Genomic DNA, 115,343 nt, shown 5'->3' with positions numbered 1-115,343 from the left:
TAATTATCTAAATCCTTTATAAGTTCATTTAAGAATTTCTCTTCTTTATATTCTTCAATAACATCTTCTATTTCATCCATGTCACCTAAATCTATTTTATTTTGAACCTCTTTAACAAATTTAAGTGCTAGTGCCGCTTTTGTTCCTAAATCTAAATCAGCATGTTCCATGATGTTAAATACAACATCCCTACACCCTAAAAAGTCTGAAAGAACCTCTTCATCAATACCTTGGTCAAAGTAATTTTCGTCCTCATTAAAGTCATTATCTTCTCTATTATCCTCACAAATCTCCTCTTCACTTAACTGAAAAGTATTATTTTCAGGCTTTCTTAAAATAATTCTTGCAGCCTCTGGACAGGATAAAGATATTCCTATTTCTCTTAAGTACAAAAACTCTTCAGTATATCTTGGAAATTGCTTACAAGTGTGACAAAGATGTTCTTCTCCAAGGTTAATATAAATATCACACATCTTCTCCTCATTTAAAAAAGAACAATTTCCATTATTTAAAAGAAAAACATTGTCTCCATCTTCATCTTTAACTATCTTACTTCTCAAGATTTCTCCAAATTCACCCTCAACCTTCTCATAATAGCCATGGGTTTCATCATCAATAACAATTCCCCATCCAGCACAACAAGTATCTTCACAATCTGATGCTATACATTTAAAATCATTAAAATAATTCGGTACTCTTACTTTCATTTTCTTCCTCACAGTTCATAATAATTCTAAGTCTTACCTTTTAATTATATCAAAAAATATAAGTCCTTTGTTTAATACCCTATATTTTAAAACATTTCCCATTTTATACTCTTTCTAAACTCTTGATTTCTCCTCTCAAAAGCTATTATTTTTATGAAAAACTCCAAAAACAATTATATTTACATAGTAAAGAATTTCAAATACTGTTATAATTTATTTGAAAAACTTCTATATTTTTCAAGTTAGGATAAGTTTTTAATAATTAGTTTTTCATTCATATTTATATGAAAAATAACTTTTAAATTAATTGGTAAATATTCATTTTATGGAGGAGATTATATTTATGTGTAACAAAAACAATACATTTGAAAAGAATCTAAATATAAACCATAAACCAGAACCAATAAAACTATTTGATAAGGATAATAACATATGGAATTCAAAATATTTTAGAATTCCCAATATACAATTATTAAATGACGGTACAATTTTAACCTTTTCAGATATTCGTTATAATGGTCCTGATGACCATGCTTATATAGACATAGCTTCTGCACGTAGTACTGATTTTGGGAAGACATGGAGTTATCAAATAGCAATGAAAAATAATCGTATTGACTCTACCTACTCTCGTGTAATGGACTCCACAACAGTTATTACAAATACAGGTAGAATAATATTAATTGCAGGTTCATGGAATACAAATGGAAACTGGGCAATGACTACCCCTTCCCTAAGAAGTGATTGGTCTGTTCAAATGATTTATTCTGATGACAATGGATTAACTTGGTCTAATAAAATAGATTTAACTACTAACTCCTCAAAAGTAAAAAATCAACCAAGTAATACAATTGGATGGCTAGGGGGTGTTGGCTCAGGTGTTGTAATGGATGATGGAACAATAGTTATGCCAGCACAAATTTCATTAAGAGAAAATAATGAAAATAACTATTATTCATTAATTATCTATTCAAAGGATAATGGTGAAACATGGACAATGGGAAACAAAGTTCCTAATTCAAACACTTCTGAAAATATGGTCATAGAATTAGATGGAGCTTTAATTATGAGTACAAGATATGATTACTCTGGTTATAGAGCAGCATACATCTCTCACGATTTAGGAAACACTTGGGAAATATATGAACCTTTAAACGGTAAAATTTTAACTGGTAAGGGATCTGGATGCCAAGGTTCATTTATTAAGGCTACTACTTCAAATGGACATAGAATAGGCTTAATTTCAGCACCTAAAAACACTAAAGGTGAGTATATAAGAGACAATATTGCTGTTTATATGATTGATTTTGATGACTTATCCAAAGGAGTTCAGGAAATATGTATTCCTTACCCTAAAGATGGTAACAAATTAGGTGGTGGATATTCTTGTCTATCCTTTAAAAATGGACATTTAAGCATTGTTTATGAAGCCAATGGAAATATAGAATATCAAGACTTAACACCTTATTACTTACTAATTAATAAACAATAATAAAATACTACATTATACTAAAACAAATCAAAGGAGCATAACCATGAAAATAGGACTAGCATCTAAAGAATTTATAAATAAAGATATTGAAAAAAACACTAATACAATTATAAAATCCATGATAGAAGCAAAAGAAAATAATGCTCATATGATTTGTTTTGGAGAAGCTTTTCTTGAAGGATTTGATTCGCTATCTTGGAACTATGAGAAAGATAAAGAAATAGCACTTACTCTTTCCTCTTTACCTATTAAAACCCTATGTGATTATGCAAAGAAAATATGTATTTGTGTTTCATTTGGCTATATTGAAAATTACAAAGGTTTATTATATTGCAGACAGACATAATACACTCTAAGAATTTAATTGAAACCTTCTTCAGCACACCAAGTTAATAAATGAACCATATTTATCTTATTTAGAACATAAAAATAATATATACAATATACACTATGTTCTTGTTTAAATATGGCATGGAAAATTTAAAAAATAATGGAGATGCGATGTATATGCAAAATTTTGATTGGCAATTATTGAAGTCTCAACATATTGTTAGGGATAGATGGATTTCTCTGAGGGCAGATACATGTAAAATGCCAAATGGTAGGATTGTTACTCCGTATTATGTTTATGAATATCCGACCTGGGTAAACGTTGTGGCAATAACTAAACGAAAAGAAGTTGTTTTAGTACAACAATATCGTCATGGATGCCAAAAGACACTATTAGAACTACCCTCAGGTGGAATGGAGATTACAGATACATCTCCTACTGAAGCAATTAAAAGAGAATTAGCTGAGGAAACAGGTTATACTGGTGAAGAGTTTATTCACACATGTACTATATCTGCTAATCCCGCAAATCATAATAACCTTACTCATTGTTTTCTTGCTTTGAATGTTGAGTTAACTAAAGATATTAATTTAGATGAAACAGAGCAAATAAAAGTTGTATTAAAACCCTTGAATGAAGTAATAAAAAGTCTTAAAAACAATGAATTTTTACAAGCACTACATGTTTCATCTTTATTTCATGCTTTCATGTATATGGATATAATAAAGATTTAATATACGATATTTTTTAATGATAAGTTAATAAAAATAAATAACGTATTGTAAAATCGCATTGTTCAAGAGATTATATTTGCAATTTTTTTATTATAAATTTTTTTAAAATAATATATTTATCTTTTTCACTTAGTTTTTATAAATTGGAATTTAAGTGACAATCTAAATTTTACGCTATGTAAAATAATAATGTTGAAAATATAGTATTAAAAAAGGATCAGTCATTTACTGGTCCTTTTAGTTTGTTATTTTTTAGTTATAATACTAAGTGTACAGCTTAATTGTTCACTTTAATTTTTGTTATTTATCAATGTTGATTTAGAGTATGTCTTACATCTTTGCTTGCTTTGATTTATCTTTATTTTAAAAGTTCTTTTAATAACACCTATATTACAATCATCGTTTATAGGAATTCTAATAATTTTAAGTACCTTTAAGGTATCTCCTCTACGGTATGCTCTTTCAATTTCTCCACTCTCTACCTTTAATATGTTAAGTTGTATAGAATCATCATAGTAAACAGAGTACTGTCTTTGTACTATTGTTGTTTTAGGAAATCTTCTAAGAAAATTATCCGGATCATTAAGCTCTCCATTTATTAGTATAACTTTAGCTGTCATTATAATCTCACCATTAGAATTTATATTTATAAAGTAGAAAAACATTATTTTTATAAAGTTATAAAGTAATACTACTATAGTTGCTACCAAACCTATTGCTATAAAATTCATTATAACTGGCTTAGCATTCTCAATAAGTATAGTTCCTTTTATCATCTCTTCTAAAATAACTATAGCATACAATATATATATTATATAAACATACTTCAATCCACTACCTAAGTATTTTAGCCTTTCCTTTGTTTCATTATTTATATATCTTCTCCACTCTTCATTATTAAAAGACCATTTTATTAATTCTTCATCTTTTAGGCTAATTCTAACTCTAATAAATTTATAAATATTAATACCTGTAATAGCTAAGGCCAACATAACTATACCTGAAAATAGCATTGTAATACCTATATTTCCTAATCTGTCTATTTTGTAGCCATTTTTCATCGCTTCTATTGATGCAATAAAAATTATAATTGAAGTTATAATATACCTATAATATTTCATTTTAATTTCCCTCACTTTAATCCCAATTAACCAGTTTACTCATCTGAATTTTAAGCTACTCTTATCATTTCTCAATAAAAAATCTCCCCCAAATTTATCAATTATCTTTATTTTTTCACTCATACTTTCTACCTCTACAAATACCCATTTTATTAATTAATAAAATTATTACACTTCTATTTTCATTCCGTCATATGCAAACTCTATGTCATCCAACTCTTTTTCAAGCTGAACATAATCATCATAAGATTTGCCCCAATCCTCTTCTAGATGAGTTATGATTACTCTTTTAATATTATATTTACTTTTTAAATCCTTAATTTCATTCATGGTAAATAGTTCATCTCTTAGAGGACTATCTTCTTTTAAAATAAAACCATCTTTTAACACTTCCCCCACAATGGTATTTCCTATAATTAAACAATCTGCATTAAAAAACACTTCACTTTCTGGAAATGGCTTAACATCACAAGGTGCATATATAAGTTTCTTTCCTTCTTTTTCAAAAACAAATACTGTTGCATGATTAGCATTAATAAAACTTACTTTTATATCTTCAATAAATATATGGTCATTTACACTTTTTCTCTTAATAAGGTTTCTAACATTTTCATAGTAATCTAAATAAGAACCATACTCAAAGCCTATTGAATTTATACTTTTCATAACATTATCTAATGCAAATACTTCTATTGTATTTTCACAATTCTTGCCACAAGAGACATCTAGCCAATTAAGTCTAAGTTGTTTAAAAACCCTCATTCCTAAAGTATGATCTGGATCAACATGGCTAAATAAAACTCTATCAATCTCATTTATGCCACAATAATTTATTCCATAAGCAATATCTTCTGGAGTATCAACTAACAAATTTATATCTTCTAAAAATAAACTACATCCACATCTTGAATAAGGCCTTCCTTTAATTCTTGCCTCTTTACAAACCCTACAATTACATAATGGCTTAGGCAATGAAACACATCCTCCACTTCCAACGATCTTAAAATTCATCTTTCTCATTCCCCCTTAAAGCTAAAAAAATAATAAATACTGTTTTTACATAAAAATACTTGCTTACTTTATCATTAAAAGTTCTTTTAATTTTATATTACACCCATAATAGCATATTTTTTCCATAATTAATAATAAAAAAAGATTTAAAGCTTACTCTGCTTTAAATCTTTTCATTCTAACATATACATAATATTTACCTTTTCTAATTTTATTTTATAACTTATTATCTTATTTTAAATCTTCTTTTTCATCATATCCTAAAAATACTACCTTAGCTAAAACTCTCATTAAATCCATTGCTTTTTTCATAATAATTTCTCTCCTTCTTAACTCTTTAATTTCAACTTTCTTATTTATCCACTTAAATTCTAACTTTTTATTAACTTGTCCATTTATTTTTCCTATTATTTTAAATCCTCTTTTTCGTCATATCCTAAGAATGTTGCCTTAACTAATACTCTCACTAAATCCATTGCTTTTTTCATAATCAAATCTCTCCTTCTTTATCTCTTAATTTCTCTTTTGGGTTGTTTTCCCTCAACCCTTGATTTAATTATATATTTCTAGGAGAAAATCTCATATTTAAGTAGATTACACTTAGATTACATATTTGAAAGGTTGTTTTTAAGTAATGTCATATTTCTTATTAATACAAAAAAGAAATTAAAAATAAGTAAAAAATTTATGTTAAAATAATGTTATAAAAATTTACCAAAGAAATAAATTAGGAGGCACTTATGAAGGAAAGATTATCATACATATTTGAATTTAAGAAAAAAAAGATATTTACATGCACATTGTTATTGGTATGCTTTATATTAAGCATTTTTAGTACGTTATACTCTACTTCATCACACACTAAAATACTTAACATATTATCAATACTGTGTTTTTTAGCAGCTTTTATTATCTCTCTTTTTAATTTATTTAAAAAGCCAATTAATAATAAAACAAATAATAGTTCTAAAAATAAGGTAAGTAAAAAATCTAAATTCTAAGATATTAAAGAAAGTTATAATCAATGTAAACCCTATGTATGAATAAATATATTAATTTAAGTTATTATATTTATTCATATATACTTTACTCTCTATACTATTTTAAAAATTCATGTTAAATAACTAGCATATATACATATAAAAGACCATATATATTATGTAGTGTAAAAAGCAAATTTCTTAATTACATAATTATCAAACTTTTATGCTAGGAGATTTTAAATGAAAAAAAGATTTATATTAATTCCAACTACATTTATAATTCTAATCTTGTTGTTCACGCCATTTATTAAAGAGCCTCTTTTAAATTTCTTCATAAAAAACGAGCTTAATAAGAATAGTATTACACTAGATTTTAATAAAAACAAAGATGAGATTATTAATTTATTTAAAGATGATATTGAAAATAATGATATTTTTTTAGTTGGCGAGATTCATAGCACATCAAAATCTGTAAAACTTAATATAGATTTCTTAAAATTTTTTGTTGAAAATGCAGATGTAAGATATATCTTATTTGAAGGTGGATATACAATGGGACAATTATTAAATGAATTTTTAATATCAGGAGATTTTAAAATTTTAGATTTTATAATGAGCTCTTTATATGGATCCCTAGCATATACACAGGAACAATATGATTTTTTTGTAGAGTTATATGAATTTAATAAAAAACTTCCAGAAAATAAAAAATTAATGTTTGTAGGAATAGATATAGAGCACCAACCAAACATTGCATTAAGATATATAAATTCTCTTTTACCAAATACAAAACTACCAGAAGATATAAAAGAATACTTTGAACTCCTAAATAAAACTACAGTCAATAATTTTCTCATAAATACTAAGAAAATAGCTATGGGAATAAAAGAAAATGAAAATAGTTTTAAAGAATATTTAGGAGATAATTTCTTTGACTTTTCTTTTTCAATAAATAATATGTCTGTAAGTAGACCAGGATTAAGTCAAAGGGAGCCTTATTTAAAAAGTAATTTCACAACATTATATGAGAGGTTACCTAAAGGGAAATATTTTGGACAATTTGGTGAGATGCATGTAAGCAAATCTGGTAATATGAGTAAATCAGATCCTGTATCTTTAGCTAATTTTTTAAATAATGAATATGACGAAACTAAAAATAAAGTTATATCCATATCCCTTGCACTAAATAACAGTTATGTTTTGAACCAGAATTATGTTGTTGAAGGCCCTATAAATAATTTGCCAGCGTCCTTTTTCCCTCAGGATGGATTAACTAAATTAGTAAAATTGAATTATAAAAATAGTCCATTTTCAAAGTATAAGCTTTTGGTTAAAGAAGCTCCTACTACTGAATACTATGAATATTTATTACTTATTAGTGATTCCCCTGCCTGTACAAAGTATTATAAAAATATATCTAAAGAAAAGACTCAGTAACAACCGAGTCTTTTCTTATATTATTTTAATGAGATACTCAAATTTTAAACACAAAATATAATATTTAGCATCTTTTTTTCCTTATCTTTAAAACCGACATTTTTAATATATGATTATTAAGTAATTATCTTCGCTATAAGGTTTAAGGTAAAAACTTAGTGCTATAAGCAAGAATATCTTTTATACGAGTATGATTATTTTTTTATATGATTCAGTTTAAATTACATGTCATAATTTTATTAAGAATTGCTGTTAATTTTAATTAAGACATTTTAGTAATTTTTATTTGCTTTAATAAGGCAATTAACCCTCCAATTCTTAATCCTGAAAGTGCATCTAAAATGTTTCTAGATGTAATAACTGTATCAATAGACACGCTTGTTAATATAAATATAGCAAAAAGAATAACTATACTTATATAAGCTCTTATAGGTTTGTAATTAATATAATCAAACAATGTACAATTTTCACATATCTTCATTACTAAAAAATACGCTATAAAATATGCTGATGAAAAATATAATAAAAATTCAAACATAAAACTTTACCTCGTAACAAATTACAAATTTATCCATAAATGTTATATCACCTTTTGAATACTAGTCTTTCTGCTAATAAAAAAGATTATCTAAACTTATCATTAACATGCTATTACATCTCTATATAAAACCAACATAGTTTTAAAACATAACCAAATAAAAAAACTGTACCATAACATAATAAAACTTATAAAATGACTATAAATTCTTAGTGGAAATCAGTAATTCTCTGAATCTATTTATAAGTTTTATAAATTACTTGATACAGTTTTTTATCTCTATTTTTTTAAAATCCTCTGGTTTGATGTGGCTAACTTAACATCATATTGAATGTTGTTACTCACCTTTAACTTTTCATCATACTTTCCAAACTTAAAGTACATATCCCCCTTTAGATTATATATATCAGGAAACTTCTCTCTAAACTTCTCTTCACTAAGTCCAGAATAAACTATGACTTTAAGCTTTCTCTTTCTTGCTGAATTAACCATTTCTCTTAGTTCCTTAGGTTGAAGTGACCATTCAAGGCCTGCAAGTATGATACCTTCATTAAAAGGATCTTTTGTTACCTCATCCAATATTTCTTCTGAATCCTTCTCTATGTTTGGTAATTCTTTTAGATGCTGATTAAAGCATCCCTTGCAGTTTAAATTACAATCTACTGCACTTATTAATGCTCCCATAAAAGGCGCATCCTCTACTCTCTCATGAACAATGCCCTTTGTTTTTATAATCATAGGCTTAGCTGATTTCTATCCTTAAACTCTGATTTTTTACCATCATTAAAGAATTCAACTTTTCTTAAGTAGCCTGTTATTCTTTGATATAAATCTAGCTTTTTGCCACATATAGGACACTCTTCTACCCTTTCCTTTACATATCCATGCTCTTCACAATATCTATTTAAAGGAGAAATACTTACATAAGGTGTTCTATATTCCTTACAAACTGTCTTTACTATGTGTTTTGCCTTTTCTCCACTTATAGCTCCATCGCAATAAATATGCACCACAGTTCCTCCTGTGAATAACACTTGAAGCTTCTCTTGGTGATCAAATAATTGCTTTAAGTTTTTAACTTCATTAGGTGGCATATGACATGAGTTTGTATAGTATGGATATTCTCTTCCCCCTCTAACTATAATATCCTCAAAGTCCTCTACATCCTTTTTAGCTAGTCTATAACAAGTTGATTCAGCTGGAGTAGCCTCAAAATTATAAAGATTTCCTGTTTCTTCTTGAAAATTTATTAATTCTTCTCTTATGAAATTACAAACCTTTATTGAAAACTCCATTCCTTCTTCAGTTAATATATTATTTCCATTAAAGTTTTCACACATCTCATTTAATCCAACTATTCCTATAGTACTAAAATGATTTTTCAAAGTACCTACATAAGTTGAAAATGCCGGCAACATATCTTTATTTATAATATTGTCATTTAACCATTTTCTCTTCTTTTCCAAGCTATCTTTTGCTATAATCAATATTTCTTTTAAAGCATTAAAAAACTCTTTTTCATTATTTTTATGTTTATATGCCAATCTTGGTAAGTTTACTGTAACAACACCTATACTTCCTGTACTGTCTCCACTTCCAAAAAGGCCACCATTTCTCTTTCTAAGTTCTCTTAAATCAAGATTTAATCTACAACACATTGATCTTACATCACTTTGATCCATGTCTGAATTCACAAAGTTTGCAAAGTAAGGATATCCAAACTTTCCTGTCATCTCAAATAACATATCATTATTTGGATTATCAAAATCAAAGTTACTATTTATATTATAAGTTGGTATTGGATAAGAAAATGGTCTTCCATTATAATCACCTTCATTCATAAGCTCATAAAAGGCTCTATTTAACATGTCCATTTCCTTTTGACATTCTTTATATGTGAAATCCTGAATCTTATCTCCAATTAAAGCAGGATCATTTTCTAAATCCTTTGGTGGGAATAAATCAAATGTTATATTAGTGAAAGCTGGTTCTGCTCCTGCTCTACTATTACTATTTATGCTAAATATAAAGTTTTGTAGGTTTTGTTTAACCTCTTCATAAGTTAAATTATCCTTCTTTATATAAGGTGCTAATAAAGTATCAAATGAGTTAAAAGCAACAGCTCCCATAATCTCATTTTGATATATTGTAACTAGGTTTGCTATTTGGTTTAATATAGCATCAAAATGTTTTGCTGGACTACTAGTTGGAATATTAGGAATTCCTTGTACCCCCATAAATATTATATTTCTTAATGAATATCCACAGCAGTAAAGAGTTAATCCTCCTAAGTCATGAATATGCATATCTCCATTTCTATAAGCATCTATTATTCTCTTGTCTTTGTACACCTCATTAAGCCAGTAATCCTTAGAAACTTCAGCTATTATGTGCTTATTAAGACTTCCAAAGCTGTATGGTGAGTTAGAATTTTCATTAACTCTCCAATCTATTTTTTTAATATAATCATCTACTATTTTCTTACTAGACAACATATTTTTCACATCCTTTTTTTACATCCCTTTTGTTTCTACTGACATTATACATCAGTTTAAAATGTTATAATAAATACTCATATACCTATATAGTCATAATCAATTAATTATTTGTTTTTTTTGGAAACATCTCTAACTGCTCATGCAATCTAAGTTCTTCCCACATCATAACTTTGCTAAAAAAATTTAACCAAAATTATCCTAAATCACTCAGAATCATAAGAGAAGCTTGTATTTTCCTCGCTTCTAAAAAAACAAAAATTTTTATATAAAATTTTTTAATTTATTACTCAGCTTAATAAATTTCACCTCAAAATATCAAATAATCTTAATAGAATTTTATGTATATTTCTTACAACTACTAATATTATTAACTAAGAAATATATATTCATATATAATAATATATTATTTATTGGAGGAAATAATGAAAAATACAGTTACAAAGAAATGGGGATTAGGAAGTCTTTCTTTTCCAATTTCTATATTTGCTATTATGCTTTCTTTTAGCTTTGTCTATGGTAAAACTTTAGGGAAAATTATATTTAATTCTCTAGGTGTGCCTTTTCCTTATGAACTTATTTCCTTGCTACTCTTAGTTATAGCTCTTCTTCTTAGCTCTAAGTACAAAGATCACAAGTTTTCAAAGACAGGAATGATTTTATCTAAGGTTGTAATATCCTTGATATTAATTTCATCTATTTTCGCTATAATTCTTTAACAAATAACAACTTATTTTAGTTTTAGATTCATAAGCTACACAAGTAAAAACTTAATATTTTCTAAAGATTAAACTTTTACTATAAAGGTAGTTCCCTTATCTGAACTACCTTCTAATTCTTCTCAAATTAGTTTAGATCTATTATAATTTCTCTTCATTCCTCTTAATTTCCTCATTAACTCTATAAGCCTTAATAAAGCAAAGTACTGCCAGTAGGATATTTACATAGGGAACTATTATTGTTATTTGAATAAAAAATATTAATAATATACCAACAAGTATCCAAAGATTTCGCTTCATAGATAAACTCATTATATTTTCAGCCCCTTTTCATATATATAATCAATTCATAATTTTGTAATATATTGAAATTATATTCAAGTATAGATATAATTATCTATAATAAGATATTTTGATTGGAGGGATAAACTATGAAAAGTGTAATACATACAAAAAAATTTGGGATAGGAAGTCTTTCTTTATTAATTTCTATATTTTCAATTATGTTTTCATTCACTTACTTTAATGGACAATACTTAGGACAACATATCTTTAGTACATTAGGAATCTCTTTCCCTTATGGGATTATCTCTTTGATTTTATTCGGTATATCCTACTTCATTGCATACAAAAACAAGGAAGACAAATTTGCTAAAGCAGGAATGAATATATCAATATTATTCTCAGTATTAATTTTAGCATTATCTATACTTTCAGCATTATTATAAATTTGATTAGCTCATAACAAATAGAAATTCATAGTAAAATTACGTATATAATGCAATTGACAACAATGTGTATTAGGACATAAATTCCATTTGTTTTATAATTTATAGAAATTAAAAGGTCAGCAAAAACTTGCTGACCTTTGTTTATATAGTATTAAAAATGAATTACGAGTATTAATTTCAAAAAAGCTTTATTTATTAGTTTCTCTAAAAGTATCAACTAAATATTAAGTGTTCTTTTCTAACCTTTCATTATAAATTTCTAAATCCTCACTTAATGAAAAGCTCTTTCTAAAATCACTTACTATATTTTCATCCTTGCTTATTGTAAGTACCTTGCCCCCATCCCACGAAATTATTTCAACCTCTGCAAGTGGATGTTGAATATTAACTGGATTTTTCCAAAGCTCCTCATTCCCATCTGCATAAGGAAGATCATATTTCATAATCTCTTCTAAGGATACATCTTTCTTAAATCCACTTAATACGCCCCAAATAAGCTGAAAATCTTCTGACTTAACTATCTCATCCAGCTCACTTCCTGATAAAAATGAATACTCCCTTGATAATAAGTCATTTATCCTTTCATCTACTGGATAAGCACAAGTATCTGTAATAAGCCAGTTAAACTCAGTATGAATATTGTTAATAGCTTTAAACACCTTAGCTAAATCTGTGTAATACTCTTCCCCTCTTTCTAAAACTGCACCCTTCATCCTTATCTCCTATAATCAATAGTTTACACTTTATGTTATACCTTAAAATCATATTGGTTTTTAGCTAACACTCAAAAGCTAGCCAAAAATCAACATTCACCTTAAATACATTCTTAATTTAAAGCTATTATAGTCCTTCAATCTCTCTAGCCTTCTCTTCTATCTTCTTTAATTCCTTATATGCGTGTTGAACCTTATCTTGTACAACATTAAGTTTCTCTAAATGCTCTATAGCTGCCTCTCTATAAATATCTCCTAAATCATTATTACACCAGTTTGAATTTTCAAGTTCATAGCCTTTAACCATTTCCCTGTCCTCATTATCCATATCATCAATGTATGCCTTTAAAACATCAGATATATGTGTTAACTTAAATATTGCCTCTCCACTATATCCTGGCATTATATTTTTAAGAACTAAAGTAGCTCCATCATCTCTAATTTCTATTTCTTGCTCTGGCAATTCTCCATCTAAAAGAACTGACTCCATCTTCTCAAAATTATCTATAAGTTTCTTTGCTTTTTTAGCTAATCTCATTTCCTTTGATTCCATTTTAAACTCCTCACTTTCTAGTCCAACTTTGAAGTTTTATTTATTCTATTATACTACATTACAACACTGCATTTCTGGATTATCCACAAGTTTTAAAGTTATTTCTGAAAGATTAGTAACTCCACAAGCTTTTAGATTATCCAAACAATTCTCTAATACTTTTTCAGTATTTTCAGAATTAACATCATAAGAATATGGTTTCATATCACTTAAAGAGATCTCTTTATACCCTACTTCCTGAAGTACATCACTTAAGTTTTTATCTAAATTAAATGCTTCCAAAACACAACATAATTGAAAATAACCATACATCATGACACTGTTCATTATTTCAGTTCCCCATATTTTCTTGAAGAACTCCTTAAAGTTACTTTCCTTAGTCAATGGACTTGGTATATCCTTAATTATGTGGTGTATCATCTCTTTTACCCTATTTAAGTTATTTTTCTTATCAACTTTTTTCCAATATGCAACTGCAAAGGAATTAGCAAAAAGCTCCTCATTAACACCATCCATGTCTACATTATTAATATCAACTAATACATGTCCAATTTCATGAATAATATTATACCAATGAAAATACAAATCAAACTTTTTTTGTACACTTTCTTCTCCAAAAAGCTGAGCAAAACCAATTTGTTCTTCCACTGTTCCTGTTTCATATTTCCCACTGATTATTTCATAACTCATAGATTCTCCCTCATTTCTTGTAACTTTCTAATACTCAAGAAAATTTTTCTTAAATACTTTTTATCCTGTGTCCCTCTTATATAATACTCTTAAAAGCTTATAAATGTAATCATTTACTATGAATATTTATATTTTATCACACATAAATCACATTATAAAATTAACTAAGATTAAACTATTTGTATATATAGTAAAAAAATAAAGAACTGTATCAAACTTAAAATAATAAAACTTATAAATTGAAATGAAAATAATATTCATATAAGCTTTATTCTAAGTTTTTAATGATACAGCTCTTTAACATCTAGAATTTAAAATTTATGTCTAAAACTCATCGTAATTTATACCAAAATCATTTTCAGGAAGATCTTTTGTCAGAATACAATAAGCAACTCCTATTAAGATAGGAACAATAAAAATTGATAAAGAAAATAAATAATATAAACTTAATAATCTCATAACAAAACCCTCCTTTTAATATCAAATAAATAACTAAAATATTTATTTATTAATAATATTATAACATATCAAATCATAAACAAACAGACTATTAACAAAAATTCTTTTATGTTATAATTAAAAGGTAGGGAATTTTATGAAATTTTCCTTATAATCCAGAAAAGCCTATATGCAAAAACGCATATAGACCTTTTTTATTTAGACTCCATTTTTAGATAATATTAATATCTTTCACTTTCATTTCATTAACTCTTTAACTAATAAAATCTACTTTTAAACACATATTATCTAATAAAATTAGTAAACTCTCTTTCTTCTAATTCTGGCTTAAGAATGTTATTTTCCTTACCTAATTCTATGCACTTCATTAACCATGCCATGTTTCTTCCTAGGACTCTCATTGTTTGCATACCCTCTAAATCATTTTTAACATCTTCTGGAGTATATCCATGGACCATATTCCAATATTGAGAACTTACAACTGGCATGTTAGATATTGTAAGATACTTGCTTAATTGATCTAAAGTAGCTGTTGTTCCAGCACGTCTTGCACTACATATAACTGCTCCTGGTTTAAATGCTAAGTGGCTACCCCCACTAAAAAATACTCTATCTAAAAATGAAGTTATTGAACCTGAAGCTGATGCATAATAAACTGGAGATCCAAATACAAATCCATCTGCATCCTTAGCTTTTTCTACAAAGTCATTTACAATATCCTTCATAAAGCATTCTCCTGTTTTCTTACATACACGACATCCTATACATCCAGCTATAGGTTTATTTCCTAATTGGAATATTTCAGTATTGATTCCATTCTCCTCTAAAGTTTTACTTACCTCTTGTAGTGCTGTGTAAGTACATCCTTTTCTATTAGGACTTCCATTAACTAATAATACTTTCATTTTTATACCTCCTAATTATAACTCTTTATTATACTCTAGTTTTTACTTATTAATTCTTATTACTTTTTATTCCTAAATCTTCTTTTAATAAAATTATAAACCTTTGAGTTAACTCCAAGGCAAGAACTTTTTTTATTTTTCTATAAAAAAGAGGGCAAGATTGAATCCTGCCCTCTTACTTCTACTAAGTTAATTTCAATTCATAAAGTCTTACTTCATGCAACCTATAACAAACTTCTTTTAATTCTTCTTTTCTTTCTATAGGAGCTTCAAAGTTAAATACTCTAACTCCGAATATATCTCCACAATCATTAAGATTTATAAACTTTTTTATAATCTTATTTGTACTATTTCCTTTTACAAAAGCATTTAAATATTCTAACTTTCTCTCAAACCCTTGCTTTATATACCAATTATTTGCCTCTTCATCCTCTTGTGTCCATGCTTCAAATCGCCTTATTCCAAGTTCTATCAATCTCATCTTTGCATAATTAAGCATTTTAGTTGCAACAGAAATATTTCTATACTCTGGCAAAACAGCTATGTTCCAAATTACTCCACCTAATTCACCTTTTAGATAACAAAGCTCTCCTTCTTTTCTCTCATATTCAACGTCAAGAATTCCTATTATCTTTCCATCCTTCTCAGCTACTATAGAAAGTGATGAATTTTCATAAAGCTCTTTTTCTCTTTTTACATCATCAAAATATGAAGTGTTAAAAAAAGAAAGTACTCTACACCTTACCCATCCTCTCTCATCCTCATCTCTATACTCCCTAATAACCATATATCCACTCCTAAAATCAATATTAGGTATAAATAAGCTTAAATTACTCATTAAGGAAGTCTTGTAACCAGTTTAGGGCTTCCTCTCTTCCCATAGGTGCACAATGACCATGTACATATGTTTCAAAGTCAATTTCCTTAACCTTATTTATGTAAGCTTCTAATTTATCCTTATCATACTTTTCCTTCTTTCCATAGAAATCTATGCAGTCTGCATCTCCCACAAAAAGAATCTTATCTTCTTTTATATAAACTATGGATGAATCCTCTTCATGAGGACCTCCAACTAGTTCCATGTCACAATTAATATTTCCTAAATCTAAGCTTAATTTCTTATCATATACAATATCAGCAGTTTCCACCTTTATTTTACTTCTATCTGGATACTCTATACGAATATGTTCATCACAAAACTCTATTTCCTCTCCACTCTCAAGACGTTCATTCATAGCCTCTTCTGTCCATTTCCAAGCCTTCATATTCTCTAGCTTTTTATTAGTTAGCTTATTAGCTATCACTTGTCCATCAAAAGCACAAATAGCATATGTATGGTCCCAATGCCAATGAGTTATTACTGCAATCTCTGGCTTTTCAAGTCCTCTTTCCTTTAATCCTTCATAGAAAAGCTCTAAATGAGCAGGTGAGTTTCCAGTATCAATCATAATTGAAAACTTATCCCCTTTAACATATCCTAAAGTAGGTCTATCACTATGAGCATCATTTGGCATATAATATACATTTTTGCTTAATTCCTTTAATATCATCTTTCTCTCTCCTCTTAATTTCATCCTAAATAGTTATTTAAAGTTTATTTGTTCTCTAATACTTTTTATTAAATTAATTTATCTTAATCTAAGAGTTTCTTAAACCTCTTTTTAATCTATTTCAGTAAATTTCTATATAATAAATATCAATTTTTAATTGTCTTTTTTATTCACCTAATCATTTTATCTATATTAATACTAACTCTCTAAAGACTCAATTTCATAAAGCTTTGTAGGACTTCCCCACTTATCTATATCAAGTCCAATTTCATGAAATCCCATCTTTTCATAAAGCTGAATATGATCTGTGCTTATATAAACCTTATTATAGCCCAATTTATGAGCATATCTTCTTCCATGACTTATTAACTTTTCACTTAATCTCTGCCCCCTATACTTCTCATCAATAAATAAAGTTGCAATCCAAGGAGTAAGATCCCTATTCCTAATCGGTTCATTCTTAATAACTTGATAAAAACCAATTATCTCTTCCCTCTTAAGCATTACAAAACTCTGTGGTATTTTTCCCTTTAATGAAATTCCAATCTCTAATTGTTCCTGAAAGAATGGTTTAACTCCCCATCCACAATTCTCTACATATTTTAAAACTCTATCCTTTAAGTGAAGATTTTCTTCAACTGAAAGAATTTTATATTCCTCTACCATATACACCTCTTAATTTAAATTATTATGAAAAAGTTTACTTAAATTATACACTATTGAAAATAAACTTTCCGCTCTTATTCCATTTCTTAATATTAATGTTACAATGAAAGAGTACATAATTTACATGAATTTTCATGATTTACATTAAGAGGTGATTCTTATATGACTTTAATATTTATTGTGTTACTCATGGATTTATTATTTCCATTTATAATAGCTATTCCCTATAATGGATATAGTCATAAAAAGACAGTAATGAGCATGCTAGGCACTAAAAAAAGCCCCTTAGGTTGGCTTTATAACCTATGGATGGTTATATCAGGTTTTGTAATGATCTACTTTGGGTACGTATTATTTTCATACTACAACTCCCTTGAACAGTCCCTAGCCCTTACTCTTTTGCTTTTATTTTTTCTATATGGTATTGGAGATGAAATTATATCAGGTCTTTTCACCTTAAATGAAAATAAGGAAGAGGGAATTCTTTCTTCTAATATGCACAGTATAGGTTCTGCCTTAGGATTTGCAGCTCTTCAATTCGCTCCCTTAGTCCTTGCTCTTTTGCAGTTCGAATCTAAGGAAACCTTCTTTGGAATTTCAAGTGTTATATTTTTTATTCTAAGCTTAATCTCCTTTGCTTTCTTTATCATAGGAAAAAAGCCTAAGTTTCAAAACATATTTTTATCCTTAGAAGGCTTGTGGCAAAGACTTGCTCTCCTATTTATGTATTGCCCTTTTATAATTTGGATTTTATACAAGTAATAAATCTTCATGATAATTATGAAGACTATACTTAATACTTAATTCTTTTTATATCTTAATAAATAATAAGTTTACTATTTGAACATAATATATTTAGGATTTGAACCTATAAGTTAAAATATTTAACTTGTCACTTTCATTTTATATAAAAAATATGCAAGTAAAAAACTTATTTGTATATTTTTATTCATATTTTACAAATTCACACATATATATTATTGTTATATTTTTTAATCCTCCATTATTAACAAGTCAGTAAAATTAATTTACTGACTTTAATTTTTTATAAATATTATTTTCAAATCTGAACATATTAATAAACGAATTATAAAGTCAAAAATTTTCTCAAGTTTGATAAAAGTGTCTTAAGCTGTATTTACGTTGTTAATGCCTATTTAAAAAACAAAAAAATGCTAGATAGTATAAAACTCTCTAGCATTTTTCACTTTAAAACTTATTCAATAATTTATTTTTAACTTCTATTAATTCTTTATAAAACTTTTCTAAAATTTTTAATGTAAATTAGAAAAGTCTAATTTTGTAAACAGTATTAATCCTAGCAGGATAAACTTCTTTTATATTTCCATCATAGATAATTTCTATTTTATCCCCTTCTTCTATGCACTCTATAGTACTTTTATTTCCATCTCTATCAATTATCTTAGCTCCGTTAGTATTTACAGAAGCTAGTCCACCTTCATAGTTAATTAAAAGTCCATATTCAACTTTTTCAACAACTTCAGCCATTAACGTTTCCTGCTTCTTATTAAATGTCAAAAAGCCTACGAAAACTACAATCAAAACAACTAAAATTCCAATAAAAACTTTCTTCATTACTTTCTCCTTTGCTATTATTAAAAATATTTATAAAGCCTTCTTTAGAGACATCTCCCACTTAACTCTAAATAAATATCCTTTTTTATTATATCTAGCAAATTCATCTTCTGTCATGTTCTCTAAAAGGCCTTCATTTAATAATAGCTTTTATTTCCACATTCAAACCATAGTTATTTCTGTGATTATTTAGATAATACTATCACCCAAATAAAAATAATATAAAATAGTTCTTTCTCTAACTCTTAATCCATTTAATAATCTTATTTGAAAAATACCCTAAAGCCTCACATATTGTATAAAAAACAACATATCCTATGGCTGAAGAATTAAAAAATATTAAAGCAACAACTATAAAACTTATGGCTGAAACTATGTATGGAAAAAATATTTTCATATGTTTTTTACTTACTATAATACCTTGAAGGAAAAACAATATTGGAAATATAACTATTAGACTTCCTATTAAGAGTCCTTTTAAATCCAATGTACCAAGCTTATTTAAATCTAAAGATAAAAAAGATGATAATAGAAACATGATTAAAGCTGGAAAAAATATCACTACTCCCTCTATCTTATTTAATATTTTCTCACCATTCAATTTAACCCCTCCTTTAAAATTAATTTTTAATAAAGCATCCTATTAATCTAGTTTATTTTCTATATATCCCCATATATTAAATGCTATATAAATATATTCTTTTAAATTACTCCTTATCCTTTAAAAGTAGAAAATTCTTAAGCTCTTTTTCTAAGACTTAAAATTAACTGTTCATACAAAGGCTTTTAAAAAAATTATATAATACACTCCTTAAGATATATGCCTAAAAAGCAAAAATGCAATGATATCAATTAAGGATATCATTGTATGAATAATTTTAGATTAAGTCTATGTTTTAAATGTATATTAAATTTTTAACTAAAACTTGTAATTATAATTTCACGTAAAATTCTTAATGTTTTAAAATCTCATATAAGTTTAGAATTTTAATCTATCTTTAACTTCTGAGTATTTCATAACATTCTTCTTTAACAAATTGTTAAAGTTATCATAATCATCCTTAGATATATTCTCATTAAAAGTCATAATTTTCAAACTATGACTCTTACATTTCTTTCTATAAGATGGATGTATATGATTAAAATCCTGTAATTTAAAACCTAGTTTCAAATAGAAATTTAATCTCTTAATTGAGATTTCATCTATTGGCGGATCTATTTCTAAAATTACATTTTTATTGTTTTTACAAAATTCTTTTAATACTCTAGAACCATAGTTTTTCCCTCTTAAACTAATATCTATAGCAAAGTGTTCTATATATTTATATCCATCCATATCCCAATATAGTAATATTCCAACCATTTTATCTCCATCATATATAACATTAAAATGGTAATCTTCATCTGCTAAGGCTTTTATTTGATCCTCCATGGTTCTTTGCTCAAATATAGGGAAACTAACCTTATATATTTCCATTGCCTTGTTAAAGCACTCATTATTTGAATTTATTCTTATAAATTTCATTTTAAATTCCTCCTAATTTCGAATAAATTGCTACACATTTTTCTAATTTCCTGTAATATATAGTACTCATTATATACTCTCTTCCATTTCCTAGACAATGTGATACCATGTTATTATTTATGGATTAATATGTTATTAAGCACTCCTCTAACCCTACTAATATTCTATTTATAATTACAAGATTATAGGTAAAAGTTTAATACTAAATTTATTTAATTATATATATATTTATAATAAGTAAAGCCGCATAAAAAAACTAAAAAATATAACTTACAAGTACTTAACCTAAGTTTTACACTTAATAATCTATAAAAAAATCAATTTTACAATTTTATATATTAAAACAGTCTCTTTATAAAAAAAAACAATAAAACTTACAAATTTTAGTAATATTTATAAAATTTCATGCATATAAATATCATAGTAGGGGAGTTTTTTGATAATGTAATAATTTATCTGCTTCTTCATGAATTATACAAAAAAAACTTCTCACAACATATTTGCCAAACTCTACATCAAATAAAATCTTAATATTTACCTAACCTAATTAGAGACTATCTTATTAAAAAGATAGTCTCTATACCTTTTTAAAGGCAAATTACATAATATTTTAAAATATTAACTAACCTAATATAAAAATAGAACCTACTTTTATTTAAAAGTAGGCTCCATTATTTTTACTTCAATCTTATTTATTTTTAAATTTCTTTGCCTGTTAAAAAAATTAAACTTCTAAAATACGTTTTTCTCATTATTGTAGCTTTAAAATGTATATATAACTTCCCCTTATCTGACCACATTTAGCACTATTTCACAATTTTAAGTAATTTGATTTTTAGCTAGCCTTTCAGACCCCGCTTACAGTTCTATCTAAAAATCAATATTTACTAAAAATAAATGCTAAGCATTTTAACTTAAAACCTTATTATGCTTGACTTGCCCAATCTGCTGGATAAGTTACATATATGAATCTAGCATAATCTGGAACTGAGAATTGAATCTTTGAGCCTTTAGGAATTAAGATAAGTTCACCAGCATCTGCTGAAACCTTTCTTCCATCTATTATTATGTCTAGATGACCTTCTATAACGTAGTCAATTTCATCATAGTTTAAAGTCCAATCAAAAGTAGTTTCCTTCATTTCCATGATTCCAGCACCTAATCTTGGGCTTTCTTCTAACGTAAATAAGTCTTTAGTGTAAACTACATCTCTTGGATTTCCGGTATCCATTCTGTTTGACTCATCAACCTTAACTGTTGGAAGCTTAACTGACATTATTCCGCTCTTGTCTTTATTTCTTATAAAGTCAACTGTCTCATTATTACAAGCTCCAGCAAGCTTTTCTTCAATTATTTGTCTTACTAGTTTTTCTAATAATTCTTTGCTTATGTTCTCCATAATTATTTAGCCTCCTCTATTTTTACTAAAGTTTTGTTAGCTATAAACATTGCAAGAAGTACTGCTGTGATACCACCTACTAACTTAGCAACTATCATAGGGAATATCATATCTGAATTAAATCCAGCTGTGAATCCTAAGTGGTCACCTAATACGAAAGAAGCTGATACTGCAAAAGCAACGTTTATAATCTTTCCTCTGTCATCCATGTCTTTTAACATACCAAACATTGGGATATTATTTGCTAAGCTGGCAATCATACCTGCTGCAGCTATTTCGTTCATTCCTAAGATTTTTCCAAGTCCCATTAAAGGTTTCTTGAATACTTTAGTGATTATATAAACTAGTGGAAATGCTCCTGCTAAAACTATAGCAATATCTCCAACTATTTCTATACCTTCGCTTATTGGGTTCATTCCTGGAATTATTACTATTCCTGTTAAAGCTTCTATAATAGCAGATGCTAAAGCTAAAGTTATGATTATAACAACTCCTTTTCCGAAGTAATTAAATCCTTTAATCATAGCATTTTCAGCTTTCATTAAACCTATAGCTATTAAAACTGCAAATATTATTATTGGAACTAAGTTTTTAAGAACCATCATTACTGGGAAACCTGCAACTAATCCTCCAACGAAAGCTCCTATTGGTATAGTTATTATTCCTGCTAAAATTCCTGTTGCTAAGAATTTATGATCTTTCTTTTCTATGATTCCTAATGATACTGGTATAGTAAATACGATAGTAGCTCCCATCATAGATCCTATTATTAAACCACTGAACATTCCAGCTTGTGGATCTTGTGCTAAACTTGCTGCAAGTGGTGCTCCTCCCATGTCATTTGCAAGAATTGAACCTGCAAACATTGCTGGGTCTGCTCCTAATGCATTAAATACTGGTGTTACTATTGGTCCTAAAACGTTAGCAAGTACTGGTGCTAAGCAGATAACTCCGACCATTGCTAAAGCTAATGATCCCATAGCCATAATACCTTCTTCAAATTGTGCTCCAATTCCAAACTTATTTCCTAAGCACTTGTCAATAGCACCTAAAACCATACATCCAACCATTATATAGATTATAATTTCATTAATACTCATTTCTCTTCCCCCTTATTCTCAAAATTGTTTTATGTCTTTCACTTTAAAAACTAAGCTTATTCATCTCAAGTGATTAATCATAAATAAATTTATATTTATTCTACTCAACAAATTTCAAAGCATTTCTAATTTATTTAATCTCTTTTACTTTCTAAAAGAAATTAGTCAATAAGTTCTAAATAAAATAGAATCTTTTTAGAAATCGACTTAATCATTATTTCACATAATTTATTAAATTAAATTCTTTGCTATTTCACTATGTACAAAAGGAATTATTGAAACATTTATAATATCCTTACTCTGTAAAACAGCTTGTCCTTCCCTCATTCCATTTTCTACACTACTTAAATCTCCTGAGACTATGTATACAAGCTTTCCACCAATTCCAAATGCTAACTGAAGCTTAACCAGATTAACATCACTGCTCTTTAAGGTCTTGTCTAAAGCTAATATACCTGATGAAACCTTACCTGTTTCCATTATTCCAATGGCTTTATCTTCTATGTTCTTTTGAGAATATTTTCCCTTAAGGGCCTTTATTATGTCATCATGAATAGAGTTTATAATAAAGCTTCCAACTAAATATTTCTCTCCAAGACTTTCTCCAAACTCAATGGCTTCTTTAACCTCTCCAGCATCTCCACTAACAATTAAAAAGAATTTTCCTGGGCAAATACTTTTAAGATAAGAAACCTCAACAAAAGCCTTTTTAACAACTTCATTTGAAATCTCAATACCTTTGCTGATACTTCTAAACTCTAAAGCTCCAATGCTTTTATTCATATAAATCCCTCCAAACCTAAGCATTCCTTTCCCTTTTATCTTAAGTTTTAGACTATATTTTAAGCGAGTATTAAGTTCTTAGCTATCCCTTTATACCAACCTTGGTAATCAGTTCTATCTAAAAAGCAATACTAATTTAAAACTGAGCTAAAATTTATATGGTATTAAAATAAATACCAAGCAAAAATGCTTAAGATTTTATGCTTATTATAAGAACCCTAGCTTAAAGTTTTTACTCTTCTTCTAGATCTATAGAATCTACAATGCCAACTATGGCAGCATCTATAGGAACTTCTCTGTTTCCAATTGATTGTCTTGCGGCACCGCCCTTAGTTATAAGAACAGTATCACCAATACCAGCACCAGCATTATCAGCAGCTACAAATAAGCCTTCCTTCTCCTTATCTTTACTTATAAGAAGTCTAACTATTAAAAACTTTTGTCCATTTAGTTTTTCATCTTTTCTGGTTGCCCACACATTTCCTACTACTTTTCCTATTTCCATAATACTCTCACTCCTAATTCTCTTATTGATACCATCTTAGAATGTAATTGCTACTTAAAATATGGATGACTCTTAAAAACCTTTTAAGAAAGCCTCCTATAAAAAATCTTATTTATACCACTCCCTGTGTTTATATAAAACAAAAGGAGTAGCTATAGTTTTAATATACGTTTTTAAGTATTGGGATTTACTGATTACTTCTAGGTTGATTTTTATATAAGCGCCTTCCCCCTTATGATCCTAAAAATCATCCATATTAAAAAAGCTTAAGTTACTCTAAGAAAGCACAATATTCAAATTATTTATGCGTATATAGTCCTTTGCTAAAGGAGTAATTATAGCCTTTTTATCCACTATTAATGTTCTTACTCCATTTATGTGTGGCTTTCTTAAATCACTTTCTGATACTAATTTTTTATTTGAAAGATTTATTGTGAACTCATCTTCAATAATGGAAGCTTCTAAGTTCTTTTCTCCTTCACTCTTATTTTCATCACATAGACAAAGACTTCTGTTTATTTCTTCCTTAATTTCATTAGAAGAAACCTTTTCACCTTTGTTGCCTATTGAAATCTTGTTCAAGTCATCAATAACTTCTATGCCATAAGCTAGAAGCTCTTCCTCAAACTTAATGTATTTATTATATAAAACTTTTGGAGCTGTATTTTTGTACTTTCTGTATTCAATACCCTCCTCAAGAATATAAACTTTCTTACCTTTTAAAAGCATTTCTAAAGCAAAGTTCTCTGCCTTTGTTGTGCATGTTCCTTGAGCTATGTTACTAAGGCCTTTAATACAAAGTTTTGATATAAGTAAAATATCGCAGTCCTTGCATTCTGATGTTAATGGATTGATATGAAATTCTCTTAAGGCTTCTTTATAGAAATCAACATTAGTCTCTCCAATTACAACAATAGACTTTTTCTTTTCTAAAGAATTACTTTTATTACTTTCCTCTTGAATTCTTTTATAAATTTCATCTACTAAAAATTCAATCAGCTTTTCATAATTCATATTAATTTTTACCTCCCTTCCATTTAGAGGTTTCTTTTGACCTATCTCACTCTTCTTAAAGAATCTACTTTAGAATCTTTAATTTATTAAGCTAATTCTTTATAAAATCCTAATTAGCTTTTAAACTTTTAATCTATAAAAATTAACGATTTTAGCTTTACACTTTGTTTCAAAGTTTTTGACCATTAGAAAAATTTCTAAAAACAAAGCCTAAATTTTAAACATTTATACTTAAGTTATTACTTCGCTTATTTTCCTACTATTAAAGCGAAAGTTCCTTTTGAAAATCCACAAGCATTAGCCTCATCATAGTCAATATGCATAAAGGTTCTGTAATCATCGCTAACTCTTACAATAACATCATCAAATATCAGAGGTCTTTTTCCTAATACCTTAACTTTTACGCTATCGTTATTACTAACCCCAAATTTCTTTGCATCCTCTGGTGTCATATGTATGTGTCTCTTAGCAACCATTAATCCTCTATTTAAAGCTATAGCAGCTCTATCTGTCGAAATTGTTATTTCTGCAGTATTATCTAAATCTCCACTTAATTTAACTGGAGGTATAGATCCTAAAACTAAAGCATCTGTAAATGAAACTTCTACTTGTGTTTCCTTTCTAGGTGGTCCTAAAACCACAACATTATCGATATTCCCTCTAGGTCCTGATATAGTAACTCTCTCTTTACAAGCATACTGACCTGGTTGAGATAAATCTTTTATTCTAGTAAGCTCATATCCTTCTCCAAACAATATATCTATATGTTCCTGACTTAAATGGACGTGTCTACCTGAAGCCTCAACTTCTATAAAAGCCTCATTCTTAACTCTTCTAACTACTTCCTCGATAATGTCATGTAATAGATTGTCCATAGCTTCCTCCTATTTCTCGTATTTCCCTGTTCTAACTTTAAAGATCATAATCCAAAATACTGAGGATAGTCTGTTTAAGGCTCTAATTAAATCTTCTCTCTCAACTTGTCCATATTCACCTTTAAAGGCTTCATAAGCTGAAAGTTCTGTTTCTCTTGTTAAGGTTCTTAAAATATTTAGTGCAGCCACTATTTCACCCATTTCATAAGTTGGCATTTCATGTCCTATGCCAAAGTATTTTTTAGGGTTATGTGATTTTTCTCTAAGATCCTTTTCTGTCATTCCTTGAAGAGAAAATCCTTCTAAAGGCTCACTTAAAACCTCGCATCTTAATATTCTACCTGTAAAGCTTAATATCTCTTGAAGGTCCTCCACAAGCTTATTCATTCCCTGTTTGTGACAAAGAACTTGGGTTTCTACGATTCTTGCTTCAAGAGAATCTATCTTTCCTCTGAATATTATTCTCTTATGATCTTTAAATACAAGAAGATTTCCTGTTAGATGTGTCATATGTTCTGGCTTTTCATCTAACTTTGCTCCAAAAACAGTTTCATACTTGTATTCTTTTTCCCTAACAACTTCTCTAATTATCTCTTTAGGTTCTGTTTCTTTATTTAATTTTTCTTCTTCAGAATTAACATAAACTAAATTTATATTATGTTCAGCTAAATAAGATTTGGCAGATGGAGTTATTATCTCTCCCTTAACAACCTTAAACTCCTTTAAGGATTTTAGGTCTTCTCTACTTAATCTTTTTCTTACCTCACCTTCTGTCAAAACAGCCATTTCATCACATCCCCTATTAGATGTACAAAAGGGATTATATTAAAGTGATTATTTTAAATAAAACTTATAATAATATGAAGAGAATATTTGGCTAAGATTTAGAATTTAAGCTATTACGTAGAAGTCGTTACGTTAAGAAGATTAGACTACCTTTTAAATTTAATACAATTTCGCTAAGTTAAATTGAATTATTTCAATATACCAAATCAAAATTTGGATTTTCACTTAAGGTTCTAAACTTTGACAACTACTTCATAGTAATAGCTATAAATTCTTAGTGAATTCCAGTAATTCTTGGAATATATTTATAAGTTTTATATAAACACTTTATACATGCCCTAGTTACAACTTTTTATTATTCAGCTTTTGGTGCCTTTGGTAATATAGCATCAACTTCGAAGTGTGGTCTTGGGATTACGTGTACTGAAACTAAATCTCCAACTCTTTCTGCAGCAGCAGCTCCAGCGTCAGTAGCAGCTTTAACAGCTCCAACATCTCCTCTAACCATAACAGTTACTAATCCTCCACCAACTTGCTCTTTTCCTACTAATTGAACATTTGCAGCCTTAACCATTGCGTCAGCAGCCTCTATTGCTCCTACTAATCCTCTAGTTTCGATCATTCCTAATGCGTTTGCGTTTGCCATAATAAATTCCTCCTCAAAATATCCTTTTTAATTTTTTAATTTTTTAATTTTTTGACTTTAAATTGCTTTTAACTTAATTTTAAACCTTTTTTGTTAAAATTTCACACGGACCTTTTTAGCCCTAGTATTTTTGCATCTTTTTGACTTGAAGTGTTTTAACTTTATATTTATATATGAGTCTAAAGATTTTTCTCTAGACTTTTAATATTGCTTTAGTCTTAAAATTAAATTCTAATCTAAGACTAAAACATATTAAGCATTTTAAACCTTTCAGCTTCCAACTAGTGGAAATAATTTATAAGATTAAATCTTATAGTTTACATTAAAATCAATTTATCTTATAAAATTACTTAAGTTCTTGAATAATCTTCTTAACTAAGAAGTTTATTAACTCTTCCTTATCGCCTAAGTCTAAACTTGCGGCAACTTCTCTTGTAGCATCATTAGCTAACTCTCTAATATCTTCAAGTTCTCTAACTCCATAAGCTACATTTCTTGTATTCATTAAATCTAATGGACCTACATTGTGTGATGTAGAACTTCCTCCAACAGCACCGCATCCTAATGTTAAGGCAGGTACTAGATTGTTTGTAGCTCCTATTCCACCAAGAGCTCCTGGTGAATTTACTACCATTCTTGAAACTGGCATTTCTAATGCAAATCTCTTAACAAGTTCCTCATTATTTGCATGCATACAGAATGTATGTCCAGCTCCTTCATTTAATAATATTTCTTTACATTTATTTAATACAGCATCTACATTCTCTTCTACATAGAAAGTTAAGATTGTTGTTAACTTTTCTCTTGAGAATGGATACTTGTGTCCAACATGACACTCTCTTGGAACTAAAACTCTTGCCCATGAAGGTATTCCTTCTAAGCCAGCTAATTTAGCTATAGCCTGTGGAGTTTTTCCAACTATTTGTGGGTTCATGGTTCCATTTGCTCTCATTACAAATTTAGAAAGCTGGTTTGCTTGCTCTTCAGTTAAGAAGTAAGCTCCTTGTTCTTTTAATTCTCTAACAACAACTTCTTCCATAGCTTTTTCAACTATTATTGATTGCTCTGAAGCACATATTGTTCCATTATCAAAAGTCTTAGAATCTAATATTCTCTTAACTGCTACTTTAACATCTGCACTCTTATCTATGAAAGCTGGTCCATTTCCTGGTCCAACTCCTATAGCTGGTGTTCCTGATGAGTAAGCAGCTCTAACCATTGCTTCTCCACCAGTTGCTAGTATTAATGCAGTGTCTTTGTTCTTCATAAGCTCATTAGTTCCTTCTATTGAAGGTACTGTGATGCATCCTATAGCCCCTTCAGGGCATCCTGCTCTCTCAGCTGCAGCTGCTATTATCTTAGCTGTCTCAATAATACATTTTTTTGCACTTGGATGTGGTGATAAAACAATTGCATTTCTAGCTTTTATTGAAATCATAGCCTTATAAATAGCTGTTGATGTTGGGTTTGTTGAAGGGATAAGACCTGCAACAACTCCTACTGGTATCATTACCTTGAAAACTCTCTTCTCAACATCCTCATCTACTATTCCAACTGTTTTAATATCTTTTATTGAATCATAAACACTTTTTGCTGCGAAAACATTTTTTAATATCTTGTCTTCCCATTTTCCAAAGCCTGTTTCTTCATTTGCCATTTTAGCAAGCTTCTCAGCATTCTCATAAGCAGCTTCTGAAATTGCTTTTACAATTCTATCTATGTCTTGCTGACTCATAAGTGCTAACTTGCTTTGAGCCTCTTTAGCCTTTCTTATAAGTCCCCTAGTTTCTTGAATGGAAACTAAGTCTCTATCTAAAAATTCCATTAACTTTCACCTTCTTCTTTATATTTTAGTAGTACATCTACTAAATCTTTTTTCTTTAGAGATTTAAGCTTGTTAGAAGTTATGTTAATATTTAAGGATTTTATTTTCTTTCTTAATTCCTTAACACTCATTTTAGATATTTCTTTTATATCCATGGAATTCACTTCTTTATTTAAAGGCTCTGTAGTCTTGTCTTCTGAAGTTTCTTCCTTATCTTCTATAAGTTCAGCTTTTTCAGCAACTTCCTCTAAAGCTTCCTTTGAGGTTTCTTCATTTTCAGAGATTACTTCAATTTCTATTTCCTCTATTCTAGAAACTTTTTCTTCTGGGCTTTCCTCTTTAATATCTTTAACACATTTAACAACATCTTCTTGCAGGTCTTCCATTTCAGATTCTGTTTCTTCTAAAATAGCTTCCACCATCTCATCTTTTATTTCTTCATAAACCTCTTCAATCTCTTCTTCCACTTCTTGAATTTCTTCTTGTATTTCCTCTTCTGAATCTTTGCTATTCATTAAAAGAGCTTCTACCTCATCATCAAGTCTTGGAATCACATGAGCACTTCTTAAACTTCCAATCCTACTTGCATAATTTTCAGCAGACTCCACTGCAGCTTGTACAGCATCAACATCTCCTGTAATTTTTACTGTTACGATTCCTCCAGTAACCTTTTCTATTCCAATCAAATCAACACTTGCAGCTTTTAGAGCTGTGTCTGCCGCACATATAGCTGGCACATACCCTATAAATTCTATTAATCCTAAGGCTTTTCCCATATTTTTAGCCTATTAGAATCCTAATGGATTACTAGCTACTGATTGTACTGCCTCTGCGAAGGCATCACATGCCGCTTTACATGCTGATTGTGATCCTGTAAGTAAGGCTCCTGCAAAGTTTGTTTCTGTTGGAGGTGCAAAGAATTCACACATTTCAACGTCTGCAGCCTTTAATGCTGCATCTAAAGCATACATTGCTTCTAATGGAGGAGCTACTAAATAAGCTAATGCTTCCCCTTCTCTTATTCCAGCTGTTTTTGAAAGATATGATCCAGTTCTTGATACACATTGAGCATAATAACAAATTGAATCATCTTCATTTGCACTTATGAATCCAACTCCGCTATCAATGAAATCTAAAGTAGCATTTAATCCACTTCTAACTTCAGCAGGGCTTGGTCCAGCAAGGATACCAATTACTTCTCCAGCTAACTTTGTTGAAGCATTTCCAGCTCCTGCATACATTGATCTAGCATAAACTACATCAACCTCTGCTGCTTTTGTAGCCTCATCTAAAGCTGTATATGTTACATCATCACAGTCAGCTGTGATTAATCCTAAACTCTTGTGATGTGGTTCTAATTCTAATTTTTTAGCCATCTCTGGACTAACATTTGATATTATCTTAACGCTTAAAACATTAGGACGTATTAAATCATTTTTCATGCTTAATTCCCTCCAAACTTATTATTTAAGATCTATTCCTGAAGCTTTTTTATCTAACATTGTTTTTATTAACTCTGCAATGTGAGCTCCTGCTTCAACGGCAGTTGTTCCACCTTTATGAATGTTTGATATAACTGTTCTCTTAGCCTCTGGCATTCCAACCTTTGGTTTATATGCTATGTAAGCTGACATTGATTCTGCAGTTACAAGACCTGGTCTTTCTCCAACTAGTAAGCAAACAACATCTGCACCAGTTGCTTCTCCTACTGCATCCATAGATGGAACTCTACAATATTTAACGAATAATATAGGTCCAACCTCTAATCCATACATTTTTAATCCTTGTTCTATTGAAGGAAGAATGTCTTCTAAGTTAGCTTCTATAGCAGCTGAGCTTAATCCATCTCCAACCATGATTTGAACTTTAGGATTTTTAGCACATTTTTCTTTTATAAACTCTATTGTTTCTGGTGAAAACTTTCTTCCAAGGTCAGGACGAGTTACATATTCATCCTTATCAGTACACATAGTTTTTACAGGTATTAAGTTATTCTTCTTAATAAACTCCTCTGAAACATCTGAGAATACTGAGTCTTGAGCTGCAGCATGGTCTGCTCTAACTCTTAAAGCCGTTATAGTCTTATATCTAGCACCAGCTCTTCCTGTTCCAAGTCTAGCTGGAGTTTTAGCTTTCATAGCTAAATAAGCCTCTCTATCAGCTGGATCATCGACTAAAAGCTGTTTCTTTATATCTATTTCTGTAATATCCGGTATAAACTCATCACTTTCTACTTGAGATTGATTTTGAGTAACTTCCTTAACCACTTTTTCTACTGATTGCATATCAACTTGTCCAACCATTTGGCTAACTAATTGCTCAACCATTAGTTTTAAATCTTTTTCGTTCATAACTCTCTTCTCCCTCCTATCCTAAAAGTACAGATGCATCTCCTGCTTTTTTAGTAAGCTTTCCATTTTCATCTACGAATCCCATTTCAACTAACCAATCTTGGAATTCCTTAATAGCTGTTAATCCAAAAATTTCTCTTAAGGCAGCTGTTTCATGATATCCTGTAGTTTGGTAGTTAAGCATTACGTCATCTCCATGTGGGATTCCCATGAAGTAAGTACATCCTGCTGCTGTTAATAATACAGCTAAATTTTCTATATCATTTTGGTCTGCTTTCATGTGGTTTGTATAACATGCATCACATCCCATTGGTATTCCTGTTAATTTACCCATAAAATGGTCTTCAAGACCTGCTCTTATAACTTGTTTTGAATCATATAAATATTCTGGTCCTATGAATCCAACAACTGTGTTAACTAAGAATGGTTGGAATCTCTTAGCGAATCCATAACATCTAGCCTCCATAGTTACTTGGTCAACTCCATGGTGTGCATCTGATGAAAGCTCTGAACCTTGTCCAGTTTCAAAGTACATTACATTTGGACCTGTAGCTGTTCCATGTTTTAAAGCTAACTGTCTAGCTTCTTCTATAGTAGCTGCATTAAATCCAAAAGCTTCGTTTCCTTTTTCAGAACCTGCTATTGATTGGAATATTAGGTCTGTTGGAGCACCTTGTCTTATAGCTTCCATTTGAGTTGTTACGTGAGCTAATACACAAGTTTGAGTTGGGATTTTAAACTTTTGTTTAACTTCCTCAAATCTCTTTAATACCTTAGTAACACTCTCAACTGAGTCATCAACTGGGTTTAATCCTAAAACTGCATCTCCAACTCCATAAGTTAATCCTTCTAATAATGAAGCCATTATTCCATCTGGATCGTCTGTTGGATGGTTTGGTTGAAGTCTTGCTGATAAAGTTCCTTTTTCACCGATTGTTGTATTACAGTGAGCTGTTACCTTTATTTTTCTTGCTCCATATACTAAATCCATGTTAGACATTAATTTTGTTACAGCTGCTACCATTTCAGAAGTTAAACCTCTTGAAATTCTTCTTATATCAGCACCTGTTGTATTGTCATCAAGTATCCATTCTCTGAATTCAGATACTGTCCAGTGTTTTATTTCATCATAAACTTTTTCATTTACATCGTCTTGAATTATTCTTGTTACCTCATCTATTTCATAAGGAACTGCTGGGTTATTTCTTAAATCCTCTAAAGTTATATTTGATAATACAACCTTTGCTGCTACTCTCTCCTCTGAAGACTCCGCAGCTAATCCAGCTAATTTGTCTCCTGATTTCTCTTCATTTGCCTTAGCCATAACCTCATTTAAAGATTTGAAAGCATAGACTTTTCCAAATAATTTTGTTTTTAAAATCATTTCTTATCCTCCTTCCAATTAGTTAAAAACTAGTGTTTTTATAACGACAGGTAATACTTTTCCCTCAGCAATTGGTGCTCCAAGGTCTATGTAATCACCATTTTCAACCTTAATACCATCAATACAGATAATTTCTTTTTCGAAATTAAGTAAGGAATATATTGCTTGCCCCAAAACCTTAGCCATATCATTTTCAACAACCACTATGAGTTGTCCATCTTTGTCTATTAAATCCTTCATTCCATTTACAAGACCTTTTGCATATTCTTGTATTTCTTTAAAGGATGGGTTCTTTTTACCATTAATAGCTATAGCTATCTTTTGAAAGTCATTTTCTAATCTAAACCACTCTATTTTCTTTTTAAGAGCTTTTTCTAGTTCTTCTGATCCTTGACTCTCATCTTCTAGACTAAGCTTTAATATAGGTAAGTTTTTTATTGGGAAACTATCCTTTGTGTAAGTAATTGTACTTCCACTTATTTCTGTTGTATGAGAACCAGCTCCTACAACAGTGGCTCTTATGGTTTCAATGGCTTTTACTACTTTAAGCTTCCTACATAAATCTGAGTTTTTAATAGCTTGTCCTAGTATTATTCCAATATCACCATATTTAAAATAGTCTTGAACTTCTCCCTCATAATATATATAATCTGCAACTCCTCCTGAGAAGGATATGCATTTTATCTCTGTTTCCAAGGCTATACTTTTATTAGTTACTATATAATCAAAGTATTCATCCTTAGATCTTAAGCCAACACTTTCTTCTAGCCATTTCACCATCATATCAACTACTGGCTTTATATTTTCTAATGTAGCTCTAGTTCCTACTTCTAGTCCTAGATTCTTTTCTTTTATTATCTTTTCTATTTTAGGCGAAATATAAGTTATCTCTCTTGTACTTGGATTAATCTTTATAAGTCTTCCTCCTACATCAAGACATCCTGTTTCTTTCACCTCACCTCTTAGGAATAGTGCAAGGTTACTTGTTCCTCCTCCAATGTCTATATTTACAACACTGGTTGAATGTTCCTTAGAATAAATATGTGCTCCAGCACCCTTTCCAGCTATGATACTTTCTAGGTCTGGCCCAGCTGTTGCCACAACAAAGTCTCCAGCAAATCCACTTAATGTATGTAATACATCATTCGCATTTTCTTTTCTAGCTGTCTCTCCAGTTATGATTACTGCACCTGTCTGAATATCATCCTTATTTATTCCAGCTTTTTTATATTCTTCTTCAATGATTTCTTTTATTCTCTGTCCATTTATTTCAGTATTTGAAATAAGTGGTGTAAAATAAACTTCACTTCTATAGATAATTTCCTTATCTACAATACTTATTCTTGGAACGGTAAAAGCTGATGCTTCATTTTCAACTATTAACTTAGAAAATATAAGCTGAGTTGTACTTGTACCTATATCTATTCCTACACTTAAAAGTTCCTCTTTCACCCTTTCACCCCCTTGATACCTTCCAAAAATTTTATAAGTTGTTATTTTTCATACCAACTCATAACACCCTAATTAAATTCTTTAGCTTATAAACATTAGTATTATTTTTATTCAGTCAGTGCTTAGAGTCTTATCTAAAAAACAAACACCTTTTTAAGCTAAAATTTTATTTTAAAGAACTAAAAAGGCTTAAAGCTACAGAAATAAACTAGATTAAAAAATCTAAGTTTTCTTTTCTATAACCTTAAGCCTCATTGCTCAATTCAAACCACTACTTCGCAGTTCATAGTTATTTACATTCTTTATTTTCTTCAATTTTAAAATTTAATATTACTTTGGTTCCTTCTTTATTAGAAGTTATATCCATAGTTCCTTTTAGTTGATCCTTCATGTAACTATTAACTATGAATAATCCTAAATTATTGCTACCAACTAACCCTAAATCAAAACCACATCCATCATCTACAACAGCTATAGTTTTGTCTTCTCCTTGGCTTTGAATAAGGATTTGGATTGTTCCTTCTTCTTTATCACCAAATGCATGATCATAACAATTTTGTATAAGCTCATTCATTATTAGAAGCAAGCCAGTTAACTTTTCTCCACCTATATAAAAATTATTTCCTGTTATATAGATATTTATATTTGTTCCATACCAACTTTTCTTTATATTTTCTATTAATGCCTCTAAGGCATCTCTAACTTTAATATTACTTCCTTGAGATTTAGATAATAAATCATGAGTTGTAGCAATAGCAAGTATTCTGTTTACACTCTCTTGTAGATATTCTTTAGCTTCATCATTTTTACATCGTCTACTCTGACTTCTAAGTAATGCCGCTGCTGTTTGCAAACTATTTTTTACTCTATGATGAGCTTCTCTTAAAGCTACTGACTTTAAGACTAACTCAGCCTCTTTATTTTTAATCTCACTTATGTCCTTTATTACCTCTATAACTCTTAAGTTCTCTTTATTTGTAAATGTTCTACTTATTTCAAAATAAGAATTTTCAACTTGAATTTCTTTAACCTGCTTAAAATCCTCTTTTTCATTAAAAATTCTAGAAATATCTTCAAACTTAGCGCAATCTAAGGATAATTTATCAAAATCATCTCCATAGCTTATGTTCTCATAGCCTAAGCAATTATAGATGTCATCTGCTCTAATATTCTTTATAACAAGTTTTCCTTTTTTATCAAAAACAAGAATCCCATCATACAGGTTATTTGCTATTAAAGAACCTTCTTTTAAAAGTTTTAAAAATTCCTTTGATTCTGATTTTTCATTTGCAGAACTTATATCTATCTTGAAAGTAAATTCAAGTTCATTACTAATATCTTTTTCTACTATTACAACTCCTACAACCTTTTCTTCATGAAGAATTGGATGTATTCTTTGTTTTACAAACTTATTTTCTTGGTTTAGTGCCTTTATATCCTTATTAACTGTTCCGGTTTCTAAGGTTTTTATAACACCAGGCTCATTTTCTTTTAAAGCTTTTTTTCCAACTACATTTTCTTTATATAAGGAAGGCTTCTCCTTTGGAATAGCATGATCTACTACAATAGCAAAGTTTTGATCTTTATCTAAGACATCTATAAATACATCACTTTCATAAAAATCTGCCATAAGCTGTAAGGATTTTGAAACTTCCCTTATTTTATTTATTTCATCTTGATTTAAAAGTGTGTATTCTCTACATAATGTCCCAATCATTATTTATTCCTCATATCCAACAATGATTATTTTTGCTATCTCAGCCATGGTAGTTCTTCTATCCATACTTAACTTTCTTATTCTATTATAAGCCTCGTCTTCAGTTGAATTTAACTGCTTAACAAGTATTCCTTTTGCCTTCTCAATTAACTTTCTATCATTTAATTTATTATTTATCTTATCAAAGTCTTTTTTTAGTTCATCAAATTCATTTGCCTTTGATAAGCACATCTCTACAGTAGGAATAAATACTTTTTCATTTACAGGCTTTATCATATATCCAAAGGCTCCTACTTCTTTAGCCATTTCAATATATTTCTTATCTTCAAATGCTGTTAATAATATTATGCCCCCAACTAACTTTTCCCTAGTTAATACCTTACTAGCTTTTATTCCATCTAATAAAGGCATATCTATATCCATTAAAACTAAGCTAGGATTATATTTCTTACAAACTTCAATTGCTTCAAAACCATCAGAAGCCTCTCCTACAACATCGTATCCATTAGCCTCTAAAATTTCCCTTGTATCCATTCTTGTAATAGGCTCATCATCGACTATTACTATAGTTCTTTTCATTAACAGTTCACCTCAAATTAAAATTTGTTTAAGTAATTAAATAACTCTTCAATTCCCACATCATCCACTGTATCAACTTTAAATATGTTGCTTACTCCAGCTAATCTTAATCTATCTTCTGCTATTTCTATCTCTTCTTCATCCTTAGCTAGATTTATCTTTGTGATAATACCTATTACTTCTTTGCAAAATATACTTGCAAATCCTGGAGCAATATAATTTTCTTCTGAAGTACAGTCATAAACTAAAGCTATAATATCAGCATCTGCTGCTGTAACTATTAAAGCATTATAGTATCCTCTGTTTTCTATATATTCCCCTGGAGTATCTATGGCGTTATCATAGAGCTCTATGGCTTGAGTTTTCTTATACTTTATTTCTAAGTTGTTTAAGGCTTGGCATAATGTTGTTTTCCCACACCCTGTCTTACCCATAAATATTACTCTTCCCATAGTCTAAGTCCTCGTGATCTTAGTTGATGAGAAATTTAAAATGTTACCTAAAACATCTAAAACTTCATTTAAGGCTGACTCAACAGAACTTATATCACCAGTTACTACTAAAGATCCACTAAATCTATCTATAAAACCTAATGAAACTCCTGAAGCCTTTGTAGCAACGTCTGCTGCTATGATAGATGCTTCACTTGGTGTTATAGTCAGGATTCCTATTGCATCCTTCTTGTCCACTATAAGACCTAATTTTTTGTATATATCCTCATTAGGATTTGCTATTATATGAGCAAGTGTAACCTGTTTCCCTGGTACATATTCTTGTATAATTCTCTGTTTTGACTCTTCTCCCATATGCTTCTCACCTTACTTTCCCACACTAAATTATTGATTAGTCAAATCCTTTTCATAACTTTTTAATAAAAAAGCTTCTTAAAGTTTCATTCCTATTTTTGAATAAATGAAATCCCTTAAGAAGCTGCATTGCTCTAAAACTTAATCACACCTTTGTGATAATCTTATTATAAATTTTAATTAATTCAATGTCAACATTTTCATAAATTTTTCATATTATTTTGTCATATTAACAATTTTTTTGTCTTTTACTTGGACCTTTGCAAAAATAACACCTTATAAGAACCATTAAATTAAAACTCCCTAAAAGACTAATACTAAAAGCTATAATCATTTAAGGAGCTAAAACAACAACTATTTAATTTTGTTTAAAATTAATATTATATCTTTTTCATCTGGTATTCTTGGGTTAGTTTCTGTACAAGCATCCTTTAATGCTAACTTAGCAACTTCCTCTTCTAGTCTATTAACCTCATCAATATCAACTTTACATTCTCTTAAAGTTGTAGGCATATTCATAGTTTTTTGCATCTTTTTAATTTCATTTATAAGATTTTTAACTAATCCTCTAGTATTTGATCCTTGTAATCCAACTATTTTAGCTATTCTAGCATACTTTTCAGCAGCCTCACTAAACTCTCTTGAGTTATAACCTGTTATGTCTGCATTATATTCTATTATATGAGGTAATAATATTGAATTAGTTCTTCCATGAGGAACATGGAATTTTCCTCCTAAAACATGTGCGATACCATGATTTACTCCTAAAGAAGCCTCATTAAATGCTAATCCAGCTAAACATGAAGCATTGTGCATCTTCTCTCTAGCCTCTATATCGTTTCCATCTTTATAGGCTTTTAATAAATATTTAAACACTAATGTAGCCGCCTTCTCAGCTAAAGCATCTGAAAAGTCTGTTGCATTTTTAGAAACATATGCCTCTAAGGCATGAGTAAGTACATCCATTCCTGTGTCAGCAGTTATAAAATTTGGAACTGTTCTAACAAGTTCTGGATCTAAAATTGCTATGTCTGGTAATAGTTCATCAGAAACTAAAGGATATTTAACTCCTTTTTGATTATCTGTTATTACAGAAAATGAAGTAACTTCTGAGCCTGTACCACTAGTTGTTGGTATAGCTATAAACTTCATTTCATTTAATTTAACTAATTTCTTTGAAAAATCTATTATTGCTTTAGTTGCATCTATAGCAGAACCTCCCCCTAAAGCAATAACCACATCTGGATTAAACTCCTTAAGCATCTCAATTCCACTTACAACTAATTCAATTGGTGGATCTGGAACTATTTCACTAAACACACATACCTCAGATTCTTTTAAGTTATTAGTTAGTTTTTCTATAGTACCTGACTTCACCATAAAAGGATCTGTAACTATAAAAACTTTCTTGTTTTTAAGTTCTTTTAAATAATCTAAGGCTCCTTCTCCAAAAAGTATTTCTGTCTTAATCTTAAACCTCTTCATTATTAGCTCCCCTCTTCTTATTGATTATGGGCAAGAGAACTTCTTTATAAAAAAATAAGAAGCTCCATAGGGATTTCCTATGGAGCTTCTTTGCTCTCTAAACACCACATTGTGTTATTTTTAATATACTCTTTTTAAAAAATATTGTCAATAAAACTTATTTCTCTTGTTTTAGTTTCTTGTTCTTTAAAACTCTATAAATACAATATGCACAAATAGATAAGACTGTAATAATTACTAAAGCTATTGAATAATGCTTTAAGGCCTTTTCTATAAAAGCCTTATTATCATAAGCAAAATACCCTAATGAAAGATAAAAAACATCCATAATTGTTATTCCCAATGCTGAAAACACCACAAATATTCCTTTATTGACATTTTCTGCTCCTGCAAAAAGAGATATGTATGTTCTTGTAAAAGGTAAAATCCTAGCTAGAAAAACTGTTATTCTGCCATATTTAGAAAATAGCCTATTTATCTTTTCAAATGTAGACTTACTCTTTTTATGCTTACTTTCAATAAAAGCAATAACTCTTTGTCCTGCATATTTACCAACTGAATAACTTATTAGGGCACCAATAACTCCTCCAATTATAGTTATTGGCAAAACATATAAAATACTATATTTACCACTTGCCACACTAGCCCCAACTGCTGGAAGTACAACTTCACTTGGAAATGGTAAACAGGCATACTCAAGTATGTTTAATATGAATATTCCAGTATATCCACAAGTACTAGCCAAATAAATGATAAAGCTAATAAAACTACTAAAAAAACTCATAAACTATTTTCCTTTCTGTCTTTCTTCTAACTTAATGTTAATTATCCTTCTATAGATAAAATTAAACTTAATCAAAAAAAGAGCTTCCTCTATTTCTTATCCTCTAGAAACTAGCCTTTTAATAACTTTCTTCTAAAGATAGCAAGTAATTTTCTTCATGAGAACCATCCCCTAAAATAAACACTTCATCATTTGGTATATTTAACTCTCTAGGATTACAATCTAATCCTAAATAAAGTTGATATAGTGTACATCCTATCTTCTCACCAAAAATCCTTTATAAACATTATAATACCAAATTATTCTTTCAAATTTATTACTAAAAACTTTCTTATTTTTTGAAAACATTTTCTTGATTTTTTAAAAATAATATATTATAATAAGTGTAAAGGTTTTAATGATGACACCCTCTTTTCTTGGTTTGTCATCGATAAACTAATTAATTTTTTTCATTTTTAATGCACTTTTGTGTTATTTACGTATTATTGAATGTGATTTAAAAAGGACAAATACTTTAGGTATTTGTCCTTTTTATACTTTCTATTCTTTTCTCCAATCATATACTTCTTTTTCAACATTTATATGATGACCATTTATTGAAACAGTATTCTCATTAATCCACTTAACATCTACTATTTCTATTTTATAATCCCAGTAAATATTTTTTGCCATATCCGTTAAGTTATCTACTAATTCACACCTTGCAGCCCAATCATTTAAAGTTCCTGAACTACATATATATGAATTTATAGTATATCTCTTATCTGGAGAATCATAACTCTTTTGCAAACTACCTATTGGTAATCTATCTATTGATACTTCATTGTGTTTAAGTTCCTCATAATAATAATTAAAGGTAGAAAACCAAATTGCTCCCAAAGTACCAATGGTTATAAAAAGTGTAAAAACAATAATAGCTCTATTTATTTTACACTTCTTATTTAAATCTATTTTCTCCACTTAATCTCTCCTTACGTTTCAATAATCAAAATTTTAAACATTTTACCAATACTCAATAAAATTTAATTCATAGCTTTTTTATTATTATAAAAATTTCTATATAAATTTAAAAAATTTTCAAGTATTCTAGCTGTCATCCCCCAAATAACATATTTATCATACTTATAAAATATAACTTTATACTTTCCCTCTCTAAATTTATAATCTTTACCTCCGATTATATTATGAAAAGGAAAATCCTCCTTTGGAACATTCAAAATCTTACTATAAGTTACCTCTGGCTCATAGTTCATGAAATATACTAAAGGAATCACTAATATGTCCTCTACCTCTTCCTTATTTATTAAAATACTATTTATTATATCTTCTTTAGAATTTTTTGCAACTCCTAAAAATGGATAAATTAATATATTATTAGGCGAAACATATAAATCTAGCTCGCTTATAATCTCTAATTTTTCTTTTCCTAATCCAATTTCCTCAAAACACTCTCTTAAAGCAGCTTCCTTAGGACTTTCTCCCTGTTCTATAGCTCCTCCTGGAAAACATATTTCTCCTGGATTACTATTTAACTTGTTATTTCTTATCTCAAAAATAATATTATATTCACCATTTATATTTATAAGAGGTATTAAAACGGAACATTTTTTCATGTCTTCTGATCCATTAATTCCAACTTTATACCCCTTAAATACTTCTTTTAATTCCTCAATGTTGCTCATAATAATCCTCACCTCTTAATACTAAATCTAATTATTAAAACACTTATAAATCACTTCAAGCCGTGATAATTTTATATAACTAAATCCTTTTTTCAAATTTAAAGTATAATATCTTATAAAATAAAAATTTATAAAAATTAACTTTATTTTTATGACCTTATGTTTCATAGTATGACCAATTAACTCATATAATTTAACAACAGAATATATATTTATATGTTAACCTTAATTAATATATAACATGAAATTTCCCTATGAATAAAGGTTTAAATTCAAACTATTCTAGAATATGCTAAAGAAATTACAAAATACTATTCTTTATTATAAGTTACTACTTTAAATTTATTTAAAGTTTCCTTTTTAAATCTAGCTATTTTCATAATATTACTTTTAGTTTTTTACCCTTTCGTTTTACCCAGATGTGTAAGTTTAAAAGATAAAATTAAAAATTGAATCTTAGCCACTAATATTTAAATAATTAAGGAGGCCTCTTCCATGAATCTTATTAAAATAATTATACTATTAATTATCACTTTACTACTTATTATTGTAGGAAAATTTACCAAAAGCAGATTTATAACAATACTTTCGCTAATACCTTTTTCCTTAATCCTATTAAACTTCTTATCATTTCTATACCAAAGGCTAATAAATTACTAATATTCTTTTAATTTAATCTATACTAAGTAACAATTCCATACTCCTCATTCCTAAATAAAATTAAAGGGTTTTAGAGTAAGATAATTCAGCAAAAGTTTAAAATCTACAAAAAGATATTTATAAATAATAAGATTAAATTAATTTGATAATACTAAAGTAAACTTTGAAATTTATATATGAAAGGACTTTATTATGAGTAAGAAATTTAATACAGAGGATTTTGAAAAACTTAATAGCCCTGAAAGGTTAAATTTAATAGATTTAAGAGAACTGCTAAAAATTTTAGCTCTAAATGATTCTCCAGTAATTGCCGATGTTGGAGCAGGTACTGGATTATTTTCTCGTGCATTTTTAGAAAAACTTCCTGATAGCACTTGCTATGCACTAGATATTGCTGATGAATTCATAGACTACATGAATACGAACCTAAAATCTTCTTATCCTAATAGATTAACGATTGGAAAAATGCAAGAAAACCATATTCCCTTAAAAGATAGCTCTGTAGACTTAGTAATTATGATAAACCTTCATCATGAACTTCATTCTCCTATTGAACTTCTTAAAGATACCTATAGAGTTTTAAAGGAAAATGGAAAGATTTTCGTTGCTGATTGGAAAGAAGGATTCCATAAAGAAGCTCCTAGTAAAAATTCTATTATTTCCGACATGAAAGAAGCTGCCTTTTCTCCAGTTGAAGAAGTTCCACTATCAAATGAACTTATTTGTCTGGTTGGAGAAAGATAATTATACCTTAAAATCTTATATTCTCTTAATTCTAATAAAAAACAACTAAAAAAAGAGCCCCCCTTAAACCGATCAGGAAGGCTAAAAAATAAATTATATAATTAAATCTATACATATATAAACCAATATCTTAATACGTTTACATTATAATTCTAATTTTATACTAAATCAAGCTTTTTTAAGAAAAATAGTTATTTTTATCCATAACAAATATATTATTTTTAAATATAATAATATATCCCCCTTAAATTTATTATTTGTTAACGAGTCTTAAGTTAAATGAAAATTATTTTGCTTAAGATTCTTTTTATGTGTATATTTTATAAAAAATAGTCAATAATTCCAATATAAATTTAAATAGGAGGGCTATTAAAAATGAACAAAAAAAATACTTTAATCCTTGTAGGATCACTGATATGTGTAGCTTTATTAGGCTACTTTACATATTCAACTTTTTCTATATTAATGAAAGATAAAGCAACTTCTCAGAAGGTTTCAAGCAATACTCCAACTGATTATGATGAGGATAATGATGTAGATACTTCTTCTGAGAATACAGATAAAAACCAAGATTCACAAAATGACTTAAGTGAGAGATTGAAAGAAACTGATTCAAAGCAAAAAGAAAATAACTCAGATACAAATGAAAAACAATCTGAGAAAACTTCTAATAATTCAGAGGAAAAATCTACTGAAGAGAAATCAAATAAGAGCAATACTAATGAAAACAGTAATAAAACTTCCAATGAAAACTCAAACTCAAAGGAACCTGCAGATAATAATAACAAGGGAACTAAAACTGATGACTCTAAATCTGAAAGCAAGAAAACACTAAGCTATTCTTCTTACTTAAATGATTTAGAAACTGAAAAATATACTCTTAAAGAAAATGAAAGCTTAAGTGACGTTGCTAAAAAGTTCAAGGAAACTTGTACTGTTAATTCTAGTTTGAATATTATAAAATCTCTCAATCAAGTAAATAATGTTTCTTCACTAGAATCAGGGGATACCTTACTAGTTCCTGTAAATGCTTTTGAGGATGGAAAAAAATACACAGTAAAAGAAGGGGATACTTGGTATAACATAGCAAGAAAATACTATCCTACTTATAATCATGAGGTGGTTATAGATTTTCTTATGGATGTTAATCCATTCCACAACGATATACTTCCATTAGGAGAGGAAGTATTTTTACCTAATATATAAATAATTTAGGCAAATATAACACTTAGCATATAAAAAACTTTTAAAAATAAACCTCTTTATTAAAATAAAATTTTGAATAAAATAAAAAAGGACTTGTCATAAATATCTACTTAATAAAACCTATAACCATTTTAAAAAACTGATAAATATCTATTTTCTAAAATGTTTATAAGTCTTATTAACATAAGTATTTTCATAAGTCCTTTTTACTTATATGCTCTGTTTTATAGGAATTTTTCCTTTTTCTAATCTATCAATTTCTATCTTTGCTTTTATACCTTTCTCTAAAAAACTCTCACACAATAAATCCTTCTTAGTTAAGCTGCTACCCTGTCTCTCTAATCTTTTTTAATTTTTTCTTAGAATTATTTAAAACTAACCTCAAATTAAATATAATTCAAATTTTTATAAGCAAACTTTATTGTATTTTGTGGTATTTCCCATTACTTATTATTTTCCATAGAATCCCTATTAATATAAGTTCTAAAACTATAAAAATATATACTCCATATGGCATTTTATTAATGAAATAATGAATTCCACCTAAAATTATGCTTAACATAAAAACTACTAAGGTTATTCCCAAGTCATCCATTTTATCACCATCTTTAAAGCTTACTGAGAAAGGAAGATGTTTGTCCATAGCCTTTAGTGTTATTATGTTTAAAATAATTATTACTAAAAATATAGCTATAAGTTGAGGAATAACTCTTAAGCTAAATATCCACAAATATATCAGAGCCAATAATATATAAACTGGCATAACCATTTTATAAAATACACCCTTAAAGGCCCCCTTAAATACTGAGGCCATATCCTCTATAGGAACAGCCTTGTATATCCAAGCTGCCTTAAACTGATCTGAATATTTAATCATAAGTATAACAGGAGATAACATAAATATACACATGTATAAAGTGAAAAATTCATTTGAATTAGCCATAGCATTTTTCCACTCTGTAAAACCTACATAATTTCTAGAAGAATTAGCTAAAAATATAAAGGGAAAAACTACAGCCATTGCTAAATTTGGATATGTCTTCAATTTAAAATTTCTCTCACTTTTTATTATATTAATAGTAAAATTAAAGAAGCTTTTTTCAGTATTATTTCTACAAATTAGATTTCCAATCTTAAAAGAGAACGGTATCTTATCTTTTCCCTTATATGTGTTATTATTTAACTTTTGAATATAGTCTTCAAATCTCTTAGCTATTTTAAAGTAAATAAATACTGATACTAACGGTGATAAAATTGCTAATACTGTAAAAATTATTAATGTGCTATTCACTCTTCCACTTTCTATTATCTCAAGAGGAGCTGCAAACCATAGAGATGGTATTAATCCTTGCCACCACTTAGTCACACTAAAATTGCCTCCAGCTTCTAAAACATCAAAAATTCTTCCAATCATTTGGTACATAACCATTATTCCAATAGTAAGAAATATTTGAACCCCATTTATTATATCCTTAAGTTTTTCTCCATTAAAAAATTTAAGAACTAAATAATAAATAAATGCTGTTATAAGTACCATAAATAGATTAATAAGAATAATCTCTAATATGAAAATAAGTGTGAAAGCTACTCCATATCTCAAAGAAACAACTATCCCAACTCCTCCAAAGGCTAAGCTTAACTTTGTCATATAAATTAGAATATTAGTAATCTTAGCAGCATTTATTGTTTTAGCACTTACACCAGTGATTCCAAGTAAATTCTTGTCTCTAACATCTAAAAGAACATAGGAAAAGTCTGCTATAAAGCTACTACCCATTAGAAACATAAATGCACCAAAATAAAGAGCCATTTGAAGCATTATATTATATTTTAAAACTATAAGCATAGACATAAATGCTCCCATTAGTGCATATAGACCCAATGCCATACCAAATTTGTTGTCCTTCTCATCATTATTCTTATTGTTCATAGTAATTGTAGGTGCTCGTCTTTTATTCATAATAAGCTTAGTTTCTAAAATTAATCTCATCATTTCATAGTCCACACCTAGTTTTTCATAAAGTCCTCTTAATCTATCAACTATTATTAAAGATTTATCCTTTTTCATAAACTACACCCCTTTTATAAGTGCAGTAAATTCTTCTGCTAATCTTTTATGATCATTAAAGCCAGTTAAGTCATTGAATATTTCTTCTAAAGACTCTTCATTACAATTTTCCTTAAGCTCTTCAAAACTGCCATCTGCAGCAACTAATCCATTATTTAAAAGAATTATTCTATGACTTATTTTCTCAACAACATCAATTATGTGGGATGAATAGAATATAGTTTTACCCTCTTTAACTAGTTCAGATAAAATTTCCTTTATAACCATAACACTATTTGCATCTAAGCCATTTAAAGGTTCATCTAAAAATAAAATATCTGGATTATGTATAAGACTTGATATTAAAAGAACTTTTTGCCTCATACCTTTAGAAAAGCTTGAAATCCTTGAATTGTAAACTTCACCTATACCCAGTATTTTCATAAGCTGCTTACTCTTATATAAAACATCTTTATATTCCATGCCATATAGCTGTCCCATAAAAGTTAGATACTCCTTAGCAGTCAAAGTATCATATATATCTGCCATTTCTGGAACATATCCAATTCTCTTTTTATAGCTTCCATCACTTTTTAAAATATTCTCTCCAAAAATCTCAACAGTACCTGTGTACCCACTTAAAAGGCCTAACATTATTTTAACCGTAGTACTTTTTCCTGCCCCATTAGTTCCAATGTAACCTATTATTTCCCCTTTACGTATATCTAAATTTATTCCTTTTAAAACCTCTTTTGAACCAAAGTTCATTTTTAAATCTCTTATTTTTATAATAAGCTCATTATTTTTCTCCATACCTACCAAAGTTTGCTCCCTCATTTTATTAAATTAAATATTACTAATTATTTTATAACCTAAACAAAATACAACCTCGTCACTATCTAATAAGCTCTAATTTTTAGATAATACTTAAGACCATATTATTTTTCTTCTAACTCTTTCATGTATCTAGCTAGTTTTTCAGAAGTTTCTTTTAAACTTTCTTCTCTTTTACTCTCATTATCTTTCTCTTGTAATTTTCTCATTTCATCAGCAAAGATTTTAGACCCCTCTCTAATCATTTCATTTCTAGCCTCTTTATTGCTTGTGTAAGCATCAATATTTTTCATATTTCTATCCTCTTTCTTATTTTATTTAATGTAAAAATCCTTAACTTAATTCTTAATGAGATATAAATAAATTCGTGGAACTAAAGCAACTTATGTTAAAAGAATTAATTTTTCTCTAAAAAGTTAATTCCTGTGAAAGCTGATTGTATCTCTAAAGAAATTTTTTACATTATAGCATTATTTTACACTAGCAACTCTGTTCACACAATATTAACATTATAATAACTTACTAAAAATATATAACCTTTTATTTTTCAATAGATTAATTTCCTCTAAATTACTCTTAACTTTTAGCTAAGCACTTAAAATATTTACTACTTAATAAATCCCCAAAATTTTAATTATATTTTAAAATGGTATCAATTTTGGGCTGTGTCTGAAACTCTAGCTAAAAATAAAATTTCACATAAAATATACCCTCAATTTATATTCAATCTTTCAAACCTTAATTTTACTTAAATATTTTATTATATCTTTTAATAAGTTTTTTAATACTATATATTGAATTATTTTTTAACCTATGATATCATTTATTTAACAATTTAGTTAGTTTAGTTTTTCAACCTATTTATTTATCTTACTAGCTAAGTTTCTATTCAGGATAAAATTTAATTTAAAACATAAAATATATAAAATACTTTCAGGAGGTATCTATTATGCTAATATTAACAACTGAAACAATTCCAGGTAAAGGAATAAAAGAAGTTAAAGGACTTGTTAAAGGAAGTACTGTAAGATGTAAGAACATTGGTAAAGATATAACTTCAAGCTTCAAAAATTTAGTTGGTGGCGAAATGACTTCATATACTGAAATGCTTACAGAAGCTAGACAAATAGCTATTGGAAGAATGGCAGATGAAGCTGAAGCTTTAGGTGCAAATGCAATTGTAGGAATGAGACTTGTTTCATCATCTCTTACTGCTGGCGCTGCTGAAATGGTTGCTTATGGTACGGCTGTTGTTTATGAAGATAAGTAGATAGGAAGTGTTTTCATGATTATAGTAGGATTAGTTGCCTTGTTTTATGGAACTATGATTCTCGGCTCTATAATTTTAGTTATTTGGGCAATAGGTAGCAGAGTTAAAGAAAAAAAACGTGAAAAAGTTGATCACGAAAAATATAAAAAGTATTAATTTTTAGTTTAATATATAAAAGCAATAATAATTTTTCTATTCATTTAAAGTCTTTCTCTATTTAATAAAGGCAGTAAGTTACTTAACCTACTGCCTTTATTTTACCTATTAATTTCACTAAAATTTAACTTAGAGATTAAAAAATATTCTCTGTATTTTATTTTTTATTGGTTACTTTTTCTTTTTAACTGTTAATCCTCCAAGTGTAGCTAAAGCTGCTCCCGCTAACATTAACTCACCTGTTCCAAAAGGAAGTCCAGTATTCGGAAGATTTTCATCTCCATCTGAATCCTCTCCATCTTCATTATCACCTTTATCTTCATCATCTGAGTCTTCATTATCTCCTGTGTCTTCATCCTTATTTTCATCATCTAAGTCTTCATTGTCTTCTTTATCTTCATCATCCTCAGAATCATTTTCTCCATCACCTGGTTTATTTGAGTTGTCATTATCCTCTTCTTCATCTGACTCTGAATCAATAAAGCTGTTTATTTTATTTGTTAAATCTTCATATGCCCTAATAATTTCATCTTCAGATGCTTCATTACTTAATAACTCTTCAATATTTTTTAAGGCTTCTTCTAATTGAGTTCTTTCTTCGTTTTCTTTATCTTTATTTTCAACTAAAGCGTTTTCCCCACGCTGAATTTCTTTTTTAATATCTTCAATCATAGACTCTAAAGACACAAATGTAGGTTTAACCTCAAAGATTTCCACCTTTCCAGCATTCTTCTCCCATAATAACTTTACAGATACTAACTGCCTTGGATTCTTAAGAACAAACTCATTTAAGCCTTTATCTAATACTCCAAGCTCTAAAGTTTCTCCATTTACAGTCTTTCCAATAACCTTAGCACCTGATAAATTATCTGTACTTTGAGCCACTGTAATCTTTGAAATCAATCTCTCATCAAAGACTCTACAAAGAAGATAGTCTCCACTTTTTATTTCACCCTCCGGTATATAAGCAGTATTTAAATTATTATCTCTTATATTCTCACTTCTATCTGTATATGTGCCTTCTGAAGTAGCCTTAGTCTCAAACTCTTCTACAGTTGTATTCACTGTAAATTCTCTGACTCTTGACCAACGATCTTTGTATCCACTTGAAATAACTCTAACATATTTAGCTTTTATATCTAAATCCTTTATTAAAGTATCAGTTCCTTCTACAATTCCTACCTTAGTCCAATTTTCTCCATCTAAAGAGTATTCAATGTCTCCATCTATATAGTCTCCACCTGGTCCTTGAACTAGGCTTATATCTCTAATTCTCTTTTCTGTTCCAAGGTCTAATTGTACAAAATCATCTTTTTTAATGGTATCTGAACATACAAAAGATGTTCCATAATCATTATCCACAACAAAATCAGGATGTATATTTAAATTTGAGCTTATTCTTCTATTTGTTGTTACTATCCCCTTAGAATATCCTTCTAATAAAACCTTAATCTCATCAATATTAGCTTCAGTTTTCTCCTTAGCTTTTATTCTAAAGAACTTACCTACTACAGGAACTTCATTTTTAAAGCTAGTACCTTTACTAACTTCTTCCCACTCTATATTATCAAAGGAACTTTCTAATACGAATTTATCACTTTTTATATCTCCTAAAACTTCAAAGCCAATTACATTCTTAACATCATTTATAGCAATTCCTATTGAATCTCCCTCTTCAAAAGATACCTTATTTATATTGCTCATAGATATACTTTGATTTTCTCCCTCTGAAGTCTTATTTATCTTTGAATCTTTAATTTCTATATTTCCAATTAATTTTTCCTTACTCTTTCCAGTGTTAATTTTGAAATCTCTAACATATAATCTATTTTCAGAATCTGAAAGAACTCTATATCTTATGAATCTAGCTTTTATTCCTGTTTCAACTAGTAATTCCCTCTCTCCCTTATTAACTTCTAACTCTGTCCAACTTTCTCCATCTACTGAATACTCTATTACTCCATCAGTTATAACATCTATATCATCATTATTTCTTCCCATAAGAAGATATATATCTTTAATTTCTTCAACTTGCCCTAAGTCAAATCCTATAAACTCATCCTTTTTTACTGGAGATGCAGACCAAAAGCCCGTATTGTCTTTATTGTCAAACATGTAATTTGGAACATGTGTTTCTTCTGATATAAACCACTCTGAATATTTATGATCAGCAATATTTCCAATTGATGTATAAGAATATCTCTTGTTCTCTAAAACAGTAGTTTCCTTATTGAAATATTCATTTCCAACTTCATGGACTTTTCTTATAAATGGATCCACCACATTGTTAGCAATTGTGGCTTTTATTCCATCTAAATTTCTAAGAAGTTTTATTCCTTCATAATTATCACTCCAAAACTCTGACATATCCTTATTTAAGATGTCTTGTAATATTTCTATGGATTTAAGTCCAGCATTTCCATAAATCTCAAACTTTGATAAGTGTGAATCTAATTGATTTAATAAAGTTTTATTTTCTAAATTAGTTCTTAATTTATTTGGCACCTGAACCATTTTAGAAAACTCACTTTGTAAATTACTTAATTCTCCACTAATATCAGAACCAGCTTCCCACTTTTCCCATAAGCTATCTATAATATTTTTAATCTCTGGTGAGTCTGGTCTTCCTGTATCTAATCTAGTTGAATGGTTAGCAAAAATCTTAAATTCTTCTTTCATTTCACCTGCAATAATTTCAATAGCCTTGTCCCAAGATTCTTCTGCCTCATATGCAACTGTGTTCCATCCATAATCAGCTCCTGTTAATGTTGAAATCTTTGATGCTTCAGAGAATCTCATAGGATTAACTATAAATCCTGAAACCTCCTCATCCAATTGCTTATCTAAATCATATATTGGTCCTAAAGCCATCTTGTCTTCTTTATAATCATTAACAGGATAGTTCCACCATAACATCATTTTTCTATCATAGACATTTGAAACCTTCTTAGCATCCTCTAAACTAACCCCATTTGGAGGAATAACATCATTTCCTGTCCACATTACTTCAATATCTTTATCCAAAGTTTCCGCAAATTCTTTAGTATATGTTTTAACCTCGTCTCCGTTAAACATTGAACTTCCCCAATATTCTACCGGAACAGTTATTAAAGGTTTAACTCCCTCTTTACCCTTTATAAACTCCTCATTAAATCTATTTAAAACTTCTGCTTGTTGAACTCCATTATGATTTTCTATATCATCCCAAAGAATTGCAAAACTTCTAACTCCCATATCATATAAAGTTTCTGCTTTATTTATTAAAGCCTTAAAGTCGGCTTCTCCCTCATCTCCATCAAACCTTATATCTAAGCCTGGTGATATTGCAAAAACAAAATCAACCTTATTTTCGTTAGCTGTTTCTATAAGCTCTTTCATTCTATCTAACTCAGAATCTGGATATGGTTCTCTCCACTTTTCTCTATGATATGGATCTGACTTTGGAGCATATATATAAGCATTCATCTTATATTCTCCATACATTTTAATTTGATCCAATCTTTCTTCTTGAGTCCATGGTGTTCCATAGAAACCTTCAACAACAGCTCTCATTTTAAAAGTTGGCTCATCTTTTATGACAACTTCATTTAAAGTAATCTTATTGTCTTCCTTTTCAATTAACTGTTTCAAACTTTTTACTCCATAAAAGGTTCCTGTTTCATCATTTCCTCTTATAACTATTCTATTTCCCTCTGTATTTTCATCAGATACTAGTACATATCCGTCATTTTTACTTATTGAAGATGTATCTACATTCATTTCTTCTAATACATTTTCCATTTCCCCGATATTATCATCAACTTCTCCTATATAGATAGTTGTAGCGCCTTGAACTTCTGACTCATTAATTTTTATTCCAAATTCAGTCAATATATTTTTTAAAAGTTCAAAAGCATATGTATCTGCTAAATCTCCCCCCACTATGTTAACTGAATTTTCCAAAATAAATTCACTATCTCCTAAAGATATCTCCTTAGGAGTCGGATATATACTTAGATCTTTAGTAATATCATTCTTTTTCATTTCATTTTCTAGCCCTTCATCAGCCCTTACTGATACACTTATACCTAAGTTTAAGGCCATAACAGATGCTAAACACATTGTTAATTTTCTTCTAAAATCCTTTTTTCTCATAAAATCCCCCAATATTCCCTTAATATTTAATTTAACTGTATTAAACAAATCTAAAACCTTTTTTATTCTTTTAATACTTTATTTTACATTTAATACATTTTTATGATAACATACGACACATTCTTTTTGAACCGTTTTCAAATTAATTAAACAAATGTTAATATAAACAATAATTAATAAATTTCTCTTTAATGAACAAACTAATAAAAAATAGAAAGGGTGATTTTATGAACGTATTTAAAAGGTTTTATGTAAGTTTATTTAATCCTAAAGAATACAAAGAATTTCTTAAAACCTCAGGAATCAGCGCATTCTTTTACTTATTAGTATTATCTATTTTATTGAGTTTATTAGCTTTTAGTAGAAATTATACAAGTTTAAATACCTTTTTTATTTCTAGAAAAGACGTATTAGAGCAAAAAATTCCACCTTTTGAAATCAAAAATGGAGTTTTAGATTTGAAAGGCTCTAATTTCGTAATTTTTGAAAAAGAAAATTGGACCTTAGTATTAAACGAAAAAGAAACTGCAGCCAACCTACTAAATGATTATAAGTCTGGAATTGCATTTGGTAGCGATTCTTTATTGATTAAATATAATAATAAGAAGATTACTGAAGCTAATTATTCTACTATGAACCTTTCTTTGACTGATAAACAATTAAAAGATTACTTAAACAGCATAGATAAAACATTGGGAAATACTTATTTAACTTCAATGGTAATACTTTTTGTTATTTTCTCATTTATAGCAGCCTTTATCTTAGCCATAATAACTAAAATAATTTCTAGTATTAAAAATAACTACATAAAATTTGGTGAAGCTATGAAAATGAGCATGTATGGAATAACGCCTTGCTTACTAATTCTAGCACTTTTAAATTTAATAAATATAAATATGCTTCTTAGTCTTCCATTGAGCTTTCTAGTTTCCATAATTTATGTTTACTTTGGAATATCCTATTTAAATGAATATACAATTAAATAGGTAATACTATTCCTTAGAAATAGTTTTTAGCTTTACTTAAGTATGTAAGCTTAATATACAACACTTAAAACCTAAACTTTTTATTTTCACTAACTATTTTTATAATAAAACCAATAAAAACTTCCTATATAGCAATAATAAAAGCCATATAGGAAGTTTTTTAATCAAACAAAAGCTTATTTATGTCTTATGTAATAATCAATAATAATAAATCTTATTGATTATTATCTCCTAAAAATTCATTTGCATATCTAACAACACCACTTACATTTTTTAAGGATTCCTCATTTAATTCTATTGCCATAAAGTTCTCTTCTGGAACTTCAAAAGGCGCTTTTATTCCCCAAGTACCAGCCTTTTTAAAACCGAACTTAGGATAATATTTGTCATGACCTAAAACTATTATGGAATTATATCCAAGTTCCTTTGCCATTCTCATTCCCTCTCTTATAAGTTCACTTCCAATTCCTATCCCTTGGTACTTAGGCAAAACTGCTACTGGAGCTAAAGCTAAAGTCTCATATTTATTACTTTCATTTTCTATATTAGCCTTAGTCAATAATATATGGCCAACTATTTCTCCCTCTTTTTCAGCAACTAAAGATAATCCTTCAATAAAGTTTTCTCCTTTTCTAAGCTTACTAACCAAGACATGTTCCATGTGATCACTATATTCTACATTCTTAAAAGCTTCTTCAACTAAAACCTCTACGGTCTTATGATCTTGTTCTAATTCTTTTCTTACGATTACTTTCATAAATCTAACTTCCCTTCTTAAATATAATAAATTTATTTTCTAAAAATACTATTTACTATTCATATTATATTATCTCAAATATTGCTAAAATTATATATATTAATTATTTGTTAACCTCTTATTTTCTTCTTATTAATAAAAATTTTCTATGCACTTTGCAAAAGCTTGCAAAAATGAAGACCTCAGAGGAAAACAGATGACCGCAGAGTCTATTTAATGCCATTACTGAATTAACCCTTTAATACTTACTGCTCCCATTTTATCTAAGTTGCCCTTAATTATTACTAAGATTATAATGAAATTATAAGGTAATTTACTATAAAATATAATTTTTAATTCTATAATTTTTATTGCTTAATAGTAGACTTGATTTATGTCTGCTATTTTCTTTGTAAATTAACTTATGAAGAAATTTAGGAGAGTGATATTTTGGAATCGAAAAAGAAGATCTTGAGAAGTGTTCTACTTATTGCACTTGGTTCAAGTATCTTGGCATTTGGTAGTTATAACTTTAACTATCAAAACAACGTAACAGAGGGTGGAGTTTTAGGTCTATTACTTTTAGTAAAGAATGTCTTTGACATATCTCCTTCTGTAACAAATTTAATTATAGACCTTTCATTATTTACGCTTGGTGCTAAATTCTTTGGTAAAAAATTCTTAGCATGCTCAATATTCGCTACATTTTGTTTCTCAGTATCATATAATGTTTGGGAAAGTATTGGATTTTTAACACCTGATTTTACTAATAATATGCTAATTGCTAGTATTTTAGCTGGTATTGGTGTAGGTGTTGGAGCAGGAATCGTTCTTCGTGGCGGTGGTGCTTCTGGTGGAGATGACGTAATAGCCTTATTAGGTAGCAAATTTACACCTCTTAAGGTACAGCATGTTTACATGTTAACAGATGCCGTTGTTTTAATGCTATCATTAGTTTACCTAGACTTTAGACAGGTATTCTTCTCAATAATAGCAGTATGCATAAGTGGCAAATTAATAAGCGTTATATATGAATACAAAAACGATGGTATTGATACTAAAGATGAACCTAAAGAAGAGGAAGATTTAGAAAAAGGTGTTTCTCTTACAGTTTAATAATTTAATAGATTTCAGATAAATAATTTATAGATAAAAGAGCTTTAAAGGACATATTAAAAGAATCCTTTAAAGCTCTTTTATTGATGCTATTTAAGTTCTTTTCTCATCATTATTAATTCCATTGGAATTTCATATCCTCTCTTATTATAAAAAGCCTCTGCATTTCCTCCCTTCATAGTCCAAAAATGAATTAAACCTACTTTTTTATCCATTAATCTATTTTCTAAAGCATTTAAAAGTTTCTTTCCAACTCCCTTACCCTGTGAATTAGAATCAACAAAGAATTCTTTTACACAAAAATGTTCTCCATCATACCATTGTTCCAGAACTCCTAAAATAACCCCTTCTATTTTCCCACCATTTTTTAAAATAACTCCTCTAAAGCCTGGGGTTAAAGTTATATCCTTTAGCCTCTTCTTAGCACTTTCAAAATTCCAAGGTTCATTCCAAGGTTCCTCACTAAAAGTTTTAACAAAAAGTTCAGCGCACTCATTTAAATATTCTTCTTTAAATTCATATATATTTCCCATATCTCTTAATCTCCTATCAATCTATATAATAACCCCTTAATATTTCTATACCTATGTTCCAATTTATATTAATTAAAATTCATTTATTCTTTACTGATTTATAAATATAAAAAGCAAGTGTTCCAAATATACCAACTAAAGCTATTGATAAAAATTCAAATGATAAATTTCCCTTTCCACTAAAAATTGAAGTAGCCTCTTTTAGTTGAATATAGGTAACCATTGATATAATCTCAATATTAAGCACTCTAATTAAAGTTGATGACATATTATATTGTCTTTCTTTATTTTCATCTGTTATCTTTATTATATAATTATATAATTTAGGATATCCTGCTAAAACATATAAACCTACATAAAGCATAACTACTATTGGTAATAAAAAGAATAACATATTTTTAGAGCCATATGCATCTATTTCTCCGTGAAAATTATAGTGAATTGGTATAATATCCGGTGCATTTCTCCATTCTATAAAAGTGATTACACTTAAAGATACTATTAGTAGAAATCCTATAATATCTAATGCCTTATTAATACTTTTATATTTTCCACTGCATCTCCATCTAGTCATATAATCTCACTCCTAAACTATAACTCTTACTATAATATATAGAAATCTTCTATTCACTTGCTTTACTCTAACCTTCGTATATTTCTTTTCACCAATATTCTTCTTTAAACTAATTATACACCTGTAAATTTTGTAAAACTATAAAAATTCGAATGTATCTTTATATCCTAAAAATTAAAAGAGGATGATTTTACTCACCCTCTAATTATATTAAAGATTATATTTTTCTAATATCTCTTTTTTAAACTCTCCATTTTCATAGAAAAGTTCACCATCTGCATATATTCTTCCACCATTTCTCATATCACAAAGCATATCCCAATGAAGTGATGATCTATTTTTTCCACCAGCCTCTGGCATAGAATCTCCTATAGCCATATGAACCGTTCCGCCTATTTTTTCATCAAATAACATATTTCTAGTGAATTTCTTAATTCCATAGTTTGTTCCTATAGCAACTTCTCCAAAGTGACTTGCTCCTTCATCAGTTTCTAATAAAGCCTTTAATAAATCTTCTCCTTTTTTAGCCTTATATGAAATTACCTTCCCCTCTTTAACCTCAAGTTCTATTCCTTCAATTTCTTTTCCTGCATAAATACCAGGGAATGAGAAAGTTATATGTCCATTAATTTTATTTTCAACTGGTGATGTAAATATTTCACCATCTGGGAAGTTTACTCTACCATCACAATTTATCCACTTTCTTCCTCCTATTGAAACCTTAATATCAGTTCCTTCTGCTAATATATGAAGTTCTTTTTTAGTATCTAAATATTTAACCCATCTTTCTTGCTCTGCGCTTACTCTATTCCATTCTGCCACAGGATCTTCATAGTCTAAAAGTCCTGCTCCATAAACAAAATCTTCATATTCACTAAAACTCATTGAAGCTTCCTGTGCATCTGCATATGTAGGAAATTGAGTTCCACACCATCTTAAAGAGCCGTCTCCCATTCTTCCTGAATAGAATTTTCTCCAGCCCTTTTCTCCAGCTTTGCTATCTTTTATTTTTTCCGAATCTATATTGCTAAAGGCTCTAGTATTTCTAGCTCCCCATGCACTTAACCAAACATCTGCTCTTTCAAGCATAGTTTCCATTATTAAATTTCCTGATAATAATTGCTCCTTTGTAGCAAATTTAAGTCTTGCCTCTTTAGCTTCCTCTGATTCTAAAATATACTCAACATGAGCTCCTGCCTCAGTAGCTTCTTTCACTACCTCAATAAGCCACGGATTTGCAACCTCATTACAAGATACAAAAACGAAGTCCCCTTCTTTAACTCCTGTTGAATAATTTACAAGCAGTTTAGCTAACTTATTTAATCTTTGATCTGCCATATATATCCCTCCTAAATATACAAATTTATGTATTATAATTTTTTAATTATATTTTAACTTATTATTTATTAATAATAATAATTCTTAGAACTAGTTTCCTAATCTTCTTTTAATCTTTTTCTTGCTTTAATATTTAAATTCAAAATATAAAAATTATAAGTAATTTTTATCCATTAATTTTATTATACTCCTGTAAAAATTGGAAAACTATATGAATATAAAAGAAGATGGTATAATTATTCCATCTTCTTTTTATGAAACTATATAATAATTTTCTATTGCTCAAATTAATATTAACTCTATTCTTCTTTAATTAATCCTCTAATTTTTGTTATGATATATCCTAGCACTCCCATAATAAGTAAGTAAATTGGAAATATAATATTTAAAAGATCCAAACATCTATATCCAGTTAATGACCATATTAAGCCATGAAAAGGTAATGTTGTTACCAAAGATAGTGATGTTAAATATATAAAAACTGGTGTATCAGGTGTACTCCATAAAGAATTCCAAAGAGACTCTCTATTTATTGTTAAAGGTATAAATAATAGCAAAATAATTCCCAAGAAAATTAGAAATGTCTTAAATTTTATCTTAAATATCCATACTAATAACAATAATACTAAACTAAACACCAACGTACCTACCCATTCTACTCTTAATGACTCTCTTGTTGTAATTAATTCATCCTTAACTACAAAACTTAACGCAATAATATATGCTATAGTTGAGATAAAATAAGCAAGTATTATTTTTCCTACCTCATTAAAGTTTTTCATAAAAATTCTCCTTAAAATATAATATGTCTATGAAAATTTTCTTTATCTTAAAACGTATTACACAACAATTTAATATAACCATATATAGACATAACAAAATTTCAGTTAATCATATCATATGTTAAATTATATTGCTCTTGTTTCATTCTTTAAGAATTCTTTTTCCTCTTCATCTAAATATGGTGATAATAACTCATAAACTTTTTTATGATAATTATTTAGCCAAACCTTTTCATCTTCATTTAATAAGCTTATATCTAATCCTGCTAAATCTATTGGGCAAAGTGAAATAGTATCAAACTTATAAAACTCTCCAAATTCTTCTGAATAAGTGTCCTTAACAACAACCATTGTATTTTCTGTTCTTATTCCATACTTTCCTTCTCTATAAACTCCAGGTTCATTAGTTAAAATCATTCCTGGTTCTAAAGCTACTTTATTAGGTACTGGACTTATACTTTGTGGCCCTTCATGAACATTTAAGAAGAATCCTACTCCATGTCCAGTTCCACACTTATAATCAATTCCTTCATTCCATAATGGTTCTCTAGCTTTTATATCAAGTGCTGACCCAGTAGTACCTTTTAGGAATTTAGCTTTCATAAGGCCTATATGACCTTTTAAAACTAATGTATAATCTTTCTTTTCTTCCTCTGTTAATTGCCCTAAGACAAAAGTTCTTGTTATATCTGTAGTTCCATCTAAGTATTGTCCACCTGAGTCTATTAATAAAAATCCTTTTTGCTCTAAAACATAGTTGCTTTCCGGTGTTGCTGAGTAATGCATCATAGCTCCATGTTCCTTATGGCCGGCTATAGTTCCAAAACTTATTCCCTTAAATAACTCTCCTAAACTTCTAAACTCTTCTAATTTATCTGAAGCTGATATTTCACTTATTTCTATTTTGCCAACATTCTCTTTAAGCCATTTCATAAATCTAACCATGGCTACGCCATCCCTAACTTGGCATATTTTTAAATTTTCTAACTCAGTTTCGTTTTTTATAGCTTTAAGCTTAGTTGTTATATTGCTTCCTTCTATTATATCTTTTTTATTTTCAATACACTCATATAAATAAGCACTTATTTTAGCTGGATCAACTAGAGTCTTTCCTCCTAATTCTCTAATAGCTTCTCCAATTTCATCATATTCTTTTAAAGTTATTCCTTCTTTTAAAAGCTCCTCTTCCATATTAGAAGTAAATTTTGACTTGTCTACATAAAGATAAGCCTCATCTTCTTTAACTATTGCATAACTTAAAACTACAGGATTGCACTTAACATCATTTCCTCTAATATTATAAAGCCAAGCAATGTCATCTAATGAAGCTAAAATATAATTTTTAACTCCTAGTTTTTTCATTTCTTCTCTAACTTCATCTAATTTTTCTTTAGCACTTTTTCCACAATACTTAACCTCATGTAAAAAGGCCTTTTCTTTAGGAAGGTTTGGTCGCTCCTCCCAAACTTCATTTAATAAGTCTTCATCTATTTTTGTTTTAACTTTATTTTCTTCTTCTAAATTTTTAAACTCTTTATAATCTGATAATGAGAATACCTTGCCATCAAAAGCTAAAGTTTCTCCCTCTTTTGAGTTTTCTTTAAGCCATTCTGTTAAAGTTGGCCACCCTGGAATTCTCATTTTAAACATTTCAATGCCAGACCCTTTTAATTCATCTAAAGCCTGTATAAAATATCTACCATCAGTCCATAAAATAGCTTTATCCATCCCCACTAATAAAGTTCCTGCTGATCCTGTGAACCCTGACATATAAGCCCTTCCCCTGTAGTACTCACATACATACTCACTTTGATGCGCATCTCCACTTGGAATTATATAATAATCAATTCCTTTTTGTTTCATAACTTTTCTTAAAGCTTCTAATCTTTCAATCACTTTCATATTTATAGCCCCCGTATTTATAAAAATTTTATCCTTTTTAAGCATCTTATAATAATATAAGTAAAACTTTAAAAATCACTCCTAAAAAATATTTTTAGGCTTTCAATAATAATAACATAAAAATAATCTCCTAAAAATACCAATTTTAAAAATTAGTGTATTACACTCTATTTTATAATCTTCTTTTATTTTGACTATCATTTACGAGTATATTATTTAAGATAAAATTTTTTATATTTTAATAAGAGAAAACATTAAACCTTACTAAAAAGATTATTTCTAATCTAAATAAGCACTTTTTTTACTATTTTTTATTTATAATTTCAAAAAAATACAAAATACTTTCTAAAATAACAATATTAATGAAAATTATGTAAATATATCTTTAAAAAAAGGACTAACCTATGTAAAATACTTGTTTTTTTATTATAATGTAACCATATTACATTTACTTAAATCTATACGATAAAAAATATATAAGAGAGATTTTTTATGAGAAAATTTTTAAAATCAACTGTAGAATATTTGTCCAAAGATCTTGATTTGGATAAAGACCTATTAGAACAAATTCAATATGTTGTCATTGTATTAACTTTTGAATTTATCAAATGCGTTTTAATTTTATTGATTGCTGGAATACTAGGATATTTTAAAGAAAGTTTGATAATAATTGCAAGTATGTGTTTTATAAAGCCATTTATTGGTGGTTATCATGAAGATACTCAACTTAAATGCTTTATTGCTACTTTAATTATAACAAGTAGTATAATTCTACTTGCTATTTATAGTAAATTAAATTTTTTTAGTATTATCATCTTAAACTTATTTAGTATTTTTAGTATCTATAATAAAGCTCCAGTAATAGACAAGAGATTTCCATTGACTAAAGAAAATTTAATTAAAAGAAATAAAATAATAGGTGTTACAAATTCAAGCATTCTATTTTTTATGGCCTTAATATTTTTTAAAACTTCATGGATTTCTCAAACAATAACATGGACCTTATTAATACAATCAATATTATTATTTAATAAATATAAAAGGGAGGAATTTTAAAATGAAAAAAACATTATTTTCAATGTTAGCATTATTAACAACATTCACTATTAGTGCAGGAACTGCTTCTTTTGCGACTATAGGGGTAGAAGAAATGCCTGAGTCAATGAAAAAGTCTAGATAAATGCATATATCTATAACTTTAGCTGATATGATAAACTCTTTTTTACAATGTGTAATATTTATAAATACGATAAATTTATGCAGTAAAAAAGAATGTAAAAAACCAAAGTCTAAAATGTTATTATATATATTGTTGTTATGGGTAATAATATCCATAACAACAATATTAATGGGAAATTCTAGTGTCGCAACTTTAATTTTACATTTGGTAATGTTAATAATCGGGGGATTAATATACAAAAATGATTTATTAGCTGCTGGCATTGGATTCAGCATAGTTTATTCCTTTATTGTAATAACATTGATAATTTCATCTTTTATATGTAACATCCTCTGCCCAAACATTCTAATAGCAAGAGAAAATAATATATTCTACATACTTATTATGTATTTTCCACAGTATATTCTTTCATATTTAATTTTATCTAAAAAGAAAGCTATATACTTAATTTATCAAACTATAAAATCTAGAAATAGTTCAATAATATACTTAATACTTTTTACTATAGTATTAGACTTTATAGTTTCATTTAATGTAATTATTAATGCAAAAGATAATCCTTTATTCAAAGAAATACTATTGATTTTATTATTTTTGTTTATAATATTTATCATAATATATTTTTCTAGTATAGAAAAAAATTCAAAAAAAATTGATCTATTAAATGCAAATTTAGAAGAAAACATTAATTCATTAAAAAAATTAAAACATGATTATGGTTCTCAAATTTCTTATTTATATGGATTACATCTTATGGGGAACCATGAAAAACTAGGAGAATTATTAAAAAGTATAATTGATGGAAATAATAATATTATTAATAATGTTATTATTTCTGATAGTACTTCAATTATATCTATGATAGTGAATACTATTAACTTAAAGGATATTACTGTTTTAATAGATGAAAATGCTAATATTTCAGAAACCAATGTAAACGAATTAGATTTTCAACGTATAGTTTCTAATATATTAAGAAATGCTGTTGAAGTATTAAATGGTAATGGTTTAATAAAAATCAATACTTATTATAACTTTAATTATTTCGTGCTTAAAATACAAAATAATGGTCCTAAAATTCCAAGTGAAATATTAGATAAAATATTTAATAATGGATTTACGACAAAAGAGAATAGAGAAAATAATAATGGATTTGGACTAGCTATAGTAAAAGAGTTAGTTGAATCATATAATGGTAAGATTATTGTAAATAGTAATAATAAACATACTGAATTTATAGTCCACTTACCTATTAATAAAATACTATTTTGATGAAAGAAACAGAATTTATTATTCTGTTTCTTTTTTTAATTCACCTATACTTTTACCTAAAATCCTTTTATATTAAATCCTTTATTACCTCAAGACCTTCTAAGGTTCTGTTTTCAATTCCTCCAGGGAATTTTTCTTCTGTCTCAAAATCAAATCCTGCCCATCTATATAATTTAATTGCCTTATGACTCCAAGTCTGAGTTGGAATATACATATCACAATCGCCCTCAATAGCCACCATTAATTTTACCCCTTCAGAAATAAGGGCTTTTCCTAATCCTTTTCCTTGATATCTCGGTTTAACAGCAACCCATTCCATAAATGGGTATCTTCTTTCCCCTGTATACCTCCACCATGCTGTAAATGTAGCAATCTTTTCTCCATTTTCATTTTCTATAAATAACGTTCTTCTCTCTATTTCACTTAAATATGACAAAAACTTATTCTCAAAATACTCTTTAGCACTTTCAACATTCTCAAATTCTAAAACAGATGTTTCTATTTCAGCCCATGACTTTTCATCACCTTTTTTAAACTTAACAAAGTTAAATCCTTCTGGTAATGATGCACTCTTTAACTCTGTTTCCTTTTCCCTCTTTAATACCATTCTGAAAAACTCAACATTCTTATCTAGCACCCAATTCATCCTCCTACTGACTTGTACAAATATTAAACCTTTTTAACTTTATTTTAAAGTAACCTTATTTCAAATCTCTTTATGATTATATGTGAAACGTACTTAAATGAAATTGTACTTCTAAACTAATCATAAATATTAAAAGCTTTAATATTTATAATTTAAGTTTCACAAAAACTATTCCATTTCCACTAAAAGTTCATTCTCTTCACTTTTTAATATTTTTAAAAGTCTTAAACTTCCCAGTGCACAGATTAAACTACATCCCCCAATGAATATAAATCCTGCACTATATGCTAGTTTAGTACCTAACTCAATTCCATAAATATTAGAAAATAACATTTTACATAGATCCACAACTACGCCTACTAATAAGTTCCCTATTACTATAGCAATTCCCATAAAAGTTAAAACAAAAGACATAGCTATCTCTATTTTTTCTCTAAACTCCTTAGCTATTATGGCCATAACTGTTGGATATATAGGTGCTATTCCAATTCCTGATAACATTAAAAGTAATGTTGCTCCCTTTCCTAAAAATACTCCTATTATAATTGAAATTCCAGCAAAAGTTGAAACTATTAAAAGTGACTTAACAAATCCTAATTTATCTATAATAGGTCCTAAAACAAGTCTGGCTAACATAAAAAAGAAAAAAAATCCCACAAGAATTTTAGAAGCATCTTCTCCTGAAAAACCTTGAGCTTTTTCTAAGTAATTAACTAACCATCCGCCTACAGTCATTTCACATGTAACACCAAATGATAATATAAATGTTATTAGTAATATCTTTCTATCCTTTATCATTTCTTTAAAAGATTCTCTTATACCAACAGATTCCTCATCTTTTGACTTAGGGAATTTACCCATTAAAGTAGGTATTATTGGAACTAAGGAAAGTAATAATACAATTAAATACATTCCTCTCCACCCCAAAACATCTCCATCTAAATTTGAGCTCATAAGTTTTGTAGCAATTAATGGAGCTACCATAGAGCTTAATCCATAAAAAAAGTGTGATAAATTCATCATAGTTCCTGTATTCTTAGTAAAAGCTATAGCTGCAATTACCCCTAAAGCAATCTCAAGCATTCCATTTCCAAGATACATAATGAAATATGAACCTGAAAAAAGTATATAATTCGGAGCTATACTTATTAAAACTCCTGAAAAAGCCATTATCAAAAAACATAATATAGTAGTATTCTTAAGCCCTATCTTCTTTGATAAAAATGGAGTATAGGTACAAGCAATCAAATATCCTATAGAATTTAAAGCTAAAAGCATTCCTAATTGTGCTTCATTTAAAGAAAAATTATCTTGAATTCTAGGAATAGCTGGTCCTTTTATATTCTCAGATAATCCAAATACTAAGAAACCAATAAAAACAGTTGCTATCAATATTATTCCATTTAAATCTCTTTTCTTTTCCATCTTATTTCTCCCTTTATAATTTCTAAATTCCGTTTAATTATATATGCATTGTTATCTACTTTATAGTGAAAATATTCTATATTAACTTAATTTTTTATTTTAAAATATCCTTTATATCCATAGACTGTGCTTCAAAGTAGTTTGATTATTGAGATAGAATTGGGAAACCTATTAATGAGCCAATTAGAGTTTTTCATTATGGAAATTTACTTATAAATCAATAATTAATCTGTAATAACATCTTCTAAAGTTTATACTAAGTGAAACCACTACCTTTAAAAATTACAATTAGGGTGGTTCTTCATTTTATGTTACAATATCTTATAATAGTATTATAAAATTGTTTTTTACTGAGTTGTGGTTCTAATCCACTAAACTCAAAAGTTATCTTATGATTTAGCTATGTTTTAAACTAGTGTTACGTTTAAATAAAACTGTTAAATTTTTAGATAAAATTACAAAAGTTGTAGATTATTTGAGGTGTTTTTAAATGGATATATGTGTTAGACCTGTATGGGCTGAAATAGATTTAGATGCAATAGCAAGCAATATGAAAGAAATAAGAAATTTAGTCGGTGACAAAGAAATAATAGCAGTTGTTAAAGCTAATGCTTATGGTCATGGAGCTTTAGATATAGCTTCAACTCTTTTAGAAAATGGAGCTTCTAGATTAGCAGTTGCTATAATTACAGAAGCTGATGAGCTTAGAGATGCTGGTATAACTGCTCCAATAATGATTTTAGGATATACTCCTATAAGTTTCGCTGAAAACTTAATTAATAATGAAATTGAGCAAACAGTTTATGATGTGGAATATGCTAAAAAGTTATCAGAAATAGCTTTAAAACTTGGTAAGAAAGCTAAAATTCATCTTGCAATAGACACTGGAATGGGTAGAATTGGCTTCATCCCAAATCAAGAAAATTTAAATAAAGTTTTAGAAATTTGTTCTTTACCTGGAATTGAGGTTGTAGGATTATTCACTCACTTCTCAACATCTGATGAAGAAGATAAAACTTATACTTATGAACAATTTTCAAAATTAAATACGTTCAATAAAGCTTTAGAAAAACAAGGAATACACATTCCTTTAAAGCATGCTTCTAACAGTGGTGCCATAATAGATTTACCAGAGACTTATTTAGATGGTGTTAGATGTGGAATTATTTCTTATGGATATTATCCATCTGAGGAAGTAAAAAAAGAAAACTTAAAGCTTAAGCCAACTCTTACATTAAAAACAACTGTTGCTTTTGTTAAAGAGTTAGATAAAGATATGTATGTAAGTTACGGAAGAACTTATAAAACTGAAAAGAAAAGTAAAATCGCTACACTTCCAATAGGCTATGCCGATGGATATTCAAGATTACTTAGCGGAAAAGCAAAAGTTATAATAAATGGTCAATTTGCCAATGTTATAGGAAGAATTTGCATGGATCAATGTATGATTGATGTAACTCATATAGATGATGTTAAAATAGGTGATGAAGTAATTCTTTTAGGAGAAGAAAATGACCTAAAATTTGATGCTAATGATATGGCAGAAATCATGGGAACAATAAACTATGAAATATTATGTATGATTAGCCACAGAGTTCCTAGAATATATAAAAAGAATAATGAAATAATTAAAGTTAGAAACTATATTTAATAAAATAAAACTTATAAATATATTCCGAGAATTACTAGATTTAACTAAGAATTTATAGCCATTACTGCGAAGAATTTACTAAAGCTTCGAAACTCCCGTTGGTCAAACAGTCTCAGCTTCTTAACGCAAATTCTTCTACGTAATAGCTTAAATTCTAAAGTTCATCTAAATATTCTCTTCATACTATTTATAAGTTTTATTTTAAGTTACTTTTAATGTAACATCTTTATTTTAATTTTTACTTCTACATAATAAATTAAAGTAATAATAATTGAAAATACAATACCTGTTCATATTTATTCCCCTATTTTTTATGAATAGTTAGGATATTTCTTCTATAATCCCCTAACAGTTCTTTTATGTATTATGAAGCCTGTTATTATATTTCTCTAAAATTTTATTTTTTGCTTTTTATTATATTCTTCCTTTTTTACAGACTCTATCTTTATTATATAATTCACATATCCCTCTTCCCATTCTCCCGTAATAACTAAAATATGTTCTCCTAATTCAGTTGGAGTAATTATAGTATTATCAGTTACAGTGTATTCTATATTCTTTAATGAATTTTCTTCTACCACCTTAATACTCTTAGGCTCTTTTGAAAACTTTAAGTTTAAGTTTCCTCCTACTGGCACATTATTCCCATTTATTTTTTTTGCAATATTTTCAGTACTTTGTGAATTCGCTATAACCGCTTGCCCATTCTTATTCCACTTATATCCATTCACTTCAAATTCAATTTTATCATTTTCATAGCTTATTTTTAAACTTGGTAGATTAAATTCATTATCTTTATTTCTCCAAATTCCATAAAAAATAAAAACAATTAAAAATAATCCTATTAAAATAAATACTATTTTTTTCATAATGTTCTCCTAATATGCTATATTCTTACTAAAAGTATTTTGAAATAATATTTACATAATATATTTTATGTAGAAACTCACCAACTTATTACTACGTTTTAAAGTTCTATACTTTTCTATAAAAAATACACACCCAAAAGGTGTGTATTTTATTATTCTAATTTTTTTATTATTAAGCTATTTTTTAAACTAGTGTTAATTTTTAACTAAATCTGAAAAGCTAGCTAAAAATTAACAGTCTCCTCAAATAGAACCTATTATTAAAATGATTAAATTTTTATCTTTCAGTTCTTAATGTAATAGATTCTTTTGAAGAAAACTCTCCATTACTATATTTAGCTGCAATCTTAAAGTTGTATATAGTGTGTCTATTCAACCCTGTAAATGTGTAGCTAGTTTCATCTTTTCCTATTTCAGCTACCTCTTTACCATCTTTGTAAAGTACATATCCTTCTAATCCAAATGAATTTTCTGGTGCACTCCACTGAACAGTTATATTTTTCTTTGAAATATCAGTTGCTTCAAAATCTCTAACTGGACTTACTATAATTTCTGTAGAATCCATAGCTTTTAAAGCTTCATCTATTACAACTTTTAATTCCCCTAAAACTTTATCTACATCTTCTTTTAATGAGTTCTCATCATTATTAACTCTTTCAGCCTCTAAAATAGCGTCTTCTAATCTCATTTTTATATCCTCAAGATTATTAAATTCTTTAAGCTTTTCTAAGACTCCATAAGCTCTAGCTATTTCTGCTATTAAATCCTCTTTATTAGGAACCTTTAAAAGCTCAAACTTAGCTTCTGCCTCAGTTAAATCAGAAATAGAATTATTTACAACTTCTTGACTTGCTCCTTCATCATTCAATACTTCTTTAGCCTTTTCTAAAGCACCTCTTAGTTCTTCTATAGCATTAGGAATATATACTCCTTCTGCATTTTCTAATTTACTTTCTATTGAAGTTATTATTTCCTCTAATTTATCTTTTTCAACTATATTTACTGATTCAATGAAAGCATCTAAAGCCTCTTTTAAAGAATTCGTTATATTTCTAACTTCTTCTGAAGTTATAGCACTCTCAAAACCTTCTTCTGCTATTCTTATAGCTTCATTTAAAGTATCTAAAGCTTCCTGAGAATACTGACCATTTCCATTTCCAACAACTGCATTTTCTACTTTTTCCTTAGCTAAAAGTACCACTGATTTATATGCAGTTTCAGCACTTACAGCATCATAGTATGAATCTAAAGAATTCTTTAATTCTTCGTAAGACATATCTATTTCACTTTGTGAAACTTGCTTTTTATTATAAACTTCTTTAGCTTCATTATTTTCTGTTTTTAACTTTTGAACTTCCATATTTACTATAGCCTTTTCATTATAGTTAATACTATTCATAATCTCTGGTAATATTTCATTTAATAAAACATCAACATCACTTATTAAAGCTGCCAGTTTAGTTCTATTTATTTGAACAAATCCTTTATAGAATTCATTTAAAGCTGATTTTAAGTTACTTATAACTTCATTAGCTTCTTTTGAATTTATATCATTTCCTAAAACTTCTTTAGCATGATTTATAGCATTTCCAAGTGTTTCTTTAGCCTCAGCTGTGTAGTTTCCTGCCATATCTCCAACTACTGCACTATTATATATATCCTCAATAACTCTTATATAAGAAGCGAGATTTGAAGTAGAATCTCCTTTGTAAATTCTAATTTCTCCAATTTTAATCTCTTCGCTGTTAAATTTAATTCTTACAAATCTTCCTATATGACCTGCTTTTAGTATATTAGAATATACAGCTTTGTTTTCTTCATTATCGTTCTCATCTACTAAACTTGTCCACTCTGCTCCATCATTAGAAGATTCTATAGAATACTTTAATGAAGAGCTTCCTTTACTTGTTATATCTATTGCTGATATATCCTTTTCTTTACTTAAATCAAAGATTACAGTCTTTTCTTCTCCTTGTTCTGGAATCCAAAGAGTATTTTCATCTCCATCTCTTAAATTATTTATTTCAGAATTATTTGATGTTGCCTCAACCTTCGTTTCTTCTTTCATAGCTAAGTTTTCTGGTATGGCAAATACATTTAATTCTGCTGCTGAAGCAAATCCTCCAACGCCTTCTAAAGCTACAAGTTTAACATGAGTTGCTTTTGTACTATCAAATTTTAATGTCTTTAAGCTTCCACTATCATCCCAAGTTCCCTCAGAAATTTTTCTAAATTCATTTCCATCACTACTTACGTGAAGTTCATACTTAGTTATATTTCCATTTTTACCACTGCTTCTTGGAAGATAAGTAAACTTGTTAATTTCATAACTTCCTCCAAGCTCTAAAGTAATACTTTGTGGTAGTGGCTCTACAGGAGAATATTTTGTATGCCACATAGTATTTTCTTTTCCATCAATAGCAAAGCTTGCTAAGCCTTCATTTCCTACATTAGGATGTTCTGAAGTTGCTGTTGCCTTCATATTACCTTGTGGTAATGCTATTGAAGCTTGTTCTCCTTTATTTACTGCTTCTTTAGCCATAGCCTTAATCTCTGCAATCGCCGCCCATGCTGCTGGATATGATCCACCTGGTGCTTTTCCTGTAATGGTAGCATGTATTTTACTTATTTCTTTTCCTACAGGTATTTTATATGATTTTTCATTATCTTCTGTATTTGAAGTCATATCTAATACTGTCTCTCTATTTCCACTCTCATCTTCTACTTCAACTTTAAACTGGAATCTAAATCCGGCTTTTTCAAAATGAAGTTCTAAGAAATCAACAAAATTATTTTCTTCCAAATCAATTGTAGCATTGGCTGGAACTGCTCCATTATCGCTTATCCAAAGTGAACTTAAATTACCATCTGTAATATTTGATAAAGGATTTCCTCCTTGGGAAGGAGAACCACTTACTGATTTATTTTCTGCTATATTTACATATTGAACGGGCTTTTCCTTAGACATAGCTTTTACTTCTGCTATTGCTGCCCAAGCCCCTGGATATTCACCACCGGCTGCTTTTCCAGTCATAGTAACATGTATTTTATTTATATCTTTTCCTACAGGTATTTTGTAAGACTTTTCATTATCTCCTGTATTTGAAGTCATATCTAATACTGTCTCTCTATTTCCACTTACATCCTCTACTTCAACCTTAAACTGGAATCTAAATCCTGATTTTTCAAAGTAAAGTTCTAAGAAATCAACATTTTCTGTTCCTTGTAAATCTATAGAAGCAGTTGCTGGAGTTTGTCCTCCATTACTTACCCAAAGAGAATTTAGATTGCCATCTGTAATATTAGATAGTGGTTTTCCACTCTCTGATTCTGATCCAGTAACTGGCTTACCTAAAGCAACGTTAGTATATTCATCTACTGATTCTTTTCCTTCATATACCATTATTTCTGCTAATTCTGGTATTGTATATGATGGACTTAAACTTAAATCTACATCTGTCAATGTAACTCTAACTTTTTGTACTTTACCTTTAAAATTAACTTCCTCAATAACACCTTTATTAGAATAATCCTCTGATTTATCTGACACTGTTACCCATTGTCCATCTTCATCCATGATTTCTACTTTATATGCAACAGCTCTATCTCCAGCTTGATTTCTAAAAGCAAATTCTATTCCATCTATATTTTTAGCTCCTTCTAAGTCTACAGTTACACTTGCAGGGTATTCCTCTCTATCAGCAACCCACATGCTTCCTGTATTACCATCTGTAATATTACTTAAAGGACTAGCTTCATTTGCTCCATGAGTCTCACTGCTTACAGGCTTTCCTAAAGCAATGTTAACTCTTTTCTCAACTTCACCTTCACCTAATATTTTATCCATATTAGTTACTGAATAGCCTTCCATAGCGATTTTAGCAAGTTCACCTAAATTTTCATTAGAAGCCTCTGTTGGATAAAGTTTATCTGTATCACTTTTCTTGTTTACCCAATCATACTCCATCTTAAACCAATCTATATTAGGTGCCTTATCTCCACCGTCTAATTCTGTTTGTAATCCATTTATCCATTTTTCCCATCTAGCATAGTAATAATCCTCTGTTAATCCTGACCATTGTCTATTAGAATAGTCTTTAAGTCCACCACCATTAGCATTATTTCTTGATCCCCAAGTTGTTACCAATGCTCTAGCATTAAACTCAAATAAGTCTTTAGTCCAATCATCAGCATCCTTAAGCATTGTTCTAGCATCTTCAATCCAATTTCCTATTAAAAATTCAGGTCTAGTTGATAATACTCTCTCTTGAAGCTCTACAAGCTCTAAGAACTTTCCTGAAACAAATCTAAACTTATCTGAATCGCCATTATTGTAGGCATCACACATAACAGCATAATATTCTTGAGCAGAGTTAGCTAATAATTGTTTTAGAATATCTGCAAAATCATAAAGGAAAGCATCACTTTCTTTAAATTCATCATAGTTATTTGAAAAAATTTCAATAGCTTTTTCAAACTCACTCTTATCATAAACTATTTTTGAATGTCCCCAAGTTGAAGCGCTTTGTATTCCAAATCCTGGCCTTGCATTTATAATAGACTCAGCAGCACCTTGATAGTAATCATTTCTCTTCTTATAAGCAGTATCTAATATAACATTCCAAGCCTCTAAAATCTCTTTATTCACCTTACCATATCTTCTTTCAATATAGTCTTGAGTCCATGTTCTGAAATTTATTTGATCCCTTGTCCAAGCCATATCAAATAAAAGTTCATATGCTAAAGGATTTGTATTTATAGCCTCTGGTGTAATACCTATACCAACCATATTTTCTGAGTTAGCTAAGGCATTAGGAATTTCTGTAGCAAGTTTTTCTGGAGCGGCATCCATTCCCATTCTTCCACCAAAGTTATGAAGCATATTCCAAATCCAAGGTAACTCCCTATCCTCTAATCTCTTCCAATCTGGATTTACCTCTGAGAAAAGGTCTAATACTATAGCTTGGTCTTTTTTACTTAATCCTTCTAACTTATTATTACTAGGATTTCCTTGCCAGTTTTGTATAACCCAAACAGCCTCATTATCATGCTCTATCATCTTATCTTGAATTATTTGATATATTCTTCCATTATCTAATCCTCCAGTATTTCCTCCTTCATGGAATGGATCTACTCCATAAAAGTTAGTTACATCTCCAAATACTTCTTTTTGATTTTCATAGAAAACATCTGCAACCTCTTGGAAATAATCTCTTTCTCCCTCGTTTACATATGTCTTAAGCATGTCTGGTCTATCAAAACCGCACCATCCTCCTTGAGAAATAGCTTGAGCCTCTGTATTTTTTTCCTTAAAATCTCTAGGAACCATACCTGAATATCCTTGAAGAACAGGACTTATTCCATAGGATTGCATTCTATCATGCATTTTTCTTCCAAGCTCTGCTCTTTGTTCAAACCAATCATTTGGAAGTGGGCCCCCAAAGCCAGTCATATTCTGCATATAAAACCATGCAAAATATGCAGGTCCTGAAATAAACTCTTTAACTTCTTCATCACTATATCCGAATTCATTTAAGGTTCTTCTTAATACCTCTTCTTGTCCAATTATGTCTAAGACTAAATTTACTCCATTCATAGCACACCAGTCTAAGAACTCTTCATATTGCTCCCAATCCCAGAAAGCCATTGTATAAGAATAGGTACAGAAATTTAATGCATATCTATGTTCATATGGAGTGTCTATAACTATCTTTTCTCCAACACTTGGCATTGTTTCAGGCATTTTTAAATTAGACCCCATTATTGGATTATAACTAACATTACAATAATTTTTTAAGTAATAGTTAAACCCTGATGCTAATGAAACTCCATTATTTCCTTTTATTAAAATCTTTCCATCCTGTGAATCTGAAACTTCGAAAACATCATTACCATTAAGCTCTTCTCTAAATTCAAAGATAAAGTTGTCAACATACTCAGCTCCAATTACTCTACTGACTAAACTCTTAATCTCATTTATTGTCTTTTCTTCTGCATATCCTTTATCACTCTCAAATTTTTCATACTCTGTGGCCCATTTTGTTTCACTAAAATTAGATGTAGTGATTGGAGCTAATTCTGATAAACTTTCTCCTGTTTTCTTTCCAAAAACCTTTATTTCAGCTATATTAACCTTGTCATTATTACTATTTTGAACGACATCGATTCTTAATTTTCCAGCTCTAATATTATCGATGTTATGTGCATCTCCATTATTATCAGCTACTTTCTCATCATTTTTATATGCTATTTTATTGAATGTTTCTCCATCCTCTGAAGCATATATATTATATTTATAAGAGGCACCTGCATTATTAAATATTTCTATTTTAGATAATTCATATATCTCTCCTAAATCAATTTCTATCCATCTATAGTCATTTGAAGACTCCCAATATGTTGATAAATCTCCATCAATAACTAAGTCTGCTGTGTTTCCTTCTGTATTCCCCTTGGCAGTAACCGTAACCCCTTCTGTAATCTCAATTCCAGCTGATGCAAATACCTTCACTGCACTAGGATTAACTAATCCTAATAAAAAAGTACTTGTTAAAGCATATGCCATTTGTTTTTTAAATTTTTTACTAAACAAATTTCCCCCCCCTAATCTAAAAAGTATTAAAATAAAGTCTACATAATATCTATATGTAAATAATCCCAATTTAATGTATTTTACCCCAAAAATTTATGTTTTTTTACAAAAAATACACACCTAAAAAGGTGTGTATTTGAAATTCAATTAATTATATTTACTTTTTAATTTATTAAAATCCCTTATAAGGATTATCTCTAGTATCATTTTTACCTAGTTTTCTTGATTCTTTTGAATATCCTACTTCATCTGCAGTTTCATTTTTCATTTTTTCTACTTCTTTTTTAGTCTTTTGTCCAGATTTCTTATTAGCCTTGCTGTTCTTATTATTCTTATGAGCCAAAGTAAACACTCCTTTCAAATTAAGTTCTTATTTAGTATTTAACTTTAATAACTCATCTATCCTAAAAATTACTTTCCAATACTGCTAACTATTTCTATAATCCTTTTGAACTATTACACTGTAATAAATAATATTTTCTCTATTACGCATCTTTTCGCCTTGCTGAAATTTGTAATTTCAAAACCTAAAATTAAAAATTTTGATTTTCACTTAAAATTAAATTTGGTCTGAAGAGCTATCTAAAAATCAATATTCCCATAAAGCACAACTTAAATTTTTAAACCTAACATGATGCCTCCTCAAATTCATAGTCTTTTGTTACATCATTTACCCATTTTCCACTAATTACTCTATATACACTAACAAGAGATTTTAATACTTCATCACATTTTATAACCATAAATACCAAGGCAACTGGAAGTTCTAAAGCAAAGGCGGCAAAGAATCCTCCTGGAATAGCAACAAGCCACATAAAAATAAGATCATTTATCAAAACAAATTTGGCATCTCCACCACCTCTAAGTACACCCATCATAAAGTTACTTGCAAGTGATTGAAATACTATTATTCCAGAAGTTACAGTCATTATTTCCATGGCTATTAATTTTGTATTACCAGATACATTATAAAAATTAACGATAGTAGGCTTTATAAATAAAATCATAAGTCCTGCTATGACTCCCATGATAACACTGAAAATTCCAACACTATGTGCATACTCTCTTGCTTTTTCCTTTTTACCTTCACCTATGGTATTTCCTATGATTACTGCTGTGGCATTAGACATACCAAAAATAAAGACTGTTACAAATTGGTGAGCCACCCCATTTATACTATTGGCAGCAACAACCTCAGTTCCCATTCTTCCAACTACAACTGATATCATAGAAGCTCCAATTGCCCAAAGTAACTCATTACATAATACAGGAGTACATAATCCAACATAGTCTTTTAAAATATCCTTATCAAGCTTTAACAAATGCTCTAACTTAAGACCAATCTTTCTTTCATATAAAAACATGAATACTAAAACTATTGAGAACTCAGTTATTCTAGCACATACTGTGGCAATTGCTGCCCCATTTATCCCAAGCTGTGGTGCTCCTAAATTTCCAAATATAAGAACCCAGTTTAAAATTGCATTTACTACTAAAGAAGCACTGTAAACTATCATTGATATCCTTACAGTTTTTACTGAACGAAGCATCATTATTGTACAGTTTGTTATGGAATAAAATAAATATCCTATACATACTATTCTTAAATAGCTAGCTCCTAACTCTATAACAGCCATATCTGTTGTGAAAATCTCCATAAAATGTTTTGGTAAAAATATTGCTATAAATATAAAAATGCCAGTTAAGGCTATACAAAATCTATACATTATAGCTAAAATTTTATGAATTGTTTTAACGTTTCCTTTTCCCCAATACTGTGAAATCATAATATTAGATCCACCAGCTAGTCCAAACATTAAAATCGTAAGTACAAAAAATAAATTATTCGCTATAGAAACTGCTGATAGTTGAATTTCCCCCAAAGCTCCAACCATCAAAGTATCTACCATGCTTACCATAAAAGTTATTAAATTTTGTATTGCTATTGGCAAGGCAATACTAAAAAGTAGCCTATAAAATTTTTTGTCCCTTGTTATAAGCATAATTAACCCCCTTATTAAAAAATGTCTTCTTACTAAAATTTCAATGTAAATTATAGCATTCTAATTTAACTTATAATACGTCTTTAAATTTAACAATATATGAATGTTTGAAAAATATTGTTAATATAAAAATCCTCTTTAAGTTACTATTAATATTTAGTTAGACATTCACACATATTACACTAAAAATACTATTCTAAATTTTCAACTTAATATAAAACAAAGACTCTAAGTTTAAAACTTAGAGTCTTAAAATTCAAACTAAATCTCCATTAATATAATGGTAATTTTCTTCCATAACTTTCATATCTTTTAGTTTTTCTACATCAATATAACTAGATGGTATATAAGTATATTCTATAAGCTTATTTTTACCAACCTTGTCAGAATACTTAACAAAAGCTAACATATAGACTTCTGTCGTTTCTGAATTGTATGTTTTTTCTGGAGCATAAGTATCTACATTTTCAAAAAATTCGTTTACATCTTTATATGGAGATATTAAGTAAACTTCATTCCATTCAAAAGCTATTGTTTTATTTAAGGAAGTTAAATCTAATTTCTTATCCTCTTCATTTTCTATAAGAGTAATAACTTCTTTATTTAATGACTTACTCTCTCCAATAAAGTCATTTTCATATAGACCTAAATATACTATAGAGATTAAAAAAACTGCAACTAGAAACGTAATAGAGATAGTAACTTTTTTCTTCATATAAACCACCTCTCCATGAAATTCTTTAGCTTTTTTCAATTTAAAAAGGTAAGATATCTATTTGTATATCTTACCTTTATTTTACCATATTACACCTAATTAATCACTCTATTAAACATAATTTAACACAAATAATTTCTTTATTTTCTGGCCTTTTGAATCTTAACTTTTTTCCCTTTTATAGTAACTTCCTTAAAATTTTTCAGAATCTTTTCGCCTTTTCCATTTAATATATCAACATATGAAAATCCATCTTGAACATCTATTATTCCTATGTCATCTCCAGTTAATCCTGGCATGTTACTAAAGCATCCAACAATATCAAAGGCTCTTATTTTCTTTTTCTTTCCACCATTAACGTGTATTTTAACTATATCACTATGAACCTCTTTTTTAGGCTTTTTACTCTCTTTTAACTGAACCTTCTGGCTTTCTTTAAATATCTTTCTTCCAGCCTTAACCTCTTCATCAGCAGGTATAGTTCCTTTTTTTATTTCATATCCAATATATTCTTCTATATTTTCTAAGTATTTTTTTTCATAGTGATTTACAAAAGTAATAGCTTTTCCTTCTCTTCCAGCTCTACCAGTTCTTCCTATTCTATGAACATAGCTTTCCATTTCCATTGGTACTTCATAGTTTATAACAAGTTCTATACTATCTACATGAATTCCTCTAGCAGCTATGTCTGTACAAACTAAAACTTTAAAGTGCTTATCTCTGAAGTTTTCCATAACCTCAATACGCTTCTTTTGATCCATGTCACCATGAAGCTCATTACAAGTTATCCCCTCATCTTTAAGCATCTTATAGACTGATTTAACCTTATTTCTTGTGTTACAAAAAACTATAGCGCTTTCTGGATGATAAGCATAAAGGCATTTCCATAGGGCTTTTCCTTTATTTTTCTCTTCTATTTCAATTACACATTCTTCTATTCTTTCTCTGTTAAATACCTTTGATTTCACTTCTAAAAGAATAGGATTTCTCATATATTCTTCGCAAATTTCTTCTATTTCCTTAGGGAAAGTTGCAGAAAATAATGCTGTTGTCTTGTTTAATCTTAATTCTCCCAATATGTCTTTTATCTGATCAATAAATCCCATAGAAAGCATCTTATCCGCTTCATCTATAACTACATAGTTAATTTCACTTAAATCTAAAGTTCCTCTTTCCATATGGTCAAATACTCTTCCTGGAGTTCCAACTACTATATGTACTCTTTGCTTAAGCTCTCTAACTTGCTCATTAAAAGGTTGTTTACCAAATATAGCGGCGCATCTTACCTTTTTTAATCTTCCTATATTAGCTAACTCATCTTTAACTTGAATTGCAAGCTCTCTAGTTGGTGTTAAAACCAAACATTGTACACTTTTTTCCTCAATATTTATTTTTTCACAAATAGGTATTCCAAAACTTGCAGTCTTACCACTACCAGTCTGAGATTTAACTATTATATCTTTTCCCTCTAAAAGCTTTGGAATTGAAGCTTCCTGAACCTCTGAAGGGCTTTTATATCCTAAATTATTAAGTGCCTTAATAATATCATCACTTAAACTAAATTCATTAAATTTCATATACTATGTTTATCTCCTTTGTTTTAAAACTTATGGTCTCCTATAGTTATACCACATATTCATTTGTTATCCTAATTTAATAATAAATAATCAAAATCTTTATTATTTACTAATTAATATAATAGGCATATACAAGACTTTATTAAACTTAAAACAATCCTAAAATATTATAATATAAAGCCTCCCCTATATTCCTTATGTATTCCTTCATTTTTATATTCAACCTAATTTTAAATTTCCCTTCAATAAGTCTCTACTAAATTAGTGTATAATAATATTTATTTTATTATAAATATTTATAAAAAAGAGTAAAAATAAAAAATTAAATACTTTTTATTTTCACTCACTATAAATTAATTCATATTATTTTTTATTTGGCTTATGTTTTAAACTAGTGTTGATTTTTAGATAGAACTGTAAGACTATGTTAATGAGCAGTTAGTATTGCATCATCTATTATTCTGGAATAGATGATAGCAATACTTTGCGAAATTAAGCTAGATCTGAAAGTCTAGCTAAAAATCAATATTCACCTAAAACAGAGTTTTTATTTTAAAAGTCTAACTACATTTTCAGTTGTTATCTCTAAATTCCTAGTTCCATTTTGTAAAGCTTCATCTAAAGTTGAAACTCCAGTCATTATGCTAAATATACTCTTTATACCTATTTCATAAAGACCTTCTATTCCATCTACTACTTTACCTGCAAAAGCTATTGTGAAAACTCCACTCTCCTTAGCTACAGTAGCTACTCCCATTGGAGTTTTTCCATATATAGTTTGATCGTCTATACTTCCTTCACCTGTAAATACAAAGTCTGCTCCTTTTACCTTCTCAGCTAACTCTGTATGTTTTATTACAAGTTCTATACCTCTTTTAAGTTCTCCACCTAATAATAATAAAGCTGCTCCAAGGCCACCAGCAGCTCCTGCTCCTTCTATATTTGAAACCTCTTTCCCTAAATCTCTACTTATTATAGAAGCATAATGAGTTAAATTATTATCTAACTCTTTAACCACCTCTGGAGTTGCTCCCTTTTGTGGGCCAAATACTGCCGATGCTCCCTTTTCTCCTACTAGTGGATTTGTTACATCACAAGCAACTTCTATAGATACATCTTTTAATCTCTCATCTAAAGAACTTAAATCTATACTTTCTATATCCTTTAGTGCTCCCCCACCAAATGCTACTTGATTTCCTTCTTTATCTAAAAGTTTTCCACCTAAAGCTTGAAGCATTCCTGCTCCCCCATCATTAGTTGCGCTTCCACCTATTCCTATAACTAAGTGCTTTATTCCCTTATCTAAAGCAGCTTTTATTACTTCTCCTGTTCCAAAAGTTGTTGTTATTAAAGGATTTCTATCTTCTCTTTTAACAAGTTGGATTCCTGAAGCACTTGCCATTTCTATAACAGCAGTTTTTCCATTACCTAATATTCCATAGAAAGTTTCTACTTCTGTTCCTAAAGGACCTGTAACCTTTAGAGTCTCAATTCTCCCTCCAGTTGCATGAACTAAGGCTTCTACAGTTCCCTCTCCACCGTCAGCCATTGGAACCTTTATGCATTCTGCATCTTTAAAAACTTTTTTAATTCCTCTTTCCATGGCATTACAAGCTTCCATTGAAGTCATACTTTCCTTAAATGAATCTGGTGCTAATACAAATTTCATCTATGTTTCCTCCTAAAGATTCTTTCTCTTAATTTTTCCATTTTAAAATTCACTATGTTTTTACTAAAATTATTTTAAATTCAATTTTGGAATTATTTTTCAACTTTATAATTTCTAATATCACATGTTAAAATTTTATCTTCTATATTATGAAAAGTATAATTAGGCACCTTAATAAACACCAAACTATACTTTTCAAAAAGACTATTTTAATATTATTCCAAATATTATAGTAGATACAACTGTCATTGTTAATCCAACTAAAGACTCATATGGTATAAGCTTAAGTCTTTCTTTCATATCCATTGCTACGCTTCCAATAATATTTATTTTAACAAAAAAAGACTAGGAAACCCTAGTCTTTTTTATTTTTTAATTTAAATCTACTATAACTTGTCCACTAGTTAATAAAGAACTATTAAACTCTAATTGTAATCCAGTAGTTCCTTTTGGTACTTCTACTACATATTCTCCAGTTATTTTTCTTCCAGCTCCAACTTCTCCGTCTAATTGACCGTTTTGATTTTCTGTAAATGCTTGATTATATGCTCTACCATCTTTGTCTACAACTTTAAACATCATAACAGAAGATACACTCTGTGATTGATCTGAAATATTTTCTACAGTAATATCTACTTTTAAAAATTCATTTCCATCTTTAGGTTTTATAAAATCTCCACCATCTGATGTAGTAACTTTATTAACTGTAATATTAAAATCTTTAGTTTTTACAGTATCTCCAACCTTAAAAGTTTCTGTTTTATTTTGCTGTTCTTGCTTTTGTGGTTCTACCTTTGTAGGAGTATCATTTCCACATCCAATAAATACACTAGCTCCAATCATAGCACTTAATATAATAATTAGTCCTTTTTTCATTATTGACCTCCTAGTAAAAATATTCATTAACATTATATAACATTTTTGTTAATGGATAAAGTTTCTAATTCATTTTTATTTCATAAATATTTAATAATAGTTTTTAATATTAATGCACATACTAATATTACCTACGATTATTAAAACTAAAAAAAGAAGGTAAGTTAATTAAGTTTAACTCGCCTTCTTTTTGATTAAATGTAATGAAACTTTTACACTTACAATTATACACTTAATCTAAACATTCTCAATTGCATCTATATTTATTAACATAAAATAAATGGATTATTTACATTTAAATTACATTATTGTATAATTTAAATAAGCTTTTAATTTCTTTTAATCACATAAAAACATAATATTCCCCTACTTATTATGTTTTCTTAACTATTTACAATATTAAAAAATAAAAAAGGCTAGATATGGATTAACCTATCTAGCTTTTTTTATTAATATTATATAACATTTTTATTAACAAAAAAAGAATTCCTTATTTACAATAAAATTATATTATTGTATAATTTAGACAAGGTTTTAAGTTCTTTTTATTACTGATTCACATTTAAATATAAAAAAAGGTGAGAAGTTTTAAACTTCTCACCTTTTTATAATTAAAGCTTCTTTACAAACTCTGCATTAACAAATCCTACTTTACCATTTTTAGTTGTTATTCTATACCATCCAATGAAATCAGAATCAACCCAATCAATTCTAAAAATATCACCTGCATTTATTCTAGCTACTATTCTAGAATTCAATGATCCTTCTTCTCTTACATTTAAAAATGTACTTACATTCTTAGTAGTAGCCATTTGTAGCTTTTCTACATAATCAGCATTTACATAACCAACCATTCCATTGTATTCAACATAATACCATCCAAGGTAGTCTTCATTAACCCATTTTATTTTAAATGTTTCATCTGCCGGTATTGAACCAATTACTTTAGAACTAGTAGTACCCTTGGCTCTTATATTTAATTTAGTACTTACATTTTTAGTAATAGCATTATCTAAAGTAAAATTATTTGAATTAATGAATATTCCATTGGTGAATTCATTCATATCACAATCACCTGATACCCCTGCTACATTTCCACTCTCTGAATATTGGAATCCAACCCATTCATTCCATATGTTATTAGCTCCTGGAGTATTTACGCCATAATGTGCAATCCAAACTGGATAATTGCCTAGTCTACTATCTAAATTATTATTTGCAAAGCTTGTATAAGTATATACAATTACTTCTTTTCCTGTAAGTCTTTTAACCTCTTCTAGGAACTCTATACACATAGAAGTTAAATTTCTTACTCCTACACCTTCAGTTGTTTCTATATCTAAAGCTAATTTACAATCATAGTTAGTTGCGCCTATTTCATTTAGATAATCAATAAAAAATCTTGCTTGATCCTTAGCTCCTTTATTTGCTCTGAAGAAATGATAAAATCCTACACTTAATCCTTGTTCTTTTGCTCCATTATAGTTTTGTTTAGCATATTTATCTTTATAATAATTCCCTTCTGTAGCTTTAATATAAACTACTTCTACACCATCATTTTTTACACTCTCAAAGTCTATATTTCCTTTCCAGTTTGATACGTCAATTCCTTTTAAATTATTATTGTTTCTACTTTGCATTATTAATTCCTTCTTTCTTTAAAATATTTTTATATAAAAAAGAGAACCTAAATTATAGGCTCTCATTTAAGCTTTTTACTGCTGCTAATTTATTTTCTGTTTCTGCATTTAATAATTTTAATTTTTCATTTTCTTTTACTAATTGTGTAGCTTGTTGTTTTAAACTATCTTCAAACAATAATTTTTTACCTTTATTAACTTCTCCAGCTATAGCCTGTCGTAACATTTTTATTTGCTCTTCAGTTAAGTACGGTATTTTTTCTAACATTAATTTATCAAAATAATCTGCTTTTGATTTTGCTAAATCTTTTATATTATCTGTTATACGATATTTCTCTTCTACAATATTCCACACTTGTTGAGCTGTCTTAAATTCTTCTTCGTGATGATCTAGCTTTAGTTTTTGTTCTACCATCTCTTTCTTCTTAGCTATGTACTGAATAGTAACATCTCCAACACTTTTAATAATAGATACAATAACTATAACTATTCCTAAAGTTAAAGCTGATAATATTGGATCTAATATTTTTTCCATTCTAAATCATCCTCTCTTTTATCTAAAATTTCTTTTTACCTTCTCTAAGTTGTATTAAAGCATCTTTTAATTTTTCTGGAATAGGTAATCCTAGTGCTGCTCCATTTTCTAATAAGCTTATTCCTTCATTTGCTATATAAAAGTAGCAAATTAATGTCCTAAATACCCAAGTTCCATTATTAAGTAATCTATCTAGCATTACCGCAACTATTAAAACAATAAGTATCATTGCTTTTCTAGCTATTCCTTTTAAACCTACATCACTTGATAATTCTTTATTTACATATCCTCTTGTAAGCCCTGAAATGTAATCTAAAGACATAAATAAAATTAAAGCTGTTAAAGGGGTGTCCCATGCTCCAAAAAGCCATGTGAATCCTGTTCCTATTGCTGCTACTATAGTTTTTAAATAATCAACTACTTTCTCCATCCTTTTCTCTCTTTCTTAATTTAGAGAAATAAAAAAAGACTATCTCTAGTCTTATCCTATTTCTCTATTATTTTATTAAGCTTGTGTTGCTACTTCTGTTGTTTCATGTTTCTCTTCTGTTACTGGTACTGGTGGATTTATAAGTTTAAATAGCTCTAAATATTGTTCATTTGTTAATTGGTTAGTTAGCCTAAATAAATTTAAACATTCTAACATATCCTTTTTATCATATCCTCCATTTTGAATATTCATTTTACATAATTCGTATGCCATTTTAACATCATCCTTTCTTTTTATTTTAAATTATTTTTTATTGTTGCTAATGCAATATTTTTATTTGTTTCTATTAAAGATGGTACTAATAAATTATTAATAACATCCCATATGTTATTTACTTCTTTAGCTAAGTTTTGTAATGAGCTGCCTATATTACTTGGAACTTTAAAGTCTAGCTCTCCAGGTAAACTATTTAATATATTTACGTACGTAACATCTTGGTAAGTATCTAAATCTATATCTACACAGTTTTCTACTATTTCTGTAGTTGGTGTTGCTAATTGATAAATTACTGTTGTGGGATTAGCTTTAAGCCATGCTTTAAAGCCATCAATGTCTGGTGTTGAAAGTTTTGAAGTTGAAATTCTAAATAAAAATCTATTCTTACTAGAGCCGCTTATTGAAATTCCATCTAGATATTTACTAACTAAATCATTCGGAGCAAGATAATTAAAATTATTACATACTGTGATTCCATTTAATAAAAGATTTAATGTATTCATATCTACATATACACTTAAAGAATTATTATCGTTATTCAATTGTGCAAAGTTTTCATTACCAGTAAAAGTATATTGACCACTTAATCTATCAACCTTGACCTGTCCATTATCTTCATATAAAGTATCCCATTCTCTAAGTGGCTTTTCCAACAAAATATCTTTTTTATCTAACATTCCATTAAAATATTCAGTATATTTTTTAGAACCAACAACTATTTTAATATTATTTAAATCAACATTATTACTTTTATCTTCTCTTCTCCCCACAAATCTGATAAACTTAGCCTTTTTATAACTATTAAAAGAACTTAATCCAACTATATTTAACTGATTACCTGTATATTTTTTATCGCTATCATAGTAAAATACATTTGTTAAAATATATTCATTGTCTAATAATGCTTTGTAATACGTTGGTAATGAATTAACAACATAATCACTTGTAAAGTAAATATCTGAACTTATTTCTGCACCTGTTCCAACATCTAATGACACTCTTTTTAAGTTGTATAAAAAATTATCATTTTGACTTAAAAGACTAATTTTATATTTATCTCCTTCTTGCTCTAATTCTCCAAAGCTTTTTATTCCTTCAAAGTAATTAGTTTCTATATCTCCAATATAAGCCATTGGTTCTATAAATGTTATATTTGCATCTGGTGTGCTTGCAAACTCGTCAGAAGGAATATAGAAAGTAATAGCCTCAATATCATACGTTAAATTAAATTTTCTTTTTTGAGTGCCTACACCTGTTGTAAAATCAGAATATACCCAACTTCCATCATTTTTCTTAAATCCACATCTTAACCCATTTTTAGGTGCTTTTTTTGCCGTTATATTAACACTAAGAATAAAATCTGTGTTAGCTTTTATAGAAAAAATTTGAAAAGCCTTTGAAGTAGTACTAGAATTTAAAGTTACTGTTTGTTTAGGAATTAAATTCTGTAAAGTCCTACCCTTAATTTTCATTCCTTCAGTTCTACCTTCTAATGTATTTTTAGAACTTATAGAACTTCCACTATAGGCTAGAGCTTGATTACTTTTAAGTCCATTTTGTAATGACTTTATATCTTCCTGTAATTTAATACTTATATTTTCATCAATAATAGTTTTCTTTAAGCTATCATAGTCTTTTTTAGTATCTTCTATCAGCTTATCTGTCTTAGCTTTTACAGTAGAACTAAGATTATCTCCTGTTTCTTGTAAGCCATTTAACAGTTTATCTGCTTTAGCCTTAGTATCATCTATTAACTTATTAGTGTTATTTTTCAATTCTAAAACTAAAGTATTAAGTGTTTTTATATCATTAGTAGCTTCAATATTCTCCGCTCCTAACAATTTTTTATTAACTCTAATATTAAATGTATTAGAAGCCATTTCTCCACTTGTATCTTTTAAATAAAGCTGTATTTTAACTACTCCAACTACTGATATTATATTTTTCTTTAGAGTTATATTAAGTACATTATTTTCTTTAATTAAAAAGCCATCATCCTGCTCTATTACTGCTCCATCTTTCCTCTCAGCTCCTAAAGAAATTGTTTGATCCTCTAAAACTATCTCTTGTCCATCTTTAAAGAGTTTAAATTCCATAACAGCATCATCCTCTTGGGTAAATGTAGCAACTATAGAACTACTATCTTTATCAATATTAAGTGTGTTGTAAATTTCTATATTTTTCACTTACTTTATCCCTCCTTTATAATTTTTTATATAAAAATAGAGCTAACAATTAAGTTAACTCTATTTCAAGTTTTCAATCATTCCAGGCATTATATAATCTACTGTTACATCGTATTGAATTTTCATAGTATTAGTTGATGTTTTTGTAACTGGTGAAGATAATTTGCAATGTGAGCTCCAAGGAATTAAAGTTCCTACATATAAGCTATCATTTTTATTATAATAACTAGATCCACTACCTAATCTAAATAACAAACCATCTTTTGAATAAAAGAAAGGAAGTTTACTTTCTGTAGATAAAAAGATTAAAATCATACTACTTTTTTTTATTAATTTCCCATTGTCAACTAAAAAGACAGCTTTTTTTCTATATTCATTACCTGTAGCAATTATATAGCTTTTTCCATTTATATAAGCTAAATTTGCTTTAGCACAAGTTCTATAATTTTTGTCTGTATCAATTAAGACTTCACTAACTAAATCTCCGTTATTATTAATGGAACATAAATAATACTCATAATTTGTATTATTTTTTTCATCTGTTTTTTTATTAATATAACCTATATATAAATAGTTATTATCACCAGTAAAAAAATCATAGTAATCTCCTCCACCTAAACCGTTATAGTTACCTATATAAGGTGAACCATTATATTGTCCTCCACTTAAATCAATAATATTATTATTTGTAAACTTAGATTTTAAATTTACAGTATCTTTATAAGTACCATCTAAATTATATCGAGTTGCTATATAAGTTGCTTCTATTCTCCAAAACATTCCACAAGAATAAATTATATATGCAGGAATGCTTCTTCTTTCTTCTGGAACATTTAAAGTTACATATTCTTTTTTCCATTCTGCAAAACTTAATTTGGCTATTTTATCCCAGTGTTGTGTTTTTTCATTATCTTTATAATAAAGACATTGCATATATAAATGTGTATCAGAACTAGATAAAGGACCTAAATCACCATTATTATCTTTATTATTATTATCTGTATAATCTCCACTATTAGATAATATTATAGAGTTTATATTTACATATTGTCCTCTATAATCATCTGGATTGTAATTATCATCTGGATTTGGAGCTAAATATATATTATCAAAAGTACCGTTACCCTTATCTGTTCCAAAGTCCCAAACAATATGCTTTGTTACACTTTTAATTTTTGTTCCACCCTCATATCTATTATAAATAGTTGCTGTTTCATTCTGATTAAAAAGTCCCTTTCTAACATCTGATGATGAATTATTATCATTATACCTCGCATATCCAATCATATCTCCAAGAATTACTGGATTCTTATTATCGCCTTCTACTCCTTCCGAATCACTTATAAGTATTAACCAATTTATATATGCGTTGTACCACCCGTTATTACTATTTGGTTTTGTTGCTATCATACCACTACAATTATCATTATAAATAAACCCTCTTAGAATATGATTATAAAAAGCTGTTGAAAAAGGGATCTTACTTATTACATTATGCTTTTCAACTTCTTCTACCAATTCATTAGTATCTTTATCAAATAACTGAATTTTATATTTACCACTTAACTGTATCTGAGGAACTTCAAATTTAACTTTTTCATTCATCTTATCACCTACCTATTTATTTTCTAACAAAGATTTGACACTATCAGAAACTTGTCCGAATAAATCTTCTTCATAAATTAATTTATCATTAGCATCTACATTAATAACTCTTTCAAGTGTAACTGATACATTATCACTTAAATTAGTTTGTAGTGAATAAAAATCTGAATAGTGAACTTCTTCCTTAACTTCTGCATGAGGATATTCATCACTAAGAGCACCACTTAACTTATCTCCATAGATTGTTATTTGACCTTGCTCTCTTTTAACAACCATATTATCACTTGATTTAAGCATTATACTAATACCATGACTACTAGAACCTTTTAATTGAACTAAAGGTATAGTGAATGATAACAATCCAAATTCATTAACTTTTATTTTAGGTGTAAATCCCATAGTATTAGAATCTAAAAGTAATTTACATTCTAGTATTCCAGTTCCTTCAACTTGTATAGCTACATTAAGTAAAAGATTTGTAGATCCATTAAGAGAAAACCCTATAAAAGCAAACTGTCCCCATACTGCCATCACATTAACATCATTGTTATTACAGTAATAGTACATGCCGTTCTCTGCTTCTTTTATTTTATTCTGCAACCTTTGAACTTCTCTATTAGCTGATTTAGTAATCTTTTTATTTAACTTTGCTTCTGTAGTAGATTTAAATCCACCAGAATAACTTAATTTATTACTAGCAACAAAAGAATTATATTCTTTATTATTAATATCAATTACCTTAATAGAATCTCCTACCTCTAAAGAAAAGTCTCCTTGCCAATCACTTTTGAATCCTGTATACGTAAAACTCTCATATATCTTTAAAATACCTGAAGCAACCTCTTTTACTTCATCCTTAGTATTAGCATCAAGTAAAGGTATATCTAACTCTAATTTATTTCCACCTAGTTTACCTACTGTAAAACCATTTAAATCTACCAAAGATATACTCTCATAATTGCTTGTTATAGTTGTTTTCATAAAGTTACCAGGATTTATTTCTATATCTGTTTCTTGAATAGTTATTATATCTAATTCACCATTCTTAATTACAGCAAATCCTCCAACTATAGTTGCTATATCTCTTAAGACTTGTCTATAAGTAATATCCTCTGGTCTATCTGTAATTATTAAATCAGAATTATTGTATTTACCACTAGAAAGCCGTTCAGTAAGCTTTACATTAAACACCTTACTTATATCACTTATTATGGTGTGTACTGGTTGAGGATATTGTAGTTTTGTCTTATAAGGTATATCCATATCAATAAAGCTATCATAACATTCAAGTTTTAAGCTTTTTCCAGTTTCTTTAACTTCAAATACTTTATATTCTCCATATTCTACATATTCAAAATTTGTATTAGCCAATTCAACACCGAATATAAGCTTAAATTTTAAATCCTTAAATGTAAACTCATTATACCTACCAAGATAATTACTTATTTTAATATCAACATTAGTTGCTATAGCTCCACCAAGTTGAAATTCCTCTCCACTTAGAATAGATTCATTTATGGATATAGAAATAATATCAGTATCATCTATTTCATTTTCATTAAAAATAAGCTTACTACATACAACTCTACTATTTTTTCTTATAGCTGCTTTATAGTCATTAGATACATTTCTCATAGGATCCACCTACTTCTCGATGAAATTCATCTTTAAGCCTTTCCAAATAACCTCACCATTGACAATTGCTAAAGCTGGTATATTTCTATCACCTACATAAAAGGTTTTAGTTAACATCCTACCCTCCATTGGATCTGGATAAGTAACTTGAAAAAATATATCTTTGACAGACTTTAATAATTCAGAACATTCATATTCATTTAATGGTGGCCACTCACAATTAAGCTTTCTCTTAACAGCTATTCTATCCCTTAACATTTCACCTTTAGCATTTCTATTTGTTTCACCATCTATATCATTAATATCAACTTGAAAAGTTTTAGGAGTGGCTATTTCCACTCCATTTATAACTAACATGTAACCACTCCTATATATTTAATATTTGTTTTCCTGTCTTTCTCTCTAATCTCCTAAAAGCTTTAATTATTAAATCACCCATTTTATCATCACCAACAATTAACTCTAAATTCAAATCACCACTTTGATTGTTGTAATTATTGTTATTGTCATTTTTATCTATTCCTTCTCTTAAAGCTTCTATAATAGCTTCTTTTAATTTTTCTATGTAATCATAATCCTTTTTAGAATCATTAGATACATTCTGTCCTAACATAGTTAAATTAGGCTGTTTTATTATGTTAGGTATACTAACCATCTTACTTATTCTTTCAGATAATATATTAGCTAATAAATTCAATCCACCAGTATTATTTTCTAATGGTACTACGGCCTCTGTTCCAGCTTCACCCACTACAGCTTGTGTAGGCTTATCAACTATACCACCTTTAGCTAGATAAGGAATCTTAGGTAAGTTAACACCAAAATGTTTTCCACCTAATCCACCTGGCAACCAATCTGGAGCCGTAAAGCTTATTTTATTTAATCCACTTATAGCCGCATTAACTAATCCAATAACGGTATTAAGTGGCGCTTTAATTACGGCACCTAATCCATTCATTATTCCACCAAATATATTTACAACTCCTTGCCATGCTCTGCTCCAATTTCCTGTAAATATACCTGTAATAAAATCTATAATTCCGCCAAATATTCTTTTTATAGCATTCCATTTATTTTCAACATTCCTCATAAAGGCATTTATAATATTGCCAAAAACTCCAAAAGATTTAGTCCAATCTGTAGTAAATAATCCTGTAAGGAAATTATCAAACTTTGTAAAGACTGATTTTATAGAAGCCCAAACATTATTAACTCCATTTCTAAACCAATCACATTTATTATATAAAGTTACAAATACAGCTCCTAAACCTAAAAGTAATCCAACAACAAGTGTAATTGGATTCATAGACATAGCTAAATTAAGAGCTTTCTGTGCTATAGTCATAGTATTAGTAGCTAAAGCTACTGATTTAGTTGCTACAACATCAGCTAATTTAGCACCTTTACTAATAGCAAATTGCGCTATTTGTTTTGAAATTTCCGCTGTTCCTTTAGCGATAGACATAGCAAAATCTTTAGCATACATCAAAGTTAATTTAACAGTTTCTAACTTATCAGCTACTTTGGCCAAAGTACATGCCTTCAAAGCTGTACCCATTGTATTTATCACACCTATAACTCCACCAGCCTGTTGCATAAAAGCCATTAGTTTAGCCACCTTCCAAGCGGTGAAGAATGCTGTTACTGTAACTATCATTATATCTAGAACTGGTTTTCCACTTCCTAATAACCATCCTATTAAATTACTAAATGCATCTAAAACAGTACCTAATACATCAGCAACTTTAGCAATAACTGGAGCTATCATATTAACGAACCAATTAACCATAGGAGCAACAAAATTAACATAAATATACCCTGCTAGTTCAAAAATTTTAGCTCCTAATCTTATGAATCCTTGGAATAAATGACTTCCTCCATTATCCCAAACGTAAACTAATTTTTGAGTTAAGTTTTCTAAAACTCCTGCTGTTGCATTTAATACTTGCATAAATGTTGCTGCTACACCTGGACCTACTTCTCCCCATACTTCTCTTAAAGAATCTCCCATATGTTTAATTAAAGTAAGAACATTTAGGAAAGCATTGGCTAATGATTGAACAATAGCTGTTCCTATTCCACCAGCATCCCATGCATCTGCAAATGTAATACCTATATCGCCTATGAGATTAAATATATTTTGAAGTATTTGCAATATAGTAGTTAAAATTGCCTCACCAGTTCCGTTAGTCCAAACTTCCATGAAGCTATGACCTATTGCTCCTAGTAATTCCTTTATTCCATACAAAGCATGTTTTATACTTTCTATAGTTGCAGCTCCTTCACTGGCCCATGCATTTTTAAAAGGCTGAAAAATTCTTGAAAGAGTATCTTTTAATTTATCAACCATACCACTTATAGTTTGCATTGCCGCACTTGTTGGACTTAAATCAACATTTGGAGCCACTAATGGTATAGGTTCTATTCCTCCTTTTTTTGCTTTCGGTTCTTTAGGTTCACTTAATTTATTTATTTCATCAAATCCAGCTAATGCACCTTTTGCTTTTTTAGCAGCTTCACCAATTCCATTTACAGCATTAGAAGCTTTTTTACCGTGCTTCTCCATGTTTTGCATTGCTGCTATTGATGCATTCATACTTTTAGCTGCCGAAAAACTGGCTTGATATGTTTTACCAAATATAGCACTTATAAATGCTGCGATATATGCAGTTACATTTGATAATGCACTCATAAGAGCATTAAGTGCTGGTAGAACAGCTTGATAAATTGGCATAAAAGCAACTATTAGGTTAGTTCTTATTTGTTGTAAGCTATTAGCAAACTGTGCATTAGTCATTAATGCACTACCAATATAACTTCCAACTGCTGAAATACCTTTCATTATAATAGGAAATACTATTCCCCATTTAAACATGCTATCTATAAACATTCCTGTTGCACTTCTAGCACCATTTATATTCTCTCTATATTGTCTAGTTGAATTATTAGCATTTCTTAAATTTCTTGAAGCACTATTGGCAACATTTGCTGTTCTCTTTATACTTTCATTAGCTTTATTTACTTCATTACTAGAACTTTTAGCAGCACTACTTAATCTTTGAAACTCTACATCTAAATCAGCAAGTTTAAATCCTGCTTTATCACTTTGTCCTATCAATTTATTTATAGTAGCTTCTGTCTTTAATATTTGTTCTTGAATTTTATTTTTTCTAGCTTGATTAAAAGTCGAATTATATGATTCTTTTAATACAGCCAATTTTTCTTGTTGTTGCTCTATTCTTCTATTTGTAATTTCTAAACTATTAGATAAATTATCAATTTTAGCTTTAATTGCTTCTAAATTATTAATATTTGAATTGCTTTTCGGTGGTCCTCTAGGTTTTGAAACTTTTTGATCAGTTTGACTTGGTGTAGTAATATTTTGAACTGGTGAAAAGTTTAGTGGTATTTTTATTTTCTTTGCATTAGCAACAATAGCTCTTATAGCATCCAATGCTTTTTCCTTTATCTCTTCAATAGATTTTAAGATATTAGCCTTATTCTTCTCTACATTAGATTTTATTGTTTCATTTATAGCACTTAATGCACCATTTAAGGATTCTGAAATACTATTAGATATATTTTCAAAATTTAAATTTTTAATAGAGTTATCTAATTTTTTACCTATACCTTCTGATATTTTATTTGCAAACTGTTCTATCTGTTTATCTATATCACCAGTAATTTCTATATCAAGACCAATCTTTCCAACTGAATCCGCATCTGCCATTTATAACTCACCACCTTTCATATAAAACAAAAAGACACTTAGCTTTAACTAAATGCCTTTTTAAGAATTTCTTGTAACTCTTTTATTTGCTCCTCTTTTTCTTCATCTGTCATTTGTTCTAATTGTCTATTTCGCCAATCATTACGAATTTTATGTTGTTCTTCAGTAAAGTTCTTAAGCATATTTTCATCTTCTTCACTTCTTATAGAAATTATTTGACCTAAAGGAGTTTTAGGCATTATTCCACTAAGTAAGGTACAAAATTCATCCCAACTCATTTCTTCCTCTCCTCTAAGTCTTATTCCATATTGAGCGGTAAACGAAGCATCTATTAAATCCCAATCCTCAAACAAATCATACCATTGATTATTTTTTCTCTTTTTGAAATCGCTCCATCTCTTTTTGATTTAATTCCTCTATCTCATCTAATTCTAAATTAGATATTCCAGCCATTATAGCATTAACTATTACACTATATGCATCTAAACTTAAATCTAAACTTTCTATATACTCAAAAGCTTCTTTAGGTAATGAGGCTTTTACAATCTTGTCTAAAACCTCAATGTCATTTCCTTGTTTATCTTTATTCTTAACTAATGATTGAATATAGATAGCATTATTTTTACTATTATTTATTTTATACTCATGATCTTCATCTATTTTTAAAACTGGTTTTTCATTTGTTAGTTTGTTCATTATGTTATATACTTTTGCCATTATTATTCACTCCTTTAATTTGCTATGCACTTGCTGGTGTATAAGTTGGTTTACCATCACCTTTTAAGTCGAATTCAAGTGGAGCAACCTTTGTACTATCATCTCCACCAACATTTTTAACATCAATTACACAATCAAATTCAATCTTTGAACCATCTGGAAAATCTATTTCTCCTTTTGTACTACAATCTAGTCCATCTTTCCATGCTGTTGCTGCGACATAATCATTTCCTGGATCTCCTACATTTCTTTTTCCTTTTAAAGATACGGAGAAACTCTTTCCTGTCATTAAACTCCTTGCCCATCCTGCTGTATCCATTGGTGTCCAATCTTCTACTTTACCATCTATTTTTATTCCAAAGTTCTCCATATCAGCTATAGTAGCCATATCTTGAGAAGCACTCTCTTTACCTTTTGTTCCAATTTTAAATTTTAAATTATAAACTGGAAATACTCCTGTAAATGCCATAATTATTCACTACCTTTCATGTATTATATTTACTTCTATTACATATTCATATATGTTATTTTTATCTGTTCCAACTCCTATAGGTTCAGTAGTTATCATTTTAAAATCTATAACTCTCTTCCCACCTATAACAGCCTCTTGTCCAAATAAAGCATCAAATACTTCTTGTGCTTTTTGTTCTGCTATATTAGCATTCTTTCCCCAATGTATTAGTATAGAAATAGCCTTAGTGGAATAGCTTGTATTTTCTAAACCACCTAAGGCTATATGATTTCTTGATCCTCTTATACTATAGATACCTATACATTGCTCTTTAGTTGCATCTATCTTTCCTATATACCATTGAGGACATTCTATTTTAGTTTTTAAATACTCTCTTACTTCACTTAGCAACATTATTTAATCAATCCTTTGCTAAACTTTTTTAGATTTTCTTTATATACATTAATAACAAATTCTTTATTATCTCCATCAATATAAGATTGCATCCACTGACCTTGTGCATTCATATTTTTATCTTTTCTAAAATTATACTCTGGATGCCAATACAATCTTCTTGCATATGGTGTATCAAAAATTATGGATGTTACTCCAGAACCTATTCTTGATAAATCAACAAAACCACTTCTTTCAAGTTCTCCAGTATCTCCTTTAGGAACTACAGCACTTGTTTTAATATCACTTAATATAGCCTCTGTAGTTTCTTCTAAAGCTTTATTCCTAGCATTTATTAAAGTGTTTATCTTAGTTCTATCTAATTTTATTGTTACTTTAGCTTTCATTATATTAGCTCCAATTCAGTAGAAAATACACTTCCATCTGGATTACGTGGCCTTGATGACTTATAAATATCTTTTTTTATTTCTCCAATTTTTATATATCCTTCAATTAATTTATTAGGATAAATATCTCCTTCAATTGTTACGGTGCCACTTAAAGTTACAAGTCTACGCTCCGCATCAAGAGTATTCTTTCCTTTTTCATTATATATACTTAACCCTTTATAAATTAACTCTTCTACTGGTTCACCATCCTCATTCATATAAGTATGATAAACCTCTACTGGTGTCTTTAAAAGCCATTTAGGAAATGGTAATTTAATTCCCATAGCTATAGCCTCCTACTATTTAAACCAGTTTGAGATATATAATTGATGACCTCTTTAGTTGTAGTTATTCCATTTATAATACTTCCATTAAAAGATACTGAAGTACTACCAGCCGAAAATCCACTTAAAGGCATATTAATGAACTCACCATATTGCTCTATAAATTCAGCTTGTAAACAAACTGCTTTTTTTATCTTATCTTGTTGAAATGGAGATAAATTCTTAAATTCTATTTTTACTATTCTATTATAGGTTAATTTATCAATCTGATCTGATGCTCTTTCTAATCTATTTTCTAAAGTATCATCATTAAGGATATTACCTTTGAAATTATCTTTGTAATATGAACTATCTACATAAGACATATTATCACTTCCTTATAAAGAAAAAGAAGCCTTAAACTAAGACTTCTTTAACTCTTTATTTTCAGCTTTAAGCTTTTTATTTTCTTCTTTTAGCTTCTCATTTTCTGTTTCTAATAAATCTAATTTATCTTTTACTTTTCTATATTCTTCATATAAAACTGATTTACCGGCTCCATATGATTCAATCTCTCCATCATCATTCACAATATCATAGCCTTGTGATATATAATAACTCTTTTCAGTTTCATTTATTGTATAAACCTTATTTTCTTTAATAGCTTTCATATATTACTCCTTTCTAGCCTTCTGCCTCTGCATTAATAGCAATACCACAAGCTTTATTTTTTATTAAAAAAGTATCTCCATAACTTCTATTTTGGAATACATATTTATCTGCTGTTCTACTGTCTGTACCTGGAGTAAATACTTTAATGTAAGAATATTTACTTCTTGTTACTTGGCATGATGGATGTATAAGTATTATATTGATTTGTTTTGCATCACTTGCAGGAACACAGCCATTAGTGAAATCATACTTTGTTTTTAGCCTAGCTGATGGTACTTTTTTAATTTTAACATCATCTAAAGAATAAACTCTTCTATCTACATTTCCATTGTTATTATTAACATCCATAGTTCTTTGAATGTTTTGTGCATTTTTAATTATTTTATTCATAGCTGGTGTAACATAAAGAATTCTTCCTTCACTTGGTACTCCTGCATCATCCATTTTTTCCATCTCATCGTCAAACCAATCTAATACATTTGCTGTAGTTAAAACAGTATTGTCTATAACAGCACCATTCGCTTTATATGTTTTAGCTTCTGCATAAAGCTTAGAGTATCTATAAGAATCTTTTTCTGGAATAGCTTGCTCCTCTTCAAATACATTCTGTATGTTAGCTACTTCTAAAGTTAAATTTGTTTCATCAATATCCATTGGATCTATAGCAAATTCTATATCTCTATCATGTGATAGTTTCTTTGGCTCCCATTCATTAGCTATAGTTCCAGCATTAAATCCCATAGCATTTCTATTATGATCCTTATATCCACTTACTGTTATGTTAGGTAATTTAATTGTTTGTGCATTAATAAATTTAACTTGTGGATTAGCTAACTCTAAGTCATAAGAAGTTAATTCTCTCGCATATTTTTGTTGTAATTGTCTTTCAAATTGTTCAGCGTAACTATATACTGACATTTAATCATCTCCTAATCTTTTTATTTATTTCCAAATGCTCTTGATAAAGCATCATTAACATTTTCTTTTTGCTTTTCGGAACCAGCACCAATTTTAAAGCCTTTGTTTTCCTCTTGTTGCTGCACTCCTTTAAAGCTTGGATATTTTTCTAAAACTTTATCTACTGCTTGATCCATAGTAACATCATCACTTACCATAGCTTTAGCTAATATAACAACATCGTCAACACTATCAGCTAAAACACCTTTAGATAAACAAGTTACTTTTGCCTCTAATGTATTAGCTCTCTCCTCTGCATCTTGTTTAGCTTTTTCTGCATTAGTTAAAGCTTCACTTTGCTTTTCTGCTTCTGTTTTTTGGCTTTCCTTCCAATCTTGATAAGCTTTAAGTTCTTCCTTAGATAGTTGGCCTTTCTTTTCTCTTGCCACCCTATCTTTAATCATCCTATTTACTTCTTCTTGAGTAAAAGTCTTTTCTTCTGTTGGATTAGTTCCTGTTCCCTCACCTTCTCCATCTGCGTTATCAGTTGGATTAGCTTCTGAACCTGCTCCCCCATTACCTGCTCCATCATCTTGAGCTAGTTTCATACCTAATCTTTTTCTTAAATTAAAATTTGATATAGACATAAATACCTCCATTTATAGCCTGTCGGCTGTTAATTCCATGCACAGTTTAAAGTCTTAAGCAAGTTTTGGACAAAATAAAAAAGCCTTATTTCTAAGACTTACTTAACACCTTTATATGCTGTTTGTAATAAAAATCCTAATAGATACCATATTCTATCTTTAATCTTATTTAAACAAATCTCTGCTCCTATATCTTCGCTGTAATTAGCTTTATCTACACAACCAGTAGATTCAACTATCTCAAATCCATTAACTAGGATAGCTCTTACTAAAGTTGTTTTATCTCCAAGAGTAGATACATGAACTTCTTTTATAAAATTTTTAACCATATCAGGTCCAATGGAAACTCCTGATGGTAGATTCTTATTATCATCAACTTTTAAATTATATTTTTCGAACTGCTCTTTAGGACACCATGATATATATCCATCTTGATACTCAATTAAATATCCTTCATCCGATGGATTTTCATTTACTGGAATAGTCCAACCTCTAAACTTATTATAGTCTCCTCTAGTCATCTCTTTAGCTTTTATCAACTTTACACTTATATAACTTTGCATTATAATTTCTCCTTTAGTATTTCAATATATTTTTACATAATAAAAAACCTTAGTTTCCTAAGGCTTTTAAAATTTAACTATTATTATATCTGTTTTTAATCTTCTTTAAACTGATTCATGTTTATTAGTATTCCATTATCCAAAATCTCACTATCAATCCCTCGATTATTTCTTAAATAATCTGATATACTTTTTAATAACACTGGTATATTATATTCATCATTTATTGTAAACTTATCACATAAAAATTGAGTAGTATTCTTTATTATATTACTATTTCTATCATATTTTACTGCAACAATAGAATGAGTTAACTCTGATTCTATTCTTTCCTTAAAAGGTTTTGCTCCAAATATATCTTTAATAAATAATGTATAAGATTCTTCATTTATATGTTCTCTTAATTTATCTATTAAATAATAATTTAAACATAAAGAATCAAATACAAATTCATTTATTTGACCTTCATTTAAATCAATAATCTCTTTTGAATTTTGTTCTTTATAATACCTTTTTAAATCTTCCTTATTTCTTAACATTACTTTATCCTCCCATAAATTACTAAACAAGTATACTATACTAGTAAATTTGTTTAATTACAAATATTTTTATTAATTACTATAATTATACTAAATATTTATATTACCTCTATAGACTTTATTTCATTTTCATATAGCTCTATGTTATACCCATCTCTTTTTAATTCTATACTTGCTATCTCTGGTTCATTATCTAAAGCTTGTGTAAATCCTTCATATGGTCCAATAATGATATTCCCATCAACAGTTTTTATTTTTAACTTAAGGTTATTATCTAGCTTATAAGTTTTCATTATATCTCTTAATTTCTCTACTAAGTTAAACATGGAATCACCTCTTTAATTAGGAACTATATGAGTTCCTTTTTTAGAATAATGTATCTTAAAATTATTTGTTTTGGTCTCTGAACCATCTAACATACTTACATTAACACCTATTTCTTTATCTGTTTTTATTATTTCTTTTTTTCTCCAGTTACCTTTAGAATCCATATCTAAATCACCAGTACCAGCATACTTGTTAATAAGTTCTTGTGCCTCTTCTAAAGATATGGTTAAATAACTTCTACCTTCAATGTAGTTATTATGACCTAAAATATGTTTACCTTGTTTTCCTACCTCTATTTTTAAAGGCTGATTATTCTTAATAAACTCTCTTATTTCTTTAATTTTAGCATTTTGAACCTTCTGCTTCAATACTTCTGCCTCTATATTAGCATCCTTAATATTTAAACCTTCTCTAGCTTTTTCTCTATAATTATTTCTTCTAAGCTCTTTATTACTTTCTAAATGCTGCTTTAAAACTTTTTCTAATTCTTTAACCTTTTTACTTGCTATTTCTTTATCTTCTTCATCACAACTGCCAGCTTTGAACCTCTTCCATTTTCTTAATTGTCTTTCATAATATCTCTGTTTCTGTTCTGCTTCATAAAGTTTAATGGCTTCTTTACCATCTGGTATAGTTGGTATTCTAGTTATACCTGGGAAGTAAGTTGCTAATGTATGCCTACAGTTAGGATGTAAGAATCCTTTTCCTACAGCCTCACTTAATAATGGATAATCTCCATCCTCTTTAGTACCATGAGAAAATATATCATCAATTAATACTTTTCCTTGCCATGGTTCACACATTTTACAAGTATTAGCATGAGCCGTAACAACTACTAAATGTATTCCATATTCATCTCTTTTCTTTCCTTCACCTAAAAATGTAGCTCTTTGGCTTGCTGTTCTTAAACACATCTCTGCATAACTAGCAATATTAACTTGTTTACCATCTTTATAAGTTATACTATTTATACCTTTCTCAAGAAAATCCCTAGTAGCCATATCTATAGCTTGATTAATAGTTTTAGTACCACTTTGTAAATACACTTGAGTTTTAAATATAGTTTGTCTATATAAATCGTCCATCTTTCTTAAGACTGACATTTGAGCCTTTTTTAAATCATTTGTAACAGTTTCTTGCAATGCATTAAGTTTCTTTTCATTAACACCAAAGAAGTTTTCTTCAACTTGTGGTGTAGCCTTTTTACCTAATTCTTTAGCAATATACTCTCTAACTGTTTGATGTTCTTTTATATCATCTGGAAACTGTATCTTTACTTCATCTATTAACTTTTCTGTATTTTCTTGACCTTTAGTAAACTTCCCTTGAATCTCTCTGTTTATAGCTTCTTGGATAGGCTTGTTATATTCCTCAACTAACTTCTTATTTCTCTTTCTATACTTTTCAAGTTCTCTAAGCTTAGTTTTTTGCCATTGCTCCCATTGAAACCCTTCTTTACTCTGCTCTGCTTGGTGAAAATAAAAAGCCCTATGCATACTAGAAATTAAATCAAGCTCCATTTGCTCGAATATACTTCTAATATCATAAGACTTATCTCTTTCCTTTTTAGCATTTTCTTTTATTTTATTTTCAGTAATTCCTCTAAGTATATCAGCTAATAATTGTATATCCTTATCCCTCTTGTCCATCTATTTCAACCTCATTATCATCAGTATATGACATATCAGAATCATCTACTGTCTTAGGTTCTTCAGCTACAAGATAGCCATTCTGTTCCTTTATTCTTTGTATCTCTTCTTCCTTTTCTTCATCTGTCCATGTATCTCCATACATTTCCTCAATACATTGCTCTATAGACATTACTCCATATGTTTTAGCTTTTCCTACAGTTTCTACTACTGAATCAAATGATGGACTTGCATATTCTCCAAATATAATACTTACTTCATATTCTCCAGTATTCTTTTTATTTAATACATCGTTAGTCTTTAATATTATATTAACCAATTCTGGTATAACCTCTGTTAATATATCAACCATTTTTCCTCTAGTATATAGAGTAGTCTTTTCTTTTTCTCTTTGAGCCTCTGCATTATCTGTTTTCTTAAGGTCTATACCTAACGTACTAGGACTTATTATTCCTTGTAAACACATATCAATAGCATTAGAATAACTTTCAACATAAGCCTCATAATTTATATTAGCTTGTTTCATATCTATCTCATTCTTACTATCCTCTGCAAGACTAGAACCTACTTTTAAGAATCTATTATCAAAAGGATTAGGTTTCATTAAGTTACCATTAATATCTTTTGGTACTAAATCCTCTGGTATATATTTTTGAACTCTTCCATCACGAATAGCATCTATCCATTGAGATATTACTTCGTCTAATGCATCAAAAGCATCTGATTTATTATCAAATATACTTTTACCTCTTCCCTCAAACTTAGGAGATTTAAAAAACATTAATGGTACTGCCATTATAAAGTCGCCTTTATATGTTGCATTTCCAAGTTCTCTAGTTTCATCAAGTGTATTTAAAGAAACTTCATCACCATTACTATCATATAAATTATAATTAATATATCCTTTTCCGTAAGTTTCGCTTAGTTTGTATTGTCTATTATTCTTAGTGTAAAAAGTATAAAACTTTATTTCTTTTAATCTTCCTCTTTGAGTTATATATTCAACCTTATCACCATCGAAAAACTCTATTATTGGATATTTACTTATCTCTGTATCTATAGATAATTTAAAAGCTCCATCACCACTAACTAATGTAGTAGCAATTATATCTCCTAGCATATCATCAAACTTATTATCTTTTCTTATTTCTTCCCATAATGTATTATCAGCCTCTCCAGTAACCTCTATACTATCTAAATCAGCCACAACTATATCACTTAACTTATCAGCTATCATTGCAGGTAATCCACTATGTATTTTTCTTATACTTAAATCTTCTGATGGTACAGCACTCCAAAACCTAGCTTTATTTACTGGATCACTTGATATATTCTTAAAGAATTGGTCCAGTTCATATGGTTCTCCCCTATACCAAAGCTTATTTCTAATTACATTAGTTTCAAATGTATAAGCTTCTTGTATAGTAATAGGATTAGTTAATGCTGGTTGAACATTTAAATATTTAATTGCTGCTTTAGTTAACATACTCTTAAACCACCCCATTTCTATTCCTCCTTATAATCTCCTATCATCTTTCTAAAAGGTATCCACGCATACTGACTAGAGTTAATTGTATGGTCGTTTGCATCCTCTGGCTCATACTTATCCTCTTTCCATGAATAGCACTCTAACTCTCTTATATGCTCTTTACAAGTATCTACAACATAATAAAATACTTTACCATTGGTATTAATCCAACCTAGCATTAAATGTATTCTATCTAGTATAGTTACTTTCTTATAAGAGTTAATAAAGTTATACATACATGGATTAGTTCTCTTAAACTTCTTAAGCTCAATTATAGTTGCTTGGTCTGCTGAATCTACAAATACATCTCTAGCAAATCCCCAATCTTTTCTATTCTTCTCTAAGAACTTAAAATATTTAGGAGCTATATCACTAGGAGCTAATGGAGTTTCTAAGTCTTTATTGTTATATACCTCTTCATCTAATACAAATAACTCTTTTTTATCTGTAATACCTAAGAAAGTAAATGCAAAGGTATCAGGACTATTTTGAGAATATGCGGTATCTAATCCTGCTGTAAATTGAACAAACTTTAATTTCTTATCTTTTATTTGCTTAATAATATAATCTTTAGATAAAACATTATTCTTTCTTTCAAAATTAGAGAATATTAAACCTGTTGCTCTACCTCTTAAACCTAGTATCTTATTCTTATATAACTTAGTTCCTTTAGGAGCACTCGTCTTTTTCTTTTCAATAGCTTCTTCATCTAAAGATGCATTATCATAGAAAGTAAAAAACCAGTAGGTCCAATTAGGTTTATCTTCTGAATTGAGTTGCCCTAATATTTCTACTGGTACATCTTTCTTATATTTTTCTAATGGTCTACAGCAATTAATAAACTCTGAATATATAGGTAAGTTAGGATCATCTGGATTAAGTGTCATCATAAGATAATCATTTCTAGTACATATCTCTCTAACAAATTCAATACTAGCTGTGTTAACCTCATCTATAAGTACACATCCAAATTGAGAACCTAAGGCCATCTTCCATTTATCTACGTTATCATAACCTAGTATGTATATTATTTTCTCACCATTAGGCGTTATATATCTTATATGAGGTATTTTATTATCTTTATCGCCATTACCATTATATTTGACTAAATCACCAAATACATCAGTAATCCCATACTCTTTTTGTATTAAGTTCTTTTCAGCAACTCCAGTTGTTTTAGCAGCAATAACATGCATTTTCTTAGGAGATTCTGCAACCATTAGCATAAACTTTAGTATTCCTACTGTAGTTTTTCCTGCCGCGGTTGTTCCCTCCAATGCTTCCACTGGTGCTCTATGCTCTAAAAAATCTAAATACTTATCTGACAACCTATATTCATTACTCATTTTTATTTCTTTCCTTAATTTGTCCTAATATAGAATCTAACTTAGCTGTAGAGTTAGTATTGTTCTTAGAATTATCTTTAACTATTCTTGATTTTAACACTTCAAGTTCTGCTTTCTGTTTGTCAGTAGCTATGTTCATGTGGTCACTTAACCATTGAAGAGCTTTCATTTTATCTTGTAGCTTAATCTTAACTCCGTCTTTTCCTTCTGATACTTCTTGTAATATGCTAGTATCTAATTCTTTACTATCATTAAGTTCAACTACATTATATTCATAAAAGTCCTGCTCTCCTGTATCTGGATTAATAACTGGAATATCTTCACCATTATCATTCTTGGTCCATCTATTTTTGCGAACCTTCTTAAATGATAAATAATCTCCTATATCTGAAAAAGCTATATCCATATACTTCTGGAATATATCTTCTTCACTAAGCATTATTCTATTGATTTTATATTGCTTAAGCTTTTCTATTTCCTTTTTGATACTATCATTCTCCATCAATCTATATCCATTAGATAATGATGATTCATAACTACATTTATACGCCTTTTGATATGCCTTAGCTGCATTAAAATATTTTATATAATAAATACAAAAAAGCCTTTGCTTATCAGTAAGTTCAGTATTTTCTAATACCTCTTTTACATCTTCTGCAATAGGCTCTTTCTTTATATTCTTACCAGTATTTTTTTGTACTTTTTTATTTGTAGTACTACATTCATTTTTTTGTAGTACTACATTCCATTTATCTCTACACTTCCAATTGCTTATTGTCTTTTCATTTTCATCTAACATATCAGCAATTTCTCTATTAGTTATATTTCCATCACGATCTTTATATATCTCAAATGCTTTATCTCGATTTGGACTTCTTGCTCTAGCCACATCACCACCTCACCTATTCATTTGTTTTGTAAAATAAAAAAAGAACTCTATTTAGAGTCCTTTATATTATCATTAGTTTTCTTTTCTATTTTTTGTGAAATCTTATCAATTTTATCTGTTGCTTCTTCTATCTTTCCCATAGTTTTATCTTTAAAATCATAATAATTTTTAGTTATTGTTTCTAAATTACTAATATTTTTTTCTAACATCTCTATATTTGCAGTAGAAAGATTAATTAATTCTTCAAGAGAATCAATCTTTTTTAATTCTATTTTTCTTACTACTTCTACCTTTGGTTTATAAGCATATAAAAAATATTTCCATAATGGTATACTAGTCGGACAAACCTTTTTATATTCATCATTAATTATTTCTCTTGTTTGTTCATCAAGTGTTCCCCAAGTTTGTTTAAAATAATATTCACCTACATCTTCTGTTATATAAACTCCATCTCTATTTAATATATATTTTTCATGATCAAATACTCTTAATTTTAATGAAGCTACTATACTTAAAAGTTCTTTTTTTTCTTTTTGAGAAGTAATACTTTTTTTATATAGTTCACTTAAAAAAAACATAATAATTAATAAAGCCCCAGCTAATACTGCAAATTGTAAATTCCCCATATTATCACTCCTTCATAGATATATTCTACAAAAGAATTTATTGGCTTGCAATAAAAAAGAACCTAGCCTAAACTAGATTCTTTAAGACACATCCGTTTTATTATTTAATCCCTGCTATAATAAAACGCCTCCAAGGGAATATTTAATTTTTTAAATGGCGGAAAGTAAGAGATTTGAACTCTTGCTAGACATAAAGCCTACTAACAGATTAGCAATCTGCTCTCTTAACCAACTTGAGTAACTTTCCATAAAAGCAGGAACTTAATCCTGCAATGTAAGGGAAATAAGATTTTTAAATAAGAACTTTTAAATTAGCAATTGTGATTAAAAATTTATAAAAGAGGAAGGTAAAGGAGTTGCACCTTTAAAATACTCTTCCTTCCACGATGCAAGGCTTTTACACCTTGCTTTCTGTTTTACCCAACATCACATATAACTTGAAAGGAGGTGTGCATCATGCACAATGAAAACTTCAACCTGTCCACATACATATTATCTCATATACTATGAGCTATGACTTATCAATTTATTTCAAAAAAACAATCAAAAAATTTCATGAGATTTTTTAGACAAGAAACTTTCTTCCCATCTAGTCACATCCTCAACTAATTCATTTTTCATCCTAGTACAAGTTACTTCACTTATGTTCAAGTTATTAGCTATTTCCCAATTCTTAAGCTTATCTCTATACTTATACTCTAAAAACTTTCTGTGTTGTTCACCAAGCCATTTAATATAATCATCTAATGTCTCATTTTTCTCCTTACTTTCCATTATGAATAATTCTAAATCAACGATCTGTGCTTCCTTTTTCTCTATCTCTCTTTCTAATCTTTCAATTAGATTAATCATATTCTTTTCAGCAGCACTAACTCCATCAGTTGAAGTTTGAACTCTCTCACCAAATCCTACACTCTTAACATCTGAACTTAAGCTTACATCTGTATTCTTAATTTTTTTTTCTAATTCCTCTATATTCTTTTTTAATAAATCTCTTTTACTTTCAGCAGCTTTAATCTTTAAATCCTTCTCAAAGTAATTATAAAGTTGCCATTCTGTCTTTTTAAATAATGTCTTATCCATGTGCTCCTCCTTAAATCTTAAACCCAATCTGTCCTGGTAGTATTTCTATAACTTCATCTTTTCTCTCATATGACTTTTTTAATAGCTCTTTTATTTCAAATTCAAATAAATACTTATCTTGATACTCCTCGCATTCTCTATCAAGTAATGTGACTTTAATATCATCTTCACATATCTCAACATCTTCCATCATGTTACACTCAATAACTCTCTCAAAAGCTATATCACTTAATATCTCTTTTATACCTTCTTCATTTAAGTTAGGACTAACCAAAGTAGCTACATCTACTCTATAAGTAACCTCTCCTTTAACAAGTTTTAGTTCTCTCATTACTCTTCACCTACCTATTTAAACTTCAATTAAATCTATATTTTGATAAGTATCTCCTATTACCTCAAGACAATAAATTCTATCTTCAAATTCTTCTTGTTCCCATGCTAATTCACTTAAACATTTAACATTATCATTCCAATTATCATCTATATAATAGGTAATATCATCATTAGCAATCATAAAACTTCCCATTTCAAATACTATCCAAGCATTAAAAGTTTTATTATTGATAGTTACTTTTACTATATCTTTTTCATATATCTCTTTACCATTCTTATCTTTTAATCCTGTATATTGCATTATTGGCAATTTTATATCTTCATCCTCTAAACCTACTCCATTATCAAAACATCTATATATAACTGCTTCAAAACAACCTTGTTTATTAAAATATGATTGAAATGTCCAATCTTTAATTTCCTCTCCTTCTTCTCCCATAAACCACATTTTATTATGTTCTTTATCCCATGCTCTAAACTTAAGTTCTCTACTCATACTTATTCCTCCTATAAATATCTTTTAACATATTCAAAATTCTTAGTTACTCTACATTTCTCTCTATCTTTCTTATCAAAGAAATGTATTGTATATACTTCACCGTATTTAATAACCTCATACTCATTGGTCCTTTTAAGAACTTTCTTTTTAAGCATATCAAATACACTAACTTGTCCTTCTAATACTTCCAATTACTTCACCTTCTTAATACCATAAAACTTCATCAAGATTTATCCATTCTTCAGCATCACAAAAATTTATTGCTCCATCCTCCCAATATCCTTCGTCTTGGTCAAACTTATAAAAATATACTTCTCCATCTTCATTAATAAAAGGATTTGTTATAGTATCATAAGGAGTTCTTCCACTTGGATAATATGTCATCACATCTTTACCTAACTCTTCGTTGTATATCTCTCCCCATTCAACCATGTTAGATTTCCATTTAAGCTCTATATCTGAATCTAATTCTTTTATAGCTAATAAAACATATCCTTCTTTTAGTCCCAAACTAGGTATATATTTTAAAACATAAGAAATCTTTCTAAGTATTTTTTTACCACTATAATGTGTTTCTTTATCCTCAATATCCAAATACTTTTTATCTGGATCATATTCTTTTAACAATAAAATATCTCCTACCTTAAAGTCTCTATCATCTTTTCTAATTTCAAAAGTTTTATTTCCTTTAACTACTTCCTCAAAATATATAGGTAGTATTTTTAATTCATGTATATTCAACTTTAACACCTCTCTGTATTTTTCTATAACTTTTTTATGAAATACATACACTCTCTTTGCTTGTTTACATTCACTAATGCTCTTGTTGGTATTTCTTTACCACAACTATATTGATTTTTATCTTTATCGAAAACATAACAGTTTCTACAATTTTTACATTGAACCGACATTATTAGCACCTCTCTTAATATTTCCTATAGTAATGAGCTATCCATCAGTAATACCATATATTCATCTCCTCCATTTGTTAATGGATTTCTAAATTCACTTAACGCCTTATAAAAGTCCTGTGCTTTTTCTTGTACAGTTTCACAACCTTCAATTTCACCTTTTTTATATTTTTCTAAAGCTTCTTTTCTAGTAATTATTCTAGGCTCTAACTCCATCTCTTCATCTTCTATATCAGCAACAATTTCTGTATATCCTTTAATTGCATTTTCTTGATTTTCAGCTACAACCAGTGCATAATATTCAAACTCACTAAAATCATAAAATTTAACCTCTATTGGATTAAATAACTCTTTCCTCTCCATCTTTAACACCTCTCCGTATCTTCCTTATAAACGCCGTAGAACGTTTTATCTATTAAGACAATATAACTATCCTCTTTCTCCATAAAAACCTCATGAACGCTATTTTTAGTTAATAGAGGATGGAGCCTTGTCCAATCCTCCAGTAACTTTATTTTAGGTTTATCAAAGAAACTTATTTGATTATTTATCATATTGTTTTTCCTCTAAATTCCTGTATACTTTATTAAAAATTTTATATAACATAAATATATATATTAATTTATATGAAAATTAAATATGGAAGGAGAATATGATGATGTTATATTTATTAACATTTATAGTTTTACTATATCTGTATCTTACATATAAGATATTAATGGTTAAGTCGTTGTCACCTGAAGAAAAGAAAACTTATTTTTTATCAGTGACAAAAGTACTTCTATGCTATATAGTAGCTATAAGTAATAAATAACAAAATTATCTAGGAATAAGAATGACAACTTATTCCTTGAGAAAAAGAGATAATTTTAAAAACAAATTCATCATATTCACCTTTTAAGATAGAGAGCTGTGTTTAAGCAGCTCTCTTTGTTATTTAATAGACTTTTTTTGAACATTTTTCTGAAAATTTTAGCAACCAAATTCTACCTCTATTATTTATAACAGTCTTACACCTTAGTAATAAAGCCATTACTAAATAAATATTTTACTTTTTATGATTTTTTCTTCTCTTAAGCTCTCTTTCTAAATCCTTAGTTGTAAGCTTTTCTAAAGATTTAAGCTTATCCAGATACTTCTTAGGTTTTATATCATCCTTTAATCTTCTAAGTTTTATATCTTCTATACCTAAATCAAAGAACATAAAATCAGCTACATTAGTTACTTCTGTATCATTTAAAATAACCCACCACATATTATTTATATTGTGATAAACCTTTCCCCTTTGTAGTCTACCTGTATAACTATTCCTAAAATATTTAATATCACCGTTATAAATTACTTTTCCATCTCTATCTTTATTATTAGTGTTATACTCACAAGTTGTACCATCTAACTCACTAAGATTAAACTTCATGTCTTTTTGTGGTTTATGACAACTTTCAACGTAATCATTCTTAATAAAATCTATAGCTGACTTATTGTCTTCTTTTGTATTATTTTTAACTCCAGGAACTATAGATTCTATAAATTCAGCTATCTTTTTAGTTTCATTAATCCACATTAGCTTTATTAGATATGGTGCTTTTTCAAACTTATCAAAATCATATTCTCCACCACTCCTATTTTTAAAGTTAATATTTTGGAAAAACTTAATTGCAAATCCTTTGGGATATCTTTTGGCTTTAAATTCTAAATCTCCTTTTCTTCCATACCATCTATCTTTATTTAAAGATTTATAATATTCTAAAACTTCTGGATCTCTTCCTACTTCAAATCCCCTATCCTTCATAAAGTTTAAAACTCTATGTAAAATAGGATAATGTGACCACTTATTTCTATCATTCCATCCATGACTTTCTTCTGTATCATTAACAAATGAAAAACTAAACAAACTTTTATTTATACTGTAACTATATTCTTTCATTTTAAAATTCTCCTATCTAATCTCACTCAATTCAAATTCAACTCTCTCGAGATCTTCCGTATATTCTTTTTTAACTCTAAAATCTGCTATATAAGCATCATCTTTATAAGCAATACCATTTAGGCTATCTAATATAATCTTTCCTATGTTATCCGCATCTGGTTTCTTTCTTGGCTTCTCTAATCCATCTCTTATAGCTTGTACACGCTTTTTACTATATGACTTATGTATTTTATAGTAAGCAATAATTAAAGCCCTTACAGAGCCTTCTAGGTATCTTCCATCTTGCTCCTTGTAACAATCTCTTACCAATTTCTCATACTCAACCGTATCTTTAGGAGTAAAGGCATGACCTCTACACACTCTAGGTCTAGCCTTTCCTCTTATCTTTCCTGTAACTACTACCTTCATAAACTACCTATCCTTTGAATTTATTACTCTTTCAGCATATCTAAACTGCTGCTTTATATAATCATCTTCATATGATCCACCACTCACTATCCAATCACCTATTCTGTGTTGAATATCTAAAATAACCTCTTCTGGTAATTTATCTGAGTGTTTTGTTAATTCTTTTATTGAATTTATCTTTACCACCTATATCCTCCAACTTTTACACTCCATCTTTTTCTAAGTCCAATATCTCTACACTTAAGATAAGCGTATACTTCTTTATCTTTCTTTTCTCTCTTAGCTGCTATGTCTTTATAAGTCATAATTCCAAGTTCATGTGGTGTATACATATCAAGCAAATTAACTTTCACTTAAATCGCCTTCTTTATCTAAAATTTTTCATTCTATAATTGAACTCTTCTCCATGGAATATAACTATATTTTTATCAACTCTCTCCATAATCCTACCTGCTAATGCTCCATCTAGTTGTTCTAAAATTTCTGGAGTACACTCTGTAGAAATAATCGTAGTTAAATCATTGTAATATCTATAATTTAATAAAGGATATATATGTTTCATATCTACCTCTGTCATATCAGCTATTATATTTCCGTTCCTAACTTTATCTTTGAATAGATCATCTATTACCAGGACCTCAGCATTCTTATATTTTTCTAGTAATGACATATACTTTTCAAAGTCTTTAGCATTACCTTTTAAGCCCATAATTGCCTCTGTATAAGGCATATATATAACCTTCTTATGCTTTTCTTTAAATAAAGCTACTCCAATTCCTATAGCCAAATGACTTTTACCTGCTCCAGGTTGTCCCATTAAAAGAAACCAATTATTTTCTTTCTTATCATCAAAGTTAAGAATATAGTTTATAACCTTTTGCTTAGCATTTTCAGTTAACTTGTCGTAAGGTTTATATTCTGATATTTTTTTAGCTTTACTAGGCTTAACCCCAAACTCACTCCATGCTCTTTCTATATCTCTATTAACCTTACAAGAACATTCCTTAGCAAGTGGTTGTAAATGCTCCCTATACTCCAAAATAAAGCCTGTATCCTTACATAAAGGACATTTATATTCCATTGATCTTGTTGTAGTCATATTTTTGCTCTGTTGTCTTGCCTTTGCTATTATCCTGTCTAAAGCTTCCATCGTTAACTCCTCCATTAGTTTTACTATAGTTACCCTCTAATACTTTAGGAAAGTTGTTAGGCTTAATAAACCAATCAAATGTTATTTCAAAGTCTTTAACCTTACCCATTAGAAAATCACTTTTAGGTATTTCATTGATAGCATTAAAAACTACCTCTTCTGAATATTGTTTAATTCTAGCTTTTAACATTTTATATCTATTAGTACCTGGAGTTATTGTTTTTAAGGTAGTAGACAATCCTAAAGAGTTCCACTTTTCTATTAATCGTTGTACTGTAGTACTACATAATATATCTTTAGATATATTATTATCTATACTATCCTTACCTAACCTAACCTGTGTATCCGAACTGTATCCATCTTGTATACAATTTGTATCCATACTGTATCCATCACCAATACATAAAGGTTTAATTTGATAATTCTTACTTTTATCTACTTCTAATTGGTCTAACTCTCCTTGATACAAAGTAGGTTTATATCTATCTTTCTGAATATAATTGTGTATTCTCCAATGCTTTATAACGCATATCCCGCTCTCAAATGGTATTATGAATTGCTTAGCTATAAGTAGCTTTAAATCATCATCTCCACAGCCTATCATTCTCTGTATCTTCTTAGGATTATTTACAAATCCATCATCATCAGCTCTCATACTTAAGTGAAAGTATAGAGCTTGGGTGGATAGTGGCATATCTAAAAATATGTCACTATCTATTATTGTTTTTGAAAACATTCTTCTTTCTGCCAAACCCCTCAGCTCCTTACATCTGTCTTAACTCATAAGCTTCATTTATCTTTTCTCTTAGCTCATTAAAAGAAGCTTCATCCATTGGTACTATAATGTCATCCCTATCTTTTATGCTTAATACAACTCTTTCAGTATCTCTTATATCTATAAAGAAGTTTTCCTCTTTTCCATACTTCTTAACTTCCTCTAGTTTTATCTCCATCCTAACTACCCCCTAGGCTTTCTTTTGACAATCCATACATAATACTTTTCCTAACTTTTTATATGAGAATCCTGCAACATTATAAGGCACCTCTTTCCCACAACCAGTACACTTATAGCTCTTATCCTTATTATCACTTTGAGTATTAGTACTATTATTTATATCTTTGTTACTTGCAGTATTTAATGATGGATAAGCTTGTCTATTTAAATTGTTATTCCAAATAACTAATTTCTTTATAACTTTATCCTCATATGCTATTTCTTTAACTTTAAACCTATCCATACAAGTAAATTTACCGTTACCTTTAGGTTTTATATTGCAATCCTTAGCAGCAATCCATATAAAAGGTGATGTATATAGTTCCCTTCCTATTCCCCAGTTAAAGCAGGCTCTTTTAAAACTATCACTTGCTTGTCCTTTTTCTTTTTCTGTAAAGCTCTCTGTTCCTGTATCCTCTTTACTTATCCATTGTTTTTTATCCTCGTCCCATATGCTTACAATACAATTTGCATTATCTCTAGTATGACTTCTTTGCCAGTTCATAGGTCCTACTGCTTCATCAAGAATATTCATGTCACATCTAGCATCTTTATAAAGTAATAATGATACGCCCTTTTCTGTTACTGTTGCTACTCTTACATCTATTTCACTTTCTTTTAAAGTTCTAAATTTTAACTCCATGGTTACCTCCTACTTTATTTGTAATGTTTTATTTTCAACTAACTCTGCACCTTCAATTACTTCTCCGCTCTTAAGTGCTTTACCTAAATCAGTCTTAGATATACTTTCAGTTGTTTTAACCTTTATAAACTCTTTAGGTATCTTAGTTTCATCTAGTACTTTAACTACCTTAGATTTTCTAAATGAAATTTTGAATAGCTTTCCTTCAACCTTATTTAACCCTATTCCATTCATTTCAAACTCAACATACTCTTTTAGTTTTTTTACTGCATTTTCTTTTTGCTTCTTTAAAGCTGATAATCTTTTTATCTCTTCATCTATTCCTATAGAATCTGCTTCTATTTCTTTTATAACCTTACAAGTATTCTCTATCTTAGTGTTTATATCATCCTCAACTTGTCCTAATGCTCCATGGATCATTTCAACTGTTAATCCTTCTTTTTCTCCCAAGTTGTCTAATAAACTTTCTAAATTTCTATAGTTCTGTGTTAATTCATATAATTTCATACTTAACTCCCCCTTTAATCTGTGTAAACTGCTGCTACAAAATTATTTCCGTTCTTAGTTACATAGCCACCAAAACAAGTATTACCATCATCACATAAAAGCAATATATCTAATTCACTTAAATTTTTATTAAGTAAAGTTCCTTTGTATGTTTTTCTAGCATAAGTTGTACTTATAGATTCAATTTTTATATCTTCTTTTCTATTTAATTCCTTGAATCTGTTATATCTTTCATCTCTTAAATCCTCAGCATTTTCAGCAAATGCCCAACCACTTATATTCATTTTTGAATCCTCCTTAAAATGTGTTATAATCTTCTTGAATAATTTCTTGAGTACATTGGTTACTTTGGTCGGTGCCAATGCACTCTCTATTTATTTCTTCCTCTATTAAAACGTTTAGAGGTTTGTCTACTGTTAGTTTGCTTAGTCTTTCTTGCACCACATCAGTTATCCTGTTAGCTACTCTTACTAAGTCCATAACCAACACCAAACCTTATAAGATGCATAAAAGAAAACTGTCCAAATAACTACACTTCCAATTAGTGCTACTAAGCATCCTCTATTTACTTTTTTCATCTATATCACTCCTTAAGCTACAAGAATTTCTCTTAGAGAGTTTATCGCTCTATTCTTACATCTTGATATAGTTTGCTGATGAACGCCTAAAATTTTAGCTACTTCTTTTTGTGTCTTTCCTTCGAAATAAAGTAGCTTTATAATTTCTTTTGAAGATTCATCTAGCTTACTTATAGCTATTTTAAGATCTATGCTCTCTAACTCTTTGTTCATATCGAAATCTCCAATAAGATAATCTAAAAGTTCAATTCTTTTTTCTACTTTTGATGATTTTATTTCTGCATTCAAAGAATCTATATATACTTTTTCATAATTCTCTTTCCCATCTACTATTTTTCTTATAAACTTACTTTTATCTCTAAAAATACTTTCTTTAATCTCATGTTCAATAGTAACTTTTGCAAAAATTCCAAAGCTTACGCCTCTTTCTTCATTAAACCTTTTTCCTGCTTTAACTAATCCTAAGAAAGCAGCTGAATTAATCTCATCAACACTTGTATCCCAATATTTACTATAGAAATTTGATGCTACTTTATAAGCTAATCCTATATAATCCTCTATGTTTATCATGTTAACCCCCTATTGCTACATTTAGCTTTTAAAAATTCTATATATGTGTATCTAAGCTATAAGACTTTCTCTTAAAGAGCTTATTGCTCTTTTCTTGATTCTAGAAATTTGGACTTGATTAG

The 115,343-nt window shown here is 28.7% G+C and carries 124 protein-coding genes and 1 tRNA gene (2 of these 125 running past the window's edge); 17 read left to right on the top strand and 108 right to left on the bottom strand.

Annotation, left to right across the window (positions count from 1 at the left end):
• Window positions 1–707, bottom strand: partial view of a flagellin lysine-N-methylase gene (fliB, locus tag AC2JAQ_RS05035; RefSeq protein WP_488458209.1) — the 5' portion only. The gene continues 490 nt to the left of window position 1, outside the view; only the first 707 of its 1,197 coding nucleotides appear in the window; it begins with the start codon at window positions 705–707; its stop codon lies off the left edge, out of view.
• A 343-nt stretch (window positions 708–1,050) separates the two neighbouring features.
• On the opposite strand from fliB, the gene nanH reads away from it, so the two are divergent.
• The 3 genes from nanH (at window position 1,051) to AC2JAQ_RS05020 (ending at window position 3,264) form a co-directional block, all read left to right on the top strand.
• Window positions 1,051–2,199: an exo-alpha-sialidase NanH gene (gene nanH, locus AC2JAQ_RS05030; protein ID WP_488458208.1), complete on the top strand. Its 1,149-nt coding sequence runs from the start codon at window positions 1,051–1,053 to the stop codon at window positions 2,197–2,199.
• A 43-nt stretch (window positions 2,200–2,242) separates the two neighbouring features.
• Complete coding sequence (locus AC2JAQ_RS05025; protein ID WP_488458207.1) at window positions 2,243–2,545, top strand: nitrilase-related carbon-nitrogen hydrolase; 303 nt, start codon at window positions 2,243–2,245, stop codon at window positions 2,543–2,545.
• 104 nt (window positions 2,546–2,649) lie between these two features.
• Window positions 2,650–3,264 carry an NUDIX hydrolase gene (locus AC2JAQ_RS05020; RefSeq protein WP_488458206.1) on the top strand — a complete coding sequence of 205 codons (615 nt, stop codon included), beginning with the start codon at window positions 2,650–2,652 and terminating at the stop codon, window positions 3,262–3,264.
• Between the two features lie 290 nt (window positions 3,265–3,554).
• On the opposite strand, the gene AC2JAQ_RS05015 is transcribed toward AC2JAQ_RS05020, so the two are convergent.
• Window positions 3,555–4,385, bottom strand: coding sequence for a hypothetical protein (locus tag AC2JAQ_RS05015; protein ID WP_488458205.1), 831 nt, complete (start codon window positions 4,383–4,385; stop codon window positions 3,555–3,557).
• A gap of 168 nt (window positions 4,386–4,553) precedes the next feature.
• Window positions 4,554–5,396: an MBL fold metallo-hydrolase gene (locus tag AC2JAQ_RS05010; protein WP_488458204.1), complete on the bottom strand. Its 843-nt coding sequence runs from the start codon at window positions 5,394–5,396 to the stop codon at window positions 4,554–4,556.
• 1,223 nt (window positions 5,397–6,619) lie between these two features.
• Here AC2JAQ_RS05010 and AC2JAQ_RS05005 point away from each other — a divergent pair.
• Window positions 6,620–7,816, top strand: a complete 1,197-nt coding sequence (locus AC2JAQ_RS05005; RefSeq protein ID WP_488458203.1) for a TraB/GumN family protein — start codon at window positions 6,620–6,622, stop codon at window positions 7,814–7,816.
• A gap of 262 nt (window positions 7,817–8,078) precedes the next feature.
• Here the strand turns inward: AC2JAQ_RS05005 and AC2JAQ_RS05000 are convergent, their stop codons facing one another.
• From AC2JAQ_RS05000 to AC2JAQ_RS04990, 3 genes are all read right to left on the bottom strand, one after another.
• On the bottom strand, window positions 8,079–8,354 hold the full coding sequence (locus AC2JAQ_RS05000) for a hypothetical protein (protein WP_488458202.1): 276 nt from the start codon (window positions 8,352–8,354) through the stop codon (window positions 8,079–8,081).
• Window positions 8,355–8,633: 279 nt separating this feature from the next.
• Window positions 8,634–9,092, bottom strand: coding sequence for a 4Fe-4S cluster-binding domain-containing protein (locus AC2JAQ_RS04995; RefSeq protein WP_488458201.1), 459 nt, complete (start codon window positions 9,090–9,092; stop codon window positions 8,634–8,636).
• The gene (locus AC2JAQ_RS04990; protein ID WP_488458200.1) at window positions 9,089–10,849 is read right to left on the bottom strand and encodes a ribonucleoside triphosphate reductase; all 1,761 of its coding nucleotides are present in this window, start codon (window positions 10,847–10,849) and stop codon (window positions 9,089–9,091) included. The genes AC2JAQ_RS04995 and AC2JAQ_RS04990 overlap by 4 nt, the downstream gene beginning before the upstream one ends.
• A 425-nt stretch (window positions 10,850–11,274) precedes the next feature.
• Between AC2JAQ_RS04990 and AC2JAQ_RS04985 the strand changes: the two genes are divergently transcribed.
• Window positions 11,275–11,568 (top strand): hypothetical protein, encoded by a 294-nt coding sequence (locus AC2JAQ_RS04985; protein ID WP_488458199.1) that lies wholly within the window; start codon window positions 11,275–11,277, stop codon window positions 11,566–11,568.
• 141 nt (window positions 11,569–11,709) lie between these two features.
• Here AC2JAQ_RS04985 and AC2JAQ_RS04980 read toward each other — a convergent pair whose 3' ends face one another.
• Window positions 11,710–11,880, bottom strand: a complete 171-nt coding sequence (locus AC2JAQ_RS04980) for a hypothetical protein (protein WP_488458198.1) — start codon at window positions 11,878–11,880, stop codon at window positions 11,710–11,712.
• A gap of 119 nt (window positions 11,881–11,999) precedes the next feature.
• Between AC2JAQ_RS04980 and AC2JAQ_RS04975 the strand changes: the two genes are divergently transcribed.
• Complete coding sequence (locus AC2JAQ_RS04975; RefSeq protein ID WP_488458197.1) at window positions 12,000–12,296, top strand: hypothetical protein; 297 nt, start codon at window positions 12,000–12,002, stop codon at window positions 12,294–12,296.
• 227 nt (window positions 12,297–12,523) lie between these two features.
• Here AC2JAQ_RS04975 and AC2JAQ_RS04970 read toward each other — a convergent pair whose 3' ends face one another.
• The 8 genes from AC2JAQ_RS04970 to AC2JAQ_RS04935 form a co-directional block, all read right to left on the bottom strand.
• Window positions 12,524–13,012: a DUF2691 family protein gene (locus tag AC2JAQ_RS04970; protein WP_488458196.1), complete on the bottom strand. Its 489-nt coding sequence runs from the start codon at window positions 13,010–13,012 to the stop codon at window positions 12,524–12,526.
• A gap of 127 nt (window positions 13,013–13,139) precedes the next feature.
• Window positions 13,140–13,565: a hypothetical protein gene (locus AC2JAQ_RS04965; RefSeq protein WP_488458195.1), complete on the bottom strand. Its 426-nt coding sequence runs from the start codon at window positions 13,563–13,565 to the stop codon at window positions 13,140–13,142.
• Window positions 13,566–13,613: 48 nt separating this feature from the next.
• Window positions 13,614–14,255, bottom strand: coding sequence for a hypothetical protein (locus AC2JAQ_RS04960; RefSeq protein ID WP_488458194.1), 642 nt, complete (start codon window positions 14,253–14,255; stop codon window positions 13,614–13,616).
• A gap of 324 nt (window positions 14,256–14,579) precedes the next feature.
• Window positions 14,580–14,714 carry a hypothetical protein gene (locus AC2JAQ_RS04955; protein ID WP_488458193.1) on the bottom strand — a complete coding sequence of 45 codons (135 nt, stop codon included), beginning with the start codon at window positions 14,712–14,714 and terminating at the stop codon, window positions 14,580–14,582.
• Window positions 14,715–14,998: 284 nt separating this feature from the next.
• Window positions 14,999–15,619, bottom strand: coding sequence for a flavodoxin family protein (locus AC2JAQ_RS04950; protein ID WP_488458192.1), 621 nt, complete (start codon window positions 15,617–15,619; stop codon window positions 14,999–15,001).
• A 184-nt stretch (window positions 15,620–15,803) separates the two neighbouring features.
• On the bottom strand, window positions 15,804–16,406 hold the full coding sequence (locus AC2JAQ_RS04945; protein WP_488458191.1) for a GNAT family N-acetyltransferase: 603 nt from the start codon (window positions 16,404–16,406) through the stop codon (window positions 15,804–15,806).
• Window positions 16,407–16,449: 43 nt separating this feature from the next.
• Entirely contained in the window at window positions 16,450–17,169 is a 720-nt protein-coding gene (locus tag AC2JAQ_RS04940; RefSeq protein ID WP_488458190.1) for an MBL fold metallo-hydrolase, read from the bottom strand.
• A 198-nt stretch (window positions 17,170–17,367) separates the two neighbouring features.
• Window positions 17,368–17,835: a GNAT family N-acetyltransferase gene (locus AC2JAQ_RS04935; RefSeq protein WP_488458189.1), complete on the bottom strand. Its 468-nt coding sequence runs from the start codon at window positions 17,833–17,835 to the stop codon at window positions 17,368–17,370.
• Between the two features lie 162 nt (window positions 17,836–17,997).
• On the opposite strand from AC2JAQ_RS04935, the gene AC2JAQ_RS04930 reads away from it, so the two are divergent.
• Window positions 17,998–18,597 carry a DUF998 domain-containing protein gene (locus AC2JAQ_RS04930; protein WP_488458188.1) on the top strand — a complete coding sequence of 200 codons (600 nt, stop codon included), beginning with the start codon at window positions 17,998–18,000 and terminating at the stop codon, window positions 18,595–18,597.
• Between the two features lie 522 nt (window positions 18,598–19,119).
• On the opposite strand, the gene AC2JAQ_RS04925 is transcribed toward AC2JAQ_RS04930, so the two are convergent.
• From AC2JAQ_RS04925 to AC2JAQ_RS04805, 25 genes are all read right to left on the bottom strand, one after another.
• A complete protein-coding gene (locus AC2JAQ_RS04925) occupies window positions 19,120–19,431 on the bottom strand; it encodes a hypothetical protein (RefSeq protein ID WP_488458187.1) in 312 nt (103 codons plus the stop codon).
• Between the two features lie 238 nt (window positions 19,432–19,669).
• Complete coding sequence (locus tag AC2JAQ_RS04920) at window positions 19,670–20,032, bottom strand: hypothetical protein (RefSeq protein ID WP_488458186.1); 363 nt, start codon at window positions 20,030–20,032, stop codon at window positions 19,670–19,672.
• 378 nt (window positions 20,033–20,410) lie between these two features.
• Window positions 20,411–20,956: a GNAT family N-acetyltransferase gene (locus AC2JAQ_RS04915; RefSeq protein ID WP_488458185.1), complete on the bottom strand. Its 546-nt coding sequence runs from the start codon at window positions 20,954–20,956 to the stop codon at window positions 20,411–20,413.
• A 925-nt stretch (window positions 20,957–21,881) separates the two neighbouring features.
• Window positions 21,882–22,355 (bottom strand): cupin domain-containing protein, encoded by a 474-nt coding sequence (locus AC2JAQ_RS04910; protein ID WP_488458184.1) that lies wholly within the window; start codon window positions 22,353–22,355, stop codon window positions 21,882–21,884.
• 2 nt (window positions 22,356–22,357) lie between these two features.
• Entirely contained in the window at window positions 22,358–23,455 is a 1,098-nt protein-coding gene (gene eutH / locus AC2JAQ_RS04905; protein WP_488458183.1) for an ethanolamine utilization protein EutH, read from the bottom strand.
• A 231-nt stretch (window positions 23,456–23,686) separates the two neighbouring features.
• Window positions 23,687–24,238, bottom strand: coding sequence for an ethanolamine utilization microcompartment shell protein (locus tag AC2JAQ_RS04900; protein WP_488458182.1), 552 nt, complete (start codon window positions 24,236–24,238; stop codon window positions 23,687–23,689).
• 232 nt (window positions 24,239–24,470) lie between these two features.
• Window positions 24,471–24,743, bottom strand: a complete 273-nt coding sequence (locus AC2JAQ_RS04895) for a EutN/CcmL family microcompartment protein (protein ID WP_423238416.1) — start codon at window positions 24,741–24,743, stop codon at window positions 24,471–24,473.
• Window positions 24,744–25,019: 276 nt separating this feature from the next.
• Window positions 25,020–25,757, bottom strand: coding sequence for a TIGR02536 family ethanolamine utilization protein (locus tag AC2JAQ_RS04890; RefSeq protein WP_488458181.1), 738 nt, complete (start codon window positions 25,755–25,757; stop codon window positions 25,020–25,022).
• A 248-nt stretch (window positions 25,758–26,005) separates the two neighbouring features.
• Complete coding sequence (gene eutD / locus AC2JAQ_RS04885; protein WP_488458180.1) at window positions 26,006–26,632, bottom strand: ethanolamine utilization phosphate acetyltransferase EutD; 627 nt, start codon at window positions 26,630–26,632, stop codon at window positions 26,006–26,008.
• Between the two features lie 9 nt (window positions 26,633–26,641).
• A complete protein-coding gene (locus AC2JAQ_RS04880; protein ID WP_488458179.1) occupies window positions 26,642–27,418 on the bottom strand; it encodes a cobalamin adenosyltransferase in 777 nt (258 codons plus the stop codon).
• A gap of 355 nt (window positions 27,419–27,773) precedes the next feature.
• The gene (gene eutM, locus AC2JAQ_RS04875; RefSeq protein ID WP_423238420.1) at window positions 27,774–28,064 is read right to left on the bottom strand and encodes an ethanolamine utilization microcompartment protein EutM; all 291 of its coding nucleotides are present in this window, start codon (window positions 28,062–28,064) and stop codon (window positions 27,774–27,776) included.
• A gap of 346 nt (window positions 28,065–28,410) precedes the next feature.
• Window positions 28,411–29,889 carry an acetaldehyde dehydrogenase (acetylating) gene (locus tag AC2JAQ_RS04870; RefSeq protein WP_488458178.1) on the bottom strand — a complete coding sequence of 493 codons (1,479 nt, stop codon included), beginning with the start codon at window positions 29,887–29,889 and terminating at the stop codon, window positions 28,411–28,413.
• Window positions 29,889–30,665, bottom strand: coding sequence for a BMC domain-containing protein (locus AC2JAQ_RS04865; protein ID WP_488458177.1), 777 nt, complete (start codon window positions 30,663–30,665; stop codon window positions 29,889–29,891). Before AC2JAQ_RS04865 ends, AC2JAQ_RS04870 begins: the two co-directional genes overlap by 1 nt.
• A 12-nt stretch (window positions 30,666–30,677) precedes the next feature.
• The gene (gene eutL, locus AC2JAQ_RS04860; protein ID WP_060795611.1) at window positions 30,678–31,331 is read right to left on the bottom strand and encodes an ethanolamine utilization microcompartment protein EutL; all 654 of its coding nucleotides are present in this window, start codon (window positions 31,329–31,331) and stop codon (window positions 30,678–30,680) included.
• Between the two features lie 21 nt (window positions 31,332–31,352).
• Window positions 31,353–32,240, bottom strand: a complete 888-nt coding sequence (gene eutC, locus AC2JAQ_RS04855) for an ethanolamine ammonia-lyase subunit EutC (RefSeq protein ID WP_488458176.1) — start codon at window positions 32,238–32,240, stop codon at window positions 31,353–31,355.
• Between the two features lie 16 nt (window positions 32,241–32,256).
• Window positions 32,257–33,624 carry an ethanolamine ammonia-lyase subunit EutB gene (locus tag AC2JAQ_RS04850; protein ID WP_488458175.1) on the bottom strand — a complete coding sequence of 456 codons (1,368 nt, stop codon included), beginning with the start codon at window positions 33,622–33,624 and terminating at the stop codon, window positions 32,257–32,259.
• Between the two features lie 18 nt (window positions 33,625–33,642).
• On the bottom strand, window positions 33,643–35,076 hold the full coding sequence (gene eutA, locus AC2JAQ_RS04845; RefSeq protein ID WP_488458174.1) for an ethanolamine ammonia-lyase reactivating factor EutA: 1,434 nt from the start codon (window positions 35,074–35,076) through the stop codon (window positions 33,643–33,645).
• 289 nt (window positions 35,077–35,365) lie between these two features.
• Entirely contained in the window at window positions 35,366–36,793 is a 1,428-nt protein-coding gene (locus AC2JAQ_RS04840; protein WP_488458173.1) for a sensor histidine kinase, read from the bottom strand.
• Window positions 36,794–36,796: 3 nt separating this feature from the next.
• On the bottom strand, window positions 36,797–37,372 hold the full coding sequence (locus tag AC2JAQ_RS04835; protein ID WP_488458172.1) for an ANTAR domain-containing response regulator: 576 nt from the start codon (window positions 37,370–37,372) through the stop codon (window positions 36,797–36,799).
• A 17-nt stretch (window positions 37,373–37,389) separates the two neighbouring features.
• The gene (locus AC2JAQ_RS04830; protein WP_423238429.1) at window positions 37,390–37,824 is read right to left on the bottom strand and encodes a EutP/PduV family microcompartment system protein; all 435 of its coding nucleotides are present in this window, start codon (window positions 37,822–37,824) and stop codon (window positions 37,390–37,392) included.
• Between the two features lie 3 nt (window positions 37,825–37,827).
• Window positions 37,828–38,178, bottom strand: a complete 351-nt coding sequence (eutS, locus tag AC2JAQ_RS04825) for an ethanolamine utilization microcompartment protein EutS (RefSeq protein WP_003453843.1) — start codon at window positions 38,176–38,178, stop codon at window positions 37,828–37,830.
• Between the two features lie 354 nt (window positions 38,179–38,532).
• Complete coding sequence (locus AC2JAQ_RS04820) at window positions 38,533–39,663, bottom strand: 1-propanol dehydrogenase PduQ (RefSeq protein ID WP_488458171.1); 1,131 nt, start codon at window positions 39,661–39,663, stop codon at window positions 38,533–38,535.
• Between the two features lie 157 nt (window positions 39,664–39,820).
• Window positions 39,821–40,447: a DedA family protein gene (locus AC2JAQ_RS04815; protein WP_488458170.1), complete on the bottom strand. Its 627-nt coding sequence runs from the start codon at window positions 40,445–40,447 to the stop codon at window positions 39,821–39,823.
• A 540-nt stretch (window positions 40,448–40,987) separates the two neighbouring features.
• Window positions 40,988–41,407: a DUF5412 family protein gene (locus tag AC2JAQ_RS04810; protein WP_488458169.1), complete on the bottom strand. Its 420-nt coding sequence runs from the start codon at window positions 41,405–41,407 to the stop codon at window positions 40,988–40,990.
• A gap of 62 nt (window positions 41,408–41,469) precedes the next feature.
• Window positions 41,470–42,129 (bottom strand): NUDIX hydrolase, encoded by a 660-nt coding sequence (locus tag AC2JAQ_RS04805; RefSeq protein ID WP_488458168.1) that lies wholly within the window; start codon window positions 42,127–42,129, stop codon window positions 41,470–41,472.
• Window positions 42,130–42,981: 852 nt separating this feature from the next.
• Here AC2JAQ_RS04805 and AC2JAQ_RS04800 point away from each other — a divergent pair.
• Complete coding sequence (locus AC2JAQ_RS04800; RefSeq protein WP_488458167.1) at window positions 42,982–43,533, top strand: class I SAM-dependent methyltransferase; 552 nt, start codon at window positions 42,982–42,984, stop codon at window positions 43,531–43,533.
• A 375-nt stretch (window positions 43,534–43,908) separates the two neighbouring features.
• A complete protein-coding gene (locus AC2JAQ_RS04795) occupies window positions 43,909–44,739 on the top strand; it encodes a LysM peptidoglycan-binding domain-containing protein (RefSeq protein WP_488458166.1) in 831 nt (276 codons plus the stop codon).
• Between the two features lie 418 nt (window positions 44,740–45,157).
• Here AC2JAQ_RS04795 and AC2JAQ_RS04790 read toward each other — a convergent pair whose 3' ends face one another.
• From AC2JAQ_RS04790 to AC2JAQ_RS04780, 3 genes are all read right to left on the bottom strand, one after another.
• Entirely contained in the window at window positions 45,158–46,807 is a 1,650-nt protein-coding gene (locus AC2JAQ_RS04790; RefSeq protein WP_488458165.1) for an ABC transporter permease, read from the bottom strand.
• Window positions 46,808–46,810: 3 nt separating this feature from the next.
• Window positions 46,811–47,599 (bottom strand): ABC transporter ATP-binding protein, encoded by a 789-nt coding sequence (locus tag AC2JAQ_RS04785; protein WP_488458164.1) that lies wholly within the window; start codon window positions 47,597–47,599, stop codon window positions 46,811–46,813.
• Between the two features lie 125 nt (window positions 47,600–47,724).
• Entirely contained in the window at window positions 47,725–47,913 is a 189-nt protein-coding gene (locus AC2JAQ_RS04780) for a hypothetical protein (RefSeq protein ID WP_488458163.1), read from the bottom strand.
• A gap of 656 nt (window positions 47,914–48,569) precedes the next feature.
• On the opposite strand from AC2JAQ_RS04780, the gene AC2JAQ_RS04775 reads away from it, so the two are divergent.
• Together AC2JAQ_RS04775 and AC2JAQ_RS04770 are read left to right on the top strand one after the other, a co-directional pair.
• Window positions 48,570–48,890, top strand: a complete 321-nt coding sequence (locus tag AC2JAQ_RS04775; protein ID WP_488458162.1) for a heavy metal-binding domain-containing protein — start codon at window positions 48,570–48,572, stop codon at window positions 48,888–48,890.
• Between the two features lie 15 nt (window positions 48,891–48,905).
• The gene (locus AC2JAQ_RS04770; RefSeq protein WP_488458161.1) at window positions 48,906–49,046 is read left to right on the top strand and encodes a hypothetical protein; all 141 of its coding nucleotides are present in this window, start codon (window positions 48,906–48,908) and stop codon (window positions 49,044–49,046) included.
• A gap of 171 nt (window positions 49,047–49,217) precedes the next feature.
• Here the strand turns inward: AC2JAQ_RS04770 and AC2JAQ_RS04765 are convergent, their stop codons facing one another.
• A complete protein-coding gene (locus tag AC2JAQ_RS04765; protein WP_488458160.1) occupies window positions 49,218–53,180 on the bottom strand; it encodes a glycoside hydrolase family 84 protein in 3,963 nt (1,320 codons plus the stop codon).
• Window positions 53,181–53,407: 227 nt separating this feature from the next.
• Between AC2JAQ_RS04765 and AC2JAQ_RS04760 the strand changes: the two genes are divergently transcribed.
• On the top strand, window positions 53,408–54,166 hold the full coding sequence (locus AC2JAQ_RS04760; RefSeq protein ID WP_488458159.1) for a DUF1189 domain-containing protein: 759 nt from the start codon (window positions 53,408–53,410) through the stop codon (window positions 54,164–54,166).
• A 214-nt stretch (window positions 54,167–54,380) separates the two neighbouring features.
• Here AC2JAQ_RS04760 and AC2JAQ_RS04755 read toward each other — a convergent pair whose 3' ends face one another.
• Window positions 54,381–54,923, bottom strand: coding sequence for a GNAT family N-acetyltransferase (locus tag AC2JAQ_RS04755; RefSeq protein ID WP_488458158.1), 543 nt, complete (start codon window positions 54,921–54,923; stop codon window positions 54,381–54,383).
• Between the two features lie 429 nt (window positions 54,924–55,352).
• On the opposite strand from AC2JAQ_RS04755, the gene AC2JAQ_RS04750 reads away from it, so the two are divergent.
• Window positions 55,353–56,018 carry a YitT family protein gene (locus AC2JAQ_RS04750; protein ID WP_488458157.1) on the top strand — a complete coding sequence of 222 codons (666 nt, stop codon included), beginning with the start codon at window positions 55,353–55,355 and terminating at the stop codon, window positions 56,016–56,018.
• An 89-nt stretch (window positions 56,019–56,107) separates the two neighbouring features.
• On the opposite strand, the gene AC2JAQ_RS04745 is transcribed toward AC2JAQ_RS04750, so the two are convergent.
• From AC2JAQ_RS04745 to AC2JAQ_RS04725, 5 genes are all read right to left on the bottom strand, one after another.
• Window positions 56,108–56,551, bottom strand: a complete 444-nt coding sequence (locus tag AC2JAQ_RS04745; protein ID WP_488458156.1) for a GNAT family N-acetyltransferase — start codon at window positions 56,549–56,551, stop codon at window positions 56,108–56,110.
• A 79-nt stretch (window positions 56,552–56,630) separates the two neighbouring features.
• Window positions 56,631–57,125, bottom strand: a complete 495-nt coding sequence (locus AC2JAQ_RS04740) for a DUF1648 domain-containing protein (RefSeq protein WP_488458155.1) — start codon at window positions 57,123–57,125, stop codon at window positions 56,631–56,633.
• Window positions 57,126–57,335: 210 nt separating this feature from the next.
• Window positions 57,336–58,463 (bottom strand): aminopeptidase, encoded by a 1,128-nt coding sequence (locus AC2JAQ_RS04735; RefSeq protein WP_488458154.1) that lies wholly within the window; start codon window positions 58,461–58,463, stop codon window positions 57,336–57,338.
• Between the two features lie 299 nt (window positions 58,464–58,762).
• On the bottom strand, window positions 58,763–59,245 hold the full coding sequence (locus AC2JAQ_RS04730; RefSeq protein WP_488458153.1) for a hypothetical protein: 483 nt from the start codon (window positions 59,243–59,245) through the stop codon (window positions 58,763–58,765).
• Window positions 59,246–59,371: 126 nt separating this feature from the next.
• The gene (locus tag AC2JAQ_RS04725; protein WP_488458152.1) at window positions 59,372–61,147 is read right to left on the bottom strand and encodes an aminopeptidase P family protein; all 1,776 of its coding nucleotides are present in this window, start codon (window positions 61,145–61,147) and stop codon (window positions 59,372–59,374) included.
• Window positions 61,148–61,639: 492 nt separating this feature from the next.
• On the opposite strand from AC2JAQ_RS04725, the gene AC2JAQ_RS04720 reads away from it, so the two are divergent.
• The 3 genes from AC2JAQ_RS04720 to AC2JAQ_RS04710 are packed head-to-tail and all read left to right on the top strand — an operon-like array spanning window position 61,640 to window position 63,599.
• Window positions 61,640–62,203, top strand: coding sequence for an accessory gene regulator AgrB (locus tag AC2JAQ_RS04720; protein WP_488458151.1), 564 nt, complete (start codon window positions 61,640–61,642; stop codon window positions 62,201–62,203).
• Window position 62,204: 1 nt separating this feature from the next.
• Window positions 62,205–62,327, top strand: coding sequence for a hypothetical protein (locus AC2JAQ_RS04715; RefSeq protein ID WP_322503951.1), 123 nt, complete (start codon window positions 62,205–62,207; stop codon window positions 62,325–62,327).
• Window positions 62,328–63,599: a sensor histidine kinase gene (locus AC2JAQ_RS04710; RefSeq protein WP_488458150.1), complete on the top strand. Its 1,272-nt coding sequence runs from the start codon at window positions 62,328–62,330 to the stop codon at window positions 63,597–63,599.
• Between the two features lie 67 nt (window positions 63,600–63,666).
• On the opposite strand, the gene AC2JAQ_RS04705 is transcribed toward AC2JAQ_RS04710, so the two are convergent.
• Window positions 63,667–64,236 carry a GNAT family N-acetyltransferase gene (locus AC2JAQ_RS04705; RefSeq protein ID WP_488458149.1) on the bottom strand — a complete coding sequence of 190 codons (570 nt, stop codon included), beginning with the start codon at window positions 64,234–64,236 and terminating at the stop codon, window positions 63,667–63,669.
• A gap of 177 nt (window positions 64,237–64,413) precedes the next feature.
• Complete coding sequence (locus AC2JAQ_RS04700; protein ID WP_488458148.1) at window positions 64,414–65,670, bottom strand: MFS transporter; 1,257 nt, start codon at window positions 65,668–65,670, stop codon at window positions 64,414–64,416.
• A gap of 490 nt (window positions 65,671–66,160) precedes the next feature.
• Between AC2JAQ_RS04700 and alr the strand changes: the two genes are divergently transcribed.
• Window positions 66,161–67,321 (top strand): alanine racemase, encoded by a 1,161-nt coding sequence (gene alr, locus AC2JAQ_RS04695; RefSeq protein ID WP_488458147.1) that lies wholly within the window; start codon window positions 66,161–66,163, stop codon window positions 67,319–67,321.
• A 389-nt stretch (window positions 67,322–67,710) separates the two neighbouring features.
• Here the strand turns inward: alr and AC2JAQ_RS04690 are convergent, their stop codons facing one another.
• From AC2JAQ_RS04690 to AC2JAQ_RS04415, 56 genes are all read right to left on the bottom strand, one after another.
• Window positions 67,711–68,190, bottom strand: coding sequence for a hypothetical protein (locus AC2JAQ_RS04690; protein WP_488458146.1), 480 nt, complete (start codon window positions 68,188–68,190; stop codon window positions 67,711–67,713).
• A 277-nt stretch (window positions 68,191–68,467) separates the two neighbouring features.
• Complete coding sequence (locus AC2JAQ_RS04685; RefSeq protein WP_488458145.1) at window positions 68,468–74,782, bottom strand: alpha-N-acetylglucosaminidase TIM-barrel domain-containing protein; 6,315 nt, start codon at window positions 74,780–74,782, stop codon at window positions 68,468–68,470.
• Between the two features lie 172 nt (window positions 74,783–74,954).
• Window positions 74,955–75,125 carry a small, acid-soluble spore protein, alpha/beta type gene (locus AC2JAQ_RS04680; RefSeq protein ID WP_488458144.1) on the bottom strand — a complete coding sequence of 57 codons (171 nt, stop codon included), beginning with the start codon at window positions 75,123–75,125 and terminating at the stop codon, window positions 74,955–74,957.
• A gap of 283 nt (window positions 75,126–75,408) precedes the next feature.
• Window positions 75,409–76,785 carry an MATE family efflux transporter gene (locus tag AC2JAQ_RS04675; protein ID WP_488458143.1) on the bottom strand — a complete coding sequence of 459 codons (1,377 nt, stop codon included), beginning with the start codon at window positions 76,783–76,785 and terminating at the stop codon, window positions 75,409–75,411.
• A gap of 256 nt (window positions 76,786–77,041) precedes the next feature.
• Complete coding sequence (locus AC2JAQ_RS04670; protein WP_488458142.1) at window positions 77,042–77,500, bottom strand: hypothetical protein; 459 nt, start codon at window positions 77,498–77,500, stop codon at window positions 77,042–77,044.
• A gap of 140 nt (window positions 77,501–77,640) precedes the next feature.
• Window positions 77,641–79,077 carry a DEAD/DEAH box helicase gene (locus AC2JAQ_RS04665; protein ID WP_488458141.1) on the bottom strand — a complete coding sequence of 479 codons (1,437 nt, stop codon included), beginning with the start codon at window positions 79,075–79,077 and terminating at the stop codon, window positions 77,641–77,643.
• A gap of 547 nt (window positions 79,078–79,624) precedes the next feature.
• The gene (locus AC2JAQ_RS04660) at window positions 79,625–80,746 is read right to left on the bottom strand and encodes a glycerate kinase (RefSeq protein WP_488458140.1); all 1,122 of its coding nucleotides are present in this window, start codon (window positions 80,744–80,746) and stop codon (window positions 79,625–79,627) included.
• Window positions 80,747–81,118: 372 nt separating this feature from the next.
• Entirely contained in the window at window positions 81,119–81,622 is a 504-nt protein-coding gene (locus AC2JAQ_RS04655) for a DUF4352 domain-containing protein (RefSeq protein WP_488458139.1), read from the bottom strand.
• Between the two features lie 611 nt (window positions 81,623–82,233).
• Window positions 82,234–83,262, bottom strand: coding sequence for a GH25 family lysozyme (locus AC2JAQ_RS04650; RefSeq protein ID WP_488458138.1), 1,029 nt, complete (start codon window positions 83,260–83,262; stop codon window positions 82,234–82,236).
• A 52-nt stretch (window positions 83,263–83,314) separates the two neighbouring features.
• Window positions 83,315–83,797, bottom strand: a complete 483-nt coding sequence (locus AC2JAQ_RS04645) for a cobalt ABC transporter permease (RefSeq protein ID WP_488458137.1) — start codon at window positions 83,795–83,797, stop codon at window positions 83,315–83,317.
• A 22-nt stretch (window positions 83,798–83,819) separates the two neighbouring features.
• A complete protein-coding gene (locus tag AC2JAQ_RS04640; protein ID WP_488458136.1) occupies window positions 83,820–84,227 on the bottom strand; it encodes a phage holin family protein in 408 nt (135 codons plus the stop codon).
• 75 nt (window positions 84,228–84,302) lie between these two features.
• Window positions 84,303–84,500 carry a hypothetical protein gene (locus AC2JAQ_RS04635; RefSeq protein WP_488458135.1) on the bottom strand — a complete coding sequence of 66 codons (198 nt, stop codon included), beginning with the start codon at window positions 84,498–84,500 and terminating at the stop codon, window positions 84,303–84,305.
• A gap of 20 nt (window positions 84,501–84,520) precedes the next feature.
• Window positions 84,521–86,689: a hypothetical protein gene (locus tag AC2JAQ_RS04630; RefSeq protein ID WP_488458134.1), complete on the bottom strand. Its 2,169-nt coding sequence runs from the start codon at window positions 86,687–86,689 to the stop codon at window positions 84,521–84,523.
• Window positions 86,690–86,749: 60 nt separating this feature from the next.
• A complete protein-coding gene (locus AC2JAQ_RS04625; RefSeq protein ID WP_488458133.1) occupies window positions 86,750–88,294 on the bottom strand; it encodes a hypothetical protein in 1,545 nt (514 codons plus the stop codon).
• A 12-nt stretch (window positions 88,295–88,306) separates the two neighbouring features.
• Complete coding sequence (locus AC2JAQ_RS04620) at window positions 88,307–89,929, bottom strand: hypothetical protein (RefSeq protein ID WP_488458132.1); 1,623 nt, start codon at window positions 89,927–89,929, stop codon at window positions 88,307–88,309.
• Window positions 89,930–89,938: 9 nt separating this feature from the next.
• Entirely contained in the window at window positions 89,939–90,286 is a 348-nt protein-coding gene (locus AC2JAQ_RS04615) for a DUF6711 family protein (protein ID WP_488458131.1), read from the bottom strand.
• A gap of 10 nt (window positions 90,287–90,296) precedes the next feature.
• On the bottom strand, window positions 90,297–93,659 hold the full coding sequence (locus AC2JAQ_RS04610) for a phage tail protein (protein ID WP_488458130.1): 3,363 nt from the start codon (window positions 93,657–93,659) through the stop codon (window positions 90,297–90,299).
• Between the two features lie 44 nt (window positions 93,660–93,703).
• On the bottom strand, window positions 93,704–94,012 hold the full coding sequence (locus AC2JAQ_RS04605) for a Gp15 family bacteriophage protein (protein ID WP_415276865.1): 309 nt from the start codon (window positions 94,010–94,012) through the stop codon (window positions 93,704–93,706).
• A 13-nt stretch (window positions 94,013–94,025) separates the two neighbouring features.
• Entirely contained in the window at window positions 94,026–94,376 is a 351-nt protein-coding gene (locus AC2JAQ_RS04600) for a hypothetical protein (protein WP_124046030.1), read from the bottom strand.
• 22 nt (window positions 94,377–94,398) lie between these two features.
• Window positions 94,399–94,845, bottom strand: coding sequence for a phage tail tube protein (locus AC2JAQ_RS04595; RefSeq protein WP_124046029.1), 447 nt, complete (start codon window positions 94,843–94,845; stop codon window positions 94,399–94,401).
• Window positions 94,846–94,854: 9 nt separating this feature from the next.
• Complete coding sequence (locus AC2JAQ_RS04590; protein WP_488458129.1) at window positions 94,855–95,241, bottom strand: phage tail terminator protein; 387 nt, start codon at window positions 95,239–95,241, stop codon at window positions 94,855–94,857.
• On the bottom strand, window positions 95,241–95,627 hold the full coding sequence (locus AC2JAQ_RS04585; RefSeq protein ID WP_488458128.1) for a hypothetical protein: 387 nt from the start codon (window positions 95,625–95,627) through the stop codon (window positions 95,241–95,243). Before AC2JAQ_RS04585 ends, AC2JAQ_RS04590 begins: the two co-directional genes overlap by 1 nt.
• On the bottom strand, window positions 95,627–95,953 hold the full coding sequence (locus AC2JAQ_RS04580; RefSeq protein WP_488458127.1) for a hypothetical protein: 327 nt from the start codon (window positions 95,951–95,953) through the stop codon (window positions 95,627–95,629). Before AC2JAQ_RS04580 ends, AC2JAQ_RS04585 begins: the two co-directional genes overlap by 1 nt.
• A gap of 2 nt (window positions 95,954–95,955) precedes the next feature.
• A complete protein-coding gene (locus AC2JAQ_RS04575) occupies window positions 95,956–96,318 on the bottom strand; it encodes a head-tail connector protein (RefSeq protein ID WP_488458126.1) in 363 nt (120 codons plus the stop codon).
• 36 nt (window positions 96,319–96,354) lie between these two features.
• A complete protein-coding gene (locus AC2JAQ_RS04570; protein ID WP_488458125.1) occupies window positions 96,355–96,603 on the bottom strand; it encodes a hypothetical protein in 249 nt (82 codons plus the stop codon).
• Between the two features lie 13 nt (window positions 96,604–96,616).
• A complete protein-coding gene (locus AC2JAQ_RS04565) occupies window positions 96,617–97,522 on the bottom strand; it encodes a capsid protein (RefSeq protein WP_488458124.1) in 906 nt (301 codons plus the stop codon).
• Window positions 97,523–97,542: 20 nt separating this feature from the next.
• Window positions 97,543–98,148: a hypothetical protein gene (locus AC2JAQ_RS04560; RefSeq protein WP_488458123.1), complete on the bottom strand. Its 606-nt coding sequence runs from the start codon at window positions 98,146–98,148 to the stop codon at window positions 97,543–97,545.
• Window positions 98,149–98,246: 98 nt separating this feature from the next.
• A complete protein-coding gene (locus tag AC2JAQ_RS04555) occupies window positions 98,247–98,711 on the bottom strand; it encodes a Gp49 family protein (RefSeq protein ID WP_488458122.1) in 465 nt (154 codons plus the stop codon).
• A gap of 95 nt (window positions 98,712–98,806) precedes the next feature.
• Window positions 98,807–99,250 (bottom strand): hypothetical protein, encoded by a 444-nt coding sequence (locus AC2JAQ_RS04550; RefSeq protein ID WP_488458121.1) that lies wholly within the window; start codon window positions 99,248–99,250, stop codon window positions 98,807–98,809.
• A 98-nt stretch (window positions 99,251–99,348) separates the two neighbouring features.
• Window positions 99,349–99,576, bottom strand: a complete 228-nt coding sequence (locus AC2JAQ_RS04545; protein ID WP_488458120.1) for a hypothetical protein — start codon at window positions 99,574–99,576, stop codon at window positions 99,349–99,351.
• Between the two features lie 12 nt (window positions 99,577–99,588).
• Complete coding sequence (locus AC2JAQ_RS04540; protein WP_488458119.1) at window positions 99,589–101,226, bottom strand: phage minor capsid protein; 1,638 nt, start codon at window positions 101,224–101,226, stop codon at window positions 99,589–99,591.
• A complete protein-coding gene (locus AC2JAQ_RS04535) occupies window positions 101,210–102,730 on the bottom strand; it encodes a capsid protein (RefSeq protein ID WP_488458118.1) in 1,521 nt (506 codons plus the stop codon). The genes AC2JAQ_RS04540 and AC2JAQ_RS04535 overlap by 17 nt, the downstream gene beginning before the upstream one ends.
• 2 nt (window positions 102,731–102,732) lie before the next feature.
• The gene (locus AC2JAQ_RS04530) at window positions 102,733–104,100 is read right to left on the bottom strand and encodes a terminase large subunit domain-containing protein (RefSeq protein ID WP_488458117.1); all 1,368 of its coding nucleotides are present in this window, start codon (window positions 104,098–104,100) and stop codon (window positions 102,733–102,735) included.
• The gene (locus AC2JAQ_RS04525) at window positions 104,093–104,989 is read right to left on the bottom strand and encodes a terminase small subunit (RefSeq protein WP_488458116.1); all 897 of its coding nucleotides are present in this window, start codon (window positions 104,987–104,989) and stop codon (window positions 104,093–104,095) included. Before AC2JAQ_RS04525 ends, AC2JAQ_RS04530 begins: the two co-directional genes overlap by 8 nt.
• 47 nt (window positions 104,990–105,036) lie before the next feature.
• Window positions 105,037–105,615: a hypothetical protein gene (locus AC2JAQ_RS04520; protein WP_488458115.1), complete on the bottom strand. Its 579-nt coding sequence runs from the start codon at window positions 105,613–105,615 to the stop codon at window positions 105,037–105,039.
• Window positions 105,616–105,770: 155 nt separating this feature from the next.
• Window positions 105,771–105,862, bottom strand: a tRNA-Ser gene (locus tag AC2JAQ_RS04515).
• A 296-nt stretch (window positions 105,863–106,158) separates the two neighbouring features.
• Complete coding sequence (locus AC2JAQ_RS04510; protein WP_488458114.1) at window positions 106,159–106,698, bottom strand: hypothetical protein; 540 nt, start codon at window positions 106,696–106,698, stop codon at window positions 106,159–106,161.
• A gap of 10 nt (window positions 106,699–106,708) precedes the next feature.
• Window positions 106,709–107,029 (bottom strand): hypothetical protein, encoded by a 321-nt coding sequence (locus tag AC2JAQ_RS04505; protein WP_488458113.1) that lies wholly within the window; start codon window positions 107,027–107,029, stop codon window positions 106,709–106,711.
• Window positions 107,030–107,047: 18 nt separating this feature from the next.
• Entirely contained in the window at window positions 107,048–107,527 is a 480-nt protein-coding gene (locus AC2JAQ_RS04500; protein WP_488458112.1) for a YopX family protein, read from the bottom strand.
• A gap of 11 nt (window positions 107,528–107,538) precedes the next feature.
• Window positions 107,539–107,721 (bottom strand): hypothetical protein, encoded by a 183-nt coding sequence (locus AC2JAQ_RS04495; protein WP_488458111.1) that lies wholly within the window; start codon window positions 107,719–107,721, stop codon window positions 107,539–107,541.
• Between the two features lie 13 nt (window positions 107,722–107,734).
• Complete coding sequence (locus tag AC2JAQ_RS04490; RefSeq protein WP_488458110.1) at window positions 107,735–108,271, bottom strand: ASCH/PUA domain-containing protein; 537 nt, start codon at window positions 108,269–108,271, stop codon at window positions 107,735–107,737.
• Window positions 108,272–108,294: 23 nt separating this feature from the next.
• A complete protein-coding gene (locus tag AC2JAQ_RS04485; RefSeq protein ID WP_488458109.1) occupies window positions 108,295–108,441 on the bottom strand; it encodes a hypothetical protein in 147 nt (48 codons plus the stop codon).
• 24 nt (window positions 108,442–108,465) lie between these two features.
• Window positions 108,466–108,804 (bottom strand): hypothetical protein, encoded by a 339-nt coding sequence (locus AC2JAQ_RS04480; RefSeq protein ID WP_488458108.1) that lies wholly within the window; start codon window positions 108,802–108,804, stop codon window positions 108,466–108,468.
• Between the two features lie 685 nt (window positions 108,805–109,489).
• Complete coding sequence (locus tag AC2JAQ_RS04475) at window positions 109,490–110,368, bottom strand: hypothetical protein (protein WP_488458107.1); 879 nt, start codon at window positions 110,366–110,368, stop codon at window positions 109,490–109,492.
• A gap of 12 nt (window positions 110,369–110,380) precedes the next feature.
• Window positions 110,381–110,779 (bottom strand): RusA family crossover junction endodeoxyribonuclease, encoded by a 399-nt coding sequence (locus AC2JAQ_RS04470; RefSeq protein ID WP_488458106.1) that lies wholly within the window; start codon window positions 110,777–110,779, stop codon window positions 110,381–110,383.
• Window positions 110,780–110,782: 3 nt separating this feature from the next.
• Window positions 110,783–110,965, bottom strand: a complete 183-nt coding sequence (locus AC2JAQ_RS04465; protein ID WP_488458105.1) for a DUF6877 family protein — start codon at window positions 110,963–110,965, stop codon at window positions 110,783–110,785.
• Complete coding sequence (locus AC2JAQ_RS04460; protein ID WP_003449198.1) at window positions 110,959–111,132, bottom strand: hypothetical protein; 174 nt, start codon at window positions 111,130–111,132, stop codon at window positions 110,959–110,961. The genes AC2JAQ_RS04465 and AC2JAQ_RS04460 overlap by 7 nt, the downstream gene beginning before the upstream one ends.
• A gap of 14 nt (window positions 111,133–111,146) precedes the next feature.
• Window positions 111,147–111,929, bottom strand: a complete 783-nt coding sequence (locus tag AC2JAQ_RS04455; protein ID WP_488458104.1) for an ATP-binding protein — start codon at window positions 111,927–111,929, stop codon at window positions 111,147–111,149.
• Window positions 111,850–112,680: a phage replication initiation protein gene (locus AC2JAQ_RS04450; protein WP_488458103.1), complete on the bottom strand. Its 831-nt coding sequence runs from the start codon at window positions 112,678–112,680 to the stop codon at window positions 111,850–111,852. Before AC2JAQ_RS04450 ends, AC2JAQ_RS04455 begins: the two co-directional genes overlap by 80 nt.
• A 13-nt stretch (window positions 112,681–112,693) precedes the next feature.
• Window positions 112,694–112,882, bottom strand: coding sequence for a hypothetical protein (locus AC2JAQ_RS04445; RefSeq protein WP_003460790.1), 189 nt, complete (start codon window positions 112,880–112,882; stop codon window positions 112,694–112,696).
• A gap of 12 nt (window positions 112,883–112,894) precedes the next feature.
• Complete coding sequence (locus tag AC2JAQ_RS04440) at window positions 112,895–113,566, bottom strand: hypothetical protein (protein WP_488458102.1); 672 nt, start codon at window positions 113,564–113,566, stop codon at window positions 112,895–112,897.
• 9 nt (window positions 113,567–113,575) lie between these two features.
• Window positions 113,576–114,073 carry a siphovirus Gp157 family protein gene (locus AC2JAQ_RS04435; protein ID WP_488458101.1) on the bottom strand — a complete coding sequence of 166 codons (498 nt, stop codon included), beginning with the start codon at window positions 114,071–114,073 and terminating at the stop codon, window positions 113,576–113,578.
• Between the two features lie 14 nt (window positions 114,074–114,087).
• Complete coding sequence (locus tag AC2JAQ_RS04430; RefSeq protein ID WP_488458100.1) at window positions 114,088–114,357, bottom strand: hypothetical protein; 270 nt, start codon at window positions 114,355–114,357, stop codon at window positions 114,088–114,090.
• A gap of 13 nt (window positions 114,358–114,370) precedes the next feature.
• Entirely contained in the window at window positions 114,371–114,553 is a 183-nt protein-coding gene (locus tag AC2JAQ_RS04425) for a hypothetical protein (RefSeq protein ID WP_488458099.1), read from the bottom strand.
• Window positions 114,554–114,663: 110 nt separating this feature from the next.
• Window positions 114,664–115,221 (bottom strand): sigma-70 family RNA polymerase sigma factor, encoded by a 558-nt coding sequence (locus tag AC2JAQ_RS04420; RefSeq protein WP_488458098.1) that lies wholly within the window; start codon window positions 115,219–115,221, stop codon window positions 114,664–114,666.
• A gap of 51 nt (window positions 115,222–115,272) precedes the next feature.
• A protein-coding gene (locus AC2JAQ_RS04415) for a sigma-70 family RNA polymerase sigma factor (RefSeq protein WP_488458097.1) crosses the window boundary here: on the bottom strand, window positions 115,273–115,343 show its final stretch. It continues 484 nt past the right edge of the window; 71 of the gene's 555 nt are visible here — the last part of the coding sequence; its start codon lies beyond the right edge, outside the window — the gene reads right to left on this strand; it ends in the stop codon at window positions 115,273–115,275.

The organism is Clostridium sp. LIBA-8553 (assembly GCF_057782465.1).
The sequence above is the reverse complement of the archived record's forward strand: the minus strand, read 5'-3'. Positions and strand labels throughout refer to the sequence as shown.

Coding starts and splice junctions, on each gene's coding strand:
- nanH (WP_488458208.1), top strand. CDS start 1,051: ATGTGTAACAAAAACAATACATTTGAAAAGAATCTAAATATAAACCAT.
- AC2JAQ_RS05025 (WP_488458207.1), top strand. CDS start 2,243: ATGAAAATAGGACTAGCATCTAAAGAATTTATAAATAAAGATATTGAA.
- AC2JAQ_RS05020 (WP_488458206.1), top strand. CDS start 2,650: ATGTTCTTGTTTAAATATGGCATGGAAAATTTAAAAAATAATGGAGAT.
- AC2JAQ_RS05015 (WP_488458205.1), bottom strand. CDS start 4,385: ATGAAATATTATAGGTATATTATAACTTCAATTATAATTTTTATTGCA.
- AC2JAQ_RS05010 (WP_488458204.1), bottom strand. CDS start 5,396: ATGAATTTTAAGATCGTTGGAAGTGGAGGATGTGTTTCATTGCCTAAG.
- AC2JAQ_RS05005 (WP_488458203.1), top strand. CDS start 6,620: ATGAAAAAAAGATTTATATTAATTCCAACTACATTTATAATTCTAATC.
- AC2JAQ_RS05000 (WP_488458202.1), bottom strand. CDS start 8,354: ATGTTTGAATTTTTATTATATTTTTCATCAGCATATTTTATAGCGTAT.
- AC2JAQ_RS04995 (WP_488458201.1), bottom strand. CDS start 9,092: ATGATTATAAAAACAAAGGGCATTGTTCATGAGAGAGTAGAGGATGCG.
- AC2JAQ_RS04990 (WP_488458200.1), bottom strand. CDS start 10,849: ATGTTGTCTAGTAAGAAAATAGTAGATGATTATATTAAAAAAATAGAT.
- AC2JAQ_RS04985 (WP_488458199.1), top strand. CDS start 11,275: ATGAAAAATACAGTTACAAAGAAATGGGGATTAGGAAGTCTTTCTTTT.
- AC2JAQ_RS04980 (WP_488458198.1), bottom strand. CDS start 11,880: ATGAGTTTATCTATGAAGCGAAATCTTTGGATACTTGTTGGTATATTA.
- AC2JAQ_RS04975 (WP_488458197.1), top strand. CDS start 12,000: ATGAAAAGTGTAATACATACAAAAAAATTTGGGATAGGAAGTCTTTCT.
- AC2JAQ_RS04970 (WP_488458196.1), bottom strand. CDS start 13,012: ATGAAGGGTGCAGTTTTAGAAAGAGGGGAAGAGTATTACACAGATTTA.
- AC2JAQ_RS04965 (WP_488458195.1), bottom strand. CDS start 13,565: ATGGAATCAAAGGAAATGAGATTAGCTAAAAAAGCAAAGAAACTTATA.
- AC2JAQ_RS04960 (WP_488458194.1), bottom strand. CDS start 14,255: ATGAGTTATGAAATAATCAGTGGGAAATATGAAACAGGAACAGTGGAA.
- AC2JAQ_RS04955 (WP_488458193.1), bottom strand. CDS start 14,714: ATGAGATTATTAAGTTTATATTATTTATTTTCTTTATCAATTTTTATT.
- AC2JAQ_RS04950 (WP_488458192.1), bottom strand. CDS start 15,619: ATGAAAGTATTATTAGTTAATGGAAGTCCTAATAGAAAAGGATGTACT.
- AC2JAQ_RS04945 (WP_488458191.1), bottom strand. CDS start 16,406: ATGGTTATTAGGGAGTATAGAGATGAGGATGAGAGAGGATGGGTAAGG.
- AC2JAQ_RS04940 (WP_488458190.1), bottom strand. CDS start 17,169: ATGATATTAAAGGAATTAAGCAAAAATGTATATTATATGCCAAATGAT.
- AC2JAQ_RS04935 (WP_488458189.1), bottom strand. CDS start 17,835: ATGGTAGAGGAATATAAAATTCTTTCAGTTGAAGAAAATCTTCACTTA.
- AC2JAQ_RS04930 (WP_488458188.1), top strand. CDS start 17,998: ATGACTTTAATATTTATTGTGTTACTCATGGATTTATTATTTCCATTT.
- AC2JAQ_RS04925 (WP_488458187.1), bottom strand. CDS start 19,431: ATGAAGAAAGTTTTTATTGGAATTTTAGTTGTTTTGATTGTAGTTTTC.
- AC2JAQ_RS04915 (WP_488458185.1), bottom strand. CDS start 20,956: ATGAAATTTATAAGAATAAATTCAAATAATGAGTGCTTTAACAAGGCA.
- AC2JAQ_RS04910 (WP_488458184.1), bottom strand. CDS start 22,355: ATGGAGAACATAAGCAAAGAATTATTAGAAAAACTAGTAAGACAAATA.
- eutH (WP_488458183.1), bottom strand. CDS start 23,455: ATGAGTATTAATGAAATTATAATCTATATAATGGTTGGATGTATGGTT.
- AC2JAQ_RS04900 (WP_488458182.1), bottom strand. CDS start 24,238: ATGAATAAAAGCATTGGAGCTTTAGAGTTTAGAAGTATCAGCAAAGGT.
- AC2JAQ_RS04895 (WP_423238416.1), bottom strand. CDS start 24,743: ATGGAAATAGGAAAAGTAGTAGGAAATGTGTGGGCAACCAGAAAAGAT.
- AC2JAQ_RS04890 (WP_488458181.1), bottom strand. CDS start 25,757: ATGAATTATGAAAAGCTGATTGAATTTTTAGTAGATGAAATTTATAAA.
- eutD (WP_488458180.1), bottom strand. CDS start 26,632: ATGGACAATCTATTACATGACATTATCGAGGAAGTAGTTAGAAGAGTT.
- AC2JAQ_RS04880 (WP_488458179.1), bottom strand. CDS start 27,418: ATGGCTGTTTTGACAGAAGGTGAGGTAAGAAAAAGATTAAGTAGAGAA.
- eutM (WP_423238420.1), bottom strand. CDS start 28,064: ATGGCAAACGCAAACGCATTAGGAATGATCGAAACTAGAGGATTAGTA.
- AC2JAQ_RS04870 (WP_488458178.1), bottom strand. CDS start 29,889: ATGGAATTTTTAGATAGAGACTTAGTTTCCATTCAAGAAACTAGGGGA.
- AC2JAQ_RS04865 (WP_488458177.1), bottom strand. CDS start 30,665: ATGGGAAAAGCCTTAGGATTAATAGAATTTATAGGGTATGTGCCAGCT.
- eutL (WP_060795611.1), bottom strand. CDS start 31,331: ATGAAAAATGATTTAATACGTCCTAATGTTTTAAGCGTTAAGATAATA.
- eutC (WP_488458176.1), bottom strand. CDS start 32,240: ATGAACGAAAAAGATTTAAAACTAATGGTTGAGCAATTAGTTAGCCAA.
- AC2JAQ_RS04850 (WP_488458175.1), bottom strand. CDS start 33,624: ATGATTTTAAAAACAAAATTATTTGGAAAAGTCTATGCTTTCAAATCT.
- AC2JAQ_RS04840 (WP_488458173.1), bottom strand. CDS start 36,793: ATGATTGGGACATTATGTAGAGAATACACACTTTTAAATCAAGATGAA.
- AC2JAQ_RS04835 (WP_488458172.1), bottom strand. CDS start 37,372: ATGAAAAGAACTATAGTAATAGTCGATGATGAGCCTATTACAAGAATG.
- AC2JAQ_RS04830 (WP_423238429.1), bottom strand. CDS start 37,824: ATGGGAAGAGTAATATTTATGGGTAAGACAGGGTGTGGGAAAACAACA.
- eutS (WP_003453843.1), bottom strand. CDS start 38,178: ATGGGAGAAGAGTCAAAACAGAGAATTATACAAGAATATGTACCAGGG.
- AC2JAQ_RS04820 (WP_488458171.1), bottom strand. CDS start 39,663: ATGAAGAGGTTTAAGATTAAGACAGAAATACTTTTTGGAGAAGGAGCC.
- AC2JAQ_RS04815 (WP_488458170.1), bottom strand. CDS start 40,447: ATGAGTTTTTTTAGTAGTTTTATTAGCTTTATCATTTATTTGGCTAGT.
- AC2JAQ_RS04805 (WP_488458168.1), bottom strand. CDS start 42,129: ATGAGCAACATTGAGGAATTAAAAGAAGTATTTAAGGGGTATAAAGTT.
- AC2JAQ_RS04800 (WP_488458167.1), top strand. CDS start 42,982: ATGAGTAAGAAATTTAATACAGAGGATTTTGAAAAACTTAATAGCCCT.
- AC2JAQ_RS04795 (WP_488458166.1), top strand. CDS start 43,909: ATGAACAAAAAAAATACTTTAATCCTTGTAGGATCACTGATATGTGTA.
- AC2JAQ_RS04790 (WP_488458165.1), bottom strand. CDS start 46,807: ATGAAAAAGGATAAATCTTTAATAATAGTTGATAGATTAAGAGGACTT.
- AC2JAQ_RS04785 (WP_488458164.1), bottom strand. CDS start 47,599: ATGGAGAAAAATAATGAGCTTATTATAAAAATAAGAGATTTAAAAATG.
- AC2JAQ_RS04780 (WP_488458163.1), bottom strand. CDS start 47,913: ATGAAAAATATTGATGCTTACACAAGCAATAAAGAGGCTAGAAATGAA.
- AC2JAQ_RS04775 (WP_488458162.1), top strand. CDS start 48,570: ATGCTAATATTAACAACTGAAACAATTCCAGGTAAAGGAATAAAAGAA.
- AC2JAQ_RS04770 (WP_488458161.1), top strand. CDS start 48,906: ATGATTATAGTAGGATTAGTTGCCTTGTTTTATGGAACTATGATTCTC.
- AC2JAQ_RS04765 (WP_488458160.1), bottom strand. CDS start 53,180: ATGAGAAAAAAGGATTTTAGAAGAAAATTAACAATGTGTTTAGCATCT.
- AC2JAQ_RS04760 (WP_488458159.1), top strand. CDS start 53,408: ATGAACGTATTTAAAAGGTTTTATGTAAGTTTATTTAATCCTAAAGAA.
- AC2JAQ_RS04755 (WP_488458158.1), bottom strand. CDS start 54,923: ATGAAAGTAATCGTAAGAAAAGAATTAGAACAAGATCATAAGACCGTA.
- AC2JAQ_RS04745 (WP_488458156.1), bottom strand. CDS start 56,551: ATGGGAAATATATATGAATTTAAAGAAGAATATTTAAATGAGTGCGCT.
- AC2JAQ_RS04740 (WP_488458155.1), bottom strand. CDS start 57,125: ATGACTAGATGGAGATGCAGTGGAAAATATAAAAGTATTAATAAGGCA.
- AC2JAQ_RS04735 (WP_488458154.1), bottom strand. CDS start 58,463: ATGGCAGATCAAAGATTAAATAAGTTAGCTAAACTGCTTGTAAATTAT.
- AC2JAQ_RS04730 (WP_488458153.1), bottom strand. CDS start 59,245: ATGAAAAACTTTAATGAGGTAGGAAAAATAATACTTGCTTATTTTATC.
- AC2JAQ_RS04725 (WP_488458152.1), bottom strand. CDS start 61,147: ATGAAAGTGATTGAAAGATTAGAAGCTTTAAGAAAAGTTATGAAACAA.
- AC2JAQ_RS04720 (WP_488458151.1), top strand. CDS start 61,640: ATGAGAAAATTTTTAAAATCAACTGTAGAATATTTGTCCAAAGATCTT.
- AC2JAQ_RS04715 (WP_322503951.1), top strand. CDS start 62,205: ATGAAAAAAACATTATTTTCAATGTTAGCATTATTAACAACATTCACT.
- AC2JAQ_RS04710 (WP_488458150.1), top strand. CDS start 62,328: ATGCATATATCTATAACTTTAGCTGATATGATAAACTCTTTTTTACAA.
- AC2JAQ_RS04700 (WP_488458148.1), bottom strand. CDS start 65,670: ATGGAAAAGAAAAGAGATTTAAATGGAATAATATTGATAGCAACTGTT.
- alr (WP_488458147.1), top strand. CDS start 66,161: ATGGATATATGTGTTAGACCTGTATGGGCTGAAATAGATTTAGATGCA.
- AC2JAQ_RS04690 (WP_488458146.1), bottom strand. CDS start 68,190: ATGAAAAAAATAGTATTTATTTTAATAGGATTATTTTTAATTGTTTTT.
- AC2JAQ_RS04675 (WP_488458143.1), bottom strand. CDS start 76,785: ATGCTTATAACAAGGGACAAAAAATTTTATAGGCTACTTTTTAGTATT.
- AC2JAQ_RS04670 (WP_488458142.1), bottom strand. CDS start 77,500: ATGAAGAAAAAAGTTACTATCTCTATTACGTTTCTAGTTGCAGTTTTT.
- AC2JAQ_RS04665 (WP_488458141.1), bottom strand. CDS start 79,077: ATGAAATTTAATGAATTTAGTTTAAGTGATGATATTATTAAGGCACTT.
- AC2JAQ_RS04660 (WP_488458140.1), bottom strand. CDS start 80,746: ATGAAATTTGTATTAGCACCAGATTCATTTAAGGAAAGTATGACTTCA.
- AC2JAQ_RS04655 (WP_488458139.1), bottom strand. CDS start 81,622: ATGAAAAAAGGACTAATTATTATATTAAGTGCTATGATTGGAGCTAGT.
- AC2JAQ_RS04650 (WP_488458138.1), bottom strand. CDS start 83,262: ATGCAAAGTAGAAACAATAATAATTTAAAAGGAATTGACGTATCAAAC.
- AC2JAQ_RS04645 (WP_488458137.1), bottom strand. CDS start 83,797: ATGGAAAAAATATTAGATCCAATATTATCAGCTTTAACTTTAGGAATA.
- AC2JAQ_RS04640 (WP_488458136.1), bottom strand. CDS start 84,227: ATGGAGAAAGTAGTTGATTATTTAAAAACTATAGTAGCAGCAATAGGA.
- AC2JAQ_RS04635 (WP_488458135.1), bottom strand. CDS start 84,500: ATGGCATACGAATTATGTAAAATGAATATTCAAAATGGAGGATATGAT.
- AC2JAQ_RS04625 (WP_488458133.1), bottom strand. CDS start 88,294: ATGAATGAAAAAGTTAAATTTGAAGTTCCTCAGATACAGTTAAGTGGT.
- AC2JAQ_RS04620 (WP_488458132.1), bottom strand. CDS start 89,929: ATGAGAAATGTATCTAATGACTATAAAGCAGCTATAAGAAAAAATAGT.
- AC2JAQ_RS04615 (WP_488458131.1), bottom strand. CDS start 90,286: ATGTTAGTTATAAATGGAGTGGAAATAGCCACTCCTAAAACTTTTCAA.
- AC2JAQ_RS04610 (WP_488458130.1), bottom strand. CDS start 93,659: ATGGCAGATGCGGATTCAGTTGGAAAGATTGGTCTTGATATAGAAATT.
- AC2JAQ_RS04600 (WP_124046030.1), bottom strand. CDS start 94,376: ATGGCAAAAGTATATAACATAATGAACAAACTAACAAATGAAAAACCA.
- AC2JAQ_RS04595 (WP_124046029.1), bottom strand. CDS start 94,845: ATGGCATTTACAGGAGTATTTCCAGTTTATAATTTAAAATTTAAAATT.
- AC2JAQ_RS04590 (WP_488458129.1), bottom strand. CDS start 95,241: ATGTTGCTAAGTGAAGTAAGAGAGTATTTAAAAACTAAAATAGAATGT.
- AC2JAQ_RS04585 (WP_488458128.1), bottom strand. CDS start 95,627: ATGAAAGCTAAAGTAACAATAAAATTAGATAGAACTAAGATAAACACT.
- AC2JAQ_RS04580 (WP_488458127.1), bottom strand. CDS start 95,953: ATGGGAATTAAATTACCATTTCCTAAATGGCTTTTAAAGACACCAGTA.
- AC2JAQ_RS04575 (WP_488458126.1), bottom strand. CDS start 96,318: ATGTCTTATGTAGATAGTTCATATTACAAAGATAATTTCAAAGGTAAT.
- AC2JAQ_RS04570 (WP_488458125.1), bottom strand. CDS start 96,603: ATGAAAGCTATTAAAGAAAATAAGGTTTATACAATAAATGAAACTGAA.
- AC2JAQ_RS04565 (WP_488458124.1), bottom strand. CDS start 97,522: ATGTCAGTATATAGTTACGCTGAACAATTTGAAAGACAATTACAACAA.
- AC2JAQ_RS04560 (WP_488458123.1), bottom strand. CDS start 98,148: ATGTCTATATCAAATTTTAATTTAAGAAAAAGATTAGGTATGAAACTA.
- AC2JAQ_RS04555 (WP_488458122.1), bottom strand. CDS start 98,711: ATGCAAAGTTATATAAGTGTAAAGTTGATAAAAGCTAAAGAGATGACT.
- AC2JAQ_RS04550 (WP_488458121.1), bottom strand. CDS start 99,250: ATGTTAAGAAATAAGGAAGATTTAAAAAGGTATTATAAAGAACAAAAT.
- AC2JAQ_RS04545 (WP_488458120.1), bottom strand. CDS start 99,576: ATGTTTAACTTAGTAGAGAAATTAAGAGATATAATGAAAACTTATAAG.
- AC2JAQ_RS04540 (WP_488458119.1), bottom strand. CDS start 101,226: ATGGACAAGAGGGATAAGGATATACAATTATTAGCTGATATACTTAGA.
- AC2JAQ_RS04535 (WP_488458118.1), bottom strand. CDS start 102,730: ATGGGGTGGTTTAAGAGTATGTTAACTAAAGCAGCAATTAAATATTTA.
- AC2JAQ_RS04530 (WP_488458117.1), bottom strand. CDS start 104,100: ATGAGTAATGAATATAGGTTGTCAGATAAGTATTTAGATTTTTTAGAG.
- AC2JAQ_RS04520 (WP_488458115.1), bottom strand. CDS start 105,615: ATGGGGAATTTACAATTTGCAGTATTAGCTGGGGCTTTATTAATTATT.
- AC2JAQ_RS04510 (WP_488458114.1), bottom strand. CDS start 106,698: ATGGATAAGACATTATTTAAAAAGACAGAATGGCAACTTTATAATTAC.
- AC2JAQ_RS04505 (WP_488458113.1), bottom strand. CDS start 107,029: ATGAGAGAACTAAAACTTGTTAAAGGAGAGGTTACTTATAGAGTAGAT.
- AC2JAQ_RS04500 (WP_488458112.1), bottom strand. CDS start 107,527: ATGAGTAGAGAACTTAAGTTTAGAGCATGGGATAAAGAACATAATAAA.
- AC2JAQ_RS04485 (WP_488458109.1), bottom strand. CDS start 108,441: ATGTCGGTTCAATGTAAAAATTGTAGAAACTGTTATGTTTTCGATAAA.
- AC2JAQ_RS04480 (WP_488458108.1), bottom strand. CDS start 108,804: ATGGAGAGGAAAGAGTTATTTAATCCAATAGAGGTTAAATTTTATGAT.
- AC2JAQ_RS04475 (WP_488458107.1), bottom strand. CDS start 110,368: ATGAAAGAATATAGTTACAGTATAAATAAAAGTTTGTTTAGTTTTTCA.
- AC2JAQ_RS04470 (WP_488458106.1), bottom strand. CDS start 110,779: ATGAAGGTAGTAGTTACAGGAAAGATAAGAGGAAAGGCTAGACCTAGA.
- AC2JAQ_RS04455 (WP_488458104.1), bottom strand. CDS start 111,929: ATGGAAGCTTTAGACAGGATAATAGCAAAGGCAAGACAACAGAGCAAA.
- AC2JAQ_RS04445 (WP_003460790.1), bottom strand. CDS start 112,882: ATGGAGATAAAACTAGAGGAAGTTAAGAAGTATGGAAAAGAGGAAAAC.
- AC2JAQ_RS04440 (WP_488458102.1), bottom strand. CDS start 113,566: ATGGAGTTAAAATTTAGAACTTTAAAAGAAAGTGAAATAGATGTAAGA.
- AC2JAQ_RS04435 (WP_488458101.1), bottom strand. CDS start 114,073: ATGAAATTATATGAATTAACACAGAACTATAGAAATTTAGAAAGTTTA.
- AC2JAQ_RS04430 (WP_488458100.1), bottom strand. CDS start 114,357: ATGAATATAAGTGGTTGGGCATTTGCTGAAAATGCTGAGGATTTAAGA.
- AC2JAQ_RS04425 (WP_488458099.1), bottom strand. CDS start 114,553: ATGGACTTAGTAAGAGTAGCTAACAGGATAACTGATGTGGTGCAAGAA.
- AC2JAQ_RS04420 (WP_488458098.1), bottom strand. CDS start 115,221: ATGATAAACATAGAGGATTATATAGGATTAGCTTATAAAGTAGCATCA.